The sequence below is a fragment of the Streptomyces sp. Inha503 genome (assembly GCF_047215865.1).
GTDB lineage: Bacteria > Actinomycetota > Actinomycetes > Streptomycetales > Streptomycetaceae > Streptomyces > Streptomyces lycopersici.
In genome coordinates, this window is sequence record NZ_CP178360.1 from 4,919,232 (window position 1) to 5,034,574 (window position 115,343).

The following is a 115,343-nucleotide window of genomic DNA, read 5'->3' on the forward strand; positions in this document are numbered from 1 at the left end:
TGCCATCGGCCACCGAGCCCTGTGTGAGACCGGCCGCCGACTCGCCGCCCGCCAGCGCCTCCAGACCCGCGACCAGCCCGGCGCGGTCCGCGCCGACCACGACCGCACGGTGGTCCAGCGCGGCACGCGTGGTCGCGAGCGAGTAGCCGAGGTCGGCGAGCGAGACATCGGGCCGCCGGTCGAGATCGGCGAGCAGCCGCCCGGCCTGAGCGCGCAGCGCGTCGGCGTTCTTGCCGGAGAGCGGCCACGGCAGCACGGACGGCTGGGCGACCGGGACCGTGGGGGCCTCCACCGGTTCGATCTCGGGGGCCTGCTCGATGATCGTGTGCGCATTGGTCCCACTGAAGCCGAACGACGAGACCGCAGCCCGCCGGGGACGCCCCGACTCCGGCCACTCCACCGACTCCCGCAACAACGACACCGCACCCGCAGACCAGTCAATATGCGGTGACGGCTGCTCCGCGTGCAACGTACGCGGCAACACACCATGCCGCATCGACATCACAATCTTGATGATGCCCGCGACACCAGCAGCGGCCTGCGTATGCCCCATATTCGACTTGATCGAACCCAGCAACAACGGCCGCCCCGCCTCACGCTCCTGGCCATACGTCGCCATAAGCGCCTGCGCCTCGATGGGATCGCCGAGGCTGGTGCCCGTGCCGTGCGCCTCCACCGCATCCACCTCGGACGCCGACAGACCCGCATTCGCCAACGCCTGCCGGATGACACGCTGCTGGGACGGGCCGTTCGGCGCCGTCAAACCATTCGACGCACCATCCTGGTTGATGGCCGAGCCGCGCACCACGGCCAGCACCGGATGCCCGTTCTTCCGCGCATCGGACAGCCGCTCCACCAGCAGCATCCCCGCACCCTCGGACCACCCCGTACCATCCGCATCCGCCGAGAACGCCTTGCACCGCCCATCAGCAGCCAACCCACGCTGACGACTGAACTCCACAAACGGCGCCGGAGTCGCCATCACCGTCACACCACCGGCCAACGCCAGCGAACACTCACCGTTCCGCAACGCCTGCACCGCCAGATGCAACGCCACCAACGACGACGAACACGCCGTATCCACCGTGATCGTCGGCCCCTCAAGACCAAACGTGTACGCCAACCGCCCCGAAATCACACTCGCCGCATTACCCGTACCGACGAAGCCCTCCACACCTTCCGGAAGTGCCGGGAGCGAGGACGCGTAGTCGTGGTACATCACACCGGCGAACACGCCGGTACGGCTGCCACGCAGCACGCCCGGGTCGATGCCCGCCCGCTCGAACGCCTCCCACGACGTCTCCAACAGCAACCGCTGCTGCGGATCCATGGCAAGGGCCTCACGCGGCGAAATCCCGAAGAAGCCCGGGTCGAAGTGGCCCGCCCGGTCGACGAAGCCGCCCTCGCGGGAGTACGAGGTGCCCGGGTGGTCGGGGTCCGGGTGGTAGAGCCCGTCCAGATCCCAGCCACGGTCGGTGGGGAACTCGGAGATTGCGTCCCGGCCCTCCATGACCAGCCGCCACAGATCCTCCGGAGTCTCCACCCCACCCGGATAACGGCAACCCAACCCCACAATCGCAATCGGCTCATCATCGGCAGCCGACACCACCACCGGCCCCGCCACCGCAGCCGCAGCCCCCACAACCTCCGCACGCAGGAACTCCGCCAACACCGCAGGCGTCGGATAGTCGAAAACCAGCGTCGCGGGCAGCCGCAGCTCACTCACCGCACCCAACGCATTCCGCAACTCCACCGCCGTCAGCGAGTCAAAGCCCAACTCACGGAAGGAGCGATGCGGTTCGATGGTGTCCAGCGAGTCATGGCCGAGTACGGCCGCGACCTGCGTACGGACCAGGTCCAGCAGGGCGTCGAGCTGCTCGGCCTCGCTCAGCCCGGCGAGCCGCCGCGCCAGCGCACCCGACGCCACCGCACCCTCCGCCGCACGCCGCGCCGGAACCCGCACCAGCCCCCGCAGCAGCGGCGCCACCACACCGGTCGCCGCCGCCTCGGCGCGCATCACGGCCAGGTCCAGGCGTACGGGCACGAGTAGCGCCTCGTCGGCGCGGTACGCGGCGTCGAACAGTTCCAGGCCCTCGGTGGCCGAGAGCGCCACGACGCCACCCCGGCTCATCCGGGACACATCCGCGTCGTCCAGCTCACCGGTCATCCCGCTGGAGTCGGCCCACAGACCCCAGGCCAGCGAGGTGCCGGGCAGGCCATGGGCCCGACGGTGCTGGGCGAGGGCATCCAGGTAGGCGTTGGCGGCTGCGTAGTTGCCCTGCCCCGCATTGCCGAAGACACCGGCGGCGGAGGAGAAGAGCACGAACGCCGACAGGTCGAGGCCGCGGGTCAGCTCGTGGAGGTTCCACGCCGCATCCACCTTCGGACGCAGCACCCCGGCCATGCGCTCGGGGGTCAGCGAACCGATCACACCGTCATCCAGCACACCGGCCGTGTGAACGACCGCCGTCAGCGGATGTTCGGCGGGGATGGCGGCGAGGGTCGCGGCGAGCGCGTCCCGGTCCGCCACGTCACAGGCCGCCCAGCGCGCCTCGGCGCCCAACTTGGCGAGTTCTGCGGTGAGTTCGGCCGCGCCCGGTGCGTGGTCGCCACGGCGGCTGACCAGCAGCAGATGCCGCACGCCGCGCTCCGCCACCAGGTGACGGGCGAACAGCGCGCCCAGCGTGCCACTGGCACCCGTGACCAGGACTGTGCCGTCGGCGTCGATGTTGACGTCGAGCTGCTGCTGGGCGTCCACGACAGCCCGCGTGAGGCGCGGCGCCTTCAGCGCTCCGTCGCGTACGGCCACCTGGGGCTCGCCCGACGCCAACGCGTCCGGCACCGCCGTCAGCGAATCGGCCGCGCCATCGACGTCGACCAGGACGAACCGGCCGGGGTTCTCCGACTCGGCCGAACGCACCAAGCCCCAGAGGGCGGCATGGGCCAGATCGGCTAGGGGCTCACCCGCGCCGGCGGCCACGGCGCCCGAGGTCAGGATGACCAGGCGCGAGTTGGTGAAACGGTCGTCCGCCAGCCACCGTTGCAGCAGGCTCAACGCCTCGGCGGTGGCCCGGTGCGCCGTGTCGGCGGGTGAGGAGCATTCCCCAAACCCGCCCCTCCCCGCAACCTGGGGCAAGCCCCAGGACCCCGGACGCCCTTCGGGCGTGTCCTCAAACGCCGGACGGGCTTGATTTACCGCACCCGAGCCAGCATGCGAAGCCGCCCCAGAACCCGGGTCCTCAAACGCCGGACGGGCTTGATTTACCGCATCCGAGCCAGCATACGAAGCCACGCCAGCGGCAGACTCCGCCCCAGCACCCCCGTCCTCAAACGCCGGACCGGCTTGAATTGCCGCACCCGAGCCAGCATCCGAAGCCACGCCAGCGGCAGACTCCACCCCAGCACCCCCGCCCTCACACGCCGCAAGGCTCCAAGGCAGGGCGACCACCACATCATCCGGCAACACCGTCGCGCCCGACTCCACCGCCGCAGCCAACGCATCCAAGTCGGCGAAGGTCTCGAACCGCTGCCCCGCCGACGCCAGCCCAAGCCCGTCAGACCCCAGCAACGCCCAGCGCCCAGCCCCACCCTGCGCCGACACCTCAGCCCAGTCCAGCCGGTACAACGACTCCTGACGACCACCCCGCGCACCCTGGATCTGCTCCACCGACACCGGCCGCAGCACCAGCGAGTCCACCGACAGCACCGCGCGCCCGGCACCATCCGCCACCGCCAGCGACACCGCATCCGCACCCGCCGCCGACAACCGCACCCGCAGCACCGACGCACCCACCGCGTGCAACGAAACCCCAGACCACGAGAACGGCAACCGCGCCCCGGCCTCACCCTCGATCAGACCACCGAGCCCCACCGCATGCAGCGCCGAGTCCAGCAGTGCCGGATGCAGACCGAACGACCCGGCATCGGACTGCCCGTCCTCCGGCAGCTCCAGCTCGGCATAGACCTCACCATCAAGCCGCCACGCGGACCTCAGCCCCCGGAACACCGGGCCATAGGCCAGCCCCAGGCCCGCCATGCCCTCGTACAGACCGTCCAGCTCAACCGGCGTCGCACCGGCCGGGGGCCAGGCACTCAGGTCGAACGACGCCGCCGGCGCGCCCTCCACGAGCGCACCCGAGGCATGACGCAGCCACCCCTCATCCGCAGCCGCGTCCTCAAGCCGCGAGTACACCTCGAACCCACGACGACCAGAGCCGTCCGGCGCACCCACCGACAGCTGAAGCTGAACACCACCCACCTCCGGAAGCACCAACGGCGCCTCCAGCGTCAGCTCCTCAACCTGGTCACAACCCACCTGGTCACCAGCGCGAACCGCCAGCTCCACAAAGGCCGTCCCCGGCAGCAGCACCGAGCCCATCACGGCGTGATCCAGCAGCCACGGATGGGTCTGCGCCGAGATCCGCCCGGTCAGCAGCACACCGTCGCCGCCCGCGAGCGGTACGGCGGCCCCCACCAGCGGATGGTCCACGGTGGCCAGTCCGAGCCCCGCCGTGCCACCGACGCCGTAGGCCGACGCCTGCGGCCAGTACCGGCGGCGCTGGAAGGCGTACGTCGGCAGATCGGTCAGCTCGACCCGAGCCGCGCCCGTACCGGCGAAGACGGCCGCCCAGTCCACGGCCGCGCCTCGGACGTACGCCCGCGCCACGGCGGCGTGGACCGCCCGCGCCTCGGGCCGACCGGTCCGCAACGCGGCGCCGAATCCGGCCGCGTCGGCGTCGGTGACGCACTCCTGAGCCATGGTGGTGAGCACACCGTCGGGGCCGAGTTCGAGGTAGGTGGTGACGCCCTGGGCCTCCAACATCCGGACGCCATCGAGGAAGCGGACGGCCTCCCGGACGTGGCGCACCCAGAAGTCGGGGCTGGTGATCTCCTCGGCGGAGACTACGTTCCCGGTGAGGTTGGAGACGATCGGGATGCGCGGGGCCTCGTACGACAGGCCCTCCGCGACCTCGCGGAACGCCTCCAGCATCCCGTCCATACGCGGCGAATGGAACGCATGGCTCACCGTGAGCCGCTTGGTCTTACGACCCTGCGCCTCAAAACCAGCCGCGATCACGACAGCCGCGTCCTCATCACCCGCGATGACCACGGAGGTCGGACCGTTGAGCGCGGCGATCGACACGCGCTCGGTCAGCAGCGGCGCCACCTCGTCCTCCGACGCCTGCACCGCGATCATCGCGCCACCGGCCGGAAGCTCCTGCATCAACCGCCCACGCGCCGCAACCAGCTTCGCCGCGTCCGCGAGCGACAGCACACCCGCCACATGGGCCGCCGCCAGCTCACCGATCGAATGCCCGGAGAGGAAGTCGGGCCGCAGTCCCCATGCCTCCGAAACCAGCCGGAACAACGCCACCTCGACCGCGAACAGCGCGGGCTGCGTGAACCCGGTCCGGTCCAGCGCCTCGGCGTCATCCCCGAACAGCACCGTCTTCAACGGCCGCTCAAGATGCCCGTCCAGCTCATCGCACACCGCGTCCAACGCCTCCGCGAACACCGGGAAGGCGTCGTACAGCTCACGCCCCATCCCCAGCCGCTGGCTCCCCTGCCCCGTGAACAGGAACGCCACCTTGCCGCCCTCGGCCGACCCCTGGATCACCTCCGCGCCGGACTCGCCGCGTGCCAGGGCATCCAGAGCGCGCAGGAAGCCCTCGCGGTCATCGGCCACCAGCACCGCGCGGTGGTCCAGCGCGGCGCGCGTGGTCGCGAGCGAGTAGCCAAGGTCGGCCGGTGCGAGCTCCGGCCGCTCGTCCAGGTAGGAACGGAGCCGCCCAGCCTGCGCACGCAGCGCGTCGGTGGTCTTCGCCGACAGCGGCCACGACGCCACACCAGGCTCCGTCGTCACCTCACGCGGGGCCTCGTCCTCGCTGACCGGGGCCTGCTCGATGATCGTGTGCGCATTGGTCCCGCTGAAGCCGAACGACGAGACCGCAGCCCGCCGGGGACGCCCCGACTCCGGCCACTCCACCGACTCCCGCAACAACGACACCGCACCCGCAGACCAGTCAATATGCGGCGACGGCTGCTCCGCGTGCAACGTACGCGGCAACACACCATGCCGCATCGACATCACAACCTTGATAATGCCCGCCACACCAGCAGCGGCCTGCGTATGCCCCATATTCGACTTGATCGAACCCAGCAACAACGGCCGCCCCGCCTCACGCTCCTGGCCATACGTCGCCATAAGCGCCTGCGCCTCGATCGGGTCACCCAGCGAAGTCCCCGTGCCGTGCGCCTCCACCGCATCCACCTCGGACGCCGACAGACCCGCGTTCGCCAACGCCTGACGAATCACCCGCTGCTGCGACGGACCATTCGGCGCCGTCAAACCATTCGACGCACCATCCTGATTAATGGCCGAGCCACGCACCACCGCCAGCACCGGATGCCCGTTCTTGCGCGCATCGGACAGCCGCTCCACCAGCAGCATCCCCGCACCCTCGGACCACCCCGTACCATCCGCATCCGCCGAGAACGCCTTGCACCGCCCATCAGCAGCCAACCCACGCTGACGACTGAACTCCACAAACGGCGCCGGAGTCGCCATCACCGTCACACCACCGGCCAACGCCAGCGAACACTCACCGTTCCGCAACGCCTGCACCGCCAGATGCAACGCCACCAACGACGACGAACACGCCGTATCCACCGTGATCGTCGGCCCCTCAAGACCAAACGTGTACGCCAACCGCCCCGAAATCACACTCGCCGCATTACCCGTACCCAGGAAGCCTTCGACGCCCTCGGGCACCCGCTCCAGCAACGAGGCGTAGTCGTGGTACATGACGCCCGCGAAGACACCGGTACGGCTGCCACGCAGCACGCCCGGGTCGATCCCGGCCCGCTCGAACGCCTCCCACGAGGTCTCCAACAGCAACCGCTGCTGCGGATCCATGGCAAGGGCCTCGCGCGGCGAGATACCGAAGAAGCCCGGGTCGAAGTGGCCGGCGTCCTCCACGAAGCCGCCCTCGCGGGCGTAGCTCGTTCCGCTGTGGTCCGGGTCCTCGTGGTAGAGCGCCGAGAGGTCCCAGCCACGGTCGGTGGGGAACTCGGAGATCGCGTCCCGGCCCTCCATGACCAGCCGCCACAGATCCTCCGGAGTCTCCACCCCACCCGGATAACGGCAACCCAACCCCACAATCGCAATCGGCTCATCATCGGCAGCCGACACCACCACCGGCCCCGCCACCGCAGCCGCCGCACCGACCACCTCAGTACGCAGGAACTCCGCCAACACCGCAGGCGTCGGATAGTCGAAAACCAGCGTCGCGGGCAACCGCAGCTCACTCACCGCACCCAACGCATTCCGCAACTCCACCGCCGTCAGCGAGTCAAAGCCCAACTCACGGAAGGAGCGGTCGGGCTCGACCGTCTCCGGACCGGCGTATCCGAGCACCGTCGCGACGTTCGTACGGACCAGGTCCAGCAGGGCGTCGAGCTGCCCGGCCTCGTCCAGCCCGGCGAGCCGCCGCGCCAGCGCACCCGACGCCGCCGCACCCTCCGCCGCACGCCGCGCCGGAGCCCGCACCAGCCCACGGAACAGCGGCGCCAGCGCACCGCTGCCCGACTGTGCCCGGAGCGCGGCCATGTCCAGCGACATCGGCACCAGCACCGCCTCGCCGAGGCGGCCAGCGACGTCGAACAGCTCCAGGCCCTCCGTCGCGGAAAGCGCCACGACGCCGCCCCGGCTCATCCGGGACACATCCGCGTCGTCCAGTTCACCGGTCATCGCGCTGGAGTCGGCCCACAGGCCCCAGGCCAGCGAGGTGCCGGGCAGGCCGAGCGCCATACGGTACTGGGCGAGCGCGTCCAGGAAGGCGTTGGCGGCGGCGTAGTTGCCCTGCCCCGCATTGCCGAACACACCGGCGGCCGAGGAGAACAGCACGAACGCCGACAGGTCGAGGTCGCGGGTCAGCTCGTGGAGGTTCCACGCCGCGTCCACCTTCGGGCGCAGTACCCCGGCCATGCGCTCGGGGGTCAGCGAACCGATCACACCGTCATCCAGCACACCCGCCGTATGCACCACGCCCGTCAGCGAATGCTCCGCCGGAATCCCCGCCAGCACCCCCGTCAGCGCGTCACGATCGGCGACATCACACGCCGCCCAGCGCACACTCGCACCCAACTCACTCAGCTCAGCGTCGAGTTCAACAGCGCCCTCGGCCTCGCCACCGCGGCGGCTGACCAGCAGCAGATGCCGCACGCCGCGCTCCGCCACCAGGTGACGGGCGAACAGCGCGCCCAGCGTGCCACTCGCACCCGTCACCAGGACCGTGCCCTCGGCGTCGAACTCCGGCGCGTCGTCCCCGGAGCCCGGAGCGGCGGCCCGCGCCAGGCGCGGCGCCCGCAGCACCCCATCGCGTACGGCCACCTGGGGCTCGCCCGACGCCAACGCGTCCGGCACCGCCGTCAGCGAATCGGCCGCGCCATCGACGTCGACCAGGACGAACCGGCCGGGATTCTCCGACTCGGCCGAACGCACCAAGCCCCAGACAGCGGCATGGGCCAGATCGGCCACCGGCTCATCCGCACCGGCGGCCACGGCGCCCGAGGTCAGGACGACCAGGCGCGAGTTGGTGAAACGGTCGTCCGCCAGCCACCGTTGCAGCAGGCTCAACGCCTCGGCAGTGGCCCGGTGCGCCGTGTCGGCGGATGAGGAGCATTCCCCAAACCCGCCCCTCCCCGCAACCTGGGGCAAGCCCCAGGACCCCGGACGCCCTTCGGGCGTGTCCTCAAACGCCGGACGGGCTCGATTTACCACACCAGCGGCAGACTCCGCCCCAGCACCCCGGTCCTCAATCGCCGGACGGGCTTGAGTTGCCGCATCCGAGCCAGCATCCGAAGCCACACCAGCGGCAAGCTCCACCCCAGCACCCCCGTCCTCACACGCCGGGCGCGCTTGAGTTGCCGCAAGGTTCCCGGGCAGGGCGACCACCACATCATCCGGCAACACCGTCGCGCCCGACTCCACCGCCGCAGCCAACGCATCCAAGTCGGCGTACGTGTCGAACCGCTGCCCCGCCGACGCCAGCCCAAGCCCGTCAGACCCCAGCAACGCCCAGCGCCCAACCCCACCCTGCGCCGACACCTCGGCCCAGTCCAGCCGGTACAACGACTCCTGACGGCCACCCCGCGCACCCTGGATCTGCTCCACCGACACCGGCCGCAACACCAGCGAATCCACCGACAACACCGCCCGCCCCGCACCATCCGCCACCGCCAGCGACACCGCATCCGCACCCACCGCCGACAACCGCACCCGCAACACCGACGCACCCACCGCGTGCAACGACACACCACCCCACGAGAACGGCAAACGCGCCCCGCCCTCACCCTCGACCAGACCACCCAACCCCACCGCATGCAACGCCGAGTCCAACAACGCAGGATGCAAACCAAACGCACCCGCCTCGGACCGAGCGCCCTCCGGCAGCTCCAGCTCCGCGTAGACCTCATCGCCCAGCCGCCACGCGGACCTCAGCCCCCGGAACACCGGGCCATAGGCCAGCCCCAGGCCCGCCATGCCCTCGTACAGACCGTCCAGCTCAACCGGCGTCGCACCCGCCGGAGGCCATACGCCCAGGTCGAACGACGCCGCCGGCGCGCCCTCCACAAGCGCACCCGAGGCATGACGCAGCCACCCCTCATCCGCAGCCGCACCCTCGAACCGCGAGTACACCTCGAACCCACGACGACCAGAGCCGTCCGGCGCACCCACCGACAACTGAAGCTGAACACCACCCACCTCCGGAAGCACCAACGGCGCCTCCAGCGTCAGCTCCTCAACCTGGTCACAACCCACCTGGTCACCAGCCCGAACCGCCAGCTCCACAAAGGCCGTACCCGGCAGCAGCACCGAGCCCATCACGGCGTGATCCGCCAGCCACGGATGCGTGTCGAGCCCCAGGCGGCCCGTCAGCAGCAGCCCCTCGCCACCGGCCAGCGGCACGGCGGCCCCGACCAGCGGATGGTCCACGGTCGCCAGGCCCAGCCCGGCCGTACCGCCCACGGTGGCCGGGAGCTCGGGCCAGTAGCGCGCGTACTGGAAGGCGTACGTCGGCAGCTCCACCCGAGCCGCGCCCGTACCGGCGAAGACGGCCGCCCAGTCCACCGCCACACCGCGCACATGGGCGCGCGCGAGGGCCTTCGTCAGCGTCTCGGCCTCCGCCCGGCCCTTGCGCAGGGCCGAGACGAACCCGGCGTCCTCACCGGTGACACACTCCTGCGCCATCGCGGTGAGCACACCGTCCGGACCCAGCTCGATGAACGTGGAGACGCCCTGGGCCTCCATCGTCCGGACGCCATCGAGGAAGCGCACGGCCTCACGGACGTGGCGCACCCAGAAGTCAGCGGTCGTGATCGCCTCGGCGGAAACCACCTCACCCGTCAGGTTGGACACGATCGGGATCCGCGGGGCCTCGTACGTGAGCCCCTGCGCCACCTCGCGGAACGCGTCCAACATGCCGTGCATACGCGGCGAGTGGAACGCATGGCTGACCGTAAGCCGCTTCGTCTTCCGCCCCCGCGCCTCGAACGAAGCAGCGATAGCGACCGCCTCGTCCTCGTCACCCGCGATGACCACGGAGGTCGGGCCGTTGATCGCCGCGATCGAGACGCGCTCATTCAGCAGCGGCGCCACCTCGTCCTCCGACGCCTGCACCGCGATCATCGCGCCACCGGCCGGAAGCTCCTGCATCAGACGGCCACGCGCCGCCACCAACTTCGCCGCATCCGCCAGCGACAACACACCCGCCACATGCGCGGCGGCCAACTCACCAATCGAGTGCCCGGAGAGGAAGTCCGCCTTCAGACCCCACGCCTCCGAAACCAGCCGGAACAACGCCACCTCAACCGCGAACAACGCGGGCTGAGTGAACCCCGTCCGATCCAGCACCGCCGCGTCATCCCCGAACAGCACATCCTTCAACGGCCGCTCAAGATGCGGATCCAGCTCCGCACACACCTCATCCAGCGCCTCCGCGAACACCGGATAGGCGTCATACAGCTCACGCCCCATCCCCAGCCGCTGACTCCCCTGCCCCGTGAACAGGAACGCCACCTTGCCACCGGCCACCGAGCCCTCGACCACACCCGGCGCGCCACGACCCTCCGCCAGCGCACCCAGCCCCGCCAGCAGCCCGTCCCGGCCCTCGGCCACCACCACCGCACGGTGGTCGAACGCCGATCGGCCGGTCGCCAGCGAGTAGCCCAGGTCGACCGCGCCCAACTCGGGCCGGTCCGCCACATGGGCGACCAGCCGCTCGGCCTGGGCCCGCAGGGCGGCCGCGCTGCGGCCGGACAGCACCCACGGCACCACGGCGGGTGTGACAGCGGGAGCCGCCGGAACCGGAGCCTCCGCCGCCTCCACCTCCGGCGCCTGCTCGATGATCGTGTGCACATTGGTGCCGCTGATGCCGAACGACGACACACCCGCGCGGCGCGGACGGCCGCTCTCCGGCCACTCCACCTGCTCGGTCAGCAGCGAGACCGCCCCCGCCGACCAGTCCACATGCGGCGACGGCTCGTCCGCGTGCAGGGTCCTCGGCAGCACCCCGTGTCGCATGGCGAGGACCATCTTCATGACGCCCGCGACACCGGCGGCGGCCTGGGTGTGGCCCATGTTCGATTTGATGGAGCCGAGCAGCAACGGCCGCTCGGCGTCCCGCTCCTGGCCGTACGTGGCCAGCAGCGCCTGCGCCTCGATCGGGTCGCCCAGCGTCGTACCCGTGCCGTGCGCCTCGACCGCGTCCACATCACCGACCGACAGCCCGGCGGCGGCCAGTGCCTGCCGGATGACACGCTGCTGGGACGGGCCGTTCGGCGCCGTCAGGCCATTGGACGCACCGTCCTGGTTCACAGCGCTGCCACGCACCACCGCGAGCACCGGATGGCCGTTCCTGCGCGCGTCCGACAGCCGCTCGACCAGCAGCATGCCCGCGCCCTCGGCCCAGCCCGTGCCGTCCGCGTCCGCCGAGAACGCCTTGCAGCGGCCATCGGCGGACAGGCCGCCCTGGCGGCTGAATCCGACGAACGTGCCGGGGGTCGCCATGACCGTGACACCACCGGCCAGCGCCATCGTGCACTCGCCCGCGCGCAGCGCCTGCATCGCCCAGTGCAGCGCCACCAGCGACGACGAGCACGCCGTGTCGACCGTGACGGCCGGGCCCTCCAGGCCGAGGGCGTAGGCGACGCGGCCGGAGGCGATGGAGCCCGTGCTGCCGGAGCCGATCGCGCCCTCGCCAGCGCCGTCGGGGGCCTGCTCCACGAGCGTGGCGTAGTCGTGGTACATCACGCCCGCGAACACACCGGTACGGCTGCCGCGCAGGGTGGCCGGGTCGATGCCCGCGCGCTCGAACGCCTCCCACGACGTCTCCAGCAGCAGCCGCTGCTGCGGATCGGTGGCGACGGCCTCGCGCGGCGAGATCCCGAAGAAGGTGGGGTCGAAGTCGGCGGCGTCGTGGAGGAAACCGCCCTCGCGGGTGTACGAGGTGCCGGGGTGCTCCGGGTCCGGGTGGTAGAGCGCGTCCAGGTCCCAGCCACGGTCCACGGGGAAGCCGGAGATCGCGTCCTGGCCGGAGGACAGCAGCCGCCACAGATCCTCGGGGGTACGCACCCCGCCCGGGAAGCGGCAGCTCATGCCCACGATGGCGATCGGCTCGTCGTCGAGCGCGCCCACGGTCGACACCGGCAGGCCCGACTGGGCGCGGCTGCCCGCCAGTTCGTCCCGGAGGTGTTCGGCCAGGACGAGGGAGGTCGGATAGTCGAAGACCAGGGTGGCGGGGAGCCGCATCCCGGTGACCGCGTTCATGCGGTTGCGCAGTTCGACGGCGGTCAGCGAGTCGAAGCCCAGGTCGCGGAAGGCGCGGTCGGGGTCCACGGAGTCGGCGGTGGCATAGCCCAGGACGGCCGCGACCTGGGTACGGACCAGCTCCAGCAGCCTCTCCAGCTGCTCGGCCGCGTTCAGGCGGACCAGCCGCTGCGCCAGGGCGCCCGTTCCGGCGGAGCCCTCCGCCGTGCGCCGCGCCGGGACCCGCACCAGCCCGGACATCAGCGGCGACACCACACCGGTGGACGCCGCCTCGGCGCGTGCCGCCGCCAGGTCCAGACGCACCGGGACGAGCAGCGCCTCGCCCGCCCGTCCGGCCGCGTCGAAGAGCTCCTTGCCCTCGTCGGTGGCGAGCGCGGCGACCCCGCCCCGGCTCATCCGGGATATATCGGCCTGGTCCAGTTCACCGGTCATCGCGCTGGAATCGGCCCACAGGCCCCAGGCCAGCGAGGTGCCGGGCAGGCCGAGCGCCATACGGTGCTGGGCGAGCGCGTCCAGGAAGGCGTTGGCAGCGGCGTAGTTGCCCTGTCCGGCGGCGCCGAAGACACCGGCGGCGGAGGAGAAGAGCACGAACGCCGACAGGTCGAGGTCGCGGGTCAGCTCGTGGAGGTTCCACGCCGCGTCCACCTTCGGACGCAGTACCCCGGCCATGCGCTCGGGAGTGAGCGAACCGATCACACCGTCGTCCAGCGCACCGGCCGTGTGCACCACGCCCGTCAGCGGATGCTCCGCCGGAATCTCCGCCAGCACCCCCGCCAGGGCGTCGCGATCGGCGACATCACACGCCGCCCAGCGCACGCTTGCGCCCAACTCGGCTATGTCGGAGGCTAGTTCGGCCGTGCCCGGTGCGTGGTCGCCACGGCGGCTGACCAGCAGCAGATGCCGTACGCCGCGCTCCGCCACCAGGTGACGGGCGAACAGCGCGCCCAGCGTGCCACTCGCACCCGTGACCAGGACCGTGCCCTCGGCGTCGAACTCCGGCGCGTCGTCTCCGGAGCCCGGAGCGGCGGCCCGCGCCAGGCGCGGCGCCCGCAGCACCCCGTCACGTACGGCCACCTGGGGCTCGCCCGACGCCAACGCGTCCGGCACCGCCGTCAGCGAATCGGCCGCGCCATCGACGTCGACCAGGACGAACCGGCCGGGGTTCTCCGACTCGGCCGAACGCACCAAACCCCAGACGGCGGCATGGGCCAGATCGGCCACCGGCTCATCCGCGCCGGCGGCCACGGCACCCGAGGTCAGGACGACCAGGCGCGAGTTGGTGAAACGGTCGTCCGCCAGCCACCGTTGCAGCAGGCTCAACGCCTCGGCAGTGGCCCGATGCGCCGTGTCGGCGGGTGAGGAGCATTCCCCAAACCCGCCCCTTCCCGCAACCTGGGGCAAGCCCCAGGACCCCGGACGCCCTTCGGGCGTGTCCTCAAACGCCGGACGGGCTTGAGTTGCCGCAAGGCTCCAAGGCAGGGCGACCACCACGTCATCCGGCAACACCGTCTCGCCCGACTCCACCGCCGCAGCCAACGCATCCAGATCGGCGAAGGTCTCGAACCGCTGCCCCGCCGACGCCAGCCCAAGCCCGTCAGACCCCAGCAACGCCCAGCGCCCAGCCCCACCCTGCGCCGACACCTCAGCCCAGTCCAGGCGGTACAACGACTCCTGACGACCACCCCGCGCACCCTGAATCTGCTCCACCGACACCGGCCGCAACACCAGCGAATCCACCGACAACACCGCCCGCCCGGCACCATCCGCCACCGCCAGCGACACCGCATCCGCACCCGCCGCCGACAACCGCACCCGCAACACCGACGCACCCACCGCGTGCAACGACACACCACCCCACGAGAACGGCAACCGCGCCCCGCCCTCACCCTCGACCAGACCACCCAACCCCACCGCATGCAGCGCCGAGTCCAACAACGCCGGATGCAAACCAAACGCACCCGCCTCGGACCGAGCGCCCTCCGGCAGCTCCAGCTCCGCGTAGACCTCATCGCCCAGCCGCCACGCGGACCTCAGTCCCCGGAACACCGGGCCGTACGCCAGTCCGGCCTCGGCCAAGCCCTCGTACAGGCCCTCGACCGGCAGCGCCGACGCCCCCGCCGGGGGCCACGCCGCCAGGTCGAACGATGGCTTGGGCGCGCCCGAGCCCAGGACACCCGACGCATGCCGCAGCCACGGCTCGTCGTACGCCGCGTCCTCGGACCGCGAGTACACCGTCAGCGAGCGCCGCCCCGAACCGTCGGGCGCGCCCACCGAGAGCTGGAGCTGGACACCGCCCGCCTCGGGAAGCACCAGCGGCGCCTCCAGCGTCAGCTCCTCCAGCAGATCACAACCGACCTGGTCACCGGCGCGTATCGCGAGCTCCACGAAGGCCGTTCCGGGCAGCAGCACCGAGCCCGCCACCGCGTGATCGGCCAGCCACGGATGGGTGTCCAGGGCGAGCCGGCCGGTGTAAAGGAAGCCGTCGGAGTCGGCGAGCGCCACGGCGGCGCCCAGCAGTGGATGGTCGGCCACGCCGAGCCCGGCGGACGCCATGTCGCCCGCCCAGTAGCCGGTGTCGAGCCAGTAGGTCTCGCGCTGGAAGGGGTAGAGCGGAAGGTCGGTGCGGGCCGTGCCCGTCCCGGCGAACACCGCGGCCCAGTCCGGGGAAACACCGTGCACATGCGCCCCGGCAACGGCGGTGGCCAGGCTCTGGAGCTCCGGGCGGCCGGAGCGCAGCGCGGACACAAGGGTGGCGTCGTCGCGGGTCAGGCAGTCCTGGGCCATGGCGGTGAGCACACCGTCCGGACCCAGCTCCACGAACGTCGTGACGTTGCGCTCCTCCAGCGTCCGTACGCCGTCGAGGAAGCGGACGGCCTCGCGGACGTGGCGCACCCAGAAGTCGGGGCTGGTGATCTCCTCGGCGGAGACCACGTTTCCGGTGAGGTTGGAGACGATCGGAATGCGCGGAGCCTCGTACGACAGCCCCTGCGCCACCTCACGGAACGCCTCCAGCATCCCGTCCATGCGGGGCGAGTGGAACGCGTGGCTCACGGTGAGCCGCTTGGTCTTACGGCCCTGGACCTCGAAACCAGCCGCGATCGCGACAGCCGCGTCCTCATCGCCCGCGATGACCACCGACGACGGGCCGTTGAGAGCAGCGATCGAGACGCGCTCATTCAGCAGCGGCGCCACCTCGTCCTCCGACGCCTGCACCGCGATCATCGCGCCACCCGCCGGAAGCCCCTGCATCAAACGGCCACGCGCCGCCACCAACTTCGCGGCATCCGCCAGCGACAGCACACCCGCCACATGCGCGGCGGCCAGCTCACCGATCGAATGCCCGGAGAGGAAATCAGGCCGCAGCCCCCACGCCTCCGAAACCAGCCGGAACAACGCCACCTCAACCGCGAACAACGCAGGCTGAGTGAACCCCGTCCGGTCCAGCGCCTCCGCGTCATCCCCGAACAGCACATCCTTCAACGGCCGCTCAAGATGCGGATCCAGCTCCGCACACACCTCATCCAGAGCCTCCGCGAACACCGGGAAGGCGTCATACAGCTCACGCCCCATCCCCAGCCGCTGACTCCCCTGCCCCGTGAACAGGAACGCCACCTTGCCGCTCGCGACCTTGCCCTCGACCAACCCGGTCGCGGGCTCTTCGCGGGACAGCGCGTCGAGGGCCCGTATCAAGCCCTCGCGGTCGTCGGCGACGACCGCCGCCCGGTGCTCGAAGGCGGCCCGGCCGATGGCCAGCGAGAAGCCGACGTCGGTGAGGCGCAGTTCGGGGTTGGCCTCGAGGTGGGCGCGCAGGTTGGCGGCCTGGGCGCGCAGCGCGGGGCGGCTCTTGGCGGCCACGGTCCACAGCGGCAGCGCGGTGGCGGCGCGGGTCTCGGCGGGCGCGTCGCCGTCGGCCGTCTTCGCGGCTTCTGCCGCCTCCTCCGGCTCCGGCGCCTGCTCCAGGATGGTGTGCGCGTTGGTGCCGCTGATGCCGAACGAGGACACCGCGGCCCGGCGCGGCTGCCCGGTCTCGGGCCAGGCACGCCCCTCCGTCAGCAGTGAGACGGCGCCCGCCGACCAGTCGACGTTGGGGGTGGGCTGGTCGACGTGCAGGGTCTGCGGAAGCACCCCGTGGCGCATCGCCATGACCATCTTGATGATGCCCGCGACACCCGCGGCGGCCTGCGTATGACCGATGTTGGACTTGATGGAGCCCAGCCACAGCGGCTGGTCCTCGCTGTGGTTGCGCCCGTACGTGGCGAGCAGGGCCTGTGCCTCGATGGGGTCGCCGAGCGTGGTACCCGTGCCGTGCGCCTCGACCACGTCGATCTGGCCGGGGGCGAGCCGGGCGGCGGCCAGGGCCTGGCGGATGACGCGCTGCTGCGAGGGGCCGTTGGGCGCGGTCAGTCCGCTGCTGGCGCCGTCCTGGTTGATGGCGCTGCCGCGGACGACGGCGAGCACCTGGTGGCCGTTGGCGCGGGCGTCGGAGAGCCGCTCCAGCAGCAGCATGCCCGCGCCCTCGCCCCAGCCGGTGCCGTCCGCCGCCGCCGCGAAGGACTTGCAGCGGCCGTCTGCCGCGAGTCCGCGCTGGCGGCTGAACTCGGTGAAGGTGCCGGGGGTGGACATGACGGTGACACCGCCGGCCAGGGCCAGCGAGCACTCCCGGCGGCGCAGCGCCTGCGCGGCGAAGTGCAGAGCGACCAGGGAGGAGGAGCAGGCCGTGTCGATGGTGACGGCCGGCCCCTCCAGGCCGAAGGTGTAGGCGACGCGGCCGGAGGCGATGGAGCCGGAGCTGCCGTTGCCGAGGAAGCCCTCGACGTCCTCGGGCGCGGAGAAGAGCCGGGAGGCGTAGTCGTGGTACATCACGCCCGCGAACACACCGGTCTGGCTGCCGTGGAGGGTTGTCGGGTCGATGCCCGCGCGCTCGAACGCCTCCCAGGAGGTCTCCAGCAGCAGCCGCTGCTGCGGGTCCATGGCGAGGGCCTCGCGCGGCGAGATGCCGAAGAACGCCGGGTCGAAGTCGGCCGCGTCGTGCAGGAATCCGCCCTCGTGGACGTACGGCTCCTGGCCGCTGTCCGGGTCCGGCTCGAAGAGGACGTCGGTGGCCCAGCCGCGGTTGGTGGGGTACGGCGTGGCCGCGTCACCGCCGCGGGCGACGAGCTGCCACAGCTCCTCGGGGGTGCTGACCCCGCCGGGGTAGCGGCAGCTCATCGCCACGATGGCGATGGGCTCCTGCTCGCGCTCCTCGACCTCGCGCAGCCGCCGCCGCGCCTCGCGCAGGTCGGTGGTGGCCCGCTTGAGGTAGTCGAGGTACTTCTCTTCGTTCGCCGTCGCCATTACGCCGTCCCCGCGGTGCTGAGGTAAGTCAATGAGCTCTTGTGGAGCAGGTCAGGAGAGCCCGAGCTCGTCATCGAGGAGATCGAAGATCTCGTCTGCCGTCGCGGACTGGATTTCACGGTCTTCTGCGGTGCTGTCCGTAGCACTTTGCGTTTCATTCCACTTCGACAGGAGGTCGCGCAGGCGGGTGGTGATACCGGGGCGATCGAGATCGTCCGGGGCGATCGTGGCGAGGATGGCCTCGAGCTTGTCGAGCTCCGCGTGTACGGGCTGGTGTCCGGCCGCGCCGTCCGCGCCGACCAAGCCCAGCTCCTCGCGCAGATACCCGGCGAGCGCGGTGGGCGTCGGGTAGTCGAAGATCAGCGTGACCGGCAGGCGCAGCCCGGCGGCGGCGCCCAGTCGGTTGCGCAGGTCCACGGCGGTGAGCGAGTCGAAGCCGAGGTCGAGGAAGCCGCGGCCGGGGTCCACGTCGTCCGGGGTGGCGTGGCCGAGGACGGCCGCCACATGGCCGCGCACGACCTCCAGCAGCTCGCGGTCGCGTTCGGTCTCCGAGAGCCCGGCGAGCCGGGTCGCGAGCGAGCCCGCGCCCGAGTCGGCCACGGCACCGGAGGTGGCCCCGGTGTCGGCGGAGCGCCGTACGGGGGTGCGGACCAGGCCGCGCAGCAGCGGCGGCAGCAGTCCGGCGGCGGCCTGGCCGCGCAGTGCGCCCGTGTCGATGCGGATCGGCACCAGCGCGGCCTCGGGCAGGGTGCCCGCCACGTCGAACAGCGCCAGGCCCTCGTCCTGTCCGAGCGCCGCGAAACCGCCGCGCGAGATGCGGGTGACATCGGAGGTGTCGAGGCCTCCGGCCATGCCGTCGGCCGTGGCCCACAGGCCCCAGGCGAGCGAGCTCGCGGGCAGGCCCTGGGCGTGGCGGTGCTGGGCGAGCGCGTCCAGGAAGGTGTTGGCCGCGGCGTAGTTGCCCTGTCCCGAGCTGCCGAAGGCACCGGCGGCCGAGGAGAAGAGCACGAACGCGGACAGGTCGAGGTCGCGGGTGAGCTCGTGGAGGTGCCACGCCGCGTCCACCTTGGGGCGCAGTACGGTGTCGATCCGCTCACCGGTCAGCGAACTGATCACCCCGTCGTCCAGGACGCCCGCGGTGTGCACCACGGCGGTCAGCGGGTGCTCCGCCGGTACGGCCGCGAGGGTGGCGGCGAGGGCGTCCCGGTCGGCGGTGTCGCAGGCCGCCCAGGTGACCTCGGCGCCCAACGCGCCAAGCTCGGCGGCGAGTTCGGCCGCGCCCGGGGCTTCGCCACCGCGGCGGCTGACCAGCAGCAGATGCCGCACTCCGCGCTCCGCCACCAGGTGGCGGGCGAAGAGTCCGCCCAGGGCGCCGGTGGCGCCGCTCAGCAGCACGGTGCCCTCAGGGTCGCCGAGTCCGGTGGGCTCGGGGGTGTCCGCCAGGGCCGGGACCCGGGCGAGCCGGTAGGCGTGGCCGGTGCCGGAGCGCAGAGCGAGCTGGGGTTCGTCGGTGGCGAGCACCGACGGCAGGGCCCGCTGGGAGGCGTCGGTGCCGTCGGTGTCCACCAGGACGAAGCGGCCGGGGTTCTCCGACTGCGCGGACTTCACCAGGCCCCACGCGGTGGTGTGGGCCAAGTCGGCGACGTCCTCGCCGGGTGCCGCCGCGACCGCGCCACGGGTGACGAGGACGAGCCGGGTGTCGGCGAGCCGCTGATCGTTCAGCCACTTCTGGACCAGGCCCAGGGCATCCCGGGCGGCGGCCCTCGCGGTGTCGGGCAGGGACGCGATGCCGCCGGGGGCGGTGAGGGGTGCCCCGCCGCCGGTGGCGGGCAGGGACGCCGCGCCGCCGGTCGCGGTGAGAGGTACCACGCCGCCGGTGGCAGTGGGAGACGCCCCGCCGCCGGTGGCAGTGGGAGACGCCCCGCCGCCGGTGGCAGTGAGAGGCGCCACGCCGCCGGTGGCGGGCAGGGACCCCGCGCCGCCCGTCCCAGTCAGAGGTGCCCCGCCGTCCGTGGCGGGCAGGGACCCCGCGCCGCCGGGCGCGCGCAGAGGCGCCCCGCCGCCCGTCCCGGTCAGTGGCGCCACGCCCGTGAGCGGCGCCACGACCACGTCGGGGGCGGGCGCGCCACCGTCGAGGGCGGCGGTGAGTGCCGCGAGGTCCGCGTAGTCGTCCAGCCGCTCGCCGCCGACGGTGAAGCCGGTAGCGGCGAAGCCGGTGGCGGTGAAGCCGGTGGCGGCGCCGAGGGTCACCCAGCACTCGCCGAGCGGGACGTCGGCGGCGGACGCGGGCAGGGCCGCCCACTCGGGGCGGAACAGCGACTCGTGGTGCGCGGCGCGCGAGGCGTTCAGCTGCTCGGCCGCCAGCGGGCGCAGCACCAGGCCGTCGATGGTGGCCACGGCGGTGCCGGTGCCGTCGGCGAGGTGCAGCGACACCCCGTCGGCGCCGGGCCGCAGCCGTACGCGCAGCGATGCGGCGCCCCCGGCGTGCAGCCGTACGCCGGTCCAGGCGAACGGCAGCCGCGCCCCCTCGCCGCCCTCGCCGCCCTCGCCCTCCGGGTCGAGGCCGAGGGTGTGCAGGGCGGCGTCCAGCAGCGCCGGATGCACCCCATATGCGGCGGCCTGCGGCTCGAAGCCCTGGGGCAGCCGGATTTCGGCGAACAGCTCCTCGCCGCGCCGCCAGGCGGCGTGCAGCCCCTGGAAGACCGGGCCGTAGCCGAGTCCGGCGGCGGCCGCGCCCTCGTAGAACTCCTCGGTCGCCAGGGCCGTCGCGTCGGCCGGGGGCCAGGCGCTCAGGTCCACCGGCTCGGCGGTGTGCTCGGCGGTGTGCTCGACCGCGTCACTCGGGGCGAGGAAGCCGGTGGCGTGGCGGATCCACGGCTCGTCGGCGGGCACGTCCTCCCGGCGGGAGTGCAGGGTCAGCGGGCGCCGCCCGGCCTCGTCGGCCGCCGCGAGCTCCAGCCGCAGCTGGACGGCGCCCTGTTCGGGCAGGACCAGCGGGGCCTGGAGGGTCAGCTCCTCGACCGTGTCACAGCCCGCCTCGTGGCCCGCGCGCAGCGCGAGTTCCACGAAGGCCGTGCCGGGCAGCAGCACGGTGTCCATGACGGCGTGGTCGGCCAGCCAGGGGTGGGTGAGCAGCGACAGCCGCCCGGTGAACACGAAGCCACCGGTGTCGGGGAGTTCCACCGCCGCGCCCAGCAGCGGGTGGTCGGCCGTGCCGAGACCCGCGGAGATCACGTCCTCGACGGAGATGCCCACGTCGAGCCAGTAGCGCTGGCGCTGGAAGGCGTAGGTGGGCAGCTCCACGCGGCGGGCGCCGCGCCCGCCGTAGACCGCGGCCCAGTCCGGGGCCGCGCCGCGGACATGGACGTGGGCGAGGGCGGTGGCGAGCGCCTGGGCCTCGGGGCGGCCAGCGCGCAGGGTGGGGACGAACACCGCGTCGGTGTCCACACCGCCATCGGTCCCGGTCCCGGTCCCGGTCTCCGTCCCGGTCCCGGTATCCGTCCCGGTCTCCGTCTCGGCGAGGCAGTCCTCGCCCATCGCGGAGAGCACCCCGTCCGGGCCGAGCTCCAGATACGTGGTCACGCCCTGCTCGCGCAGGGCGCGGACACCGTCGGCGAAGCGGACGGTCTCGCGGACGTGGCGCACCCAGAACTCCGGCAGCCGGATCTCGTCGGCGGAGACCACGGTGCCGGTCAGGCAGGACACCAGCGGGATCTTCGGGGCGTTGAAGGTCAGGCCCTCGGCCAGCTTGCGGAAGTCCGCGAGCATCGGGTCCATGTGCGGCGAGTGGAAGGCGTGGCTGACGGTGAGCCGCTTGGTCTTACGGCCCTTCGCCTCGAACGACGCGGCGATCGCGACAGCCGCGTCCTCGTCGCCCGCGACGACCACGGAGTCCGGGCCGTTGAGGGCGGCGATGCTCACCCGGTCGGTGAGCAGCGGCGCCACCTCGTCCTCGGACGCCTGGATGGCGATCATCGCGCCACCGGCGGGCAGTTCCTGCATCAGCCGGCCACGGGCCGCCACCAGCGCACACGCGTCGGCGAGCGAGAACACGCCCGCCACATGCGCGGCGGCCAGCTCGCCGATGGAGTGGCCGGACAGGTAGTCCGCCTCCAGCCCCCACGCCTCGACCAGCCGGAACAGCGCCACCTCGACGGCGAACAGCGCGGGCTGGGTGACCGCCGTGCGGTCCAGGGCCTGGGCGTCCTCGCCGAACAGCACGGTCTTCAGCGGCCGTTCGAGATGCGGGTCCAGCGCGTCGCACACCTCGTCCAGCGCCTCCGCGAAGCGCGGGAACGCCGCGTACAGCTCACGGCCCATGCCGAGCCGCTGGCTGCCCTGCCCGGTGAACAGGAACGCCACCTTGCCCTCGGTGGCCACCCCGCGCACCGCCTGCGCCGGCTGCTCACCGCGCGCCAGCGCGTCCAGCGCGCCCAGCGCCTCGTCATGGTCCCCGGCCACCAGGGCGACGCGGTGTTCCAGCGCGGCGCGGGTCGTGGCGAGCGAGAAGCCCAGGTCGGTGAGGGAGGCCCCGGGTTCGGCGGCGATCCGCGACCGCAGCCGCCGCGCCTGGGCCCGCACACCGTCCTCGGTACGGGCCGACAGCAGCACGGGCACGTACGGCAGGGCCTCGGGCTCCGCCGCGGGCTCATCCGGCTCGGGGGCGGGCGGCTGCTCGATGATGGCGTGGGCGTTGGTGCCGCTGATGCCGAACGAGGACACCGCGGCCCGGCGCGGACGGCCGCTCTCCGGCCACTCCCGCGCCTCGGTCAGCAGCGACACCGCGCCCGCCGACCAGTCCACATGCGGCGACGGCTCGTCCACGTGCAGCGTCCGCGGCAGCAGACCGTGGCGCATGGCCAGCACCATCTTGATGACACCGGCCACACCGGAGGCGGCCTGGGTGTGGCCCAGGTTGGACTTCACCGAGCCCAGCCACAGCGGCTGTTCCGCGTCCCGCTCCCGGCCGTACGTGGCCAGCAGCGCCTGCGCCTCGATCGGGTCGCCCAGCGTGGTGCCGGTGCCGTGCGCCTCGACCACGTCCACCTCGCCGGTGGTCAGGCGGGCGTTGGCGAGGGCCTGGCGGATGACGCGCTGCTGGGACGGGCCGTTGGGCGCCGTCAGACCGTTGGATGCGCCGTCCTGGTTGACGGCCGAGCCGCGCACGATCGCCAGCACCTCGTGGCCGTGTCGACGGGCGTCCGACAGCCGCTCCAGGAGGAGCATGCCCGCGCCCTCGCCCCAGCCGGTGCCGTCGGCGGCGGCCGCGAACGACTTGCAGCGGCCGTCCCTGGCCAGTCCGCGCTGGCGGCTGAAGTCGATGAACGTACCCGGGGTGAACATCACCGTGACACCGCCGGCCAGCGCCAGCGAGCACTCACCCTGGCGCAGCGCCTGCGCGGCCAGGTGCAGCGCGACCAGCGACGACGAGCAGGCCGTGTCGACCGTGACGGCCGGGCCCTCCAGGCCGAAGGTGTACGCCACGCGGCCGGACACCACGCTGCTGGAGCTGCCGGTGCCGAGGTAGCCCTCGACCTCGCTGGGGACGGCGTGCAGCCGGGACCCGTAGTCGTGGTACATGACGCCCGCGAACACACCGGTCCTGCTGCCGCGCACGGACAGCGGATCGATCCCGGCGCGCTCGAACGCCTCCCACGAGGTCTCCAGCAGCAGCCGCTGCTGCGGATCCATCGCCAGCGCCTCACGCGGCGAGATCCCGAAGAACGCCGGGTCGAACTCGGCGGCGTCGTGCAGGAAGCCGCCCTCGCGGGCGTAGGAGGTGCCCTGGGTCTCCGGGTCCGGGTCGTAGAGCGCCTCGAGGTCCCAGCCACGGTTGTCCGGGAAGCGGGAGATGCCGTCCTCGCCCGCGGCGAGCAGCTGCCACAGCTCCTCGGGGGTGGTGACCCCGCCGGGGTAACGGCAGCTCATCGCCACGATGGCGATCGGCTCGTCGTCGGTGGCGGCCACGACCGGCACCGGCGTGTGCGCCACCGGGGACCGCTCGCCGACGAGCTCGGTCCGCAGATGGCGGGCCAGCACCTGCGGGTCCGGGTAGTCGAAGATGAGCGTGGCGGGCAGCCGCAGCCCGGTGACCGTGTTGAGCTGGTTGCGCAGCTCGACGGCGGTCAGCGAGTCGAAGCCCAGCTCCTTGAATGCACGCCCGGAGCCGATGGTCTCCGCGCCCGCGTAGCCCAGCACGGTGGCCACCTGGCCGCGCACCAAGTCCAGCAGCAGCCGCTCCTGCTCGGGCTCGGACAGCCCGGCGAGCCGTCCCGCAAGGCCGGACTCGCCGCCCGCCGCGACCGCGTCCACCGCGCGCCGCGCCGGGATCCGCACCAGACCGCGGAACAGGGGCGAGACCGCGCCACCGGCGGCCTGGGTGCGCAGGGCCGCGAGGTCCACCCGCATCGGCACCAGGGACGCCTCGGAGACGGTCAGCGCGGTGTCGAGCAGGGCAAGGCCCTCCGCCACCGGCAGCGGCGGCAGTCCGGCGCGCCGCATCCGGGCGATGTCGGCCTCGTCCAGGGTGCTGCCCATACCGGCCCCGGCCCACAGGCCCCACGCGAGCGCGGTGGCGGGCAGGCCCTGGGCGGCCCGGTGCCGGGCGAGGGCGTCCAGGAAGGCGTTGGAGGCGGCGTAGTTGCCCTGTCCCGGGCCGCCGAACACACCGGAGGAGGACGAGAACAGCACGAAGGCCGCCAGGTCCAGCTCGCGGGTGAGCTCGTGGAGGTTCCAGGCCGCGTCCACCTTCGGGCGCATGACGTGGTCGACGCGCTCGGAGGTGAGGGAGCCGATCACACCGTCGTCCAGCACACCGGCCGTGTGCACGACGGCGGTCAGCGGATGCTCGGCGGGGACGGTGGCGAGGGCCGCGGCGAGCGCGTTCCGGTCGGCCACATCACACGCCGCCCAGCGCACCTCGGCGCCCAACCCGGCCAGTTCGGCGCCGAGTTCGGTCGCACCGGGGGCCTGGTCGCCACGGCGGCTCACCAGCAGCAGACGCCGTACGCCACGCTCGGCCACCAGATGCCGGGCCACCAGACCGCCCAGCGAACCGGACGCGCCGGTCACCAGCACCGTGCCCTCGGGGTCGAGACCCCGGGCGCCGTCGCCCTCCGGCTCCACGGCCACCCGCGCCAGCCGCGGCACGGACACCGCGCCCGCGCGGATCGCCAGCTGCGGCTCGCCCGAGGCCAGAGCGGCGGGCAGCGCCCGCAGCGACTGGTCCGCGCCGTCGGTGTCCACCAGCACGAAGCGGCCCGGGTTCTCCGACTGCGCCGAGCGCAGCAGACCCCAGACGGCCGCACCGGCCAGATCCGCCACCGGCTCGCCGTCCTCGACGGCCACCGCGCCACGGGTCACCACGACCAGCGGGGCGTCCCCGAACCCCTCCTCCAGCCACCGCTGGACGACGGAGAGCGCCGCGGCGGCGGCGCGGTGCGCCCCGCGCGCCGCCTGCTCACCGACCTCGGCGGACGGCGACACGACGACGTACTCGGGCGCGGGCGCGGTGCCCGCGGCGACCGCCCCGGCCAGCGTCTCCAGGTCCCCGTACGCCGAGGTCCCGAGCCCGAGCGGGTCGGCGCCCAGCACCGCCCACCGGCCGTCGGCGGGAACATCCGCCCCGGCCGCGTCGGCGAGCCCGGCCGTGGCCGCCCACTCCAGGCGGAACAGCGACTCGTGGTAGGCCGTGCGCGCGCTCTGGATCTGCTCGGCCGAGACCGGGCGCAGCCCCAGCGTCTCGACGGCCGCGACGGGCGCGCCGGTGGTGTCGGCGATCTCCAGCCGGACACCGTCGGTGCCCGCGGGGGCCAGCCGCACCCGCAGCGCCGAGGCGCCGCTCGCGTACAGCGACACGCCGGTCCAGGCGAACGGCAGCCGCCCTTCGCCGCCCGTGTTGCCCAGGCCGCCCATGCCGATGGCGTGCAGGGCGGAGTCCAGCAGCGCCGGGTGCAGCCCGAACGCGGCGGCCTCCTCGGCCGTCTCCTCGTCCAGCGCCACCTCGGCGAACACCTCGCCACCGCGCTGCCACACCCTGCGCAGCCCCTGGAACGCGGGGCCGTAGGCGAAGCCGATGTCCAGCAGGCCCTCGTAGCGGCCGTCCAGCTCCACCTCGGTCACGTCCGCCGGGGGCCACGCGCTCAGCTCGAACGACGCCTCCGGACGGCCGCCGGACGCCAGGACACCGGCGGCGTGCCGGGTCCACGGCTCCTCGGCGGGCAGGCCCTCCACTCGGGAGTGCAGCGACAGCGGACGGCGACCCGTCTCGTCGGCCGCGCCGACCGAGAGCCGCAGCTGGACACCGCCCTGCGCGGGCAGCACCAGCGGCGCCTCGAGGGTCAGCTCCTCCAGGTAGTCACAGCCGACCTGGTCACCCGCGCGGATCGCCAGCTCCACGAACGCGGTACCGGGCAGCAGCACCGTGTCCAGGATGGTGTGGCCCGCGAGCCACGGGTGGGTGGACAGTGCCAGCCGCCCGGTGAACAGCATCCCGTCCGCGTCCGGCAGTTCGGCGCTGGCGCCGAGCAGCGGATGCTCGGCCTCGCCCAGCCCGACCGCGGCCACGTCGCCGAGGAACAGCGACGACACCTTCGGCCAGTAGCGCTGCCGCTGGAAGGCGTACGTGGGCAGCGCGACCTGCGAGGCGCCGGTACGGGCGTAGTAGGCCGCCCAGTCCACCGCCACGCCGCGCACATGCGCCCGCGCGACGGCCGACAGCAGCGCCTCGGCCTCGGGGCGGTCCTTGCGCAGCACGGCGGCGAAGCCCGCCACATCGGCGTCGGTGACGCAATCCTGCGCCATGGCGGTGAGCACACCGTCGGGGCCCAGCTCGACGTACGTGGTGACGCCTCGGGCTTCCAACGTCCGTACACCGTCGAGGAAGCGGACCGCCTCGCGGACGTGGCGCACCCAGAAGTCCGGGCTGGTGATCTCCTCGGCGGAGACCACGTCCCCGGTGAGGTTGGACACGATCGGGATCCGCGGGGCCTCGTACGACAGCCCCTCCGCGACCTCGCGGAACGCGTCCAACATGCCGTCCATGCGCGGGGAGTGGAAGGCGTGGCTGACCGTGAGCCGCTTGATCTTACGGCCCTGGGCTTCGAAGCCGGAAGCGATCGCGACAGCCGCGTCCTCGTCACCCGCGATGACCACGGAGGTCGGACCGTTGAGCGCGGCGATCGAGACACGCTCGGTGAGCAGCGGCGCCACCTCGTCCTCCGACGCCTGCACCGCGATCATCGCGCCACCGGCCGGAAGCTCCTGCATCAGACGGCCACGCGCGGCAACCAGCTTCGCCGCGTCCGCCAGCGAGAGCACACCGGCCACATGCGCGGCAGCCAGCTCACCAATCGAGTGGCCGGACAGGAAGTCCGCCTTCAGACCCCACGCCTCCGAAACCAGCCGGAACAGCGCCACCTCGATCGCGAACAGCGCGGGCTGAGTGAACCCCGTCCGATCCAGCGCCTCGGCGTCATCCCCGAACAGCACATCCCGCAGCGGCCGCTCCAGATGCCCGTCCAGGTGCGCGCACACCTCGTCCAGCGCGTCAGCGAACACCGGGAAGGCGTCGTACAGCTCACGACCCATGCCGAGCCGCTGGCTGCCCTGCCCCGTGAACAGGAACGCCACCTTGCCACCGGCCACCGAACCGTGCGCGAGCCCGGCCGCCGTACGGCCCTCGGCAAGCGCCGCCAGGCCGGACAGCAGCCCGTCCCGGTCCTCGGCGACCAGCGCCGCGCGCTCCTCGAAGGCGGTACGGCGCGTGGCGAGCGTGAACGCCACGTCGGTGAGGTCCAGCTCGGGCCGCTCGTCGAGGTGGGCGCGCAGCCGTACGGCCTGGTCGCGCAGGCCCTCGGAGGACTTGGCGGAGAGCACCCAGGTGGCGGGCCGGGGCGCGGCGGCGGGCGTCGCGTCCTCGGTCTCGTCCGCGTACACCGGGGCCTGCTCGATGATGGTGTGCGCGTTGGTGCCGCTGATGCCGAACGAGGACACCGCGGCCCGGCGCGGACGGCCGGTCTCCGGCCACTCCCGCGCCTCGGTCAGCAGGGCGACCGCGCCCGTCGACCAGTCCACATGCGGCGTGGGCTCATCGACGTTGAGGGTCTGCGGCAGCAGTCCGTGCTGGATGGCCAGCACCATCTTCATCACACCGGCGACACCGGCCGCGGCCTGCGTATGGCCGAAGTTGGACTTGATGGAGCCCAGCCACAGCGGCTGGTCGGCGTCGCGGTCCTGGCCGTAGGTGGCCAGCAGGGCCTGCGCCTCGATCGGGTCGCCCAGCTTGGTGCCCGTGCCGTGGGCCTCGACCGCGTCCACCTCGGACGCCGACAACCCCGCACCCGCCAACGCCTGACGAATCACCCGCTGCTGCGAGGGACCATTCGGCGCCGTCAGACCATTCGACGCACCGTCCTGGTTGATGGCCGAACCACGCACGACCGCCAGCACCTCATGACCATTGCGCCGGGCGTCCGACAGCCGCTCCACGAGCAGCATGCCCACACCCTCACCCCAACCCGTACCATCCGCACCCGCCGCGAACGCCTTGATCCGCCCATCCGCCGCCAACCCACGCTGACGACTGAAATCCACAAACGAACCCGGCGTCGACATCACCGTCACACCACCGGCCAACGCCAACGAACACTCACCCGCCCGCAACGCCTGAATCGCCCAGTGCAACGCCACCAACGACGACGAACACGCCGTATCCACCGTCACCGCCGGACCCTCAAGACCCAGCGCATACGACACCCGACCCGACATCACACTGGCCGCGTTACCCGTCCCCATGAAGCCTTCCGAGCCATCGGGGGCGGAGAGGATCACGGGCAGGTAGTCCTGGCCGTTGGTACCGGCGAACACGCCGACCTGCTGGCCGCGCAGCGTGGTCGGATCGATCCCGGCCCGCTCGAACGCCTCCCACGACGTCTCCAGCAGCAACCGCTGCTGCGGATCCATGGCAAGGGCCTCGCGCGGCGAGATGCCGAAGAATACGGGGTCGAACTCGGCCGCGTCGGCGAGGAATCCGCCCTCGCGGACGTAGCTGGTGTGCTCGCCCGCGCCCTCCGGGTCGTACAGCGTCTCCAGGTCCCAGCCGCGGTCGGCGGGGAAGTCGACCACCGCGTCCTGGCCGGACGCCAGGAGCCGCCACAGCTCCTCCGGTGACCGCACACCGCCCGGGAAGCGGCAGCTCATGCCGACGATCGCGATGGGGTCGTCGTCCAGGGCCACGCCCACCGAGGACGCTCCGGTCACGGTCGGGCGCGAGCCGATGAGTTCGGCCTGGAGGTGGTCGGCGAGGGCGATCGGGGTGGGGTAGTCGAAGATGATGGTGGCGGGCAGCTTGAGCCCGGTGAGCGTGGCGAGCAGGTTGCGGATCTCGACCGCGGTCAGCGAGTCGAAGCCGAGGTCGCGGAAGGCGCGGCTGGGTTCCACCGAGTCCGGTCCGGGGTGGCCGAGGACGACGGCCACCTGGGTGCGAACGAAGTCCAGGGCGATCTGGTCGCGTTCCTCGTCGGTTCCGGCGTCGGTCAGCCGCTGGGCCAGCGAGGTGGGCTGGCCGGGGATGGCGGGGCCGCCGGTGGCGGTGCGGGCCGCCTCGATCGCGCGCTTCGCTTCGGAGAGGTCGGCGAGCAGCGGGTTGGGGCGGTGGCCGGAGAGGCCGGGCGCGAAGCGGTCCCATTCGATGTCCACGACGAGGGAGAAGGTCTCGTCGAGGTCGAGCGCGGCGCCCAGCGCGGCGGTGGCCGGTTCGGGGGCGAGGGCGGGCAGCCCCGACTGCCGGAGCCGCTCGGCCACCAGCTCGTCGGTGGCCATGCCGCCGTCGGCCCAGGCGCCCCAGGCCATCGAGGTGGCGGGCAGGCCCTCGGCCCGGCGCTGTTCGGCGAGCGCGTCGAGGTAGGCGTTGGCGGCGACGTAGTTGGCCTGTCCGGCGGCGCCGAAGGTGGCGGCCATGGAGGAGAAGAGCACGAAGGCGGACAGGTCGAGGCCGCGGGTGAGCTCGTGCAGATGGCGGGCGGAGTCGGCCTTGGCGCGCAGCACATCGGCCATGCGCCGCGGGGTCTGGGCGTCGAGCACCCCGTCGTCCAGCACTCCGGCGGCGTGCACGACCGTGGTCAGCGGGAGGTCCGCGGGGACGGTCGCCAGCAGCCCGGCGAGGGCGTCGCGGTCGGCCGTGTCGCAGGCGGCGACGGTCACCTGGGCGCCGAGGGCGGTGAGTTCGTCGCGCAGCTCGGGGGCGCCGGGGGCGTCGGGGCCACGGCGGCTGGTGAGCAGGATGTGCTGGGCGCCGTGGGCCACGAGCCAGCGGGCGACATGGCCGCCGAGGGCGCCGGTGCCGCCGGTGATCAGCGCGGTGCCGTGGGTGGTCCAGCCGTCGTCGGTGGTCTCGTGGTGCGGGGCGCGGGCCAGCCGTCGGGCGTGGATGCCCTGCGGGCGGATGGCGAGGTGGTCCTCGCCGCTGATGCCGTCGGGCCCGGCGAGGATGTCGGCGAGCCGCCCGAGGGCGCGGTCGTCGGCGGTCTCGGGCAGGTCGATCAGACCGCCCCAGCGCTCGGGGTGTTCAAGGGCGGCGGTACGGCCCAGGCCCCAGATCTGGGCCTGTTCGGGGCTGGTGAGCCGGTCGGAGCGGCCGACGGAGACCGCGCCGCGGGTGGCGGCCCACAGCGGGGCGTCGAGGCCGGCGTCGCCGAGGGCCTGGACGAGGGTGAGGGTGCCCGCGAGTCCGGCGGTGAGGGAGGGGTGCGGGTCGTGCGGGCGCTCGTCGAGGCCGAGCAGGGAGAGCACCCCGTCGAAGGACACACCTTCCAAGGACACACCGTCGAAGGGCACACCGTCCAAGGACGGGGCCTCGGCCGCCGGGTCCGGGCTCAGGGCGGTGCGGATCCGCTCGGCGAGGGCGGCGCGGTCGGCGGTGGCTCCGTCTACGTCGATCCGGTGGACGGTGACGCCGCGTTCGGCCAGCAGCCGCAGCGGCTCCGCCACCCAGGGGTCGTCGTCGCGCCCCTCGGGGGTGACCACGAGCCAGGTGCCGGTGAGCGGTTTGTCCGGGGTCTGCGGCAGCGGTGTCCAGGTGACGCGGTAGCGCCAGCCGTCCACGGTGGTGTCGACGTGGCTCTGCCGGCGCCATGCGGACAGGACGGGCAGCACCTCGCTGAGGGGCTGGTCGCCGTCGAGGCCGAGGGTGTCGACCAGGGCGGCCAGGTCCTCGCTGTGCACGACCTCCCAGAACCGGGCGTCGGCCACGGCCGGTGCGGCGGCCTCGGCCGCGGCGGGGTCGGGGCCGTACGAGAAGGGGTTGGCGGGCCAGTAGCGCTGCCGCTGGAAGGCGTAGGTGGGCAGGTCGACGCGGCGGGCGCCGGTGCCCGCGTAGTAGGTGGCCCAGTCCACGGGCAGGCCCCGGACATGCGCCTGGGCGAGCGCGCTGCTCAGGGTGCGGGGCTCGGGGCGGCCGGAGCGCAGCGCGGGCAGGAAGGCGAACGTGCGGTTCCGGCCGCCGCTCACGCACTCCTGGGCCATGGCGGAGAGCACCCCGTCGGGGCCGAGCTCCAGATACGTGGTCACGCCGTGGTCCTCGAGGCGGCGCACGCCGTCGAGGAAGCGGACGGCCTCACGGACGTGGCGGACCCAGAACTCGGGCGTGGTGATCTCGTCGGCGCCCACCAGGGTGCCGGTGAGGTTGGAGACGATCGGGATCTTCGGAGCCTCGTAGGTCAGCCGCTCGGCCACCTGACGGAAGTTCTCCAGCATCCCGTCCATGTGCGGGGAGTGGAAGGCGTGGCTGACGGTGAGCCGCTTGGTCTTGCGGCCCTGGGCCTCGAAGCCCGCCGCGATCTCCAGCGCCGCGTCCTCGTCACCGGCGATGACGACCGACGTCGGGCCGTTGATGGCGGCGATGGACACCCGCTCGGTCAGCAGCGGCGTCACCTCGTCCTCCGCCGCCTGCACGGCGATCATCGCGCCGCCGGTGGGGAGTTGCTGCATCAGCTGGCTGCGCGCGGCCACCAGGGCGGAGGCGTGGGTGAGCGAGAGCACCCCGGCGACATGGGCGGCGGTGAGCTCGCCGATGGAGTGGCCGGAGAGGAAGTCGGGCCGCAGCCCCCAGGATTCGACGAGGCGGAAGAGGGCCACCTCGACGGCGAACAGCGCGGGCTGGGTGTAGCCGGTCCGGTCGAGCGTGGCGGCGTCGTCGCCGAACAGCACGTCTTTCAGCGGCCGGTCGAGGAAGCGGTCGAGCTGGGCGCAGACCGCGTCCAGCGCCTCGGCGAACACCGGATACGTCGCGTACAGCTCACGGCCCATGCCGAGCCGCTGGCTGCCCTGCCCGGTGAAGAGGAACGCGACCTTGCCCTCGGCGGCGAGACCCTCGGTCACCTCGGGGTGGTGGCGGCCCTCGGCGAGCGCGTCGAGGCCCGCGAGCAGCTCGTCGTGGTCGGCGGCGACGACCGCGGCGCGGCGGTCGAGGGCGGCCCGGGTGGCGGCCTGGGAGTAGCCGATGTCGGCGAGGCGGTGGCCGGGGTGGGCGGCCAGATGGGTCCGCAGCCGGAGCGCCTGGGCGCGCAGCGCCTGCTCGTTCTTGCCGGACAGCACGACCGGGACGAGGGGCACCTCGGCCCGCTCCGGCTCGGGCTCGCCGCTCTCGGCATGCCCGACGGGGGCCGCGGAGGCCGGGGCCTCCTCGAGGATGGTGTGCACATTGGTGCCGCTCATGCCGAACGACGAGACGCCCGCCCGGCGCGGGGTGGCGCCCTCGGGGTCCTTGGCCCACTCGCGGGTGGCGGTGAGCAGTTCGACGTCCCCGGCCGTCCAGTCGACGTGCGGGGTGGGCTCGGTGAGATGCAGGGTCTTGGGCAGCCGGCCGTGGCGCATCGCCATGACCATCTTGATGACGCCGCCGACACCGGCGCCCGCCTGGGCGTGGCCGATGTTGGACTTGATGGAGCCGATGAGCAGCGGTTTGCCCTCGGGCCTGTCCTGGCCGTAGGTGGCCAGCAGCGCCTGCGCCTCGATCGGGTCGCCGAGGGCGGTGCCAGTGCCATGGGCCTCGACGGCGTCCACCTGGTCGGGGCTGAGCCGGGCGTTGGCCAGCGCCTGGAGGATGACGCGCTGCTGCGAGGGGCCGTTGGGCGAGGTGAGGCCGTTGCTGGCGCCGTCCTGGTTGACGGCGGAGCCGCGGACCACGGCGAGCACCGGGTGGCCCTTGCGCTGGGCGTCCGACAGCCGCTCGACGAGCAGCATGCCGACGCCCTCGCCCAGGCAGAAGCCGTCGGCCTCCGGGGCGAAGGGCTTGGAGCGGCCGTCGAGGGCCAGTCCGCGCATCTTGCTGTAGTCGACGAAGACGCCGGGCGCGCACATCAGGGTGGCGCCGCCGGCGAGGGCGAGCGAGCATTCGCCGTTGCGCAGCGCCTGGACGGCGAGGTGGAGCGCCACCAGCGAGGAGGAGCAGGCGGTGTCGACGGTGACGGCCGGGCCCTCGAAACCGAAGGTGTAGGAAAGGCGGCCGGAGGCGACGCTCGCGGCGTTACCGGTGCCGAAGTAGCCCTCGAAGTTCTCATTGGAACTGAGGATCGCGCCCAGGTAATCGTGATTGCTGGTGCCGACGAAGACGCCGATCTGCCGGCCGCGCACCGCGACCGGGTCGATTCCGGCGCGCTCGAACGCCTCCCAGGAGGTCTCCAGCAGCATCCGCTGCTGCGGGTCCATGCCGAGCGCTTCCCGGGGGCTGATGCCGAACAGGGAGGGGTCGAAATCGGCTATGCCGTCGACGAATCCGCCCTCGTGCACATAGCTGGTGCCGGGGTGGTCCGGGTCCGGGTGGTACATCGTGTCGACATTCCACCCGCGGTCCAGCGGGAACTCGCTGACCGCGTCGACGCCCTCGCTGACGATGCGCCACAGGTCCTCGGGCGACTGGACGCCTCCGGGATAACGGCAGCCGATCCCCACGATGGCGATGGGGTCGTGGTTCTTCGCCTCGGCCTCTTGCAGGCGGAGGCGAGTCTGGTGCAGATCCGCCGTTACCAGCTTGAGGTAGTCCCGCAGCGTCTCTTCATTCGCCATTTACGCAATCCAATTACGGCAGACGGCATCGGAAATGCTCCACAGATCCTCAATGGGAGCCGGTAACCAACAACCAAATCAGTCGACTTCTCGCTGAGAGGCTATGTAAAAACTAACCCTCACAACAACCCCTAGAGGCCCCCTATGACCCCCTGGATAGCCAAGGAGCGATAGGGGGCAACCCGGTATTTCGAAACTCTATTGAAGGGTGGAGAAAATCCTGGCCGACATTGGATACGACGTCAATAGCGAAATTCTCGTCAAGCCCTTCCGAGGCCCTTGTTGATGAATGCGAAGAGCTCTTCGTCACTGGCCGACTGGAGCTGCCCGGCGTCCACCGTGTCCGTCGCCGGGCGCTCCGGCGCCGCCACGGCGGCGGGCTCGGCGGTGACCGCCGTGCCGTCCGACTCGTTCCACTTCGCCAGCAGCGACTGGAGCCGCATGGTGATCCGGGCCCGGGTGATGTTGTCGGGCGCGGTGCCGGTGAGCGCGGACTCCAGCTTGTCGAGCTCTTCGAGCACCGCCGTGCCGTCGGCCGCCTCGTCGGGCGCGATCCCGGCCCGCAGATAGGCGGCCACGGCGGCCGGGGTCGGGTGGTCGAAGATCAGGCTCGGCGGCAGCTTCAGCCCGCTCGCGGCGCCCAGCCGGTTGCGGAGCTCGACCGCGGTCAGCGAGTCGAAGCCCAACTCCTTGAAGGCCCGCCCGGCCTCGATGGCCTGGGCACCGGAGTGGCCCAGCACGGCGGCCACCGCGCCGCGCACCAGATCCAGCAGCACCCGCTCCCGCTCGGTCTCCGGCAGGCCCGCGAGCTGCCCGGCCAGGGCCGCACCGGCGGTGCCCGCGTCGTCGGTCTCGGCCGCGGCCATCTCCTCGACGACCTCGCGGGCCTCGGGCAGGTCGTGCAGCAGCGGACGCGGCCGGTCGGCGGTGAAGGCGAGGGTGAAGCGCCGCCAGTCCATGTCGATGACGGTCAGCGCGGTCTCGTCCCGGTCCAGCGCGTGCTGGAGCGTGGCGGTGGCCGGCTCGGGCGCCATCTCGTTGATGCCGTGGCGGCGCATCCGGTCGCCCACGGCGCCGTCCACGCTTGAGCCGTCGCCCCACGGGCCGAAGGTCAGCGCGGTGGCGGGCAGCCCGTCGGCGCGGCGCTGCTCGGCGAAGGCGTGCAGGAAGGCGTTGCCGGGCGCCTGGTTGCCCTGGCCGGGTGCGCCGAAGGTGGCGGAGAAGTGCGAGCACAGCACGAACGCGGTCAGGTCCAGGTCCCGGGTGAGCTCGTGCAGATGGCGCGTGGCGTCCACCTTGAGCCGCAGCACCCGCTCGACCTGATCGGGGGTCAGCCCCTCGATCACCCCGTCGTCGATGACGGCGGCGGTGTGCACGACGGCCGTCAGCGGCTGGTCGGCCGGGATGGCCGCGAGGGTGTCGGCGAGCGCGGCGCGGTCGGTCACATCGCACGCGGCGAGGGTGACCTTGGCGCCGAGCTCGGTCAGCTCGGCCTCCAACTCGACCGCACCGGGGGCGTCCGGGCCCCTGCGGCTCGCCAGGACGAGATGGTCGGCGCCGTTGCGGGCCAGCCACCGCGCGACCTGCACGCCGAGCCGTCCCGTGCCGCCGGTGACCAGCGTGGTGCCGGTCGGCCTCCAGGCCCGTACGGCGGAGGTGTCGGCCAGCGGGGCGCGCACCAGGCGGGGCCCGAAGACGCCCGTGGCACGGATCGCGGCCTGGTCGTCGTCGCCGTCGGAGGCGAGGAGGCCCACCAGCCGGGTCAGGGCGCGCTCGTCGGGCGTGTCAGGCAGGTCGATCAGACCGCCCCAGCGCTCCAGGTGCTCCAGCGCGGCCACCCGGCCCAGGCCCCAGACGAGGGCCTGCTCGGGCGCGGCCGGGCGGTCGGTGCCGCCCACGGAGACGGCGCCCTGTGTGAGGCACCACAGCGGTGCGCCGATTCCCGCGTCGCCGAGGGCCTGGACCAGCGCGAGCTGGGCGGCCGTTCCGGCGGGCAGGGAGGCGTGTTCGGGGTGTGCGCCCTGGGCCGGGGCCAGCAGCGACACCACTCCGTCGAACGCGGGGCCGTTCGGAGCGGCAGCGGCTCCGGCTTTGGCTCGGGCATCGGCTCCGGCTTCGGCTTCGGCGAGCGCGGTGCGCAGCCGCCCGGCCAGCTCCTCCCGGCCGTCGATGGCGGTGTCCACCGCGATCCGCCGTACGTCGGCGCCGCGTTCGGCGAGCACACCGGCAACGGCGTCGGTCCAGGTGTCCTCGGTGGCCGGGGTGACGACGAGCCACGCGCCGGTCAGCCGCGCGGCCCGCTCCTCGGCGAGCGGCTTCCACGTCACGCGGTAGCGCCAGCCGTCCACCGTGGACTGCTCACGCGCCTGCTTGCGCCACGAGGCCAGCGCGGGCAGGACGGCGCTCATGGGCTGATCACCCTCGACCGTCAGCTCGGCGGCCAGCGCCTGCCAGTCCTCGGCCTCCACGGCGGCCCAGAACCTCTCCTCCACGGCGTCGCGCCCGCTCTCCCCGGTCGCCCTTCCCCGCGCGGCCTCCGGCCAGTAGCGCTGCCGCTGGAAGGCGTACGTGGGCAGCTCGATCCGGCGCGCGCCGGTGCCGTCGAAGAACGCGTCCCAGTCCACGGCCACACCGCGCGACCACGCCTCGCCGACGGAGGCCCAGAAGCGGTCCAGGCCCCCCTCGTCGCGGCGCAGCGACCCGATCGCGGCCGCGTCCACACCGGCGTCCTCGGCGGTCTCCTGCACTCCCATGGTCAGCACCGGGTGCGCGCTGGACTCGATGAACACCCCGAAGCCCTCGTCCAGCAGCCGCCGTACCGCGCCCTCCAGCTCAACCGTGCGACGCAGGTTGGTGAACCAGTACTCGGCGTCCAGCTCCGGACCCTCGACCCACTCCCCCGTCACCGTCGACAGGAACGGCACCTGGGCGTTCTTCGGCTGTACGGGCGCCAGCAGCTCCAGCAGCTCCTCGCGGAGCAGATCGACCTGCGCGGAGTGCGAGGCGTAGTCCACCGGCACCCGGCGCGCCCGCACCTCATCCGCCTCGCAGGACGCCAGCAGTTCGTCCAGCGCCTCGGGCTCGCCCGAAACCACCACCGACGACGGGCCGTTGACCGCCGCCACCGAGATCCGCTCCTCACCCCAGGCCGCGATGCGCTCGCGCACATCCGCCACCGGGAGCGCCACCGACACCATGCCGCCCTTGCCCGCCAACACCCGGCCAATGGCCTGGCTGCGCAAGGCCACCACACGGGCCGCGTCCTTCAGCGACAGGGCTCCGGCCACACACGCCGCCGCGATCTCACCCTGCGAATGGCCGATCACCGCGGCCGGGACGACGCCCAGCGAACGCCACAGCTCCGCGAGGGACACCATCACCGCGAACAGCACCGGCTGGACCACATCCACCCGCTCCAGCGACGGCGCACCCTCCGCACCCCGCAACACATCCACCAACGACCAGTCGGTGAACTCCGCCAGCGCCGCCGCACACTCCTCGATGTGGGCCGCGAAGACGGGCGAGGCGTCCATCAGCCCCACGCCCATCCGCACCCACTGCGAGCCCTGCCCGGGGAAGACGAACGCCGTCTGCCCGGCGACCACGGCGCCCCGCTCAACCCCGGCCGCCATGCCGCCCTCGGCGAGTGCGGTCAGCCCGGCCATCAGCTCCTCGCGGTCCCGGCCCTGGACCACACCGCGGTGGTCCAGCGCGGCGCGGGTGGTGGCCAGCGACAGGCCGATGTCCACGGTGCGCAGCGCCGGTTCGTCGTGGAGCCGGTCCAGCAGCCGCCACGCCTGGGCGCGCAGCGCCGCCTCGCTCTTGCCGGACAGCACCCACGGCAGCACACCCGGCTGCTTGGACACCAGCTCGACCGGGCCCGGCTCCTCGGCGGGGGCCTGCTCGACGATGGTGTGCGCGTTGGTGCCGCTGAAGCCGAAGGAGGAGATGGCCGCGCGGCGCGGACGGCCGGTCTCGGGCCACGGCGTGACCGACCTGACCAGCGCGAGCTTCCCCGAGGACCAGTCGATGTGCGGGGACGGCTCGGCGATGTGCAGCGACTCGGGGACCACCCCGTGCCGCATCGCCAGGACCATCTTCATCACCCCGGCGATGCCCGCGGCGCCCTGGGTGTGGCCGATGTTGGACTTCACCGAGCCGAGCAGCAGGGGCAGTTCCCCGGGCCGGTCCTGGCCGTAGGTGGCGAGCAGCGCCTGTGCCTCGATCGGGTCGCCGAGCGAAGTGCCCGTGCCATGGGCCTCCACGACGTCCACATCGCCCGCGGACAGCCGGGCGTTGGCCAGCGCCTGCTGGATGACGCGCTGCTGGGACGGGCCGTTCGGCGCGGTCAGACCGTTGGACGCGCCGTCCTGGTTGACGGCCGAGCCCCGCACCACGGCCAGCACCTCGTGGCCCAGGCGGCGGGCGTCCGAAAGCCGCTCCAGCAGCAGGACGCCCACGCCCTCGGCCGGCCCGAAGCCGTCGGCGTCCGCCGAGAACGCCTTGCAGCGGCCGTCCTCGGACAGTCCGCGCTGGCGGCTGAACTCGATGAACAGCCCCGGCGTGGACATCACATGGACGCCGCCCGCCAGGGCGAGCGAGCACTCGCCCAGCCGCAGCGACTGGACGGCCAGGTGCAACGCAACCAGCGACGCGGAGCACGCGGTGTCCACCGTGACGGCCGGGCCCTCCAGGCCGAACACGTAGGAGAGCCGGCCGGAGACGACGCTGCTGGCGTTGCCGGTGCCGAGGTGGCCGCCGAAGTCGTCCTCGGCGTCGAGCGCCACCGTCAGATAGTCGGAGGCGTTCATGCCCGCGAAGACACCGGTCCGGCTGCCGCGCAGGGACGCGGGGTCGATCCCGGCCCGCTCGAACGCCTCCCACGACGTCTCCAGCAGCAGCCGCTGCTGCGGGTCCATCGCCATGGCCTCGCGCGGCGAGATCCCGAAGAACGCCGCGTCGAACCGGGTGGCGTCCTCCAGGAACCCGCCCTCGCGGGTGTAGGTGGTGTCCGGGGTGTCCGGGTCGGAGTCGAACAGGTTCCGCAGGTCCCAGCCGCGGTCGGCCGGGAACTCCGTCTGCGCCTCGCCGCCGGAGGCCATGAGCTGCCACAGCTCCTCGGGGGTGCTGACACCTCCGGGGAAGCGGCAGCTCATGCCCACGATGGCGATCGGCTCATGGGCCTGGTCGTCGGCCTCCTGGAGCCGCCGGTGGGCGGCGGTGAGGTCGGTGGTGACCTTCTTCAGATATTCGCGGAGCTTGGCTTCGTTCGCAGTCGCCATGGACGTTCACCTATTCGCAATGCTCTTGATCGTCGGGGGGTCCGGATGAGGGTGCTGCCGCGCTTCAGCCGTTACCGAACCTCTTGTCGATGAAGTCGAAGAGCTCGTCGTCACTGACCTCTTCGAACGCTTCCGCCTCGGCGTCCGCCCCGGCGTCGTCCGCGGGGCGACGCACGTCGTTCCACTTCGCCAGCAGCGTCTGTAGGCGCACGGCGATGTTCGCATGCGCGGCCTCGTCCTCCGTCACCGAGACCAGCTCCTCCGGCGTCAGCGAGGACAGGCTGTTCTCCAACCGCTCCAGCTCCTCCAGTACGGGCACTCCTGGGCCCTCGGCGTCCGGCGCCACTTCCTCGCGCAGATGGCGCGCGAGCGCCACCGGCGTCGGGTAGTCGTAGACCAGCGTGGCCGTGAGCTTCAGCCCGGTGGCCGCGTTCAGCCGGTTGCGCAGCTCCACGGCGGTCAGCGAGTCGAAGCCCAGCTCCTTGAACGCCTGCTCCGCGCCCACCTGCTCCTTCGACGCGTAACCCAGCACGGCGGCCACCTGACGGCGGACCAGGTCGAGCACGGTCCGCTGCCGCTGGGCCTCCGACTGCCCGGCCAGCCGCTGGGCCAGGGTGCCCTCGCCGGTGTCCGCCACGGCCTCCGGGGCGGCGGCGCCGCCGGCCGCGGCGCGGCGCACCGGCGTGCGCACCAGGCCGCGGTAGAGCGGCGGCAGTTCCCCGGTGGTGGCGGCGGCGCGCAGCGTCGCCATCTCCAGCCGTACGGGCACCAGGACCGCCTCGTCGGCCACGGCGTGGGCCGCGTCGAACAGGGCGAGCCCCTCCTCCGCCGACAGCGGCAGCACCCCGCCGCGCGCCGCCCGCTTCTGGTCGGCCTCGCCGAGCCTGCCGCCCATGCCCCGCTCCTCGGCCCACATGCCCCACACCAGGGACAGCGCGGTACGGCCGGTTGCGCGGCGGTGGCCGGCGAGGGCGTCGAGGAAGACGTTCGCCGCCGCGTAGCCGCCTTGGCCCGCGCCGCCCAGCGTGCCGGCCGCGGCCGAGAAGAGTACGAAGGCGGACAGGTCCAGATCGCGGGTCAGCTCGTGGAGGTTGACCGCCGCGTCGACCTTGGGCCGCAGCACCGTGTCCACCCGCTCGGGCGTCAGCATGTCGATGACGCCGTCGTCGAGGACGCCCGCGGTGTGCACCACGGCCGTCAGCGGACGGTCGGCCGGAATGGTGGCCAGCAGCCCGGCCAGCGCCTCCCGGTCGGCCGCGTCACACGCGGCGACGGTGGCCCGCGCGCCCAACTCGGCGAGCTCCGCCACCAGTTCGGCCATACCGTCGGCGGCGGGGCCGCTGCGGCTGGTCAGCAGCAGATGGCGGGCGCCGTGCGCGGTGGCCAGATGGCGGGCGAAGAGCCTGCCCAGACCACCGGTGGCACCGGTGATCAGCACGGTGCCGTCCGGGTTGATGGGCTTGGCGGTCCCGGTGGTCTGGGCAGCGTCGACGGCCTGGACGGTGTCGGCGGCGTCGATGGCCTTGGCGGCCCCGGTGGCATCGACAGCCTCGGTGGCACCGGTAGCGCCGACGGCCTCGGTGTCCCCAATGACCCTGGCGGCCCTGGTGGCCCCGGTGGCGTCGGTGGCACCGGTGGCGTCGATGGCACCGACGACCCCGGCAGAGCCGACGACCTCAGTGGCACCAATGACCCTGGCGGCCCCGGTGGCATCGACAGCCTCGGCGGCACCGGTAGCGCCGACGGCCTCGGTATCCCCAATGACCCTGGCGGCCCTGGTGGCCCCGGTGGCGTCGGTGGCCTCGGTGGCACCGACGACCCTGGCAGCGCCGACAGCCTCGGTGGCACCGACGACCCCGGCAGCGCCGACAGCCTCGGTGGCACCGACGACCCCGGCAGCGCCGACAGCCTTGGCCGCCTTGGCGGCCTCCGTGGCCGGGGCCGCCTCGACCCTGGCCAGGCGTGGTGCGTACGCCGTCCCGGCGCGCAGGGCCAGTTCGGGCTCGTCCGAGTCCAGTGCCGACGCGATCGCCGGGTACGACATCTCGCCGTCCACGTCCAGCAGGACGAACTGGCCCGGGTTCTCCGTCTGCGCGGACCGCAGCAGACCCCACACCGGGGCGTGTGCCAGGTCCGCCACCGCCGTGTCACAGGCCGCGGCGACCGCGCCACGGGTGACCACCACCAGCCGGGCCGCACCGGGCCGGCCGCCGTTCAGCCACTCCTGGACCAGGGCCAGGACGCGGTGGGTGGCGGTGTGCGCACCGGCGGCGAGGTCGCCCTCCGCGGCGCCCGGCTCGGGTGGGAACGGCACCAGCACGGTGTCCGGCGCGGGCCCGCCCGCCTCGACCGCCGCGTTCAGCGATACGAGGTCGTCGTGGACCGTGGCATGGAACCCGGCCGTCTCCAAAGCCACGCTCAGCTTGAGCTCATCGCCGCCGATGACGGCGAAGCCCGCCGACGCGGCCTCGGACGGCGCCGCGACCGGCGCCCAGTCGATACGGAACAGCGACTCATGGCGGTCGGAGGCGGCCGCACCGGCGATCCGGTCCACCTCCAGCGCCCCGGTCACCAGCGCGTCAACCGACGCCACCGGCACACCCGACTCATCGGCCGCCACCATCGACACCGCGCCGTCCTCGGTCGGCGCGAGCCGTACGCGCAGCGCCTCGGCGCCCACCGCGTACAGGCTCAGCCCACGCCAGGAGCGCGGCACCGCGGCACCGCCCGCGCCCAGCGCCAGCGGCTGTGACGCGCCGTCCAGCAGGGCCGGGTGCAGGGCGAAGCGGGCCGCCTCGGGCTGCCGCTCCTCCGCGATACGCACCTCCGCGAACACCTCCTCGCCACGCCGCCAGACGCGGCGCAGGCTCTGGAACGCCGGGCCGTGCAGCAGCCCGGCGCGCGCCATGCTCGCGTACAGCTCATCGGTGTCGACCGGCTCCGCGTCGGCGGGCGGCCAGACGGACAGCGACTCGGCGCCGCCAGCCGGGGCCTCGGAGGCGAGCACACCGGCGGCGTGCCGGGTCCACCGCCGGTCCGTGTCCGAGCGCTCGTCACGCCCGTACACGGCCAGCGGGCGACGGCCGTCACGGTCCGGCTCGCCGACCGACACCCGCAGCCGCACCCCGCCCCGCTCCGGCAGGACCAGCGGCTCGTCCAGGGTCAGCTCCTCCAGCAGCGCACAGCCCACATGGTCCCCGGCGCGCACCGCCAGCTCCACGAACGCGGAGCCCGGCAGCACGGCCGTGTCCGCGACCGTGTGGTCCGCCAGCCACGCGTGCGTGGCGAGCGACAGCCGACCGGAGAACACATACGCGTCCGCGTCGGGCAGTTCCACCGCCGCGCCCAGCAGCGGGTGGTCGGCCGAGCCGAGCCCCGCCGAGGCCACCTCGTCCAGGCTCAGTTGGGCGTCGACCCAGTAGCGGCCGCGCTGGAAGGCGTACGTCGGCAGCGCGACCTTCCGCGCGCCCGTACCGGCGAAGAACGCCTCCCAGTCCGGGGCCAGGCCACGGACGTACAGCCGGGCCAGCGCGCCTGTCACCGCCTCGGCCTCCGGCCTGCCCTTGCGCAGCGCGGGCAGCAGCTCGGCCGCGTCGGGCTCGGCCAGGCAGTCCTGCGCCATGGCGGTGAGCACACCGTCGGGGCCCAGCTCGACGTACGTGGTGACGCCTCGGGCTTCCAACGTCCGCACGCCGTCGAGGAAGCGGACCGCCTCGCGGACGTGGCGCACCCAGAAGTCGGGGCTGGTGATCTCCTCGGCGGAGACCACATCCCCGGTGAGGTTGGACACGATCGGGATCCGCGGGGCCTCGTACGACAGCCCCTCCGCGACCTCGCGGAACGCCTCCAGCATCCCGTCCATGCGCGGCGAGTGGAACGCGTGGCTGACCGTGAGCCGCTTGGTCTTACGGCCCTGCGCCTCGAATACGGCCGCGATCTCGGCCGCCGCGTCCTCATCCCCCGCGATGACCACGGAGGTCGGACCGTTGAGCGCGGCGATGGACACGCGCTCGGTGAGCAGCGGCGCCACCTCGTCCTCGGACGCCTGGACGGCGATCATCGCGCCACCGGCCGGAAGCCCCTGCATCAGACGGCCACGCGCCGCCACCAACTTCGCCGCGTCCGCGAGCGAAAGAACGCCCGCCACATGGGCCGCCGCCAGCTCACCGATCGAGTGGCCGGAGAGGAAGTCCGCCTTCAGACCCCACGCCTCCGAAACCAGCCGGAACAGCGCCACCTCAACCGCGAACAGCGCGGGCTGAGTGAACCCCGTCTGGTCCAACACGGACGCGTCCTCGCCGAACAGCACCTCCCGCAGCGGCCGCTCCAGGTGCCCGTCCAGGTGCGCGCACACCTCGTCCAGCGCGTCAGCGAACACCGGGAAGGCGTCGTACAGCTCACGACCCATGCCGAGCCGCTGGCTGCCCTGCCCCGTGAACAGGAACGCCACCTTGCCACCGGCCACCGAACCCTGGACCAGGCCCGGCACCTCGGACTCGCCCCGCGCCAGCGCCGCGAGACCGGCCGACAGCCCGTCCCCGGTGTCCGCGGTGAGCACGGCCCGGTGGTCGAGGGCGGCGCGGGTCGTAGCCAGCGAGTAGGCCACATCGGTGGCGGCCGGTACGGTCTCGCCGCCGAGGTGGGCCAGGAGCCGTTCGGCCTGCCCCCGTACGGCGGCCGGGGACTTGCCCGACAGCACCCACGGCACCGTCGGCAGCTCCACCGCCGGGGTGGCGGCGGGAGTCTCCTCCGACCCCGACCCCGACCCCGACCCCGGCTCCCGCTCCGGCTCCGGGGCCTGCTCCAGCAGGGTGTGCGCGTTGGTGCCGCTGATGCCGAACGCCGACACCGCGGCCCGGCGCGGACGGCCGGTCTCCGGCCACTCCCGCGCCTCCGTCAGCAGCTCCAGCTCACCCGCGGACCAGTCGACATGCGGGGTCGGCTCGTCCACGTGCAGCGTCGGCGGCAGCACACCGTGGCGCAGCGCGAGCACCATCTTCATCACACCGGCGACACCGGCCGCGGCCTGTGTGTGCCCGATGTTGGACTTGATGGAGCCGAGCCACAGCGGTCGGCCCTCCTCGCGGTCCTGGCCGTACGTGGCGAGCAGCGCCTGCGCCTCGATCGGGTCGCCCAGCTTGGTGCCCGTGCCGTGGGCCTCGACCGCGTCCACCTCGGACGCCGACAACCCCGCACCCGCCAACGCCTGACGAATCACCCGCTGCTGCGAGGGACCATTCGGCGCCGTCAGACCATTCGACGCACCGTCCTGGTTGATGGCCGAACCACGCACGACCGCCAGCACCTCATGACCATTGCGCCGGGCGTCCGACAGCCGCTCCACGAGCAGCATGCCCACACCCTCACCCCAACCCGTACCATCCGCACCCGCCGCGAACGCCTTGATCCGCCCATCCGCCGCCAACCCACGCTGACGACTGAAATCCACAAACGAACCCGGCGTCGACATCACCGTCACACCACCGGCCAACGCCAACGAACACTCACCCGCCCGCAACGCCTGAATCGCCCAGTGCAACGCCACCAACGACGACGAACACGCCGTATCCACCGTCACCGCCGGACCCTCAAGACCCAGCGCATACGACACCCGACCCGACATCACACTGGCCGCGTTACCCGTCCCCATGAAGCCGTCGCCGCCGTCCGGCGAGTGGAGGACGAGCGACATGTAGTCCTGGCCGTTGGTGCCCGTGAACACGCCGACCTGCTGGCCGCGCAGCGTGGTCGGATCGATCCCGGCCCGCTCGAACGCCTCCCACGACGTCTCCAGCAGCAACCGCTGCTGCGGATCCATGGCAAGCGCCTCGCGCGGCGAGATACCGAAGAACGCCGCGTCGAACTCCCCGGCGTCCGCCAGGAATCCGCCCTCGCGGACATAGCTGGTGTTCTCGGTGGCCGAGTCCGGGTCGTACAGCGCCTCCAGGTCCCAGCCGCGGTCGGCCGGGAAGCCCGTCACCGCGTCCTGCCCGGAGACCAGGAGCCGCCACAGCTCCTCCGGCGACCGCACACCGCCCGGGAAGCGGCAGCTCATCCCGACGATCGCGATCGGATCGTCGGCGACGGCCACCGCCGTGGACGGCACACCGGCCACCGTGTCGGCCGCGCTCTCCTCGCCCAGGATCTCCGTACGGAGGTGGGCGGCGAGCGCCGAGGACGACGGGTAGTCGTACACCAGGGTGGGCGGCAGCCGCAGCCCGGTCACGGTGTTCAGCCGGTTGCGCAGTTCCACCGCCGTCAGCGAGTCGAAGCCCAGGTCCCGGAAGGCCCGGTCCGCCTCGACGGCCTCCGCGTCGGAGTGGCCCAGCACCTCGGCTACGGCCGAGCGCACCAGGTCCAGCAGCAGCCGCTCACGCTCCGCCACCGGGGCCCCCGCGAGCCGCTGGGCCAGCGAGGACTCGTCCGCGCCGACACCATTCGTGACCGCCCCAAGGCCCTCGGCCTCCAGCGCCGTACGCGCCTCGGGCAGCTCCCGCAGCAGCGGGCTCGGCCGGGAGGCGGTGAAGCCGGGGGCCAGCCGCTCCCAGTCGATGTCCGCGACCGTCACCGCGGTCTCGTCCAGGTCAAGGGCCCGCTGGAGTGCGGCGATGGCCAGGTCCGCCGCCATCGGCGGCACCCCGGCGCGGCGCATGCGCTGCTCCAGCGCGTCGTCCGCGGCCATCCCGCCCTCGGCCCACGGGCCCCAGGCCACCGAGGTGGCGGGCAGGCCCTCGGCCCGGCGGCGCTCGGCGAGCGCGTCCAGGAAGGCGTTGGCGGCGGCGTAGTTGGCCTGACCGGCGGCGCCGATCGAGCCCGCGAACGACGAGAACAGGACGAAGGCCGTCAGGTCCAGGTCCAGGTCCCGCGTCAGCTCGTGCAGGTTGGCCGCGGCGTCGGCCTTGGCACGCAGGACGGTGGCGAAGCGCTCGGGGGTCAGCGACTCCAGAACGCCGTCGTCCAGCACCCCGGCCGCGTGCACCACCGCCGTCAGCGGCAGTTCGGCCGGGAGCCCGGCCACCAGCGCGGCCAGCGCCTCGCGGTCGGCGGCGTCGCACGCGGCGACGGTGACCCGGGCGCCCGAGGCGGCGAGTTCGTCCCGCAGCTCGGCCGCACCGGGGGCGTCGAGGCCACGGCGGCTGGTGAGCACCACGTGTTCGGCGCCCTTGTCGATCAGCCAGCGGGCCACATGCGCGCCCAGCGCGCCCGTACCGCCGGTCACCAGCACCGAGCCCGCGCCCGGCCGCCAGCGGCGGCCACGCTCGGCCATGGCGGCCTTGGCGGTGTCGGAGGGCTTGGCGGCGTCGGAGGTATTGGCGGCGTCGGAGGGCTTGGCGGCCTTGACGGTCTTGGCGGTGGTCTCGGCGGCCCGGGTCAGCCGGCGGCCGAAGACACCCGTGGCGCGCACCGCCACCTGGTCCTCGCCGTCGCCACCGGCCAGCACACCCGCGAGCCGCGACAGCGCGCGGTCGTCCGCCGTCTCCGGCAGATCGACCAGACCGCCCCACCGCTCGGCCAGCTCCAGGGCCGCGACCCGGCCCAGGCCCCAGACCCGCGCCTGCCACGGGTCCACCGGACCGTCCGCCCGGCCGGTCGAGACCGCGCCGCGCGTGGCGACCCACAGCGGCGCGTCCACGGTCAGGTCACCCAGCGCTTGCGCCAGGGCGGCGGTGCGGAGCAGCCCATCGGCCCCCTCCGTCAGGGACGGCAGCGCGAACACCCCGGCCACCGGGGCGTCGGCGACCGCCTCGCGCAGCAGCTCGGCCATGCCCGTACGGTCTGCGGCGGCCAACTCGACCGTCCGCACCTCGGCGCCGCGTGCGGACAGCGTCCGTACGACACCCTCCGCAAGTGTGCTATCCGACGCGTCGGCCGGGGCGACGACCAGCCAGCGGCCGGTCAGCGTCCCCTCGGCGCGGGCGGTCACCGGCTTCCAGGTCACCTGGTAGCGCCAGGCGTCCACGGTGGACCGCTCGCCCTGGCGGCGCCGCCACGAGGACAGCATCGGCAGGACGGCGCCCAGCGAGGAGAGCGCGTCGGCGTCGGCGTCCTCGGACTGGAGCGTCCCGGCCAGAGCCTCCAAATCCTCCCGCTCGACGGCCTCCCAGAACCGCGCGTCCACGGAATCCATGGCCGCGACGGTCTCGCGGACCTCCTCCGGGTTCTCGACCCAGAAGCGCTGCCGCTGGAAGGCGTAGGTCGGCAGCTCGACCGCGCGGGCCCCCGTACCGGCGAAGAACGCCGCCCAGTCCAGGGCGAGCCCCCGGGTGTGCAGCGCGGCGAGCGCCGCCGTCAGCGCCACCGGCTCGGTACGCCCCTTGCGGAGCGCCGAGACGAAGGCGGCGGCATCGCCGGACACACACTCCTGGGCCATGGCGGTGAGCACACCGTCGGGGCCCAACTCGACGTAGGTGGTGACGCCCTGGACCTCCATGGTCCGGACGCCATCGAGGAAGCGGACGGCCTCGCGGACGTGGCGCACCCAGAAGTCGGCCGTCGTGATCTCCTCGGCGGAGACCACGGTGCCGGTTAGGTTGGAGACGAGCGGGATGCGCGGAGCCTCGTACGTGAGCCCCTGTGCCACCTCGCGGAACGCGTCCAACATGCCGTCCATGCGGGGCGAGTGGAACGCATGGCTCACCGTGAGCCGCTTGGTCTTACGACCCTGCGCCTCGAAACCGGACGCGATCTCAGCCGCCGCGTCCTCATCACCCGCGATGACTACGGAGCTCGGACCGTTGAGCGCGGCGATCGAGACCCGCTCGGTCAGCAGCGGCGCCACCTCGTCCTCCGACGCCTGGACGGCGATCATCGCGCCACCCGTCGGAAGCTCCTGCATCAGACGGCCACGCGCCGCCACCAACTTCGCCGCGTCCGCCAGCGACAACACACCCGCCACATGCGCGGCGGCCACCTCACCGATCGAATGCCCGGAGAGGAAATCAGGCCGCAGCCCCCACGCCTCCGAAACCAGCCGGAACAGCGCCACCTCGACCGCGAACAGCGCGGGCTGAGTGAACCCCGTCCGATCCAGCACCGCCGCGTCATCCCCGAACAGCACCGTCTTCAACGGCCGCTCAAGGTGCGCATCCAGCTCATCGCAGACCGCGTCCAACGCCTCCGCGAACGCCGGGTAGGCGTCGTACAGCTCACGCCCCATCCCCAACCGCTGGCTCCCCTGCCCCGTGAACAGGAACGCCACCTTGCCGCCCTCGGCCACCGTTCCCTGGATCAGCCCGGCCGCCGACTCGCCACGCGCGAGCGCCTCCAGACCGGACAGCAGCCCGGCGCGGTCCTCGCCGATGACCACCGCGCGCCGCTCCAGCGCCGCCCGGCCCGTGGCCAGCGAGTGGCCGACGTCCGTGGTGTCCAGCTCGGGGTGGGTGGTGAGGTGGGCGAGGAGCCGTTCGGCCTGGCCGCGCAGGGCGGCCTCGGACTTGCCCGAGAGCGCCCACGGAACCGCCGGAAGCTCCGCCACCGGACGACCGGTCGCGGGAGCGTCCTCAGCGGCCGGGGGCTGCTCGATGATCGTGTGCGCGTTCGTACCGCTCACGCCGAACGACGAGATGGCCGCCCGGCGCGGCCGGTCGAGCTCAGGCCACGGCCGGGCCTCGGTCAGCAGCTCGAGGTCGCCCGCCGACCAGTCCACATGCGGGGTGGGCTCGTCGATGTGCAGGGTCTGCGGAAGCACCCCGTGACGCATCGCCATGATCATCTTGATGATGCCCGCGACACCCGCGGCGGCCTGGGTGTGGCCGATGTTGGACTTCAGCGAGCCCAGCCACAGCGGCTGCCCCTCCGGCCGGTCGCGGCCGTAGGTGGCGAGCAGGGCCTGGGCCTCGATCGGGTCGCCCAGCGTCGTACCCGTGCCATGCGCCTCCACCACATCGACATCGGCGGTGGTGAGCCGGGCGCTGGTGAGCGCGTCACGGATGACGCGCTGCTGGGACGGGCCGTTGGGCGCCGTCAGACCGTTGGAGGCGCCGTCCTGGTTGATGGCGGAACCCCGCACGACCGCCAGCACGCGGTGGCCGTTGCGCCGTGCGTCCGACAGCCGCTCGACGAGCAGCATGCCCGCGCCCTCGGCCCAGCCGGTGCCGTCCGCCGACGCCGAGAAGGACTTGCAGCGGCCGTCGGTGGACAGCCCCTGCTGGCGGCTGAAGTCGATGAACGTGTCCGGGGTGGCCATGACGGTCACACCACCGGCCAGCGCCAGCGAGCACTCGCCGTTGCGCAGCGCCTGCGCGGCGAGGTGCAGCGCCACCAGCGACGACGAACACGCCGTGTCGATGGTGACCGCCGGGCCCTCCAGACCGAAGGTGTACGCCACCCGTCCCGATGCGATGCTGCCCGCGCCGCCCGTGCCGAGGTAGCCCTCAAGCCCTTCGGGGACGGCGGTGAGCCGGGTCAGATAGTCGTGGTACATGACGCCCGCGAAGACACCGGTCCTGCTGCCGCGCACGGCCGCCGGGTCGATGCCCGCGCGCTCGAACGCCTCCCACGACGTCTCCAGCAGCAGCCGCTGCTGCGGGTCCATCGCCATGGCCTCGCGCGGGTTGATCCCGAAGAAGTCGGGGTCGAAGTCGGCGGCGTCGTGCAGGAAGCCGCCCTCGCGGGTGTAGCTGGTGCCCACCTGGTCGGGGTCGTCGCTGTAGAGCGCGTCGAGGTCCCAGCCGCGGTCGACGGGGAAGTCGGAGATGGCGTCGGTGGCGCCGATGACGAGCTGCCACAGCTCCTCGGGGGTGGTGACCCCGCCGGGGTAACGGCAGCTCATACCGACGATGGCGATCGGCTCGTCCTCGGTGACGGCCGCCACCGGGACCGGGGTGTGCACCTCCGCCGACTCCTCGCCCACCAGCTCGGTCCGCAGATGGCGGGCCATCACCTGCGGGTCCGGGTAGTCGAAGATGAGCGTCGCGGGCAGCCGCAGCCCGGTGACCGTGTTGAGCTGGTTGCGCAGCTCGACGGCGGTCAGCGAGTCGAAGCCCAGCTCCTTGAACGCCCGGCCCGAACCGATGGTCTCCGCGCCCGCGTAGCCGAGCACGGTGGCCACCTGCGCCCGGACCAGGTCCAGCAGCAGCCGCTCCTGCTCGGGCTCGGACAGCCCGGCGAGCCGCCCGGCAAGACCGGACTCGCCACCCGCCGCGACCGCGTCCACCGCCCGCCGCGCCGGGCCCCGCACCAGGCCGCGCAGCAGTGGCGAGATCGCGGGCTGGTTGCGCAGCGCCGCGAGGTCGAGGCGCATCGGCACGAGGGACGCCTCGTCGACGGTGACGGTCAGCGCGGCGTCGAAGAGCCGCAGCCCCTCCGCCACCGGCAGCGGGGGCACTCCGGCCCGCCGCATCCGGGTGATGTCGGCCTCGTCCAGGGTGTCACCCATGCCGCCACCGGCCCACAGGCCCCATGCCAGCGCGGTGGCGGGCAGGCCCTGGGCGGCGCGGTGCTGGGCGAGGGCGTCCAGGAAGGCATTGGCAGCCGCGTAGTTGGCCTGACCCGGGCCGCCGAAGACACCGGCGGCCGAGGAGAACACTACGAACGCCGACAGGTCGAGGTCGCGGGTGAGCTCGTGGAGGTTCCAGGCCGCGTCCGCCTTCGGGCGCAGCACCTTGGTCAGTCGTTCCGGTGTCAGCGAGCCGATCACGCCGTCGTCCAGCACACCGGCCGTGTGCACGACCGCCGTCAGTGGGTGCTCGGCGGGGATGGTGGCGAGGGTCGCGGCGAGTGCGTCACGGTCCGCCACGTCGCAGGCCGACCAGCGCACCGTGGCGCCCAGCTCGGCCAGTTCGGCGGTCAGTTCGGCTGCGCCGGGGGCCTGGTCGCCGCGGCGGCTCACGAGCAGCAGATGCCGTACGCCACGCTCGGCTGCCAGGTGGCGGGCGAACAGGCCGCCCAGTGAGCCGGACGCGCCGGTGATCAGCACCGTGCCGTCCGGGTTCCACGCGGGGGCCGCGTTGTCGGCGGTGGACGCGGCGCGGGCCAGGCGTGGCGTCTTGAGGACGCCCTGTCGCAGCGCGACCTCGGACTCGCCGCTCGCGAGGACGGCGGGCAGTGCGGTGGGCAGTGCGGCCCGCGAGTCGTCGTGGCCGTCGAGGTCGATCAGGAGGAGCCTGTCCGGGTTCTCGGACTGTGCCGAGCGCAGCAGACCGCGTACGGCGGCCCCCGCGAGGTCCGTCACCGGCTCGCCGGTTGTGGTGGCCACGGCTCCTGAGGTCAGCAGGACCAGCCGGGAGTTCGTGAAGCGGTCGTCGGCCAGCCAGGTCTGGAGGAGGTGGAGGGCTTGGGTGGTGGCGTCGTGTGCGGCTTGGGTGGGGTTTTCCCCTATCCCGCCCCTTCCCACAACTTGGGGCTCCGCCCCAAGGCCCCGGTCCTCAATCGCCGGACGGGCTTGGTGCGTCAGGTCCACCACTATCTGGTCCGGCAGGGCCGTTCCGGAGTCGACGGCCTCGCCCAGCGCCGCCAGGTTCGGGTACGCCGTGGCGCCCAGACCGAACGCCTCCGGGCCCAGCACCGCCCAGCGGCCGTCGGCCGAGTCCGCGGGTGCGGGGGGCGTCGTCCACTCCACGCGGTACAGCGACTCGTGGTAGGCCGTGCGTGCGGTCTCCAACTGCTCGGCCGAGACCGGGCGCAGCACCAGCGAGTCCACGGTGGCGACCGGTGCGCCGGTGGCGTCCGCGATCTCCAGCCGGACGCCGTCGCCGCCCACGGCGGCCATCCGCACCCGCAGCGTGGCCGCGCCGCTCGCGTACAGCGACACGCCGGTCCAGGCGAACGGCAGCCGCCCCTCGGTCTCGGTGCCGCCGAGCCCGGCCAGGCCGAGTGCGTGCAGCGCGGCGTCCAGCAGCGCCGGGTGCAGCCCGAACGCGGCGGCCTCCTCGGCCGTGCCCTCGTCCAGTACCACCTCGGCGAACACCTCGTCACCGCGCCGCCACGCCTTACGAAGCCCCTGGAACGCGGGGCCGTACGCGAAACCGACGTCCCGCAGCTCGGCGTAACGGTCACCGACCTCGACCTCGGCGGCGTCCGCCGGAGGCCATGCGCTCAGCTCGAACGACGCCTCCGGCGCACCTCCGGACGCCAGCACACCGGACGCGTGCCGGGTCCACGGCTCCTCGGCCGACAGATGCTCGGCCCGGGAGTGGAGTTCCAGCGGACGGCGGCCGGTGTCATCGGCCGCGCCGACCCACAGCCGCAGTTGGACACCGCCGTCCTCGGGCAGGACCAGCGGCGCCTCGAGGGTCAGCTCCTCCAACACCTCGCAGCCGACCTGGTCGCCGGCGCGGACCGCGAGCTCCACGAACGCGGTGCCGGGCAGCAGCACCGTGTCCATGATGGTGTGATCGGCGAGCCACGGATGCGTGGACAGTGCCAGCCGTCCCGTGAACAGCATCCCGTCCGCGCTGGGTAGTTCGGCACTGGCCCCGAGCAGCGGATGCTCGGCCTCGCCCAGCCCGACCGCGGCCACGTCGCCGAGGAACAGCGACGAGACCTTCGGCCAGTAGCGCTGCCGCTGGAAGGCGTACGTGGGCAGCGCGGCCAGCTCGTCCGGCGCCAGCCGGGTGGCGCCCGTTCCGGCGTAGAAGGCCGTCCAGTCCACCGCCACGCCACGGACGTGCGCCCGTGCCACGGCCATGGTCAGCGCCTCGGCCTCGGGACGGTCCTTGCGCAGCACGGCGGCGAAACCCGCCACATCGGCGTCGGCCACGCACTCCTGTGCCATCGCGGTCAGGACCCCGTCCGGGCCCAGTTCGATGAACGTGGTGACGTTGCGCGCTTCGAGGGTGCGAATGCCATCCAGGAAGCGGACGGCCTCGCGGACGTGGCGCACCCAGAAGTCGGGGCTGGTGATCTCCTCGGCGGAGACTACGTTCCCGGTGAGGTTGGAGACGATCGGGATGCGCGGGGCCTCGTACGACAGGCCCTCCGCGACCTCGCGGAACGCCTCCAGCATCCCGTCCATACGCGGCGAATGGAACGCATGGCTCACCGTGAGCCGCTTGGTCTTACGACCCTGCGCCTCAAAACCAGCCGCGATCGCGACAGCCGCGTCCTCATCACCCGCGATGACCACGGAGGTCGGACCGTTGAGCGCGGCGATCGACACGCGCTCGGTCAGCAGCGGCGCCACCTCGTCCTCCGACGCCTGCACCGCGATCATCGCGCCACCGGCCGGAAGCTCCTGCATCAGACGGCCACGCGCCGCAACCAACCGCGCCGCATCCGCCAACGACAACACACCCGCCACATGGGCCGCCGCCAGCTCACCGATGGAGTGCCCGGAGAGGAAGTCGGGCCGCAGCCCCCACGCCTCCGAAACCAACCGGAACAACGCCACCTCAACCGCGAACAGCGCGGGCTGAGTGAACCCCGTCCGATCCAGCGCCTCCGCGTCATCCCCGAACAGCACCGTCTTCAACGGCCGCTCAAGATGCCCGTCCAGCTCATCGCACACCGCGTCCAACGCCTCCGCGAACGCCGGGTACGCGTAGTACAGCTCACGCCCCATCCCCAGCCGCTGGCTCCCCTGCCCCGTGAACAGGAACGCCACCCGGCCACCGGCCACCGAGTCCCGCACGAGCCCGGTCGCCGTACGCCCCTCGGCGAGCGCTTCCAGAGCGGACAGCAGCCCGGTCCGGTCCTCGGCGACCAGCGCCGCGCGCTCCTCGAAGGCCGAGCGGCCCACGGCGAGCGCGTACCCGAGGTCGGCGGTGCGGAGGTCGGTCCGCGCGGTCAGGTGGCCGTGCAGCTGCTCGGCCTGGGCGCGCAGCCCGTCTTCCGTACGGGCCGAGAGCAGCACCGGCAGGGCCGACCGGCCCTCATCGGTGTCCGCGACAGCCTCCGCGACGTCGGCCGCCGGGGCCTCTTCCAGCACGGCGTGGGCGTTGGTACCGCTGAAGCCGAACGACGAGATGCCCGCACGGCGCGGATGGCCGGTCTCCGGCCACTCCCGCGCCTCCGTCAGCAGCTCCAGCTCACCCGCCGACCAGTCCACATGCGGGGTGGGCTCGTCCACGTGCAGGGTGCGTGGCAGCACCCCGTGCCGCATGGCGAGGACCATCTTCATCACACCGGCGACACCGGCCGCGGCCTGCGTATGGCCGATGTTGGACTTGATGGAGCCGAGCAGCAGCGGCTGCCCCTCCACCCGGTCCTGGCCGTACGTGGCGAGCAGCGCCTGCGCCTCGATCGGGTCGCCCAGCCGGGTGCCCGTGCCATGGGCCTCGACCGCGTCCACCTCGGACGCCGACAACCCCGCACCCGCCAGCGCCTGCCGGATCACCCGCTGCTGCGACGGACCGTTCGGCGCCGTCAGACCATTCGACGCCCCATCCTGGTTGACCGCCGTGCCGCGCACGAGCGCGAGCACCGGGTGGCCGTTGCGCCGCGCGTCCGACAGCCGCTCCACGAGCAGCATGCCCACGCCCTCGCCCCAGCCGGTGCCGTCCGCACCGGCCGCGAACGCCTTGATCCGGCCGTCCTCCGCGAGTCCGCGCTGACGGCTGAAGTCCACGAACACACCGGGCGTGGACATCACGGTCACACCGCCCGCGAGCGCGATCGAGCACTCGCCGCCGCGCAGCGCCTGGATCGCCGAGTGGAGGGCGACCAGCGAGGAGGAGCAGGCGGTGTCGATGGTGACCGCGGGACCTTCGAGGCCGAAGGTGTAGGCGAGCCGGCCCGAGATAACGCTGGCCGCGTTGCCCGTGCCCATGTGGCCTTCGAGGCCCTGCGAGTCGCCCAGCAGCAGGGACAGGTAGTCCTGGCCGTTGGTGCCGACGAAGACACCGGCGGTGGAGCCGCGCAGCGTCGCCGGGTCGATGCCCGCGCGCTCGAACGCCTCCCACGACGTCTCCAGCAGCAGCCGCTGCTGCGGGTCCATGGCCAGGGCCTCGCGCGGCGAGATGCCGAAGAACGCCGGGTCGAAGTCGGCCGCGTCCCGCAGGAAGCCGCCCTCGCGGACGTACGAGGTGCCCTCGACGTCCGGGTCCGGGTTGTAGAGCGTGTGGAGGTCCCAGCCGCGGTCGGCGGGCATGTCCGAGATGACGTCCGTGCCGGACACCAGCAGCCGCCACAGCTCCTCGGGGGTGCGGACACCGCCCGGGAAGCGGCAGCTCATCGCGACGATCGCGATCGGATCGTCGTCGGCCGCCACGCCCGCCACCGGCAACGCGCCGCCCGTGGCCACGGCCTGCCCGCCGAGCAGTTCGGCGAGGAGGTGGTCGGCGAGGGCGAGCGGTGTCGGGTAGTCGTAGATCAGGGTGGCGGGCAGCCGCAGATCGGTGGCGGCGCCCAGGCCGTTGCGCAGTTCGACGGCGGTGAGGGAGTCGAATCCGATGTCGCGGAAGGCCCGTTCGGCGCTGACGTCGGACACATCGGCGTGGCCGAGGACGTCCGCCACATGGGTCCGTACGAGATCCAGCAGCGCCCGGTGGCGCTCCGCCTCGGGCAGGCCGAGGAGGCGCCGCGCGAGCGCGGAGGCCGTCTCGGCGGGTGCGGCCTCGCCGGTCGCGGTGGCGGCGGCCCGGCGCACCTCGGGCAGGTCGGCCAGCAGGGGGCTGGGGCGGCCCGCGGTGAAGCCCGGCGCGAACCGGTCCCAGTCGACGTCCGCCACGGTCACGGCCGCGTCGCCCAGGTCGAGGGCGCGCGCCAGGGCGTCGATCGCGAGATCGGCGTCCATCGGTGGCATCCCGGCGCGGCGCATGCGCTGCTCCAGCGCCTCGTCGGCGGCCATGCCGCCCGCGGCCCACGGGCCCCAGGCGATCGAGGTGGCGGGCAGGCCCTCGGCGCGCCGCCGCTCGGCGAGCGCATCCAGGAAGGCGTTCGCGGCGGCGTAGTTGGCCTGGCCCGCGGCGCCCACGGTGCCGCTGGTCGAGGAGAACAGCACGAACGCGGACAGGTCGAGACCGCGCGTCAGCTCGTCCAGCGCGAGCGCGGCGTCGGCCTTGGCGCGCAGGACGGTGGCGAAGCGCTCGGGGGTCAGCGACTCCAGCACGCCGTCGTCCAGCACCCCGGCCGCGTGCACCACGGCCGTCAGCGGGAGTTCGGCCGGGATGTCGGCGAGGAGCCGCGCGAGCGCGCCCCGGTCGGCCACATCGCACGCGGCGACCGTGATCCGGGCGCCGGACGCGGCGAGTTCATCGCGCAGCTCGGCCGCGCCCGGGGCGTCCAGGCCACGGCGGCTCGTGAGCACCACGTGCTCGGCGCCCTTGGCGATCAGCCAACGGGCCACCTGGCCGCCCAGCGCGCCCGTACCGCCCGTCACCAGCACCGTGCCGCGAGCGCTCCAGCCCTCGGACTCCGCCACCCGCCGTGCGGTCGCCCGCGCCAGCCGGCGGCCGAACACCCCGGAGGCGCGGACGGCGATCTGGTCCTCGTCCCCGGCCCCGGCGAGCACCACGGCGAGCCGCGACAGCACCCGGTCGGTCATCGTCTCGGGGAGGTCGACGAGACCGCCCCAGCGGTCGGGCAGCTCCAGGGCCGCCACCCGGCCCAGGCCCCAGACCTGGGCGCGGGCGGGGTCCACCGGCTCGCCCTGACGGCCCGTCGAGACCGCGCCCCGGGTGGCACACCACAGCGGTGCGTCGATCGCGGCGTCGCCCATGGCCTGCACGAGGGCGGCCGTGGGCAGCAGGGCGTCGGCGTCCCCGGTGGCCAGCAGTGAGAGCACACCGGCCACGGCGCCGCCTTCGGCCGCCGTACGCAGCCGCTCAGCGATGGACGCGCGGTCCTCGTCGGTCAGGTCCAGCCGTCGTGCTTCGGCGCCCCGCCCGGTCAGCGTACGGACGACACCGTCCGTCCACGCCTCGGCGGCGGCGTCCTCGGCGGGGGCGACGACGAGCCACACCCCGGACAGCCGGGCCGCGGAGCCCAGCGACAGCGGCTTCCACGCCACCTGGTACCGCCAGCCGTCGACGCCCGCGGCGGCGAGGCTCGCCACCGGTTCCTCGGGCCAGTAGCGGCGGTGCTGGAAGGCGTAGGTCGGCAGATCGACACGGTGCGCGCCGGTCCCGGCGAAGTACCCGGCCCAGTCCGGCGTCACGCCACGCACATACGCGCGGGCGACGGCCGTGGTCAGCGCCTCGGCCTCGGGACGGTCCTTGCGCAGCACGGCGGCGAAGGCGGCGTCCTCGCCGGTCACGCAGTCCTGGGCCATGGCGGTCAGGACACCGTCGGGGCCGAGTTCGATGAAGGTGGTGACGCCCTGGGCTTCCATCGTCCGGATGCCATCGAGGAAGCGGACGGCCTCGCGGACGTGGCGCACCCAGAAGTCGGCCGTCGTGATCTCCTCGGCGGAGACCACGGTGCCGGTCAGGTTGGAGACGATCGGGATGCGCGGGGCCTCGTACGTCAGCCCCTCGGCCACCTCGCGGAACGCCTCCAGCATCCCGTCCATGCGCGGCGAGTGGAACGCATGGCTGACCGTGAGCCGCTTGGTCTTACGGCCCTGCGCCTCGAAACCGGAAGCGATCGCGACAGCCGCGTCCTCGTCACCCGCGATGACCACGGAGCTCGGCCCGTTGAGCGCGGCGATGGACACCCGCTCGTTGAGCAGCGGCGCCACCTCGTCCTCCGACGCCTGGACGGCGATCATCGCGCCACCGGCCGGAAGCTCCTGCATCAACCGCCCACGCGCCGCAACCAACTTCGCGGCGTCGGCGAGCGAGAGCACACCCGCCACATGCGCGGCGGCCAGCTCACCGATCGAGTGACCCGACAGATAGTCCGGCGTCAGCCCCCATGCCTCGACCAACCGGTACAGCGCCACCTCGACCGCGAACAGCGCGGGCTGGGTGAACCCGGTCTGGTCCAGCGCCTCGGCGTCGTCCCCGAACAGCACCGTCTTCAACGGCCGTTCAAGGTGTACGTCCAGCTCATCGCAGACCGCGTCCAGCGCCTCCGCGAACACCGGATAGGCGTGGTACAGCTCGCGGCCCATCCCGGGCCGCTGGCTCCCCTGCCCCGTGAACAGGAACGCCGTCTCGCCCTCGGCGACCGCGCCCTCGACCAGCCCCGGCGCGGACTCCCCCCGCGCCAGCGCGTCGAGACCGGCCAGCAGGTCGTCCCTGCCGTCCGCGACCAGCACCGCGCGGTGGTCAAGCGCGGCGCGGCCGGTGGCCAGGGTGTGGGCCACGTCGGCCGGAACGAGGTCGGGCTGGGCGGTCAGATGGGCGTACAGCCGCTCGGCCTGGGCGCGGAGGGCGGCGGTGCCCTTAGCCGAGAGCGCGTACGGCAGCACACCGGAGCCGTCCCGCTCGGCGTCCGCCACCGGCTCCGCGGCGATGGCCGGGGCCTGCTCGATGATGGTGTGCGCGTTGGTGCCACTGATGCCGAACGAGGACACCGCGGCCCGCCGCGCGCGGCCGGTCTCCGGCCACGCCATCCGCTCCGTCAGCAGCGCGATGTCACCGGCCGTCCAGTCGACATGCGGCGACGGCTCGTCCACGTGCAGCGTCCGCGGCAGCACACCGTGCCGCATGGCCATCACCATCTTGATGATGCCCGCGACACCGGCCGCCGCCTGGGCGTGGCCGATGTTGGACTTGATGGAGCCCAGCCACAGCGGCTGCCCCTCGGCCCGCTCCTGGCCGTACGTGGCCAGCAGCGCCTGCGCCTCGATCGGGTCGCCCAGTGTCGTACCCGTTCCGTGGGCCTCGACCACGTCCACATCGCCGCTGGTCAGCCCGGCGCTGGTCAGCGCCTTGCGGATGACGCGCTGCTGGGACGGGCCGTTCGGCGCGGTGAGGCCGTTGCTGGCGCCGTCCTGGTTGACGGCCGAGCCGCGCACCACGGCCAGCACCTGGTGGCCGTTGCGCCGCGCGTCCGACAGCCGCTCCACGAGCAGCATGCCGACGCCCTCGCCCCAGCCCGTGCCGTCCGCACCGGCCGCGAACGCCTTGCAGCGGCCGTCGGCGGCCAGCCCGCCCTGGCGGCTGAACTCGGTGAAGTGGCCGGGCGTCGTCATCACGGTGACACCGCCCGCGAGCGCCATCGCGCACTCGCCCTGGCGCAGCGCCTGGATCGCCCAGTGCAGCGCCACCAGCGACGACGAACACGCCGTGTCGACGGTGACCGCCGGGCCCTCCAGACCGAGGGCGTAGGCGATACGGCCGGACATGACGCTGCCCGCGTTGCCCGTCATCACATGGCCCGCGACCTCCGAACCGGCCTGCTCCAGACCCGCGTCGTAGCCGCTGTAGGCCGCGCCCACGAACACGCCGACCGAGCGGCCGCGCATCGAGTCCGGGTCGATCCCGGCGCGCTCGAACACCTCCCAGGACGTTTCCAGCAGCAGCCGCTGCTGCGGGTCCATGGCCAGCGCCTCACGCGGCGAGATCCCGAAGAACGCGGCGTCGAAGAGGTCCGCCTCGTGCAGGAAGCCACCGGCGCGGGCGTAGTCGGACGGGCCCGCGTCGGCCTCGGCGCCGTCCGCCGCCCACTGGCTCTCCCAGTTGCGGTTGACGGGGAATCCGGTGATGGCGTCCGAGCCCGTGGCCACGAGCTGCCACAGGTCCTCGGGCGAGCGGACGTCGCCGGGGTAGCGGCAGCCCATCGCGACGATGGCGATCGGGTCGTCGGCGAGCGAGGCGGCGGTGTGCGTCGTGTCCGTGGCCTCGGCCTCGGCCTCGTCGTCATCCGGGCCGAGGAGTTCGGCGCGCAGATGGTCGGCGAGGACGGTGGGGTTGGGGTGGTCGAAGACGATCGTGGTGGGCAGCTTGAGCCCGGTGGCGGCGGAGAGCCGGTTGCGCAGTTCGACGGCGGTGAGCGAGTCGAAGCCCAGCTCCTTGAAGGCCCGGCGCGCCTCGATGGCGTCGGCGGAGGCATGGCCGAGGGCCGTGGCCACATGGCCGCGTACGAGGTCGAGCAGCGTCCGGCGGCGCTCGTTCGGGGAGAGCGCGCGCAGCCGGTCCGCGAGGGACGAACCGGCGGCGAGCGCGCCCGCGGCGGTGCGCCGGCCGGTGGTCCGGATCAGCTCGCGCAGCAGCGCCGGGACCGGACCGGATCCGGCGGCGGAGCGCAGCGCGGCGAGGTCGAGTCGGGCTGGGACCAGCAGGGTACGGCCGGTGCGGTGGGCGGCGTCGAAGAGCGCCATGCCCTCGTCGTCGCTGAGGGCGCCCATGCCGCTGCGGGCCAGCCGCAGCAGATCGGTCTCGGTCAGACCGCCGGTGATCCCCCCGGATCGGGCCCACAGGCCCCACACCAGCGAGGTGGCGGGCAGGCCCGCCGCGTGACGGTGTGCGGCGAGCGCGTCGAGGAAGACGTTGGCCGCGGCGTAGTTGGCCTGGCCCGCGCCGCCCAGTGTGCCCGCGATGGCGGAGAACAGCACGAACGCGGACAGGTCGAGGTCGCGGGTCAGCTCGTGCAGATTCCACGCCGCGTCCACCTTCGGACGCAGCACCCGCTCCAGCTGCTCGGGTGTCAGGGCGGCGGCCGTGCCGTCGTCCAGCACACCGGCGGTGTGCACGACGGCCGTCAGCGGATGCTCGGCCGGGACGGCGGCCAGGGTGGCGGCGAGCGCGTCGCGGTCCGCGGCGTCACAGGCGGCGAGGGTGACCTCGGCGCCGCGCGTACGGAGTTCGGCGGCCAGTTCGACGGCTCCGTCGGCGTCCGCGCCACGGCGGCTGGTCAGCAGCAGGTGGCGTACGCCGTGCTCGGCCACCAGGTGGCGGGCGAGCAACTGGCCGAGGGCACCGGTGCCGCCGGTGATGAGCACGGTGCCGTCGGCGTCGAACGCGAGGGCGGGGGCGGGGGCCTTGGAACCGTTGCCCGGGGCAGGGGCTGGGGCGGAGCCCGGGGCCGGAGCCGAAGCCGAGGTCGCACCCGAGGTCGACCCCAGGGCGGGGACCGAGCCCAGGCCCGGAACCGAGCCGCCCGGGGTCGAAGCCGAGCCCGCAGCCGGACCCGACTCCGAGCCCGAACCGGAGCCCAGGGCCGACGCCGAGGCCGGGGCCGGACCCGCGGCCGGGACCGACGCCGAGGCCGGGGCCGAACCCGAGCCCGGGGCCGGGGCGCGGGTCAGGCGGGGGGCCAGGGGGTGGCCCGTGCGCAGGGCGAGTTCCGGTTCCCCGGTGGCCAGGGCGTCGGAGAGCGCGTCGGCGGAGGTCTCATCGAGGTCGACGAGGACGAAACGGCCGGGGTTCTCCGTCTCGGCGGAACGCACCAGACCCCACAGGGGCGCGTGTGCCAGGTCGGTGACGCCCTCCTCGGCATCAGCGGCCATCGCGCCCCGGGTGACGAGCACCAGGCGCGCGTCGGCGAACCGCTCATCGGCCAGCCAGCCCTGCACCAGGGCCAGCGCACGCCGCGCCTCCTGGTACGCGGCCTCGGCCACGTTCTCGTTCGCGTCGCCGTCGTCATCACCGTCGCCGTCGCCGGATATGGGCGCGAAGGACGCGAGGACCAGCTCGGGAGCGGTGGTGTCGCCCGCCTCGACGGACGCGCCCAGCGCGGCCAGATCGGGGGCGGAGTCGGCGGCCGCTCCGGCCGCGACCAGCCCGAACGGGTCCTCTCCCAGGACGATACGGCGAGCGACGGCATCCGGCCCGGCGGAGGCGGTCCGCGGGGCCACCCAGTCCAGCCGGAACAGGCTCTGCCGCGCCACATCCGCGTCCCCGGTGAGGTCGTCGGGCAGCGGACGGCGGCGCAGGCCATCCACGGCGGCGACCGGCTCGCCCGTGGCGTCGGCCAGCGCCAAGGACACCGTGTCGGCTCCGGCGGGCGCGATCCGTACGCGCAGCGCGGACGCGCCCTCCGCGTACAGGGAGACGCCCTGCCAGCCATCGGTCAGCTGGGCACCGTCGCGGCCGTGGAGGGCGTGCAGGGCGGCGTCCAGCAGCGCCGGGTGGACGGCGAACTCCTCGGCGCCGGGCTTGGCGTCGTCGTCCAGCCGGACCTCGGCGAAGAGTTCGTCCCCGCGCCGCCAGGCGGCCGTGAGCCCCTGGAACGCCGGGCCGTACCGCAGCCCGTCCTCGGCCAGCCGGGCGTAGAGCGCATCGGGCTCGATGGCCTCGGCGGCGGTCGGCGGCCACTCGGCGAGGTCGAACGACGGGCTCGGGGCGCCGGAGGTGAGCACTCCGCTCGCGTTGCGCACCCACGCCGTGTCGGCGGCGGCGTCCTCCGCGCGGGAGGAGACCGTGAACGAGCGGCGCCCGGTGTCGTCCGGCGCGCCGACCGTGACCTGGAGCCGGACGCCACCGCGTACGGGCAGTACCAGCGGGGTATGCGGGGTCAGCTCGTCGAGGAGGTCACAGCCGAGCTGGTCACCGGCCCGGACGGCAAGCTCCACGAACGCCGAACCCGGCACCACCACCGCGTCCCGGACCGTGTGCTCGGCCAGCCACGGATGGGTGTCGAGACCCAGCCGTCCCGTGAACACCAGCCCATCGGACTCCGCCAGCGGCACCGCCGCGCCCAGCAGCGGATGCCCCGCCAGCTCCAGCCCCACGGACGCCACATCGCCCACGGACACCGCGCCCGGCTCCAGCCAGAACCGCTCGCGCTGGAAGGCATACGTCGGCAGGTCCACGCAGTGCGCGCCGGTCCCGGCGAAGTACGCGGCCCAGTCGGGTGCCACACCGCGCACATGGGCACGTGCGACGGCCGTGGTCAGCGCCTCGGCCTCGGGACGGTCCTTGCGCAGCACGGAGATGAACCCGGCGTCGGACGCGGAATCGGTCACGCAGTCCTGGGCCATGGCGGTGAGCACACCGTCCGGGCCCAACTCGATGAACGTGGAGACGTTCTGCGCCTCAAGGGTCCGCACCCCGTCCAGGAAGCGCACGGCCTCGCGGACATGGCGGACCCAGAAGTCCGCGGTCGTGATCTCGTCCGCGGAGACGACGGCACCGGTGAGGTTGGAGACGATCGGAATGCGCGGAGCCTCGTACGACAGCCCCTCGGCCACCTCGCGGAACGCGTCCAACATGCCGTCCATACGCGGCGAATGGAACGCATGGCTCACCGTGAGCCGCTTGGTCTTACGACCCTGCGCCTCAAAACCGGAAGCGATCGCGACAGCCGCGTCCTCGTCACCCGCGATGACCACGGAGGTCGGACCGTTGAGAGCCGCGATCGAGACCCGCTCGGTCAGCAGCGGCGTCACCTCGTCCTCCGACGCCTGCACCGCGATCATCGCGCCACCGGCCGGAAGCTCCTGCATCAACCGCCCACGCGCCGCCACCAACTTCGCCGCGTCCGCGAGCGACAGCACACCCGCCACATGGGCCGCCGCCAGCTCACCAATCGAGTGCCCGGAGACGAAATCGGGCCGCAGACCCCACGCCTCCGAAACCAACCGGAACAACGCCACCTCAACCGCGAACAGCGCGGGCTGAGTGAACCCCGTCCGATCCAGCACCGCCGCGTCATCCCCGAACAGGACATCCTTCAACGGCCGCTCAAGATGCGGATCCAGCTCCGCACACACCTCATCCAGAGCCTCCGCGAACACCGGATAGGCGTCATACAGCTCACGCCCCATCCCCAGCCGCTGACTCCCCTGCCCCGTGAACAGGAACGCCACCTTGCCACCGGCCACCGAGCCCTCGACCACACCCGGCGCGCCACGACCCTCCGCCAGCGCACCCAGCCCCGCCAGCAGCCCGTCCCGGCCCTCGGCCACCACCACCGCACGGTGCTCAAAGGCCGACCGCCCGGTCGCCAGCGAGAACCCCACATCCACCGGACGCAGCTCGCCCCGCGACTGCACATGCGCCACCAACCGCTCCGCCTGAGCGCGCAGCGCATCCGCACCCCGCCCCGAAAGCACCCACGGCACCACCCCCGGAGTCACATCACTCGCAGGAGCCACAGCACCCAAAGGCGCCTCAGCCGCCTCGACCTTCGGCGCCTGCTCGATGATCGTGTGCACATTCGTACCGCTCACACCGAACGACGAGACGCCCGCCCGGCGCGGCCGGCCGGTCTCGGGCCACGGCCGCGCCTCGGTCAGCAGGGACACCTCGCCCGCCGACCAGTCGACATGCGGGGTGGGCTCGTCCACGTGCAGCGTGCGCGGCAGCACACCGTGCCGCATCGCCATGACCATCTTGATGACGCCACCGATACCGGCGACGTTCTGGGTGTGGCCGATGTTCGACTTCAGCGAGCCGAGCCACAGCGGCCGCCCTTCCGGCCGCTCCTGGCCGTACGTGGCGAGCAGCGCCTGTGCCTCGATGGGGTCGCCGAGCGTCGTACCCGTGCCATGGGCCTCCACCGCGTCCACGTCGGCGGCGGTCAGCCGGGCGTTCTCCAGGGCCTGCCGGATGACACGCCGCTGGGACGGCCCGTTCGGCGCCGTCAGGCCATTGGACGCACCGTCCTGGTTCACGGCGCTGCCACGCACCACCGCGAGCACCGGGTGGCCGTTCCTGCGCGCGTCCGACAGCCGCTCGACCAGCAGCACGGCCACACCCTCGGACCAGCCGGTGCCATCCGCCGAGGCCGCGAAGGACTTGCAGCGGCCGTCGGCGGAGAGTCCGCGCTGGCGGCTGAACTCCACGAACACGTCCGGGGAGGACAGCACGGTCGCGCCCGCCGCCACCGCCAGTGAGCACTCGCTCTGCCGCAGCGCCTGGACCGCCAGGTGCAGCGCGACCGAGGAGGAGGAGCAGGCGGTGTCGATGGTGGCCGCCGGGCCCTCGAGACCGAAGGCGTAGGAGAGCCGTCCGGACGCGACACTGGAGGCGGTGCCGGTGAGCAGATGGCCCTCGACACCCTCCGGCAGGTCGTACTCCCCCGCGCCGTACGCCTGCGTGGACGCGCCGACGAACACACCGGTCCGCGAGCCCCGCACCGTCGCCGGGTCGATCCCGGCCCGCTCGAACGCCTCCCACGACGTCTCCAGCAGCAGCCGCTGCTGCGGATCCATCGCCAGCGCCTCACGCGGCGAGATCCCGAAGAAGCCCGGGTCGAACCGGCTGGCGTCGTACAGGAAGCCGCCTCCGCGGGCGTAGAACGTGCCCTCGCGCTCCGGGTCCGGGTCGTACAGCGCCTCGATGTCCCAGCCGCGGTCGTCGGGGAAGCCGGAGATGGCGTCCTGGCCGTCCGCGACGAGCCGCCACAGCTCCTCGGGGCTGCCGACACCGCCGGGGAACCGGCAGCTCATGCCGACGATCGCGATCGGTTCCCGGGAGGCGTCGGTGAGCTGCTGGTTCTGTTTCCGCAGCCGCTCGGTTTCCTTCAGCGAGGCCCGCAGCGCGTCAACGAGCTTTTCGTTGGGGGTTGTCATCGTGTACTCCGTGCTTGGGCCCGCGTCAGGAATCGTTGCCGTCGAGGCTGTCGAGGTCGAGCGCCATGTCGATGAGGTGCTGGACGTCCATCTCGTCGATGGACTCCGCCTCGTCCTCGGCGCGGCTGGGGTCGGAAGTGGCGGCTTGTGGATCGGCCAGCCTGAGCAGCGTGTCCAGCAGCCCGGCCTCCCGGATCCGGCTCATCGGGATGGTGGCCAGGGTGCGGCGCAGCTCGGCGTCCTGCGGATCGAGGTCCACATCGGGCAGGGCGTGGCCGGGGCCGTGGCCCGGTCCGTCCGGGACCAGCTCGGTCAGCAGGTGTGCGGCGAGCGCGGCCGGTGTCGGGTAGTCGTAGACCAGGCTGGCGGGCAGCTTGAGGCCGGTGGCCGCGCCGAGCCGGGTGCGCAGTTCGACCGCGGTGAGCGAGTCGAAGCCCAGCTCGTTGAAGGCGCGCCCGGCCTGGACCTCGTCGGCGGAGGCGTGGCCGAGGGCGCTGGCCACATGGGTGCGGACCAGCTCCAGCACCGCGTCCTCGCGCTCGGCCGCGGACCGCCCGGCGAGCCGTTCGCGCAGGCCCGGCGCGCCGTCGGCCGCCGCCTTGTCCGCCGGCCCGCCGTCGCCACCGCCGCGCAGGGCCTTGGCCACCTGCGGCAGATCGTCGATCAGCGGGCGGGGACGGGCGGCGGTGAAGGCCGGGGCGAAACGCTCCCAGTCGACATCGGCCACCGTCACGGCGGTCTCCTCGCGGGAGAGCACCCGCTGGAAGGCGACCATGTTCAACTCCGGTGCCATGGGCGGCAGTCCACGGCGGCGCAGCTGCTCCTCGGCGTCGCCCTCGGCGGCCATACCGCCCTCCGCCCACGGGCCCCAGGCCACCGAGGTGGCGGGCAGGCCACGGGCCCGGCGCTGTTCGGCCAGCGCGTCGAGGAACGCGTTTCCGGCCGCGTACGCGCCCTGGCCGCCGCTGCCCCACACCCCGGCGATCGAGGAGAAGAGCACGAAGGCGTCCAGCGGGTCGGCGTCCGCGCCGAAGAGCGCGTCGAGGTGGACCGCTCCGGTCGTCTTGGCCGCCACGATCCGGGCGAACTCGGGGAGTTCGGTGCCGGTGCCGGGCTCCTGGGAGATCCCGGCCGAGTGCACCACGGCCCGGACCGGGGTGCCGTTGGCGGCCAGCTTCTCCACCAGCGCGGCGAGCGCGTGGCGGTCGGCCACATCGCACGCCTCGACGGTCACGGCGGTGTCGGTGCCGGACAGCTCGGCCACGATCTCGGCCGCGCCCGGCGCGTCGGGGCCTCGGCGGCTGAGCAGCACCAGCCGCTCCGCGCCGTGGTCGGCCAGCCAGCGGGCCACATGCCGCCCCAGCGCGCCCGTGCCCCCGGTCACCAGCACGGTGCCACGCGGCGTCCAGGGCTCGGCGGCCGCGGTGGCCGCGGTGCGCGGGGCCGGGACGAGACGGCGTACGAAGACCCCGGTGGCGCGGATCGCCACCTGGTCCTCGTCGTCCGACCCGGCGAGCACGGCCGCGAGCCGGTCCAGCGCCCGCTCGTCCACGGTCTCCGGGAGGTCCACCAGACCGCCCCAGCGCTCGGGCTGCTCCAGGGCGACCACCCGGCCGTAGCCCCAGACCTGGGCCTGGGTGGCGCTGTCCAGCCGGTCGGCGCCGCCGGTCGAGACCGCGCCCCGGGTGGCGCACCACAGCCGCGCCGGGGCGTCGTCGCCCCGCCGCGCCAGCGCCTCGGCCAGCGCACCGGTCAGCGCGAGGCCGACCGGCACCGCCGGATGCTCCGGGTGCGGCCGCTCGTCCAGCGCCAGCAGGGACAGCACCCCGGCCACCGGGCCGTCGGCCGACGCCGCGGCGAGGCGGTCGGCCACGGCGGCGGGGTCGGTGTCGGCGGCGTCCAGTTCCAGCGTGACGACCCGTACGCCGCGCCGCGTCAGATCGTCGGCCACGGCGGTGAGCCGTGGATCGTCGGCGTGGCTCGCCGGGACGACGGTCAGCCAGGTGCCGGACGGGGCCGGGGCGCCCGACCCGGCCGGGGAACCGGACGCGGCCGGGGAGCCGGACCGGCCGCCCTGCGGACGCGGCTTCCACACCACGTTGTAGAGGTGGCCGTCGGCGGCGGACCGCTCGCGCTGGGCGCGGCGCCACGACGACAGGGCGGGCAGCACCGCGCTGAGCGGCTGGTCGCCCTCGACCCGCAGCTCACCGGCGAGCGACTCCCAGTCCTCGCGCTCCACGGCCTCCCAGAACCGCGCGTCCACCGCGTCCACGGCGCCCTCGGCCGGGTTCCCGGCCCCCGGGGCGGTGTCCGGCCAGAAGCGGCGGCGCTGGAACGCGTACGTCGGCAGGTCCACGCGGTGCGCGCCGGTCCCGGCGAAGTACCCGGCCCAGTCCACCTCGGCGCCCCGGACATACGCCTGGGCGAGCGCGGTGGTGACGGTCTCGGCCTCGGGGCGGTCCTTGCGCAGCGCGGCGGCGAAACCCGCCACGTCGGCCTCGGTGACGCAGTCCTGGGCCATGGCGGTCAGAACGCCGTCGGGGCCGAGCTCGACGTACGTGGTGACGCCTTGGGCTTCCAGCGTCCGTACGCCGTCGAGGAAGCGGACGGCCTCGCGGACGTGGCGCACCCAGAAGTCGGGGCTGGTGATCTCCTCGGCGGAGACCAGCTCGCCGGTGAGGTTGGACACGATCGGGATGCGCGGGGCCTCGTATGTGAGCCCCTGCGCGACCTCGCGGAACGCGTCCAACATGCCGTCCATGCGCGGGGAGTGGAACGCGTGGCTCACGGTGAGCCGCTTGGTCTTACGGCCCTGCGCCTCGAATACAGCCGCGATCTCGGCCGTCGCGTCCTCATCACCCGCGATGACCACGGAGGTCGGACCGTTGAGCGCGGCGATCGAGACCCGCTCGGTGAGCAGCGGCGCCACCTCGTCCTCCGACGCCTGCACCGCGATCATCGCGCCACCGGCCGGAAGCTCCTGCATCAACCGCCCACGCGCCGCAACCAACTTCGCCGCATCGGCGAGTGAAAGCACACCCGCCACATGGGCCGCCGCCAGCTCACCGATCGAGTGGCCCGCCAGGAAGTCCGCCTTCAGACCCCACCCCTCCGAAACCAGCCGGAACAGCGCCACCTCGACGGCGAACAGCGCGGGCTGGGTGAACCCGGTCCGGTCCAGCGCCTCGGCGTCGTCCCCGAACAGAACCTCGTGAAGCGGCCGTTCAAGGTGCGCGTCCAGCTCCGCACACACCGCGTCCAGCGCCTCCGCGAACACCGGGTAGGCGTCGTACAGCTCACGACCCATCCCCAGCCGCTGGCTGCCCTGGCCGGTGAAGAGGAACGCCAGCTTGCCACCGGCCACCGAGCCCTCGACGAGCCCCGCCGCGCCACGCCCCTCGGCCAGCGCCGCGAGCTGGTCGCCGAGGAGGTCGCCGTCCCGGCCGAGCAGCACGGCCCGGTGTTCCAGGGCGGCACGCGAAGTGGCCAGGGAGTACGCGAGGTCGAGCGGGCGCGGACCGTCGGCCCCGGCGGCGCCCTCGGAGGCCCCGGCGGCGCCCACGGAGGGGCGCAGCCGTGCGGCCTGGGCCCGTAGCGCGTCCTCGGTACGGCCCGAGACCGGCCAGGCGAGGACGGGCAGGGACCGCTCCGGGGCGGGCGCGGAGACCGCGTCCATGGCGGGGGCCTGCTCGATGATGGCGTGCGAGTTGGTGCCGCTGAAGCCGAACGACGACACGCCCGCGCGGCGCGGACGGCCGGTCTCCGGCCAGGGCCGGGCCTCGGTCAGCAGCTCGATGTCCCCGGCGGTCCAGTCGACGTGCGGGGTCGGCTCGCTGACGTGCAGGGTCCGCGGCAGCACACCGTGCCGCATCGCCATGACCATCTTCATGATGCCGGCGGCGCCCGCCACGGCCTGGGTGTGGCCGATGTTGGACTTGACCGAGCCCAGCCACAGCGGGCGGTCCTCGGGCCGGTCCTGGCCGTACGTGGCGAGCAGCGCCTGCGCCTCGATCGGGTCGCCCAGCGTGGTGCCGGTGCCGTGGGCCTCCACGGCGTCGATGTCCGTGGCCGAAAGACCGGCGTTGGCGAGGGCCTGCCGGATGACGCGCTGCTGGGACGGGCCGTTGGGCGCCGTCAGGCCGTTGGACGCGCCGTCCTGGTTGATGGCGGTGGAGCGCAGGACGGCGAGCACCGGGTGACCGTTCCGGCGGGCGTCGGAGAGCCGTTCCACCAGGAACAGGCCCACGCCCTCGGACCAGTTGGTGCCGTCCGCGTCACCGGAGAACGCCTTGATCCGGCCGTCGGCGGCCAGTCCGCGCTGCCGGCTGAACTCCAGGAAGGCGCCCGGGGTGGACATGACGGTGACGGCACCGGCCAGCGCGAGCGAGCATTCGCCGTTGCGCAGCGCCTGCGCCGCCAGATGCAGCGCCACCACCGAGGACGAGCAGGCGGTGTCGATGGTGACCGCCGGGCCTTCGAGCCCGAAGGCGTAGGAGAGGCGGCCGGAGGCCACGCTGGAGGAGTTGCCGGTGCCGAGGTGGCCTTCGAGGCCCTGCGGCTCGTTCAGCCACAGGGTCAGGTAGTCCTGGTCGTTGGAGCCGATGTAGACGCCGGTACGGCTGCCGCGCAGCGCGGCCGGGTCGATCCCGGCCCGCTCGAACGCCTCCCAGGTGGTCTCCAGCAGCAGCCGCTGCTGCGGGTCCATCGCGAGGGCTTCGCGCGGCGAGATGCCGAAGAACGAGGCGTCGAAGTCGGCCACGTCGTGCAGGAAGCCGCCCTCGCGGGTGTAGCTGGTGCCCTCGAGGTCGGGGTCGTCGCTGTAGAGGGTGGCGAGGTCCCAGCCGCGGTCGGCGGGGAACGGGGTGATGGCGTCGTCACCGGCCACCAGCAGCTGCCACAGCTCCTCGGGCGAGTGCACCCCGCCGGGGAAGCGGCAGCTCATGGCGACGATCGCGATCGGGTCGTCGCGGTCCGCCGCGCTGATCACCCGGTCGGGGACGACGGCGTCGGCCGGGTCCCCCACGATCTCCTGGCGCAGATGGCCCGCCAGGGCGGTCGAGGTGGGGTAGTCGAAGACGAGCGTCGGCGGCAGCCGCAGCCCGGTGGCCTCGCGCAGCAGGTTGCGCAGCTCGACGGCGGTCAGGGAGTCGAAGCCCAGGTCCTTGAACGCCCGGCCCTCCTCGACGGCCTGCGGGCCCGCATAGCCGAGGACGGCCGCCACCTGCGTACGGACCAGTTCAAGCAGCAACCGGTCCTGTTCGGCCGCGCTCAGCCCGGCCAGCCGTTCCGCCAGGGCGGAGCCGCCGCCCGCGGCGGTGTCCACCGCGCGGCGCACCGGGACCCGCACCAGCCCGCGCAGCAGCGGCGCCAGCGCGCCCGCCGCGGCCTGGGCGCGCAGCGCCACGGCGTCCACGCGCATCGGGACCGGTGCCACCTCGTACGTGGTGAGCGCGGCGTCCAGGAGCGCCAGGCCCTCCGCCGGGGACAGCGGCGGCAGTCCGGCGCGCCGCATCCGGCTGATGTCCGCCTCGTCCAGCCCACCGGCCATACCGGCGCCCGCCCAGGGGCCCCAGGCCGGCGAGACGGCGGGCAGACCCTCGGCGCGGCGGTGTGCGGCCAGGGCGTCCAGGAAGGCGTTGGCGGCCGCGTAGTTGCCCTGGCCGGGGGTGCCGAACACGCCCGAGGCGGAGGAGAACAGCACGAAGGCGGTCAGGTCCAGCTCACGGGTGAGCTCGTGGAGGTTCCATGCCGCGTCCACCTTCGGGCGCATGACGTGCGTGATGCGCTCAGGCGTCAGCGAGCCGATCACCCCGTCGTCCAGCACACCGGCGGTGTGGACGAGGGCGGTCAGCGGATGCTCGGCGGGGATGGTGGCGAGGGTCGCGGCGAGCGCGTCCCGGTCGGCCACATCGCACGCCGCCCAGCTGACCGTGGCGCCCAACTCGACCAGTTCCGCGCGGAGTTCTTCCGCACCCGGGGCCTCGCCGCCACGACGGCTCACCAGCAGCAGACGCCGTACGCCACGCTCGGCCACCAGATGCCGGGCCACCAGACCGCCCAGCGAACCGGACGCGCCGGTCACCAGCACCGTGCCCTCGGGGCCGAAAGTGTTCTCGGTGGTCGTCTCCTCCGCGACCGGCACCCTGGCCAGCCTCGGGATACGGGCCACGCCCGCGCGGACGGCCAACTGCTCCTCGCCCGCCGCCAACGCGGCCGGGAGCGCCGCGAGCGACGCGTCCTGGCCGTCGATGTCCAGGAGGACGAAGCGGTCCGGGTTCTCGGCCTGCGCCGTGCGCAGCAGACCGTGGACGGCGGCGCCCGCGAGGTCCGCCACCGGCTCACCGGCCTCGGTGGCCACGGCTCCCGAGGTCAGCAGGACCAGGCGTGAGTCCGTGAAGCGGTCGTCGGCCAGCCACTGCTGGAGCAGGCCCAGCACCTGGGTGGTGGCCTGATGCGCCGTGGTGGCGGGCGAGGCGCTTTCCCCCACCCCGCCCCTTCCCGCAGCATCGATATGCGGCTCCGCCGCGTGGAGGGGCTCCGCCCCTTGGACCCCACCGGGGCTCCGCCCCGGACCCCGGTCCTCAAGCGCCGGACGGGCTGGAGATGCCACCACCACGTACTCCGGCAGCGCCGTTCCGGAATCGACGGCCTCGCCCAGCTCCGCGAGGTCCGCGTATGCCGTGGCACCCAACCCGAACGCATCCGTGCCCAGCACCGCCCAGCGACCGCCGCCGGGCGCGCCGGCGCCCGCCCCGGCCGGGAGTTGGGTCCACTCCACGCGGAACAGCGACTCGTGGTACGCCGCCCGCGCGGCCCGCACCTGCTCCGCCGACACGGCGCGCAGGACCAGCGACTCCACGGCGGCGACCGGCGCACCGGCCGCGTCCGCGATCTCCAGCCGGACACCGTCCGCGCCACGCAGTTCCAGCCGTACCCGCAGCGCCGGGGCGCCGCTCGCGTACAGCGACACGCCGCTCCAGGCGAACGGCAGCCGCCCCTGGCCGTCGCCGTCGCCCAGGCCGTCCAGGCCGAGCGCGTGCAGCGCCGAGTCGAGCAGCGCGGGGTGCAGGCCGTACGCCTGCGCCTCGGAGGCGGCGGGCTCGTCCAGCCGGACCTCGGCGAAGAGTTCGTCCCCGCGCCGCCACGCGGCCGTGAGCCCCTGGAACACCGGGCCGTACCGCAGCCCGCCGTCCGCGAGCGCCGCGTACAGCTCCTCGGTACGGGCCGCCTCGGCGCCCTGCGGCGGCCACGCGGTCAGCGCGAACGACGGCCGGGGCGCGCCCGTGGCGAGCACACCGTCGGCGTGTCGCGTCCACGGCTCCTCGGCCGGGGCGTCCTCCGCGCGGGACAGCACGGTCAGGGACCGCCGTCCGGCGGCATCGGGCGCGCCGACGGTCAGCTGAAGCCGGACGCCGCCGCGTTCCGGCAGCACCAGCGGGGCGTGCAGGGTCAGCTCGTCGAGCAGGTCGCAGCCGACCTGGTCACCGGCGCGGACGGCAAGCTCCACGAACGCCGTTCCGGGCAGCACCACCGCGCCCCGCACCACATGGTCGGCCAGCCACGGATGCGTATCCACACCCAGCCGTCCGGTGAACACCAGCCCATCGGTCTCCGCCAGCGGTACGGCAGCGCCCAGCAGCGGATGCCCGGCCAACTCCAGGCCCACGGACGCCACGTCGCCTACGGACGCCGCACCCGGCTCCAGCCAGAACCGCTCATGCTGGAAGGCATACGTCGGCAGATCGACGTGGTGGGCGTCCCTACCGGCGAAGTATCCGGCCCAGTCCACCGCCACACCGCGCACATGGGCGCGGGCGACGGCCGTGGTCAGCGCCTCGGCCTCGGGGCGGTCCTTGCGCAGCGCGGACACCAGAGTGGCGTCCTCGCGGGTCAGACAGTCCTGGGCCATCGCGGTGAGCACACCGTCCGGGCCCAGCTCGATGAAGGTGGTGACGCCCTTGGCCTCCAGGGTGCGTACGCCGTCGAGGAAGCGGACGGTCTCGCGGACGTGGCGCACCCAGAAGTCCGGAGTCGTGATCTCCTCGGCGGACACCACGCCACCGGTCAGATTCGACACGATCGGAATCGTCGGGGCCTCGTAGGTCAACCCCTCGGCCACCTCGCGGAACGCCTCCAGCATCCCGTCCATGCGCGGGGAGTGGAACGCGTGGCTGACCGTGAGCCGCTTGGTCTTCCGACCCTGTGCCTCGAAACCGGAAGCGATCGCGACAGCCGCGTCCTCATCACCCGCGATGACCACCGACGACGGCCCGTTGAGCGCGGCGATGGACACCCGCTCGTCGAGCAGCGGCGCCACCTCGTCCTCCGACGCCTGCACCGCGATCATCGCGCCACCGGCCGGAAGCTCCTGCATCAACCGGCCACGCGCCGCCACCAACTTCGCCGCGTCCGCCAGCGACAACACACCCGCCACATGAGCGGCGGCCAGCTCACCGATCGAATGCCCGGAGAGGAAATCAGGCCGCAGCCCCCACGCCTCCGAAACCAGCCGGAACAACGCCACCTCAACCGCGAACAACGCAGGCTGAGTGAAACCGGTCTGATCCAGCGCCTCGGCGTCGCCCCCGAACAGGACATCCTTCAACGGCCGCTCAAGATGCGCATCCAGCTCCGCACACACCTCATCCAGAGCCTCCGCGAACACCGGATAGGCGCCGTACAGCTCACGCCCCATCCCCAGCCGCTGACTCCCCTGCCCCGTGAACAGGAACGCCGTCTCACCCTCGACGACCGTGCCCTCGATCAGCCCCGGCGCGGACTCCCCCCGCGCCAGCGCCTCCAGGCCCGCCGCCAGCGCGGCGCGGTCCTCGCCCACGAGCACCGCCCGGCGCTCCAGGGCCGCCCGGCCGGTGGCCAGTGAGCGGCCCACATCGGCGGTGCCGAGGGCGGGTTCGCGGTCGAGGTGGGCGGCGAGGCGCCGGGCGTTGTCGCGCAGCGCCGCCGCGTTCCTGGCGGAGAGGAGCCACGGCAGCACGGTGGCGGTGACCGGCGCGGCGTTCGCGGCCGGGGTGGCGTCCCCGTCCGACTCCGGAGAATCTTCCTGAGCCTCCGGCTCGGGGGCCTGCTCCAGGATGGTGTGGGCGTTGGTGCCGCTCACACCGAAGGCCGAGATACCGGCCCGGCGCGGCCTGCCGGTCTCGTCCCAGGGGCGGGCCTCGGTCAGCAGGGACACCTCGCCCGCCGTCCAGTCGACGGTCGGCGACGGCTCATCGACGTGGAGGGTCTTGGGCATGAGGCCGTGGCGTATCGCCATGACCATCTTGATGACGCCCGCGACGCCCGCCGCCGCCTGGGCGTGGCCCAGGTTGGACTTGAGCGAGCCCAGCCACAGCGGCCGCCCCTCGGGCCGCTCCTGGCCGTAGGTGGCCAGCAGCGCCTGCGCCTCGATGGGGTCGCCCAGCGTGGTGCCCGTGCCATGCGCCTCGACGACGTCGATCTCGGCGGCGGACAGCCGGGCGTTCTCCAGCGCCTGGCGGATGACACGCCGCTGGGACGGGCCGTTCGGCGCCGTCAGTCCGTTCGACGCGCCGTCCTGGTTCACCGCGCTGCCGCGCACCACGGCCAGCACCTGGTGGCCGTGTCGGCGCGCGTCCGACAGCCGCTCGACCAGCAGCACGCCGACGCCCTCGGACCAGCCGGTGCCGTCCGCCGACGCGGCGAAGGACTTGCAGCGGCCGTCGGGGGCGAGGCCCCGCTGGCGGCTGAACTCCACGAAGACATCGGGGTTGGGCATCACGGTGACGCCGCCGACGAGGGCGAGCGAGCATTCGCGCTGCCGCAGCGCCTGGGCCGCCCAGTGCAGCGCGACCAGCGACGACGAGCACGCGGTGTCGATCGTGGCGGCCGGGCCCTCGAGGCCGAAGGTGTAGGCGATACGGCCGGACAGCACGCTGGTGGCGCCGCCGGTGAGCAGTAGGCCCTCCAGTTCCTCCGGCGCGCCCTGGACGTCGGAGCCGTAGCCCATGGCCGAGGCGCCCACATACACGCCGGTGCGGCTGCCCTTGACGGACGTCGGGTCGATTCCGGCGCGCTCGAACGCCTCCCAGGACGTTTCCAGCAGCAGCCGCTGCTGCGGGTCCATGGCAAGGGCCTCGCGCGGCGAAATGCCGAAGAATCCGGGGTCGAATTCGGCGGCGCCGTCGAGGAATCCACCGCCGCTGTTGTAGAAGGTGCCCTTGCGGTCGGGGTCGGGATCGGCCAGTCCCTCGATGTCCCAGCCGCGGTCGGCGGGGAATCCGGAAATGGCGTCGCCGCCCTCCGCGACCAGTTGCCACAAATCCTCGGGCGAACCGACGCCACCGGGGAAACGGCAGCTCATCGCCACAATGGCGATCGGTTCCTGCGCGTCCGCCTCCACCTCGGTCAGGCGGCGACGGGCCCGGCGCAGCTCAGTGGTCACCCACTTCAGATTGTCGAGAAGCTTCTCTTCGTTCGCGCTAGCCACGGAAACGTCACCTCCTGAGGTCAGTTGAATTGAGGGCGGTCGTCACGTCAGGACCTTCCGAATTCGTTGTTGATGATGTCGAAGATGTCTTCGGCGGAGGCAGCGTCGAGATCGAGTTCATCGTCGTCGGCGCCGTCGGCGCCCGCCGCGCTCTCGTTCTCGTTCCAGGTCCGCAACAGCGCTTCGAGGCGCGCGGTGACCCGCTCGCGTTCCGTCGCGTCGTCGGAGACGTTGGAAAGGGTGAATTCCAGCTTGTCGATTTCGGCGAGGACGGGGAGTCCGGGTGTGGTGTCCTCGCCGAGCAGGTCGGCGCGCAGCACACCGGCGAGCGCGCCGGGCGTCGGATGGTCGAAGACCAGCGTGGCGGTGAGCTGGAGCCCGGTGGCCGCGTTCAACCGGTTGCGGAGTTCGACGGCGGTGAGGGAGTCGAAGCCCAGCTCCTTGAAGGCCCGGCCCGCCTGGACGGCCGTGGTGTCGTCGTGTCCGAGGACGGCGGCGACCTCCGTACGGACGAGGTCGAGCAGGACCTTCTCGGCCTCGGGCCCGGTGAGCCCGGCGAGCCGCTGCCGCAGGGACACCGCCGGTGCGTCGGCCGGACCGCCGCCGCCCGCGCCCTCGGCCGGGTCGGCCGCGAGGGCGGCACGCGCCTCGGGCAGATCGGCGATGAGCGGACGGGGGCGGGCCGCGGCGAAGGCGGGGGCGAAGCGGCCCCAGTCGACGTCGGCCACGGCCACGGCGGTCTCGTCCCGGTCCAGCGTCTGCTGGAGGGCGGCGATGGCGGAGTGCGGTGCCATCACCGGCAGGCCGCGGCGGCGCAGTTGCTCGGCCGCCTCGTCGTCGGCGACGAGCCCGCCGTCCGCCCACGGGCCCCAGGCCACGGAGGTGGCGGTGAGACCGCGGGCCCGGCGCTGTTCGGCCAGCGCATCGAGGAACGCGTTTCCGGCCGCGTAGGCGCCCTGGCCGCCGCTGCCCCACACCGCGGCGATCGAGGAGAAGAGCACGAAGGCGTCCAGCTCGGTGTCGCCGAGCAGCGCGTCCAGATAGGCCGCGCCCGCCACCTTGGCGGCCACCACATCGGCGACATCGGCCGGGGTGGTCTCCGCGAGCGGTGCGAACTGCCCGGCGCCCGCCGTGTGCACGACCGCCGTGAGCGGGTGGCCCGGGTGTTCGTCGCGGATCCGGGCCAGCAGCCCGGCCACCGCGTCCCGGTCGGTCACATCGCAGGCGACGACGGTCACCCCGGCGCCGGACGCGGCGAGTTCGTCGCGCAGCTCGGTGGCGCCGGGGGCGTCGGGGCCACGGCGGCTGGTGAGCACCAGATGCTCGGCGCCGTTCTCCGCCAGCCAACGGGCCACATGGGCACCCAGCGCGCCGGTGCCACCCGTGACCAGAACGGTGCCGCGGGGCCGCCACGGAGCGCCGGTGGCGCGGATCTGCTCAACATGGGCGCCCTCGGCGCGGGTGCGCTCAGCCTGGGCGCCCTCAGCGTGAGTGCCCTCGGCGTAGGTGCCCGCAGCGTAGACGCCCTCGGCGTAGGCGGACTTGGCGTGGGCGCCATTGGCGCGGGTGTCCTCGGCGCGGGTGCCCTCGGCGTGAGTGCCCTCAGCCTGGGCGCCCTCAGCGTAGACGCGCTCGGCGTAGGCGGACTTGGCGCGGGTGCGCTCAGCGTGAGTGCCCTCGGCGTAGGTGCCCTCGGCGTAGGTGGACTTGGCGTGGGTGCCCTCGGCGTAGGCGGACTTGGCGTGGGCGCCATTGGCGCGGATGCCCTCGGCGTGGGCGAGGCGGCGGGCCAGGACTCCGGCCGTACGGATCGCCAGCTGGTCCTCGTCGCCGTCGCCGTGTCCGCCGAGCACACCGGCCAGGCGGTCGGCGGCCCGTTCGTCGAGCGTCACGGGCAGGTCGACCAGACCGCCCCAGCGCTCGGGGTGCTCCAGCGCGACCACCCGGCCCAGGCCCCAGATCTGCGCCTGTGCGGCGCTGCCGACCGGTTCCGAGGCCGAGGTGGCGACGGCGCCGGTGGTGGCGCACCACAGCGGGGCGTCCAGGCCCGCGTCCCCGAGCGCCTGCACCAGCACTCCGGTGCGCAGCAGCCCGGTGGGCACGGCGGGGTGGTCGGGGTGCGCGCGCTCGTCCCAAGCGAGTAGCGACAGCACGCCGTGCACCGGCTCGTCGGCCGCGGCCCGGCGGATCCGCTCGGCCAGGGCGTCCCGGTCGAGGTCCGAGCCGTCGGCCGGGCCGTCCACCGGGGTGACACGCCGGATGTCGGCGCCCCGGTCGGCCAGCGCGGCGGCCACACGCCGCACGGTGTCGGCGTGGCCCGCGGCTCCGGCCGGTTCGACGACCAGCCAGACGCCGGGGGCGGCGGCGAGCCGGGGCTCCTCCAGCGGCTTCCAGGTGACGCGGTAGCGCCAGCCGTCGAGCGCGGACCGCTCGCGTTCGCGGCGCCGCCACGCGGACAGCGCCGGGAGCAGCGCGCTGAGCGGCTGGTCCACGTCGATGCCCACCGCGTCCGACAGCGAGGCGAGGTCGTCGCTCTCGACCGCCTCCCAGAACCGGGCGCCGGCCGTGTCGTGGTCGGTGGCCCCCTGGCCGGGCGTGTGCCGCGGAGTGCCCTCGAGCCAGTAGCGCCGCCGCTGGAACGCGTACGTGGGCAGCTCGACGCGGCGGGCGCCGGTCCCGGCGAACAGCGCCTCCCAGTCCAGGGCCGCGCCCCGGACGTGCAGCGTGGCGAGGGCGCCGGTCAGCGTCTCGGTCTCCGGGCGCCCGGCGCGCAGTACGGGCACGAAGGCCACGTCCTCGGCGCCCTCGTGCCCGGCGCCCTGGTCCCCGGCGCCCTCGTCCCCGGTGGTGACGCAGTCCTGCGCCATGGCCGACAGCACCCCGTCCGGGCCCAGTTCGACGTAGGTGGTGACGCCCTGGGCCTCCAGGGTGCGGACCCCGTCGAGGAAGCGCACGGCGTGGCGGACGTGGCGGACCCAGTAGTCGGCGGCCATGCCCAGCTCGTCGGAGATCTGCTGTCCGGTGACGGTGGAGACGATCGGAATGCGCGGCGCGTAGTAGGTCAGCCCCTCGGCGACCTTGCGGAACTCGGCGAGCATGCCGTCCATCAGCGGGGAGTGGAACGCGTGGCTCACCGTGAGCCGCTTGGTCTTACGGCCCCGCTCCTGGAACGACGCCGCGACCGCGACGGCCGCGTCCTCGTCGCCCGCGATGACCACCGACGACGGTCCGTTGAGCGCGGCGATGCCGACACGCTCGGTGAGCAGCGGCTCGACCTCGTCCTCCGCCGCCTGGAGCGCGATCATCGCACCGCCGGAGGGCAGTTCCTGCATCAGCCGGCCGCGCGCGGCCACCAGCGTGGCGGCGTCCTCCAGCGACAGCACCCCGGCCACATGCGCCGCGGCCAGCTCGCCGATGGAGTGCCCGGTCAGGACGTCCGGCCGCAGCCCTGCGGCCTCGGCCAGCCGGAACAGCGCCACCTCGACGGCGAACAGCGCGGGCTGGGTGAACCCGGTCCGGTTCAGCGGCTCCGCGTCGTCCCCGAACAGCACGTCGTACAGCGGCCGTTCCAGGTGCCGGTCCAGCTCGGCGCAGACCGCGTCCAGCGCCTCCGCGAAGACGGGACTGGCCTCGTACAGCTCACGGCCCATGCCCAGCCGCTGGCTGCCCTGCCCGGTGAAGAGCACGGCGGTGCGGCCCTCCACGGGCCCGCCCCTGACCAGCTGCGCCGCGGACTCGCCGCGCGCGAGGGCGGTCAGCCCCGCGAGCAGCCGGTCCCGGTCCTGGCCGAGGACGACCGCGCGGTGCTCCAGGGCGGACCGGGTGGTGGCCAGCGAGTACGCCACGTCCACCGCGTCAGGCCCGGCGTCGGACCCGGCGCCGGCTTCGAGGTGGGCGCGCAGCCGCTCGGCCTGGGCCCGCAGCGCGTCCTCGCCCTTGGCCGACAGCGGCCAGGCCACCACATCGGGCCGTACGAGGGGGCGTCGCGGTGCGGCTTCCCCGGCGGTCTCGCCGTCCACCGGTGCCTGGGCGGTCTCGTCGTGGACCGGTGCCTGCTCCAGGACGGTATGGGCGTTGGTGCCGCTGAAGCCGAACGAGGAGACGCCGGCGCGGCGCGGACGGCCGGTCTCCGGCCACTCCACCTGCTCCGTCAGCAGTGAGACGGCCCCCGCCGACCAGTCCACATGCGACGACGGCTCGGCCACGTGCAGCGTCCGCGGCAGCACCCCGTGGCGCATCGCCAGCACCATCTTGATGACGCCCGCGACACCGGCCGCGGCCTGGGTGTGGCCGATGTTGGACTTGATCGCGCCCAGCCACAGCGGCCGGTCCGCGTCCCGCTCCTGGCCGTAGGTGGCCAGCAGCGCCTGCGCCTCGATCGGGTCGCCGAGCCGGGTGCCGGTGCCATGGGCCTCGACCGCGTCCACCTCGGCGGCGGACAGGCCCGCCCCGGCCAGCGCCTGGCGGATGACCCGCTGCTGGGCGGGGCCGTTGGGCGCGGTCAGACCGTTGGAGGCGCCGTCCTGGTTGATGGCGGAGCCACGGACGAGTGCCAGCACCGGGTGGCCGTTGCGCCGGGCGTCCGACAGCCGCTCCACGAGCAGCATGCCCACGCCCTCGCCCCAGCCGGTGCCGTCGGCCCCGTCCGCGAACGCCTTGCAGCGGCCGTCCGGGGCCAGCCCGCGCTGACGGCTGAACTCGATGTACGCACCGGGGCTGGACATGACCGTCACACCGCCCGCGAGCGCGAGCGAGCACTCGCCCTGGCGCAGCGCCTGGATCGCCCAGTGCAGCGCCACCAGCGACGACGAGCAGGCCGTGTCGACGGTGACCGCCGGGCCCTCCAGACCGAAGGTGTACGCGAGCCTGCCGGAGACCACGCTGGCCGCGTTGCCCGTGCCCAGGTAGCCCTCGACGCCCTCGGGGACGGTGTGCAGCGAGGCGTCGTAGTCCTGCCCGTTGGAGCCGACGAACACCCCGGCGGAGGTGCCGCGCAGCGCCGCGGGGTCGATGCCCGCGCGCTCGAACGCCTCCCACGAGGTCTCCAGCAGCAACCGCTGCTGCGGATCCATCGCAAGCGCCTCACGCGGCGAAATCCCGAAGAACGCGGCGTCGAAGTGGCCCGCGTCGTAGAGGAATCCGCCCTCGCGGGCGTAAAAGGTGCCGCGCGTGTCCGGGTCCGGGTCGTAGAGCGCGTCCAGGTCCCAGCCGCGGTCGGCCGGGAACTCGGCGATGGCGTCGCCGCCCGCGGTGAGCAGCTGCCACAGCTCCTCGGGCGACCGCACCCCACCCGGGAAGCGGCAGCTCATGGCGACGATGGCGATGGGGTCGTCATCGGCGGCGGCCGTCACTGAAGCCGGGCGGGAGGCGTCGGCATCTGCGTCGGTGCCAGTGCCGGTCCCGATGAGCTCGCCGCGCAGATAGCCCGCGAGGGCGGAGGCCGTCGGGTAGTCGAAGACCAGGGTCGCTGGCAGTTGGACACCGCTGGCGGCACCGAGCCGGTTGCGCAGCTCGACGGCGGTCAGCGAGTCGAAGCCCAGCTCACCGAAGGCCCGGTCGGCGCCGATGGACTCCGAGCCGTCGTGTCCGAGCACCGCGGCCACCTGCGTACGGACCAGGTCCAGCAGCAGCCGGTCCCGCTCCCCCTCGCCCAGCCCGGCCAGCCGGGCGGCGAGCGAGGAGCCGTCGGCGGCGGGCGCGGTGGCGGTGGCCTCCGCCGCCGCGCGGATCTCCGGGAGGTCCGCGAGCAGACGGCTGGGCCGGGCCGCGGTGAAGTCCGGTGCGAACCGGTCCCAGTCGATGTCCGCGACCGTGACCACCGTGTCATCGAGGTCGAGCGCCCGCTGGAGCGCGCCGATCGCCAACTCGGCGTCCATCGGCGGCAGTCCGCCGCGCCGCAGACGCTGCTCCAGCGCCCCCTCCGTGGCCATCCCGCCCTCGGCCCACGGGCCCCAGGCGATCGAGGTGGCGGGCAGGCCCTCGGCGCGCCGCCGCTCGGCGAGCGCGTCCACGTAGGCGTTGGCGGCCGCGTAGTTGCCCTGACCGGCGGCGCCGAACGTGCCGCTGATCGAGGAGAACAGCACGAAGGCCGACAGCTCCCGATCGCGCGTCAGCTCGTCGAGATGGGCCGCGGCGGCCGCCTTGGCGCGCAGGACGCCGGTGAAGCGCTCGGGGGTGAGCGAGTCCAGTACGCCGTCGTCCAGCACCCCGGCCGTGTGCATCACGGCCGTCAGTGGCAGTTCGGCCGGGATGTCGGCGAGGAGCCGCGCGAGCGCGCCCCGGTCGGCCACATCGCACGCGGCGACCGTGATCCGGGCGCCGGACGCGGCGAGTTCATCGCGCAGCTCGGCCGCGCCCGGGGCGTCCAGGCCACGGCGGCTCGTGAGCAGCACATGCTCGGCGCCGCCCGCGACCAGCCAACGGGCCACATGGGCGCCCAGCGCGCCCGTACCGCCGGTGACCAGGGTCGTACCGGCGCCCGGCGTCCAGGAGCCACTGGCGGACGCGGACGAGGACGCGGGCGCGGTGGCGGCGGAGGAGGCCCGGACGAGGCGGCGTCCGAACACGCCCGACGCCCGCACCGCCACCTGGTCCTCGCCACCGGCACCGGCACCGCGACCGGCACCGGCACCTGCACCGGCCAGCACCTCCGCCAGCCGCCCCAGCGCACGCTCGTCGGCCGTCGCCGGGAGGTCGACCAGACCGCCCCAGCGCTCGGGCACCTCCAGCGCGGCCACCCGGCCCAGGCCCCAGAGCCGCGCCTGCGCGGGGCTGACCGTTCCGTCCGAACGGCCCACGGCCACCGCGCCCCGCGTGGCCACCCACAGCGGCGCGCCAATGGCCGCGTCGCCCAGGGCCTGCGTGAGCGCGGCCGTCCGCAGCAGCACATCACCGTCGCCATTGCCATCGCCGCCGTTGCCCGCGAGGGCCAGCAGGGAGAGCACACCGCCAGTCACGGGCGCGTCGCCGACGGCCCCGGCCAGCCGCTCGGCCACCGTGGCGCGGTCGTCGTCGGCGGTCAGCTCGACGCGGCGTACGCCGACACCACGGTCGTTCAGCATCCGTACGGCAGCCGCGACCCAGGCGTCCTCGGCCGCCTCGGCCGGTACCACCACGAGCCAGCCGCCGCCCAAGGACGCGGCGGAGCGGTCGGTGACCGGCTTCCACGACACCCGGTAGCGCCAGCCGTCCACCGTCGAACGCTCCGACTGCCGCCGCCGCCACGACGACAGCGAGGGCAGCAGTGCCTCCAGCGCCCCGTTGTCCTCGGTGCCGAGGTTCAGGGTCTCGGCGAGCGAGGCCAGGTCCGCGCGCTCCACAGCCTCCCAGAAGCGGGCGTCCACCGCGCTCTGAGCCGTGGCCTCGGGGGTGGCGGTGGCCGTCCGCACGTCCAGCCAGTAGCGCCGCCGCTGGAAGGCATACGTCGGCAGCTCCACGCGCCGCCGCGTGCCGGTTCCGCCGTAGAACGCCTCCCAGTCCGGGGTCACACCACGGACGTGCAGGGCGGCGAGGGCGGTGGTGACGGCCTCGGCCTCGGGGCGGCCACCGCGCAGGGCGGCGACGAAGCCCGCTGCGGTGTCGCCCTCGGCAAGGCAGTCCTGGCCCATGGCGGAGAGCACGCCGTCGGGGCCGAGTTCGAGGTAGGTGGTGACGCCCTGGGCCTCCAAGGTCCGGACGCCATCGAGGAAGCGGACGGCCTCGCGGACGTGGCGCACCCAGAAGTCGGGAGTCGTGATCTCCTCGGCGGAGACCACGGTGCCGGTCAGGTTGGAGACGATCGGGATGCGCGGCGCCTCGTAGGTCAGCCCCTCGGCCACCTCGCGGAACGCCTCCAGCATCCCGTCCATGCGCGGCGAGTGGAACGCATGGCTGACCGTGAGCCGCTTGGTCTTCCGCCCTTGCACCTCGAAACCAGCCGCGATCTCAGCCGCCGCGTCCTCATCACCCGCGATGACCACGGACGTGGGCCCGTTGAGCGCGGCAATCGAGACACGCTCGGTGAGCAGCGGCGCCACCTCGTCCTCGGACGCCTGGACGGCGATCATCGCGCCACCGGCCGGAAGCTCCTGCATCAACCGCCCACGCGCCGCAACCAACTTCGCGGCGTCCGCGAGCGAGAGCACACCCGCCATATGCGCGGCCGCCAGCTCACCGATCGAATGCCCGGAGAGGAAATCGGGCCGCAGCCCCCACGCCTCCGAAACCAGCCGGAACAACGCCACCTCGACCGCGAACAGCGCGGGCTGGGTGAACCCGGTCTGATCCAGCGCCTCGGCGTCACGCCCGAACAACACCTCACGAAGCGGCCGTCCGAGATGCTGATCCAGCTCGTCGCACACCGCGTCGAACGCCTCCGCGAACACCGGGTAGGCGTCGTACAGCTCACGCCCCATCCCCAGCCGCTGGCTGCCCTGACCGGTGAACAGGAACGCCAGCTTCCCGGCCACCGGCGAGCCCTGCACCACGCCTGTGGCCAATTCACCGGAGGCCAGCGCCTCCAGGGCGCGCAGGAAGCCGTCGCGGCCGTCGGCCACCAGCACCGCGCGGTCCTCGAAGGCGGTGCGCCCGGCGGCCAGGGTGTAGCCGATGGCGGCCAGGTCCACGTCCTCGTCGGCGGCGCGGAGCCGGTCACGCAGACGGCGGGCCTGGTCGCGCAGCGCGTCGCCGCCCACGGCCGACAGCGGCCACGGCAGCACCGGCGGTACGGCGGACGGCCGCGCCGCCGCGTCCTCGCGGTCCTCGGCGGCAGGCGGCTGCTCGATGATGGTGTGCGCGTTGGTGCCGCTGATGCCGAACGACGACACACCGGCGCGGCGCGGGCGGCCGGTCTCCGGCCACTCCACCTGGTCGGTCAGCAGCGAGACCGCGCCGTCCTCCCAGTCGACGTTCGGCGAGGGCGCGTCCACGTGCAGCGTCCGCGGCAGCACACCGTGCCGCATGGCCATCACCATCTTGATGATGCCCGCGACACCGGCGGCGGCCTGCGTATGACCGATGTTGGACTTGATGGACCCCAGCCACAACGGCCGGTCGGCCTCCCGCTCCTGCCCATACGTGGCCAGCAGCGCCTGCGCCTCGATCGGGTCACCCAGCGTCGTACCCGTGCCATGCGCCTCGACGACGTCCACATCACCAGTCGTCAGCCCGGCGCTGGTCAGCGCCTGCCGGATCACCCGCTGCTGGGACGGACCGTTCGGCGCCGTCAGACCATTGCTCGCACCATCCTGGTTGATCGCCGAGCCCCGGACCACCGCGAGCACCGGGTGGCCGTTGCGCCGCGCGTCCGACAGCCGCTCCACCAGCAGCATGCCCGCGCCCTCGGCCCAGCCCGTGCCGTCCGCCGAGGCCGCGAACGACTTGCAGCGGCCGTCCGTGGCCAGGCCGCGCTGACGGCTGAAGTCGATGAACGTCTCGGGCGTGGCCATGACCGCCACACCACCGGCCAGCGCCATCGTGCACTCGCCCGCGCGCAGCGCCTGGATCGCCCAGTGCAGCGCCACCAGCGACGACGAGCACGCCGTGTCCACGGTGACCGCCGGGCCTTCGAGGCCGAAGGTGTACGCCACCCGGCCGGAGGCGATGGAGCCGGCGTTGCCGGTGCCGATGTAGCCCTCGACACCGTCGGGGATGCCGTCGAGGCCGGTCACGTAGTCGTGGTACATGACGCCCGCGAAGACGCCGACACGGCTGCCGCGCACCCGCGCCGGGTCGATGCCCGCCCGCTCGAACGCCTCCCACGAGGTCTCCAGCAGCAGCCGCTGCTGCGGATCCATCGCCAGCGCCTCACGCGGCGAGATCCCGAAGAAGTCCGGGTCGAACTCGGCGGCGTCGTGCAGGAAGCCGCCCTCGCGGGTGTACGAGGTGCCCGCGTGGTCGGGGTCCGGGTGGTAGAGGCCGTCGAGGTCCCAGCCACGGTCCACGGGGAAGCCGGAGATGCCGTCGCCGCCGGTGGCGACGAGCTCCCACAGCTCCTCCGGGGTGCGCACCCCGCCCGGGTAGCGGCAGCTCATGCCGACGATGACGATCGGGTCGTCGTCGACCGCCGGGCCCGCCCCCGCCCGTACGGGCACGAGCGGCGCCGCGACCTCCTCCTCGGCGCCCAGCAGCTCCTCGCGCAGATGACCGGCGAGGGCGGTGGGGGTCGGGTAGTCGAAGACGAGCGTCGCGGGGAGCCGCAGTCCGGTGACGGTCTTGAGGTCGTTGCGGAGTTCGACGGCGGTGAGCGAGTCGAAGCCCAGCTCCTTGAAGGCACGCCCGGCCTCGACCGCCTCCGGGCCCGCGTAACCGAGCACCGCGGCGACCCGGCCGCACACCAACTCCAGCAGCTCACGGTCCTGTTCGGGCCGCGCGAGCCCGGCGAGGCGCTGGGCGAGCGAGGAGCCGTCGGCGGTGGCGGCCGTGGCGGCGGCCCGCCGGACCGGGGTCCGCACCAGGCCCCGGAACAGGGCCGGTACGGTCCCGGTCGCCGTGGCCTCGGTGCGCAGCCCCGCGTGGTCGAGCCGCATCGGGAACAGCACGGCGGCACCGTCGGCGCGGGCCGCGTCGAAGAGCGCGAGCCCCTCGTCGGCGGCGATCGGGGCGACCCCGCCGCGTGCGATGCGCCGCAGATCGACCTCGTCCAGTTCGCTGCCCATGCCCGCACCGGCCCACAGGCCCCAGGCCAGCGCGGTGGCCGGGAGGCCCTGGGCGACTCGGTGCTGCGCGAGCGCTTCCAGGAAGGAGTTGGCGGCGGCGTAGCTCGCCTGTCCGGGCGCGCCGAACACGGCGGCGGCACCGGAAAACAGCACGAACGCGGACAGCTCGTGGCCGCGGGTCAGCTCGTGCAGGTTCAGCGCCGCGTCCACCTTGGGGCACATAACGTGGGTTATGCGCTCAGGCGTCAGCGAGCCGAGGACGCCGTCGTCCAGGACGCCCGCCGTGTGCACCACGGCGGTCAGCGGATGCTCGGCCGGGATGGCCGCCAGGGTCGCGGCGAGCGCGTCGCGGTCGGCCACGTCGCAGGCCGCCCAGGTGACGGTGGCACCGGCCGCGGTGAGCTCGGCGCCCAGCTCCTCGGCGCCCTCGGCGTCGGCGCCACGGCGGCTGACCAGCAGCAGGTGGCGTACGCCGTGGGCGGTGACGAGGTGGCGGGCGAAGAGGCCGCCGAGGGTTCCGGTGGCGCCGGTGATCAGTACGGTGCCGTTGGGGTCGTACGACGGGACGGTGACGGTTTCCGCGCCGTCTGCGAGGTCCGTGTCGTCCGTGACCGGCACCCGGGCCAGCCGTGGCGCGAGCGCCACGCCCGCGCGCAGCGCCAGCTCCGCCTCGTCCACGCCGAGCGCGGCGGGCACCGTACGGTACGAGCCCTCCTCGCCGTCCACGTCCAGCAGCACCAGACGGCCCGGGTTCTCCGACTGCGCGGAGCGGAACAGACCGCGCACGGCGGCGTACGGCAGATCCGCCACGCCCGCGCCCGGCTCGGTCTCCACCGCGCCCCGGGTCAGCAGCACCAGCCGCGACGCTGCGAACCGCTCATCGGCCAGCCACTCCTGGAGCAGGGCGAGCACGGTCTGGGTTGCCTCGTGCACGGCCGACGCGTCGCCGTCGCCACCGGTGGCGCTCAGCAGGACGGTGCCGGGCGCGGGTGCCCCGGACTCCACGGCCGTGCGCAGCACGGCCAGATCGCGGTACGCGGCGAGCCGGGCCCCGGGCCCGAACGCGCCCTCCAGGGCGGCCAGTTCGGCGGCGTCCGCGCCGAGCACCGCCCAGTCGCCCGTGACCGCGCCGGTCGCGGGCGCCGGAACCGCCGTCCAGTCCAGCCGGAACAGCGACTCGTGCAGCCCACCGCGCGCCGCGCGCACCTGGTCGGCCGAGGCCGCCCGCAGCGCCACGGACTCGACCGTGGCCACCGGACGGCCCGTGCCGTCGGCCACCAGCAGCGAGACCGCGTTCGACGACCGCTCGGACAGCCGCACCCGCAGCGCACCGGCCCCGGCCGCGTGCAGCTGGACGCCGTTCCACGCGAACGGCAGCAGCGCGCCCTCGGCCAGTGCCGACTCGCGGTCGGCGCCGTCGAGGCCGATGACGTGCAGCGCGGCGTCGAGCAGGGCCGGGTGCAGCCCGAACCGCTCGGCCTCCGCGCCCGACGTCAGCGGCGCGTCCTCGGGGAAGCCCACCTCGGCGTAGAGGTTCTCGCCGAGCCGCCAGGCGCCCTTGAGCCCCTGGAACACCGGCCCGTAGCCGAGGCCCGCCCCGGCCAGTTCCTCGTACAGCCCCTCGACCGCGATCGGCGTCGCGCCCTGCGGTGGCCATACGGCGAGCTCATCGGGTTGATCGGACTCGGACACCCGGGCGCCGGGGGCGAGCACACCGGTGGCGTGGCGCGTCCACGGCTCGGTGCCGAGCGCGTCGTGACGGCGCGAGTGCAGGCTGAAGGAGCGGCGGCCGGACTCGTCCGGCCCGTCCACGACGAGCTGCACCCGTACCCCGGTGTGCTCGGGCAGCACGAGCGGTGCTTCGAGGGTGAGTTCGTCCAGCCGCTCACAGCCGACCTGGGCGCCCGCCGTGCTCGCCAGCTCGACGAAGGCCGTGCCGGGCAGCAGCACGGTGTCCATGACCGCGTGGTCGGCCAGCCAGGGGTGGGTACGGGTCGAAAGCACCCCGATGAGCAGGAGGCCATCGGCGTCCGCGAGCGCGACGGCGGCGCCGAGGAGCGGATGGTCGATGTCGCCCAGCCCGATCGACTCGGGGTCGCCCGCCGCGAGGGCGGCGGCGCTGGGCCAGTAGCGGGTGCGCTGGAAGGCGTAGGTGGGCAGCTCGGCCGGGTCCACGGGGGCGGCGCCCGTACCGGCGAACACGGCCGCCCAGTCGGGCGTCACACCACGGACATGCGCCCGTGCGACGGCCGCGAGCAGCGCCTCGGCCTCGGGGCGGTCCTTGCGCAGGACGGCGGCGAAGGCGGGCTCCTCATCGCCTGTCACGCACTCCTGCGCCATCGCGGACAGGACGCCGTCGGGGCCGAGTTCGAGGTAGGTGGTGACGCCCTGGGCCTCCAAGGTCCGGACGCCATCGAGGAAGCGGACGGCCTCGCGGACGTGGCGCACCCAGAAGTCGGCCGTCGTGATCTCCTCGGCGGAGACCACGGTGCCGGTGAGGTTGGAGACGATCGGGATGCGCGGGGCCTCGTACGACAGGCCCTCGGCGACCTCGCGGAACGCCTCCAGCATGCCGTCCATACGTGGGGAGTGGAAGGCGTGGCTGACCGTGAGGCGCTTGGTCTTACGGCCCTGGGCCTCGAAACCGGCCGCGATCTCCCCGGCCACGTCCTCGTCACCCGCGATGACCACGGAGGCCGGGCCGTTGAGGGCTGCGATGGACACGCGCTCGGTGAGCAGCGGCGCCACCTCGTCCTCGGACGCCTGGACGGCGATCATCGCGCCACCGGCCGGAAGTTCCTGCATCAACCGGCCACGCGCCGCCACCAGCTTCGCGGCGTCGGCGAGCGAGAGCACACCCGCCACATGCGCGGCAGCGAGCTCACCAATGGAGTGCCCGGAGAGGAAGTCGGGCCGCAGCCCCCACGCCTCCGAAACCAACCGGAACAACGCCACCTCAACCGCGAACAACGCCGGCTGAGTGAACCCCGTCCGATCCAGCGCCTCGGCGTCATCCCCGAACAACACATCCCGCAGCGGCCGCTCAAGGTACAGATCCAGATACGCACACACCTCATCCAGCGCATCCGCGAACACCGGGAAGGCGTCGTACAACTCACGCCCCATCCCCAGCCGCTGACTCCCCTGCCCCGTAAACAGGAACGCCAACTTGCCCTCAGCGACCACCCCCTCGACCACGCCCGGGGCGGACTCGCCCCGGGCCAGGGCGTCGAGTGTCCGCAGCAGCTCGTCCCGGTCGCCGACGGTCAGCACCGCACGCCGCTCCAGGGCGGCGCGGCCGACGGCCAGTGCGTGGGCGAGGTCGAGCGGCGCCGCCTCCGGGCGCGACGCGATGTGGGTGTGCAGCCGCGCGGCCTGCTCCCGCAGCGCTTCGGCGTTCTTGGCCGACAGGGCGAACGGCAGAAGGCCGCCGAGGCCATTTCGCTCGGGTGCCTCGACCGGCGCGTCGACCGGCGCCTCGACCGGTGTGTCGACCGCCGGAGCCTGCTCGATGATGGTGTGCGCGTTGGTGCCACTGATGCCGAACGAGGAGATACCGGCGCGGCGCGGACGGCCGGTCTCCGGCCACTCCACCTGCTCGCTCAGCAGCGCAACCGCACCCGCCGACCAGTCCACATGCGGCGACGGCGCATCCACATGCAACGTCTGCGGCAGCACACCATGCCGCATCGCCAGCACCATCTTGATGATGCCCGCGACACCGGCCGCCGCCTGCGTATGACCGATGTTGGACTTGATGGACCCCAGCCACAACGGCCGGTCGGCCTCCCGCTCCTGCCCATACGTGGCCAGCAGCGCCTGCGCCTCGATCGGGTCACCCAGCGTCGTACCCGTACCATGCGCCTCGACGACGTCCACATCACCGGTCGTCAGCCCGGCGCTGGTCAGCGCCTGCCGGATCACCCGCTGCTGGGACGGACCGTTCGGCGCCGTCAGACCATTGCTCGCACCATCCTGGTTGATCGCCGAGCCCCGGACCACCGCCAGCACCGGGTGACCGTTCCTCCGCGCGTCCGACAGCCGCTCCACCAGCAGCATGCCCGCGCCCTCGCCCCAGCCGGTGCCATCCGCACCGGCCGCGAACGCCTTGATCCGGCCATCGGCGGCCAGGCCGCGCTGACGGCTGAAGTCGATGAAGTTCTCGGGGGTGGACATCACCGTGACGCCGCCCGCGAGCGCCATCGTGCACTCGCCCTGCCGCAGCGCCTGCACCGCCAGATGCAGTGCCACCAGCGAGGACGAGCAGGCCGTGTCGACCGTGACGGCCGGGCCCTCAAGGCCGAAGGTGTACGCCACCCGCCCGGACACCACGCTCGCCGCGTTGCCCGTGCCCAGATGGCCCTCCAGCCCCTCGGGCGCCCGCATCAGCAGCGACAGATAGTCCTGGCCGTTGGTCCCGGCGAAGACACCGATCTGCTGACCGCGCAGCGCCCCCGGGTCGATACCCGCGCGCTCGAACGCCTCCCACGAGGTCTCCAGCAGCAACCGCTGCTGCGGATCCATGGCGAGGGCCTCACGCGGCGAAATCCCGAAGAACGACGCGTCGAAGTCCCCCGCGTCGTAAAGGAAACCACCCTCACGCGTGTACGACGTCCCCTGACGATCCGGATCCGGGTCGTACAACCCCGCCAAATCCCAACCACGATCCGACGGGAACTCCGCAATCGCGTCCCCACCGGACGTCAGCAGCCGCCACAGCTCCTCCGGCGACCGCACCCCACCCGGGAAACGGCAACTCATCGCCACGATCGCGATCGGATCATCCGCCACCACGACCGTAGGCGCCACCGCACCGCCCACCGCCGCAGCGTCCGCGCCCAGAAGTTCAGCAAGCAGATGGTCGGCGAGCGCGGTGGCGTTCGGGTAGTCGTAGATGAGCGTGGCGGGCAGCCGCAGGCCAGTCGCCGCGTTGAGCCGGTTGCGGAGTTCGACGGCGGTGAGCGAGTCGAAGCCCAGCTCCTTGAAGGCGCGCCCGGCCTCCACCGCCTCGGCCCCGCCGTGCCCCAGCACCGACGCGACCTGCGCACGCACCAGCTCCAGCAGCGTCTGTGCGCGCTCGTTCTCCGTCAGCCCGGACAGCCGCTCCGCGAGTGTGCCGGTACCGGTACCGGCGGTGACGGCCGGGCGCGACGCGCCCTCGGCGGCCGGCGCCGGACGCGCGGCCCGCACCTCGCCGAACAGCGCACTCGGCCGTACGGCGGTGAACTCGGCGAGGAACCGGTCCCAGTCGAGGTCCGCGACCGTCACGGCGGTGTCATCGAGGTCCAGCGCCTGCCGCAGCGCGGTGAGCGCCGACTCGGGCGCCATCGGCGGCACTCCGTCGCGGCGCATCCGGCGCTCCAGCGCCTCGTCGGCGGCCATGCCGCCCTCGGCCCACGGGCCCCAGGCGATCGAGGTGGCGGGCAGGCCCTCGGCGCGCCGTAGCTCGGCCAGCGCGTCCAAGTAGGCGTTGGCAGCGGCGTAGTTGCCCTGACCGGCGGCACCCACCGAACCGGCGAGCGAGGAGAAGAGCACGAACGCCGAAAGGTCCAGGTCCCGGGTGAGCTCATGGAGGTTCTGCGCGGAGGTGGCCTTGGCGCGCACCACCCGCTCCAGGCGCTCGGCGTCCAGCGTGTCCACGAGGCCGTCGTCCAGCACACCGGCGGCGTGCACGACGGCGGTCAGCGGGAACTCGGCCGGTATGGACGCAAGCAGCCCGGCGAGCGCGTCCCGGTCCGCGACATCGCACGCGGCAACCGTCACCCGAGCACCCGAAGCCGCCAGCTCATCGCGCAACTCCACCGCGCCCGGGGCGTCGAGACCCCGGCGGCTGGTGAGCACCACATGCTCGGCACCGTTCGCCACCAGCCAGCGCGCCACATGCGCGCCCAGCGCACCCGTACCGCCCGTCACCAGCACCGAACCCGAGGCACGCCAGCCCCCGTCGCCCGACGTCCCCGACGTCCGTGTCCGCGTCCCGGAAGCCTCCGTCAGCCGACGTCCGAAGACGCCCGAGGCGCGCACCGCGACCTGATCCTCACCCGAACCACCGGCACCGGCCAGCACACCCGCCAGCCGACCCAGCACACGCTCATCCACCGACTCCGGCAGATCGACCAGACCACCCCACCGCTCCGGCAACTCCAACGCCACCACCCGACCAAGCCCCCACACCGAAGCCTGACCAGGCACCACCACACCATCCGAACGCCCCACCGACACCCCACCCCGCGTCGCCACCCACAACGGCGCACCCACACCCACATCACCCAACGCCTGCACCAACACAGCCGTACGCGACAACCCCGACGCGGAGCCGACCGCCAGCAGGGAGAACACCCCCGCCACCGAACCGCTCACGACCGCCGTACGCAGCTCCTCCGCCAGCCCGGCGCGGTCCACCGCGTCCGACTCGACCACGCGCACATCCACACCACGCCCGGCCAGCGTCCGCACCACACCCGTGGCCCAAGCGCCCTCGGCCTCATCCGCTGGGACGACCACCAGCCAGCAACCACCCAGCACACCGGTGGCGAACCGCTCCGTCACCGGCTTCCACGACACCCGGTAACGCCAGCCATCCACCGCCGAACGCACCAACTCCTGCCGCCGCCACGACGACAGCGCGGGCAACACCTCACCCAGCGAGAGCTCCGGATCCACCGCGAGCTCCGCCGCCAACGCGGCCACATCCCCGCGCTCCACCACATCCCAGAACCGCCCATCGACGCCACCGCCCGGCCCGGCCTCCGCCGCCGTTCCGGCCGGGGCCTCCTCCCACCAGTACCGGGTGCGCTGGAAGGCATACGTCGGCAGCTCGACCCGCCGGGCCCCGGTGCCCTCGAAGTAGCGGCCCCAGTCCGGGGACTGGCCCCGGACATGCAGCAGGGCGAGGGCGGCGGTCACCGACTCGGCCTCGGCACGGCCCTTCCGCAGCGTGGCGGCGAACGCGGCGTCCTCGCCGGTCACACACTCCTGCGCCATCGCGGAGAGAACGCCATCGGGGCCGAGCTCGACGAAGGTCGTCACACCCTCCGCTTCCAGCGTCCGCACACCGTCGAGGAAGCGCACAGCGTCACGGACATGACGCACCCAGAAGTCGGCCGTCGTGATCTCCTCGGCGGACACCACACCGCCGGTGAGGTTGGACACGATCGGAATGCGCGGAGCCTCGTACGACAGCCCCTCCGCGACCTCGCGGAACGCGTCCAACATGCCGTCCATGCGCGGCGAGTGGAACGCATGGCTCACGGTGAGCCGCTTGGTCTTACGACCCCGCGCCTCAAAACCAGAAGCGATCTCCAGCGCCGCGTCCTCATCACCGGCGATGACCACCGACGACGGCCCGTTGAGCGCGGCGATCGACACCCGCTCGGTGAGCAGCGGCGCCACCTCGTCCTCCGACGCCTGCACCGCGACCATCGCGCCACCGGCCGGAAGCTCCTGCATCAACCGCCCACGCGCCGCAACCAACCGCGCCGCGTCCGCCAGCGACAACACACCCGCCACATGCGCGGCCGCCAGCTCACCGATCGAATGCCCGGAGAGGAAATCGGGCCGCAGCCCCCACGCCTCCGAAACCAACCGGAACAACGCCACCTCAACCGCGAACAACGCCGGCTGAGTGAACCCCGTCCGATCCAGCGCCGCCGCGTCATCCCCGAACAACACATCCCGCAGCGGCCGCTCAAGGTACAGATCCAGATGCGCACACACCTCATCCAGCGCATCCGCGAACACCGGGAAGGCGTCGTACAACTCACGCCCCATCCCCAGCCGCTGACTCCCCTGCCCCGTAAACAGGAACGCCAACTTGCCCTCAGCGACCGCCCCCTCGACCACACCCGGGACGGACTCGCCCCGGGCCACCGCGTCCAGGCCCGCGAGGAACGTCTCGCGGTCCGTGGTGATGAGCGCCGCGCGCCGCTCCAGCGCGGCGCGGCTGGTGGCGAGCGAGAAGGCGAGGTCGGTCGCGCTCAGTTCGGGGTGGGTGCGGAGGTGGGTGGCCAGCTGTGCGGCCTGGGCGTGCAGTGCCTGCCCGTCCTTCGCCGACAGCAGCCACGGCAGCGCGGTCAGCTCACGCGGCGCGGGCTGCTCCCCCGGGGCGGCCGGGGCAGCCGAAGCGGCCGGGGCCTGCTCGATGATGGTGTGCGCGTTGGTGCCGCTGAGCCCGAAGGACGACACACCCGCGCGGCGCGGACGACCGGTCTCCGGCCACTCGACCCGCTCCGTCAGCAGCGAGACGGCCCCCGCCGACCAGTCCACATGCGGCGACGGCGCATCCACATGCAACGTCTGCGGCAACACACCATGCCGCATCGCCAGCACCATCTTGATGATGCCCGCGACACCGGCCGCCGCCTGCGTGTGGCCGATGTTGGACTTGATGGACCCCAGCCACAACGGCCGGTCGGCCTCCCGCTCCTGCCCATACGTGGCCAGCAGCGCCTGCGCCTCGATCGGGTCACCCAGCGTCGTACCCGTACCATGCGCCTCGACCGCGTCCACATCACCGGCCGACAGCCCGGCACCGGCCAGCGCCTGCCGGATCACCCGCTGCTGCGAGGGGCCGTTCGGCGCCGTCAGACCATTGCTCGCACCGTCCTGGTTGATCGCGCTGCCCCGCACGATGGCCAGCACCGGGTGGCCGTTCTTCTCCGCGTCCGACAGCCGCTCGACCAGCAGCATGCCCGCGCCCTCGCCCCAGCCGGTGCCATCCGCACCGGCCGCGAACGCCTTGATCCGGCCGTCCTCCGCGAGCCCGCGCTGACGGCTGAAGTCCACGAACGCCTCCGGCGTGGACATCACCGTGACGCCACCCGCGAGCGCCATGGTGCACTCACCCTGCCGCAGCGCCTGAACGGCCATGTGCAGGGCCACCAGCGATGACGAACACGCCGTGTCCACCGTGACCGCCGGGCCCTCGAGACCGAAGGTGTACGCCACCCGGCCGGACACCACGCTCGCCGCGTTGCCCGTGCCCAGATGGCCCTCCAGACCCTCGGGCGGGGTGGAGACGAGCCCGGCGTAGTCCTGGCCGTTGGTGCCCGCGAAGACACCGGTACGGCTGCCGCGCAGCGTGGCCGGGTCGATGCCCGCGCGCTCGAACGCCTCCCACGAGGTCTCCAGCAGCAACCGCTGCTGCGGATCCATGGCGAGGGCCTCACGCGGCGAAATCCCGAAGAACGACGCGTCGAAGTCCCCCGCGTCGTAAAGGAAACCACCCTCACGCGTGTACGACGTCCCCTGACGATCCGGATCCGGGTCGTACAACCCCGCCAAATCCCAACCACGATCCGACGGGAACTCCGCAATCGCGTCCCCGCCCGCCGTCAGCAGCCGCCACAGCTCCTCCGGCGACCGCACCCCACCCGGGAAACGGCAACTCATCGCCACAATCGCGATCGGATCATCGGCCACCACAACCGCCGGAGTCACCACGCCACCACTCACCGCAGCGTCCGAACCCACCAGCTCCGTCCGCAGATGGTCGGCGAGCGCGGTGGCGTTCGGGTAGTCGTAGATGAGCGTGGCGGCCAGCCGCAGCCCCGTCGCCGCGTTCAGGCGGTTGCGCAGCTCGATCGCGGCCAGCGAGTCGAAGCCCAGCTCCTTGAAGGCACGCCCGGCCTCCACCGCCTCGGCCCCGCCGTGCCCCAGCACCGACGCGACCTGCGCACGCACCAACTCCAGCAGCGCACGGTCCTGTTCGGCCCTCGGAAGACCGCTCAGGCGCTCGCCGAGCGGGGAGGCGGAGTCGGCGTCGGTGACGACCTTGACGGTGTCGGCGCCGGTCGCCGCGACCGGCCCGGCCTCCGCCACCAGCTCGGCGATCAGCGGGCTCGGCCGTACGGCGGTGAGGGTGCGGGTGAAGTCCTCCCAGTCAATGTCCGCGACCGTCACGGCGGTGTCATCGAGGTCCAGCGCCTGCCGCAGCGCGGCGACGGCCGACTCGGGCGCCATCGGCGGCATGCCCTCGCGGCGCATCCGCCGCTCCATGGCGTCGTCCCCGGCCATCCCGGAGTCCGCCCACGGGCCCCAGGCGATCGAGGTGGCGGGCAGGCCCTCGGCGCGCCGCCGCTCGGCCAGCGCGTCCAAGTAGGCGTTGGCAGCGGCGTAGTTGGCCTGTCCGGCGGCGCCCACCGAACCGGTGATCGAGGAGAAGAGGACGAAGGCCGAGAGGTCCAGGTCCCGCGTCAGCTCGTCCAGATACAGCGCGGCGTCGGCCTTCGCCCGGAGCACCGAGGCGAACCGCTCGGGCGTGAGCGCGTCCAGTACGCCGTCGTCCAGCACACCGGCCGCGTGGACGACGGCCGTCAGCGGAAGCTCCGCCGGAAGCCCGGCCAGCAGCCCCGCGAGCGCGTCCCGGTCCGCGACATCGCACGCGGCAACCGTCACCCGAGCACCCGAAGCCGCCAGCTCATCCCGCAGCTCGGCCGCGCCCGGAGCCTCCAGCCCCCGGCGGCTGGTGAGCACCACATGCTCGGCACCGTTCGCCACCAGCCAACGGGCCACATGCGCACCCAGCGCACCCGTACCGCCCGTCACCAGCACCGAACCCGAGGCACGCCAGCCCTCATCGTCCGACGTCCGGGACCCGACCGCCCGCACCAGCCGACGTCCGAAGACGCCCGAGGCGCGCACCGCGACCTGATCCTCACCCGAACCACCGGCACCGGCCCCGGCCCCGGCACCAGCACCAGCACCAGCACCAGCCAGCACACCCGCCAGCCGACCCAGCACACGCTCATCCACCGACTCCGGCAGATCGACCAGACCACCCCACCGCTCCGGCAACTCCAACGCCACCACCCGACCAAGCCCCCACACCGAAGCCTGACCAGGCACCACCACACCATCCGAACGCCCCACCGACACCCCACCCCGCGTCGCCACCCACAACGGCGCACCCACACCCACATCACCCAACGCCTGCACCAACACAGCCGTACGCAACAACCCCGACGCGCCATCGGCCTCGCCCACCGCGAGAAGCGACACCACACCCGTCACCGAGGCGTCGCCCACCGCCGTACGCAGCTCCTCCGCCGCCCCGGCGCGGTCCACCGCGTCCGACTCGACCACCCGCACATCCACACCACGCCCGGCCAGCATCCGCACCACACCCGAGGCCCAAACACCCTCGGCCTCATCCCCCGCCACAACCACCAGCCAGCAACCACCCAGCACCCCGCCGGCCAACCGCTCCGTCACCGGCCGCCATGACACCCGGTAACGCCAGCCATCCACCACCGAACGCACCAACTCCTGCCGCCGCCACGACGACAGCGCGGGCAACACCTCACCCAGCGAGAGCTCCGGATCCACCGCGAGCTCCGCCGCCAACGCGGCCACATCCCCGCGCTCCACCACATCCCAGAACCGCCCATCGACGGCACCGCCCGGCCCGGCCTCCGCCGCCGTTCCGGCCGGGGCCGGGGTGTTGAGCCAGTAGTGCTGGCGCTGGAAGGCGTAGGTGGGCAGGTCGATCGTGCGGGCGCCGGTGGTGGCGTACGGAGCGGCCCAGTCGGCCTTCTTGCCCCGGACGTACGCCAGTGCCACGGCAGCCGTCAGGGTCTCGGCCTCGGGGCGCCCGGCGCGCAGCGCGGCGGCGTACGCGGTGCCGTCGGCGTCGGGGTTGCCGTCAGCGTCGGCGTCTGCGTCGGACAGACAGTCCTGGGCCATGGCGGTGAGCACGGCGTCCGGGCCGAGCTCCAGGAAGGTGGTGGCGCCCTTGTCGGCCAGGGTGCGCACACTGTCGAGGAAGCGGACGGCCTCGCGGACGTGGCGCACCCAGTACTCGGGCGAGCACAGCTCCTCGGCGGTGGCGACGCGCCCGGTGACGGTGGAGACCACGGGGATGCGCGGCGGCGCGTACTCCAGCACCTGGGCGACACGCCGGAATTCGGCGAGCATGCCGTCCATCAGCGGGGAGTGGAACGCGTGGCTGACGGTGAGCCGCTTGGTCTTGCGGCCCCGCGCCTCAAAACCGGAAGCGATCTCCAGCGCGTCCTCCTCGGCGCCGGAGACGACGACGGACTGGGGGCCGTTGATCGCGGCGATGCCGATCCGGTCCTCGCGCCCGGCGAGCAGCGGCAGCACCTCGTCCTCCGACGCCTGCACCGCGACCATCGCGCCACCCTCGGCAAGCTCCCGCATCAACCGCCCACGGGCGGCGACCAGGGCGGCGGCGTCCTCCAGGGACAGCACACCCGCCACATGGGCGGCCGCGAGTTCGCCGATGGAGTGTCCGGCGAGCAGTTCGGGGCGCAGTCCCCAGGACTCGATGAGGCGGTAGAGCGCGACCTCGATGGCGAACAGGGCGGGCTGGGTGTAGTCGGTGCGGTCCAGGAGGGCGGCCTCGGGGCTGCCCTCCTCGGCGAAGAGCACGTCGAGAAGCGGGAGTTCCAGCTGCTCTTCGAGGTACCAGCAGGCGTCGTCGAGGGCTTCGGCGAAGACGGGGTAGGCGGCGTGGAGCTCACGGCCCATGCCGAGGCGCTGGCTGCCCTGTCCGGTGAACAGCAGGGCGAGCTTTCCCGCGACGGGAGCGCCGCGCACGACGGTCGGCCCGTCGCCGCCGTCGGCGAGGGTGCGCAGGGCGGTGCGGAAGCCGTCGCGGTCATCGGCGAGGAGCACGGCGCGCTGTTCGAAGGTGGCGCGGGTGGTGGCCAGGGAGTGGCCGATGTCGGTGAGGGCGAGGTCGGGGTCGGCCTCCAGCAGCGCGTGCAGCCGCTCGGCCTGGCCCCGGAGGGCGTCGGTGGTCTTCGCGGAGATGGCCCAGGGCAGCGGGGCGGTGCCCTGGGCGGTGTCCGCACCATCAGGCCCGTCCGCACCATGAGGACCGTCCGCACCATCAAGCCCGTCCGCTCCGTCGCGGTCCTCGGCCGGCGGCTGCTCGATGATGGCGTGCGCGTTGGTGCCGCTCATGCCGAACGACGAGACGCCCGCGCGGCGCGGGCGGTCGCTCTCCGGCCAGGGCCGCGCCTCGGTCAGCAGCTCGATGTCACCGGCGGTCCAGTCGACATGCGGGGTCGGCTCGTCCACGTGCAGCGTCCGCGGCAGCACCCCGTGCCGCATCGCCATGACCATCTTGATGATGCCGCCGACACCGGCCGCGGACTGGGTGTGGCCGATGTTGGACTTGAGCGAGCCGAGCCACAGCGGCCGGTCCGCCTCGCGGTCCCGGCCGTAGGTGGCGAGCAGCGCCTGGGCCTCGATGGGGTCGCCGAGCGTCGTCCCCGTGCCGTGGGCCTCGACCGTGTCGACCTCGCCGCCCGTCAGCCCGGCGTTGGCGAGGGCCTGGCGGATGACGCGCTGCTGGGCGGGGCCGCTGGGGGCGGTGAGGCCGTTGCTTGCGCCGTCCTGGTTGATGGCGGTGCCACGGACGACGGCGAGGACCCGGTGGCCGTGTCGACGGGCCTCCGAAAGCCGCTCGACGAGCAGCATGCCGACGCCCTCGCCCCAGGCGGTGCCGTCGGCCGCGGCGGCGAACGGCTTGCAGCGGCCGTCGGGGGCGAGGCCGCGCTGGCGGCTGAAGGCGATGAACGAGCCGGGGTTGGCCATGACCGCCGCGCCACCGGCGAGCGCCATGGTGCACTCGCCCGCGCGCAGCGCCTGGACGGCCAGGTGGAGCGCCACCAGGGAGGAGGAGCAGGCGGTGTCGACGGTGACGGTGGGGCCCTCGAAGCCGAAGGTGTAGGCGATCCGGCCGGAGGCGACGCTGGCGGCGTTGCCGGTGACCAGATAGCCCTCGATCCCCTGCTCGGCCTCGTGCAGCCGGGGTCCGTAGTCCTGGGTCTCGGCGCCGACGAACACACCGGTCCGGCCACCCCGGAGGGTCGCGGGGTCGATACCGGCGCGTTCGAAGACCTCCCAGGAGGTCTCCAGCAGCAGCCGCTGCTGCGGATCCATCGCGAGGGCTTCGCGCGGGGAGATTCCGAAGAACGCCGGGTCGAACTCATCGGCGTCGTGCAGGAATCCGCCTTCGCGGGTATAGCTGCTGCCCGCCCTGTCCGGGTCGGGGTCGTAAAGTCCGGCGAGATCCCAGCCCCGGCTCACCGGGAATTCGGAGATGACGTCCTTTCCGCCCGCGACGATTTCCCACAGTTCTTCGGGGGATCCGACGTCACCGGGGAACCGGCAGCTCATTCCGACAATGGCGATGGGCTCGTCGGCGGCTATCGGGCCCATTCCGGCGGCGGCCGGTGAAGCGTCGGAGTCATCGTCCGCACCGAGCAATTGGGTCCGCACATGGCGGGCGAGGTCGGCGGGGGTGGGGTGGTCGAAGGCGAGGGTGACGGGCAGCCGCAGTCCGGTGGCGGCGGTCAGCCGGGCGTGCAGATCGACGGTGGCGAGGGAGTCGAAGCCCAGGTCGAGGAAGGGACGCTCGGGGTCGAGGAGGTCCGGTGCCTTGTCCTTGAGGGCCTGTTCGACGATCTCGCCGACCCAGGCGGTGAGGGCCTCGGCGCGCTCGGCCTCGGGGAGCGCGGCGAGCCGGTCACGCCACGGGGACGCCCCTTCGGGGCTCGTGCCCCCCTTTTCGGTGTGCTCGGGCGTGAAATCCACGGACTCACTCACCATCGCGCGCCCCATTACCCTCGCAGACATAACACCAAGACCGTACGTCAGCTTTACACAGGGCAGCGCAACCAGAAACCCCTTCAAACCCCCTATGGACCCCTATCATCCCTTTGGGGTCCCGTATCCGAGGCGCATCGCGCAATGGCCATCGTTAATTCACCAGAGTGCATGAGAATTCCGGTGACGACAAGGATCTCGAGCAAATAATGCGCCCAGTATTCAGTTTTCAGAGGGTGGAGGGGCTCTGAGGTGCAGGCGGGATCAGAGGTGAAGGGGGCTCAGCGACGGAGGGGGGTTCAGAGGTGGAGGGGCGGCCTTTCGGTCCGCCCCTCCACCTCTCGGGGGATCGCCAGTTGGTCTCGGGGTGGTCAGCCGCGGTCGGGGGCTCTCTCGATGAACGGGGCCAGCAGCCCCGGTACCGCGGTCTCGGCGAGGGCGATTCCCTGGCCTTCGGTCAGGTCGTGCACGTGGTAGACGCCTTCGCCAGCGGCGGTGGTGGCGCCGAGGGTGATCAGCCCGGCCCGGCGCTGGAACGGCGTCCGGGAGAGCTTCCAGCCGATGATCCCGTCGCGCTGGAGGGCGACGGTGCGGCGGGCGAACGCGCCGGAGCACGCCGCCAGATAGCGGTCGCGCAGTCCGTGGCCGAGGCTGTGGTAGGCGGTGAAGGCGAACGCCACCAGGACCGGCACCAGCACCACACCGGTGATCACGCCGGTGATGACGAGCCACCGGCCCAGCCACAGGCCCAGGCCCACGGGTACGGCCGCGATCAGGACCGACCACATGAGGGCGCGGTTGATCCGGCGCCGCAGGGCCGCCTTGGGGTGCGCGAGTAGGCCCTTGCGCTCGATCAGCCCGGGGCCGGCCGGCAGCGCCTGGGCGGCGACCCGCATGGCCTCGTCACGCGGGGTGGGCGGGGTCAGCCCGCGCCGCCTGCGGTTGTCCTCCTGGTTGCCCAGGCCGCTGGCGACGGCGTTGAGCTTGGCGCCCTTGGCCCAGCGCAGCGGGACGGGCTCGACGAGTTCGAGGCCGCGCAGATGGCGCTCCTCGATGCTCACGGACCGGGTGGCCAGCAGGCCGCGGCGGATGCGGAGGATTCCGCCGTCCTCGCGGCGCAGTTCGTAACCGGCCCAGTTCTCGATGAAGGTGGCGGTCGATCCGATCATGCCGAGGACGGCGATGACGACGGCGGCCAGCAGGATTCCGTACCAGAGCGGAATGGTGCCGAAGCGGTCCTCGAGGTCCTTGACGACGCCGAGGTCCAGCGGGTTCACCTGGAGCTCGCTCAGGGTGCGGTAGGTACTGGCGGCGGCGATGAAGACACCGCCCACGCCCCATACGGTCAGCGGGCCGTAGCGCAGCCAGGACCAGTCAAGCCGGCTGAGCACACCGTCGCTGTCGGCCACCGGCCGGGCCCGGCCCGCGTCGCGCAGGGCGATGATCTCGCGGCGCAGCTCCACGGCCTCGGCCTTGGTGATGCCGTCGAGGGCGAGCCTGCGGGCGGCGGCGTCGCTCTGGTCCCCGCTGTCGATGCGCAGCGTGGTGAGCCCGAAGACGCGATGGACCGGGTTGGCGGTGATGTCGACACCGCGGATACGGCCGATCGGGACCGAGCGCTCACTGCGGAAGAGCAGTCCGGTGTGGAGCTCGAAGCGGTCCTCGGTGAGCCGGTAGCGGGTGGTGAACAGCCGCATCAGCCCGATGCCGCTGATGACCAGGAAGGTCACGAACAGCGAGCCGAGGGTGATGATGACCTGGAGGTTGGTGTCGCCTCCGGTGACCGCGAGGCTGGCCAGGAACATGGCCACCGGCGCGGCGAGGATGGAGAGATTGACCAGGAGCAGCCGCCCGTTGAGCCGCCCCCAGTCGCGGCCGGCCGCGTGGGAGGGCGGCCGCACGGTGGTCTCGGAGCTCATGTGGCGTCTCCCGGCACGGCCTGGGTGGACTTGGCCAGGTACTCCACCAGGTCCCCGGCCAGCTTGTGGTCGATGCCCTTGATCTTCACCGCGCCCGCGGCGGATGCGGTGGTCACGGTGACGCCGGAGAGCCCGAACATCTGCTGGATCGGGCCGCGCAGGGTGTCCACCGTCTGGACCCGGGTCAGCGGCACGACCCGCCACTGCTGCCAGAGCCAGCCGGAGGCCGCGTAGACCGCCTCGTTGGTGGCCTCCCAGCGGTGGACCCGGTAGCGCCAGGCCGGCATGACGGCCATGTAGAGCAGCCCGGGGACCAGCGAGACCAGCGTGGCCCACATGAAGAACTCACGCGTGGGGGGAATGGAGGCCCACAGGATCCCGAAGACGAGCGGCAGGGGCAGGGCGAAGAGCGCGGACTGAAGCGTCCACCAGCCGATCGCACGGCGGTCGACTCGGTGCCGAGGCGGTCGGAGCCTCAGATTGTCATGGCTTTCCACTGCTTCACCCTGCTCTTGCGTCTGACGGGTGCCGGGGCGGGGCCCGGCGGGGGTTGGTGGACTATGAAATCAGGCGCCTCAGACCGACGCACCGGTGACGGTCTGCTGCGGCAGCTGACCGGCCCCGGTGTCCTGGCCCTTCAGCTTGCGCATCTTGGCCAGCAGTACGGCGGTCCGGGTCAGCACCATGGCCAGCGACATGAAGACGAAGGCGTTGGCGTAGGTGTCCTGGCCGCTGATCTTGTAGTCGATGGAGAACTTGACCAGGTCCATGGTGAACCAGTGCTCGGCGCCGTAGGCGAAGAGGACGCGTCCGCCGGAGAGGACGATCCACACCAGGGCGTAGCCGATGCCACCGATGGTGTAGAGCTCACCGGACGTGGCGTCCTTGTAGGCGGGCAGCAGCACTCCGGCGATCAGCCCGCAGATGACGCCGGTGCCGACGCCCACGAGCTGGAGGGAAATGTCATTGCCCTTGGTCGGGAAGGACTCGACGAAGATCGCGATGACCACGGCCACGGCGATGACCGAGCGCACCATCCGCATCGTGGTGATGCGGCGGCGGCCGATGTCGGTCGCCAGGATGATGATCAGGATCGTGCCACTGGCGATCAGTGCGGAAAGGAACTGGCTCATCTGTGGCATATGCGACGTTCTCCAAGCCAAACGGGGATGTGCGTTCGGTGTGGCGGTTCTCCGCCTCACCTGACTCAACGCTAGAAGCGGGCGCGCCACCGCGAGACGACTGAACGGTGGGTTCTGGCTGTCAACCGTCCGGTGGACACGGTGGACACGCGTGGTAGTACTGAGCCGTGCGCAATCACTCTCCGGGGGACGGCTCGCAGACCGGGGCGTACTACGGTCCCGAGTCCGGCACCCGCTGGTTCGGCCTGTGGGACGGCTTCTTCGCCGTCTCCTATCTCGTTACGGCGGTCCTGCTCTTCCTCTCCGGCGGCTCGCAGGTCAACCACTCCATCCCGATCGCCGCGCTGACCCTGACCGTGCCCTGGTACGCGGCGGTCGGCCGGACGCTGATGATCGAGGACACCTACGGCCCGCGGAACCTGGTCTTCGCGGCGGGCCTGGTGACGCTGTTCTGTCTCACCACGGCGTTCAACCTCATCGGAGCGTTCGCGCTGTTCGCCGTCATCCCGATGCTGATCATGAGCCTGCCGATGGCCTCGGCGGTGGTGCTGGCCACGGTGGCCAATCTCTGTCCCGTGCTGGTGGTGGCGTTCACCGGTGAGGATCTGGGGCTGAGCGTCCTGGGTGTGCTGCCCATCTCGCTGCTGAGCATCGCGCTGTCGGTGCTGCTGGGGATGTGGATCAAGCGGGTGGTGCGGCAGAGCAAGGAGCGCGGACAGCTCATCGAGGAGCTGCGACGCAGCCGCGAGCGGGTGGCCCGGCTCTCCCACGAGGCCGGTATCTCGGCCGAGCGCGAGCGGCTGGCCCGGGAGATCCACGACACCCTGGCGCAGGGCCTGACCAGCATCATCAGCCTGGTGCAGGCGGCCGAGTCGGAGGTGCGCGAGACCCCGGACCAGGCGGTGAACCACCTGTCGCTGGCCGGGCGGGTGGCCAAGGAGTCGCTCGCCGAGGCCCGGGACTTCGTGGCCGCCCTCACCCCGCCCGCGCTGCGCGGCGGTTCGCTCTCCCAGGCGGTGCGGCGGCAGGCGGAGGGGCTGATCGCCGAGACCGGTCTGGAGGTGCGGTGTTCGGTGATGGGCGAGGAGAAGTCGCTGCCGATGGCGGTGAGCGTGGTGCTGCTGCGTACGGTGCAGGAGGCCATCGCCAATGTGCGCAAGCACGCCAAACAGGCCCGTACGGTCGATGTGATCGTGGTCTTCGACCAGGGCGGGGTCCGGCTGCTGGTCCGCGACGACGGCGAGGGGTTCACCCCGGACGGCAACCAGGAAGGCTACGGGCTGCGCGGGATGCAGGCCCGGGTGGAGGAGATCGACGGGGTGGCGTCCGTCGCCAGCGGCCCCGGACGGGGCACCACCGTGGAGGTGAGCGTGCCGATGACGGCGCTGACCGGGGAGACAGTGAATGGCTGAGGGTACGCCGGGCGGGCCGAGCCCGATCAGGGTCCTGCTGGCCGACGACCATCCCGTGGTGCGGGAGGGGCTGAGCGCCATGCTGGAGTCCGCCGAGGGGATCACGGTGGTCGGCCAGGCCGGTTCCGGTGAGGAGGCGGTGGTCCAGGCGGTCGCGCTGCGGCCGGACATCACCCTGCTGGATCTGCGCATGGGCGGGATGGACGGGGTCGAGGCCACCGGGCGGATCCTGCGCCAGGTGCCGGGCTGCAAGGTGGTCATCGTGACCACGTACGAGGACGACTCCGACATCCTGCGCGCGGTGGAGGCGGGCGCCGCGGGCTATCTGCTGAAGGGCAGTTCACGCCAGGAGCTGATCGACGCGGTGCAGACCGCGGCGCGTGGCGAGACCGTGCTCACCCCGTCCCTCGCGGGCAAGCTCTTCCGCACCCGGGCACCCGAGCCGTCCCCGCTCTCCGGCCGTGAGCGCGAGGTGCTGCGACTGGTCAGCCGGGGGCTGACCAACGCCGAGATCGGCGCCGAGCTGTTCGTCAGCGAGGCCACGGTCAAGACGCATCTGCTGCGCTCGTATCGGAAGCTGGGTGTGTCCGACCGCACGGCCGCGGTGATGAAGGCCATGGAGCTCGGCTTGTTGAACTGAGCGGGCCCGCTACACCGTCCCCGTGAGGCTGCTGTCGGAGAGCTTCGCGGGGAGGTCGCGGCGGCGCTTGACGTTCAGCTTGCGGTAGATGCGGGTCAGGTGCTGCTCGACCGTGCTGACGGTGACGAACAGCTTGGAGGCGATCTCCCGGTTGGTGTTGCCGTGCGCGGCCAGCACCGCGATCCGCACCTCCGCCTCGGTCAGCGCCTCCACATCGCGCTGCGCCTCGGTCGTCCCCTGGCCCGGCTGTGCGGCGGCCGCCGCGAGCTCGCCGGGGTCCGCGTGCCGGGGCATCAGCTCGCGGCAGAGCGGATCGGCGCCGCACGTCTTGGCCACGTGCCAGGCCTTGCGGACGAGCACCCGGCCCCGGTTGAAGTCGCCCAGCGACCGGTAGGCGCGGCCGAGTTCACCGAGGGCGACGGCCAGCTGGATGCGGTCCTCGCCGCCCTCCAGGATCTCCACGGCCTCCTTGAGCCGGGGCACCCGGCGCTTGAGCTCGTCGGTACGGGCGAGCACGACCAGCAGGGCGCCGCGCAGCCGGGCGTCCTCCGGGCCCAGCCGCAGCTGCTCCTCGGCCAGCGCACGGGCCCGCCCCGGGTCGCCGAGGGCCAGCCAGGTCTCGGCGGCGTCCAGCCGCCAGGGGGTCAGCAGGGGGACGTCCATCCGCCATGCGCCCATCAGCTCACCGGCGGCCGTGAAGTCGCCGAGCGCGGCGTGGTAGCGGCCGGTGGCCAGATGGCAGCGGCCCCTGGCGCGCAGGTAGAACAGCCCGGGGAGGGTCTGGAAGAGCTCATCGGGCAGGGGCTGTTCGAGCAGCGCCATGGCCTCGTCGTAGTGGCCCATCCCGGTCTCGGCCTGGATCAGGGTGGAGAGCGGCAGTCCCAGCCCCACGCCCCAGCCCTGGACCGAGATCCGCGACATCGCGGTGCGCGCCTGGTGCGCGGCGACCTGGAGATCGCCCTGGCGGAGCGCGATTTCGGCCCGTACGGCGGACAGCAGCGCCTGCCAGGTGGGCACGCGGCGGGAGGAGCATTCGCCTTGCAGCCGCTCGCACCAGGACAGGGCGAGGTCGAGCCGGCCGGCCAGGACGAGTGCCATCAGCGCGACGACCAGCGGCTGGAGGGTGCTGTCGCTCAGGTGGTAGCGCTGGAGCACCCGCTCGGCCTCGATGACGGCCCGGTCGGCCTGGCCCTCGGTGAGCACGGCGGACATGGTGGCGGCGGCGTGGGCGTGGGCCAGGTCGGCCATGTCGCGCGGGGCTCCGGCGGTGGCGCCGGTGGTGCCGGTCCCGACGGTGGGGAGGCGGTCGCGCAGCGGGGGGCTGAGCATGGTCAGCCACTGGGCGGAGGCGGAGACGGCGGCGGTCATCGCGAGGTCGTCGCCGGTGGCGGCCGAGCGGGCCAGCGCGGAGACGGCACCGGCCGCCGCGTCCAGCCGTCCCGACCAGGCGAGGTAGGAGGTGATCGGGGCGACGTCGCGCGGGGCGAGCCGGCCCCGTTCGGCGCCCTCGGTGAGCTCCGGCAGATGGCTCTCGGCGGCGGCCGGGCCGATCCGCCAGGCGACGCTGACCAGCCGGGCCTTGAGCGCGGTGCGCTCGGGACCGGGCGGGCAGGCGTGGTGGGCGCGTTCGAGGCAGCGGAGAGCGAACTCCAACTCCTCCTCGACCAGGGCGAATTCGGCGGCCTCGCGCAGCACGGGGACGGCCCAGCGCTCGGCGTCCTGCCGGGCGGAGACCAGCTGGCGGGCCACGTCGAGCGCGGAGGCGCCGTCGGCGTGCAGCAGCCGGGCGGCGCGGGCGTGCAGTGCGCCGCGGGCGGTGGCGGGGGTCGCGTCGAGCACCGCGGTACGGGCCACCTCGTCGCGGAAGGCGTTGTGCTCCAGGATGGCGCACTGGTGCAGGTCCTGGGCGCCCTGCTGGACCGTGCTGGCGCTCAGGTCGAGGAGTTGGCCGAGCAGCCGTGGGGAGCGGGCGTCGCCGAGGACGGCGACCCCGCGGGCGATCCGCAGCACCTCGGGCTCGCCGCGGTGCAGACAGCCGAGGACGGCGTGGGCGAACGCCTCGCCGGGCACCGGGCGCTGCTGGGCCTCGCCGTGCTCGCCGACGGTCCGCCAGTCCTCCAGCAGGGCGCGCAGCAGCAGCGGGTTGCCGCCGGAGACGCGGTGGCATTCGGGGGCGAGGCGGGCGGCGACGGTGGCGGACAGGGTGCCGGACAGCGCCTCGGCCACGCCCGACTCGGTGAGCATGTGCAGCCGCATGCGCACACAGTTGGGCTGGCGGAGCAGCTCGGCGTGGAAGGTGAACTGTTCCTGGCGAAGCCGGGGGGATTCGGTGAGGACGATGAGAACCTTCGCCTGACGCACCCGGCGGGCCAGGTGGAGCAGGAATTGCAGGGACTGGTCGTCGCCACAGTGCACATCGTCGACAAGGACGACAAGTGTGCGATCGTCGACCATTCGCAGCAGCGCCGAGGAAATCTGGGACATCACGTGCATGCGTCCCGCGGCGGTGGATTCCAGCGTGTTTCCGTCAAGCAGCGCGATCACTTCGGAACGCACATCGGCGGGCATCGCACCGTTATCGAAAATCTTTCGGACAATACCGAAGGGAAGGTCCCGCTCGGCCCGCGAACCGGTCGCTTCCAGGAGCAACGCACCGCTTTCGATGGCCTGTTCGGCAAAGGTGTTCAGCAGTGTGGTCTTGCCACTGGCCACCGCACCGCTGACAAGAGCCAGCCGACCCCGGCCCTGCGTCGCGCCGCGCAGCATTTCACGCAGCGCGGAGAGGTGGTTCTCCCATTCGAAGAGGTTCGCAGGCAAAGAATTCATCCCCCGATGAAGCCACCTGATGCCCCCAGCGGAACGCCGGGGGCATCGAGCGTGACGAGTGGTGTTTTCCGGTGCGTCGGGCAGGTTCCTGAGGCGGTCGACTCAGGGTCTCGACCCCGAAAGCGCCTCCGCGACGAGACTCATAATCGGGCCTTGATGCCCGGCCAAGAAGAAGTGGCCACCGGGGAACACCCGGATGTCGAACGCACCGGTGGTGTGCGACCGCCAGCCTTCCGCCTCCTCGAGGCTGGTCCTGGGGTCGTTGTCGCCGGTCAGCACGGTGATCGGCGAGCGGACGGCGGCGCCGGGCACCGAGCGGTAGGTCTCGATCGCCTTGTAGTCACCGCGAATCGCCGGCATCGCCATGCGCAGGATCTCCTCATTTCCGAGGACGCGGGAATCGGTGCCGCTCAGCAGCTTCATCTCGCGTACGACGCCGTCGTCATCGCGCCGGTGCACATTCTCGTCGCGGTAACGGGACGGCGCCCGGCGGCCCGAGGCGAAGAGGGCGAGCGCGGCGAACTCCGGGTCGGCCTCCTCCAGCCGGCGGGCCACCTCGAACGCGAGAACGGCGCCCATGCTGTGCCCGAAGAAGACGACCGGGAGATCGAGCCAGGGCTTCAACTCCGCGGCGATGGCGTCGGCGTACTCGTCGATGTTCTCGATCAGCGGGTCCTGCCGCCGGTCCTGACGCCCCGGATACTGCACGCACAGGACATCGGCGGACGACGAAAGCGTTTGGGACATCGGGAAGAAGAACGACGCCGAACCCCCGGCGTGCGGCAGACAGACCAGACGGGCGCGACTCTCGGGCATCGGATGGAATCGTCGTATCCAGACGCTGTCTTCTCGCTGTGCACCCATGCGTAGGGAAAGTCTTTCACTCGTCAAGCGATATGTGGGGGACAGACGGCAGAGCGTACCGGGCACGCGCCCGGGGACGCATCGGCAAGCACCGCCCCTTCATGATTAACACGCCCAATGATGTAGGGGGCACCCCTAGTCTAGGGGGATTCTTCTTGACTGGGGTCACGGGGCGTGTGTGACTGTCGTGCACTCTTGTTGAGCGCCTCCACCAGATCGTCCAGGGCGTCGACGAGTTGCTCCGCGTCGCGCAGCGCCACCCCCGGCCGGTCCCCGGAGTGCCGACGCCACCGCTCCAGCGACTGGTGCACGGGCGACCAGTTGAGCGGCCGCCGCTCCCGTACCGCCTTCACCGCCTCCGGCAGCGCCTGCCGCAGCGCCCCGGCGAAGTCCCCGGCCTCCTCCGACGGCGGTGCGTCCCGCTCCGGCAGATGTGCCTCCAGCAACATGGTGACCCGGCCCATCGTGGACAGCGCCGTCTGCGCCGCCCGCGCCGCGGGCCGCGACAGCCCGCGGTGGCGCACCGGTTCCCGGTGCGCCTGGGTCTCGCTCTGCTCCCAGGCCGCCCGCGCCGCGCGGGCGTCCAGCAGGGCGTCCCGCACCTGGCGGGGACGGCGGTCGGCGGGCCGGGCGTAGGCGCCGAAGACGGCGGTGGCGAAGGCGCCGTTGGCGGCCAGCCAGTCCGCGAGCCGGTCCCGCAGCCGCGGTGTCTCCCAGGCGGGGAAGACCGCGTACGCGACCATCGCCAGCACCCCGCCCAGCAGGGTCAGCGCCACCCGCGCCTGCACGGTCTGATGCCATGCCTCGCCCGCGATGCTCAGCAGGAAGACCACGTACGCGCTCACGCACGCGGAGGTCACGATGAAGCCGGTGCGCAGCAGCAGATACATCGACAGGACGGACAACACGGCCAGCCCGGCGCTCAGATACGAGCCGGGCTGGACCAGCGCCACCACCCCGCCGCCGACCAGCACCCCGGCCAGGGTGCCCAGGAAACGGGCGACACCGCGGGAGTAGGTCTGGGCGAAGTCCGGCCGCAGGACCATGGTGGAGGTCAGCGGCGCCCAGTAGGAGTGGCCCAGTGGCAGCGTCGTGCTCAGCAGATAGCCGCTGACGCTGACCGCGCACAGCCGCACCGCGTGGCGCAGCACCGGCGAGGACCAGCGGGCCTCGCGGCGGACGGCGCGCAGCGCCATGGCGGCGGTGCCCCCGATACCGGGGCGGGGCAGGAAGCGGTGCACCGTCCGGCCTTCGGCGGACACCTCCTCCACCGGCTCGTCGGACGCCTCCACCACGTCCGCCACCAGTGAGAAGAGCCGCAGCGCGGCACGGCGGGCGGCACCGGTCAGCTTGGGCCCGTCCTCCGGCATCCGCAGGACGGCCATGGCCTCGGAGTCCACCCGTACCGGTGTGCCGTGGCGGATGGCGTGCGCCACCGCGTCCAGTACGGTGCCGGTGGCGGCCAGCAGTTCCCGCACCCGGTCGCGCTCGGGCCCCTCCTCGGGGGCGCCGACCACCGGGTCGGCGAGCGAGGCGAGCACCGGGCGGATCCGCTCGGCCAGCAGCCGGTAGCCGCTGAGCTGCCGGGGCCGCCGCCGGGCCTGGCGGGGTGTCAGGGCGGCGGCGCTGCGGGCGTCCATCAGCGGCTTGGGGTCGAAGGGCGCCACCGGCTCGTGGCGCAGCCTGCGGGCGTAGTCGGCCACGGCGGCGAGCGCGTCGGCGAGGGCGTCGCGCTGCACACCCCACGGCCGCACCGGGAAGAGCACGATCAGCGCGGCCTGCACCACCCCGCCGAGCCCGACCAGCAGGGCGTGCCCGAGGGCGCCCGTGACCGAGGTCGGGAGGGTGACCGTGATCAGCATGACGGCCACCATCTGGGTGGAGACCAGCCCGGAGACCGGGCCGACCGCCCACGACATGCCCGTCATCAGCGTCCACACGGCGAGCATGAGGACGAAGGTGAGGGTGTGGGCGGCGGCCAGGTAGCCGAGGAAGGTGCTCACCGCGAGACCACTCGCGGCGGCCAGCGCCAGCCAGGGGCGGGGGCGCCAGCTGCGCTGGAAGGTGGCGATCCCGGCGGAGAAGGCGCCGAAGGCCGCCGAGACGGCGAGCGTCGGCGAGCCCAGCCACAGCGCCACCCCGACGACGAGCGCGACCCCGCACGCGCCGCGGACCGCGACCAGTGGTTCGGTCCTGGTGCGCTCGATCGCGAGGCCCGTCCGGGCGGTCTCCTTCAACGCGTGCGACCAGGTCATACGGCGAGACTACGGGTGGCCCCGGGAGAACTGAACCATCCGTTCCGGTCCGGGCCGCCAGGGAACGGCCCCCGGCGCCTCCCGGGAGGGCACCCGCGGGGGTCAGTCGCCGGGCGCGCAGTCCACCTGGAGGAGCTGGATCGGCCGGCTGGCGTCGAGGTCCACATAGGCCGTGAAGGACCGGGTCGTCGGCGTCTGGCCCCAGTGGGTGGTGATGGTCGCCCAGCCGACCCGCGCGGACTGGGCGGTGGTCACCTCGCCGACCTCGATGTCCTGCGGCTCGTTCTGCGCGCACAGCAGCAGGTCGTAGTCGGGCGTCTGGGCGGCCTCCTCCTTGAGCTGGTCCGAGACCAGGTTCTCCCGCTCCCAGGGGCGCGGGCCGTGGTTTCCGTAGAAGCCCTCCAGGAAGTGGTGGATCTCCTCGGCGGTGTAGCGGCCGTTCGGATCGGTCCGCTCGGTGGCCGAGGCGGGCGCCCCGGCGGCCAGGGCGAATCCGAGGCCGAGCGCGGCCACACAGCCGCCGGCCACCGCGGCGCGCGAGCGAAGCGCATGAATGGAACGAAGCATGGAAAATCCCCCTGTGTACGGTCTTGCGCTAATGATTCGCCCCTTAGCCGGGCGAGCACCCAAGAAGACCCCTCAGCCCCTCGAATGGTTGCTCAACTGTCCCTGGGACATGAGAACTTCGCATGCGGCCCCCAGTGCGCTATCCGCCCCGCCGGGTTCTGGGTGAACGCGCCGCAGTACAGCACCGGCTCCGAGCCCCGGTCGGTGTGGTGCAGGATCACCACCGGCTTGTCCCGGGGCACCGAGCGGCCCCGGCCGACGTCCAGATAGCCGCTGGCGCCCTGCTTCCGGATGCCGTTGTCGAGGCCGATCTGCACATTGGAGCGCTCCACGTTGTCCGTACTGCGGAAGGCCCGGTTGGCCGCCTCGGCCATCAGCTGCATCGCGTCGTACGCCAGGGCGGCCCGTCCGTCGTCGCGCCACAGGTCATGGGATCCGAAGTCCCTCGCGTAGTCGGCGTTGAACTTCTTGGCGATGTCACTCAGCCGCGGATGGCCCGCGGGCAGCACATGGACGGTGTGGTACAGCCGCAGCCAGGGCCGGTCCGCGTACTCACCGGCGAGGGCGGCGGTGGTGAGGTCATTGCCGCCCAGCACCGTGAGCTTCCTGCCCTCACACGCCGTGTTGTCCCCGAAGTCGTCGAGGAACGCGCTGAACTGGAGGGCACGGGAGGCCCAGTAGACGACCGTCCGGGGGTGGGCGGTGATCCGCTCGCACACCGCGTCGGCCAGCTCGCCGATGCTCTCCTTACGGGCGACACCGTCCTTCGGCGGCTGCCCCTGGGCGAGACCGCCGCCCCGGCCGCCCGGGGTGTACTCCAGGGTGAACGGCCGGGCGCCGAACCGCTCGGCGAACAGCGTCCCAATCTCGTCGCTGTACAGGTCCCGGGGATCCTTGACGACCACGGCGGCGCGGGCCGGGGAGCAGCGCCCGGTGCCGTCGTCCATGATGTTGCCCCGGTGGGCGAAGTCGGCCTCGACCGCGGCCTCGCGGCTGTCGGTTGGCGCCACCCTGCGGTAGTACCCGTCCACCTGCATCAGATCCGCCGTGGCCGTGGTGCCCACGACGGGGATCCGCGCGGCGCCCAGGATGCGCACGGCGTCCTGGGTCTGCTTCAGACTCTTGGAAAAGCCCACCACGCCAATGATCCCGGAGCCCTTCTCCCGGGCGTCCTCGGCGACCTGGCGGGCGATGCGCGGCGCGCCCGCGAAGTTCTCCCCCGCGTTACGGCTGTCGACGCGCAGCCACACCTTCTGGGAGTCATTGCTCGCCTCGTCGTTCAGTGCGCGCTGGGCCAGGGCGATACCGCGCAGCTCGGGCACCGCCGCGTTGTACCGCTGGCCCTCCTGGTCGGCGGCCACGTCCGAGCCGATGTGCACCACCGTACGGGCGGTGCCGCCGTGATCCGCGACCTCGCGGTCCACCCGTGCGTTCTCCTCGCGGATCAGCCGCCGGGCGTCCTCGTACTGCTTCCGCGGCGAGTCCGCGCTCAGCTCGGGGCGGCCCGCGACGACCTCGCTGGACGCCCCGCCCAGACAGCCGCGGTCCGGCTCGTCCGTGATCCGGTCCACCAGCCACACGCCCGGCGCGCTCAGCAGGGCCGCCACCACGGCCCCGGTCAGGGCCAGCTCGGCGGCCGGGCCGAGCCGGAAGGCGCGCGGCGAGACGGGGTCGAGGTCCAGCGCCTCCGACTCCGGTACGGGCTCGGGCAGCGCGGCCCGCAGCGGCCGGGGCGCCCGCGACGGCATCCCGCTCGCGCCGCGCAGCCGGGCGGCCGCCCGGCCCAGCCCCCCGCCCTCCCCCTCGGTCACACCGCTCGGCCGGGACGCACCCGCCGGGGGCTCACCCTCCGGAGGCCCACCCACCGGGGAGGCCGGGGCCACCGCCACCACCACGACCGCCGCGCACCTGGTGTCCCGGGCGGCCGCTCCGTACCGCTCCAGGAAGCGCTCCCCGGCCGCCGCACCCGCGGCGTCCTCCGGCAGCTCCAGCAGAAAGACGCACCGGGTGCGCCGGCGGCGCCGCCAGGGCGAGATCCGGCCCGGCCGCGCCGCGCGCCGCAGATCCGCCAGCAGCGCGCGCAGCAGCAGCTCCTCCCACCGGGCGACCGCCGCCTCCCCGTCCCGCGCGCGCTCGGCGCGCACCAGCCGCGCGGCGTTCTCGAAGAACTTCTCGGCGGTGCGGCCGTGGCTGATGCGCCGCCAGTCCGCGTACCAGCCGCGCCGGGTGGAGCGCAGCAGCCGACGGGTCCGGCGCCGCCCCCACCACCAGCGCGGCAGCAGCTGGAAGAGCGGCCGCACCAGCAGCCGGCGCAGCT

Annotated in this window: 15 protein-coding genes and 1 pseudogene (2 of these 16 cut by a window edge); 2 read left to right on the plus strand and 14 right to left on the minus strand. The window is 73.2% G+C overall.

Annotated features, from left to right (window positions below; all coding sequences use genetic code 11):
* The 9 genes and pseudogenes from ACJX2R_RS20465 to ACJX2R_RS20505 form a co-directional block, all read right to left on the minus strand.
* On the minus strand, positions 1–18,163 hold the 5' portion of the coding sequence (locus ACJX2R_RS20465) for a type I polyketide synthase (protein WP_413101306.1). 4,091 nt of this gene lie to the left of the window's left edge; 18,163 of the gene's 22,254 nt are visible here — the first part of the coding sequence; the start codon lies at positions 18,161–18,163; the stop codon falls past the left edge of the window.
* Positions 18,164–18,214: 51 nt separating this feature from the next.
* Positions 18,215–34,207: a type I polyketide synthase gene (locus ACJX2R_RS20470; protein ID WP_413105912.1), complete on the minus strand. Its 15,993-nt coding sequence runs from the start codon at positions 34,205–34,207 to the stop codon at positions 18,215–18,217.
* Between the two features lie 278 nt (positions 34,208–34,485).
* A pseudogene (locus ACJX2R_RS20475) lies at positions 34,486–39,498 on the minus strand (type I polyketide synthase); the annotation flags it as partial.
* A 73-nt stretch (positions 39,499–39,571) separates the two neighbouring features.
* On the minus strand, positions 39,572–65,728 hold the full coding sequence (locus ACJX2R_RS20480) for a type I polyketide synthase (protein WP_413101307.1): 26,157 nt from the start codon (positions 65,726–65,728) through the stop codon (positions 39,572–39,574).
* A gap of 25 nt (positions 65,729–65,753) precedes the next feature.
* Complete coding sequence (locus ACJX2R_RS20485; RefSeq protein ID WP_413101308.1) at positions 65,754–76,193, minus strand: type I polyketide synthase; 10,440 nt, start codon at positions 76,191–76,193, stop codon at positions 65,754–65,756.
* A gap of 47 nt (positions 76,194–76,240) precedes the next feature.
* Entirely contained in the window at positions 76,241–101,404 is a 25,164-nt protein-coding gene (locus ACJX2R_RS20490) for a type I polyketide synthase (RefSeq protein ID WP_413101309.1), read from the minus strand.
* A gap of 368 nt (positions 101,405–101,772) precedes the next feature.
* A complete protein-coding gene (locus ACJX2R_RS20495; RefSeq protein WP_413101310.1) occupies positions 101,773–103,320 on the minus strand; it encodes a PH domain-containing protein in 1,548 nt (515 codons plus the stop codon).
* Complete coding sequence (locus ACJX2R_RS20500) at positions 103,317–103,817, minus strand: PH domain-containing protein (RefSeq protein WP_413101311.1); 501 nt, start codon at positions 103,815–103,817, stop codon at positions 103,317–103,319. The genes ACJX2R_RS20495 and ACJX2R_RS20500 overlap by 4 nt, the downstream gene beginning before the upstream one ends.
* A gap of 78 nt (positions 103,818–103,895) precedes the next feature.
* On the minus strand, positions 103,896–104,453 hold the full coding sequence (locus ACJX2R_RS20505; RefSeq protein WP_262699639.1) for a hypothetical protein: 558 nt from the start codon (positions 104,451–104,453) through the stop codon (positions 103,896–103,898).
* 176 nt (positions 104,454–104,629) lie between these two features.
* On the opposite strand from ACJX2R_RS20505, the gene ACJX2R_RS20510 reads away from it, so the two are divergent.
* Both ACJX2R_RS20510 and ACJX2R_RS20515 read left to right on the plus strand, forming a co-directional pair.
* Positions 104,630–105,874: a sensor histidine kinase gene (locus ACJX2R_RS20510; protein ID WP_413101312.1), complete on the plus strand. Its 1,245-nt coding sequence runs from the start codon at positions 104,630–104,632 to the stop codon at positions 105,872–105,874.
* Positions 105,867–106,514, plus strand: a complete 648-nt coding sequence (locus tag ACJX2R_RS20515) for a response regulator (RefSeq protein WP_413101313.1) — start codon at positions 105,867–105,869, stop codon at positions 106,512–106,514. The genes ACJX2R_RS20510 and ACJX2R_RS20515 overlap by 8 nt, the downstream gene beginning before the upstream one ends.
* Before the next feature lie 9 nt (positions 106,515–106,523).
* Here ACJX2R_RS20515 and ACJX2R_RS20520 read toward each other — a convergent pair whose 3' ends face one another.
* From ACJX2R_RS20520 to ACJX2R_RS20540, 5 genes are all read right to left on the minus strand, one after another.
* Positions 106,524–109,340 (minus strand): AAA family ATPase, encoded by a 2,817-nt coding sequence (locus ACJX2R_RS20520; protein ID WP_413101314.1) that lies wholly within the window; start codon positions 109,338–109,340, stop codon positions 106,524–106,526.
* 102 nt (positions 109,341–109,442) lie between these two features.
* Positions 109,443–110,204 (minus strand): thioesterase II family protein, encoded by a 762-nt coding sequence (locus ACJX2R_RS20525; protein ID WP_413101315.1) that lies wholly within the window; start codon positions 110,202–110,204, stop codon positions 109,443–109,445.
* Positions 110,205–110,344: 140 nt separating this feature from the next.
* Positions 110,345–112,459 (minus strand): FUSC family protein, encoded by a 2,115-nt coding sequence (locus ACJX2R_RS20530; protein WP_413101316.1) that lies wholly within the window; start codon positions 112,457–112,459, stop codon positions 110,345–110,347.
* Between the two features lie 102 nt (positions 112,460–112,561).
* Positions 112,562–113,026, minus strand: coding sequence for a hypothetical protein (locus ACJX2R_RS20535; RefSeq protein ID WP_413101317.1), 465 nt, complete (start codon positions 113,024–113,026; stop codon positions 112,562–112,564).
* Positions 113,027–113,118: 92 nt separating this feature from the next.
* A protein-coding gene (locus ACJX2R_RS20540; protein ID WP_413101318.1) for a hypothetical protein crosses the window boundary here: on the minus strand, positions 113,119–115,343 show its 3' portion. It continues 526 nt past the right edge of the window; the window shows 2,225 of its 2,751 coding nt (coding positions 527–2,751); the start codon falls outside the window, past its right edge; its stop codon occupies positions 113,119–113,121.

What these genes read in the sequence shown, in the direction of transcription:
- ACJX2R_RS20490 (WP_413101309.1), bottom strand. Translation starts at nt 101,404, where the DNA reads ATGGTGAGTGAGTCCGTGGATTTCACGCCCGAGCACACCGAAAAGGGG.
- ACJX2R_RS20520 (WP_413101314.1), bottom strand. Translation starts at nt 109,340, where the DNA reads ATGAATTCTTTGCCTGCGAACCTCTTCGAATGGGAGAACCACCTCTCC.
- ACJX2R_RS20495 (WP_413101310.1), bottom strand. Translation starts at nt 103,320, where the DNA reads ATGAGCTCCGAGACCACCGTGCGGCCGCCCTCCCACGCGGCCGGCCGC.
- ACJX2R_RS20525 (WP_413101315.1), bottom strand. Translation starts at nt 110,204, where the DNA reads ATGGGTGCACAGCGAGAAGACAGCGTCTGGATACGACGATTCCATCCG.
- ACJX2R_RS20535 (WP_413101317.1), bottom strand. Translation starts at nt 113,026, where the DNA reads ATGCTTCGTTCCATTCATGCGCTTCGCTCGCGCGCCGCGGTGGCCGGC.
- ACJX2R_RS20515 (WP_413101313.1), top strand. Translation starts at nt 105,867, where the DNA reads ATGGCTGAGGGTACGCCGGGCGGGCCGAGCCCGATCAGGGTCCTGCTG.
- ACJX2R_RS20530 (WP_413101316.1), bottom strand. Translation starts at nt 112,459, where the DNA reads ATGACCTGGTCGCACGCGTTGAAGGAGACCGCCCGGACGGGCCTCGCG.
- ACJX2R_RS20505 (WP_262699639.1), bottom strand. Translation starts at nt 104,453, where the DNA reads ATGAGCCAGTTCCTTTCCGCACTGATCGCCAGTGGCACGATCCTGATC.
- ACJX2R_RS20480 (WP_413101307.1), bottom strand. Translation starts at nt 65,728, where the DNA reads ATGACAACCCCCAACGAAAAGCTCGTTGACGCGCTGCGGGCCTCGCTG.